The following is a 115,343-nucleotide window of genomic DNA, read 5'->3' on the forward strand; positions in this document are numbered from 1 at the left end:
TGAGTATTATATAAATGGTAAAGATAAAAATTGGTTTCTACTTCCTGGCTATATTGATATGCACATCCATGGCTCTGCTGGACACGATGTGATGGATGCTACGCAATTAGCATTACATCAAATGGCACGCTCTTTAGTACAGGAAGGCGTTACGGGCTTCTTAGCTACTACAATGACACAATCAATAGAAGCGATTGAAAGCGCTTTAATGAATGTTGCTCAATTTGAAAATAATGATGATGAAGCAAGCTTATTAGGAATACATGTAGAGGGTCCTTACGTATCGAAAAAACGGGCAGGAGCACAGCCAATTGAATACATTATTCTACCGTCTACAAAGCAATTTGCATCCTGGCAGAACATGAGTAAGCAACGCATTAAACAAGTTACAATTGCTCCAGAAGTAGAAGGCGGATTTACGTTTATTGAATCGCTAAAGGATTTAAATGTTATTGCTTCTATTGGCCATTCTGACGCAACAGTTGAGGAGGTGGATAGGGCGGTAACATTGGGCGTAAAACAGGCTACACATTTATATAACCAAATGCGCCCTTTCCATCATCGAAACCCTGGTGTCGTTGGTGCAGTGCTATTAGAGGATCAGGTGAAGACTGAAATTATAGCTGATTTCGTGCATAGCCATCCCCAGGCTGTGAGGTTAGCATATCGTCTTAAGGGAGCAGAGGGGATTATTTTAATAACCGATGCGATGCGAGCAAAAGGCTTACATTACGGTGATTATGATTTAGGTGGTCAAACCGTTCATGTTTCTAAGGATGGAGCTCATTTATCTAATGGGGCTTTAGCAGGAAGTGTACTAACGATGGAGCAAGCCGTGAAAAATATGAAAGCTATCACCAATTGCTCATTGCAGGAAATTGTTGCAATGTCCTCTACGAACGCAGCTAAGCAATTACAGCTTTCAACTAAAGGCCATATTGTAGAAGGCTATGATGCAGATTTTGTATTACTGGATGAAAATTTAAATGTACAAAAAACTATTTGTCGGGGTAAAGTTGTATTTGAGAAATGAAAGTAAAGAAGGCGATAAGGATGGTGCAACACTTGTTAGATAAAAATTCTCATATACCTATCTATATACAAATAGAAGAAATCATTAAACAACGCATTTATTTAGAAGAATACAAAATCGGTGAAAATATACCTTCTGAGCGAGAGCTTTCTGTGCAGTTTGATGTGAGTAGAATGACTGTTCGTCAATCAATCACAAATTTAGTCAATAGCGGATTGCTGTATCGTGAAAAAGGGAGAGGTACATATGTCGCCAACCCAAAATTAGAACAACCGTTAAAAGGATTAACAAGTTTCACAGAGGATATGCGAGCAAGGGGGATGGAACCAAGCAGTAAAGTTTTACGCTTTGAAAAAATCGTACCACCAGTTGATATTGCTAGAGACTTAATGTTAGGGATGGGTGAAGAAGTATTCTTCGTTGTACGAATTCGTAGCGCAGATTCCAAGCCTATGGCAATCGAAAGAACCTATATACCAGTAAAAGTATATCCAGAATTAGATGAAAAGAAAATAATGGGGTCTTTGTATGCATTAATTGAGGCGAAGTTTCATCAAAAAATTGGCAATGCCATTCAGCAAATGGAGGCAGCTATTGTGTCAAAAGAAGATAGTAAATTTTTGCAAATTAATCATACTGCACCTGTGTTAATTATTAAACGTACAAGTTATTTATCTGATGGGGTTCCGTTCGAGCTTGTGCGAAGTACTTATCGAGCTGATCGATACAAATTCATTAGTGAAATTAAAAGGTGATCGAATGGATGCATATTTTCTAGAAATACAAAAGCTAATGCAGATCGTGAAGGAGCAAGAATATGCTCAAATAAAAGAAGCTGCACGGTTAATTGTCCAAAGGCTTCAACGCGGAGGGATTGTCCAATTATTTGGTTGTGGCCATTCGCAACTTTTAGCACAGGATGCATTTTATCGTGCGGGAGGGCTTGTACCTGTACGTCCGATAATTATTGAGCCTTTAACATTACATGCGGGAGCAATGGCATCATCTAAAAACGAGAAAGACCCAACGATCATTGAACAGTATAAGGATCATTTTGATTTTCATGAAAATGATGTTTGCATAGTTATATCGACATCTGGGAGAAATCAAGCACCTATAGATGTAGCATTTTTAGCGAAAAAGGCAGGCGTGCTTGTTATGTCTTTACAATCTCTTGCGTATGGCGAACAGCCGACCCGCCATCAAAGTGGACAGCGCTTAGAGGATGTAGTAGAGCTAGCTATCGATACACATATACCGATAGGAGATGGTTTGCTGCATCACAGTGAAATCCAGTATGCACCATCCTCTACAGTTATTGGTTCCTTTATTTTAAATGCATTATTTAGTGAGATTATTGAGAATATGGCTATATCTAATGAAATATTACCGGTTTTTAAAAGTAATAATGTTGATTCGGATTTGTCTCATAATGAGGCTATGATTGCCAATTATCAACATCGTATTAACTTTAAATGACATGCGGAGGGATATCGATGAAGAAAATGTTTAAAATTACATCGCCAGAGGGACTACATGCTAGACCTGCAGCGTTACTAGTAACCGCTGTAACACCATTTGACTGTGACGTGCAGTTAACGTATAAAGAGAAATCAGTCAATTTAAAATCAATTATGGGCGTTATGGCACAAGGAATTGCATCGGGAAGCATTGTAGAAATATCAGCAGAGGGATCTGATGCCGAGAAACTTTTTCAAACAATAACAGAAGTAATGGTTTCTAAAGGAATTGGTGAAGAATGCTAGAAATACAGGGAATTGCTGTTTCTCAGGGAATTGCTTTTGCAAATGCATATTGTTTAAAGGAACCAGATCTAACTTTTGAAGAACGTAAGATTACGGATGTACATGCTGAACTAGATAGATTTAAGGAGGCCATTGTAAAAACGAAAGCGGAACTTCACGAAATTCATGGATTAGCTCAGGAGAAATTTGGTGCTGAAAAAGCGGCTATTTTTGCGGCACATTTATTAGTACTAGAGGATCCTGAAATGCTTTCGTCTATTGAAGAGAAGATTCAATCTGGAGTGAATGCTGAATTTGCATTAGAAGAAGTATCGAATATGTTCGTTGCCATGTTTGAAGGGCTAGACAATGTCTATATGCAGGAGCGAGTTGCAGATATTCAAGATGTATCTAAACGAGTATTAGCCCATTTATTAGGTGTTGAACTGGTGGATATGAATCGTTTAAATTCTGATGTTATTATCGTTGCGAAAGATTTAACACCGTCTATGACCGCTATGCTAGATACAAAGTATGTAAAGGGGTTTGTAACGGATATTGGTGGCAAAACTTCTCATTCTGCTATTCTCGCAAGGACGTTAGAGATTCCAGCAGTGGTTGGGACGAAAAGCGCCACGGAGGTTATTCAGCATGGAACACCAATTATTTTAGATGGGACAAATGGCAAAATTATTGTCAACGCTACATCAGAATTATCTAGCTTCTATAGGCAGCAGCAACGTTTACACAATGTGGAGTACGAAGAACTTCTTCAGTATCGTTCGTTACCAAGTGTGACTGCAGATGGAATTTCTGTAGAAATTGCAGGGAATATAGGGAATCCCGACGATGCTGATATGGTCATTAATGCTGGAGGGGATGGCATCGGCTTGTTTCGGACGGAGTTTTTATATATGGAACGGCAGGAGCTACCTACTGAGGAGGAACAGTTTCAAGCATATAAAAGCGTACTTGAGAAAATGCAAGGGAAGCCAACGATTGTTCGAACATTAGATATTGGCGGCGATAAAAATCTGCCATATTTAAAACTTCCAGCTGAGATGAACCCTTTTCTTGGCTATCGTGCCATTCGAATAAGTTTAACGCAGCAAGAAATGTTTCGTGTACAGATTCGTGCATTACTAAAAGCAAGCGCATACGGCAATTTAAAGATTATGTTTCCGATGATTGCTACATTGGACGAATTTAAAATGGCAAAGTCCATTTTGCTTGAAGAAAAACAAAGTTTGAAAAGCGATGGGTATTCTGTATCTGAAACGCTAGAAGTAGGGGTGATGATTGAAATTCCATCAGCAGCCATCATGGCAGATATCCTTGCAAAGGAAGTGGACTTTTTCTCAATTGGTACAAATGATTTAATCCAATACACGTTAGCAGCAGATCGCATGAACGAAAATGTATCTTATTTATATCAACCGTACCATCCTGCTGTATTAAGACTTATAAAAAATGTCATTGATGCAGCACGACATCATGGAAAATGGGTAGGTATGTGTGGTGAAATGGCAGCGGATGAAATAGCAATACCGATTTTACTAGGGTTTGGATTAAACGAGTTTTCGATGAGTGCTTCCTCTATTTTAAAGACTCGTGCACATATCACTAAGCTCTCTAAACAGCAGTTAATGCTACATAATGAACGTATTTTACTGCTATCCACGGCATTAGAGGTTGAGGAATATGTCAAAAGTAATTTATTAAGTTTATCATAAATTGCAAGAATATTCAGTGCTGTAAAGGGGTGATTTTGCATATGGAAATAAAAATAGTCCCAGAAAAAGATTATTTACAGGTACATCAATTAAGAGATTATTGTTTTCCTAATAAATATACGGATGCGCGGAGAGATGATTTTCATTATTGGGTGGAGCATAGCACAACTTTGGGTGCTTACGATGAACAGAAAGTAGTAGGACAGCTATTAATATTGCCACTAAATATGACAATTCATGGTGAAAATTATAAGATGGGCGGAATTGGTTTCGTTGCAACATATCCTGAATATCGGCAACAGGGAATCATCAAAAAGCTAATGATAGAGGCGTTGAAGAAAATGCGAGAGAATGGGCAGAGTATTTCTGTGTTAGCACCATTTTCAGTATCTTTTTACCGTTACTTTGGTTGGGAGTTATTCTTTGAGAAGCTTTGTTATACCATCCCACACTGGATGTTCCCTTCTTTTGGAAAGCATTTGGATGTAGTAAAACGTATGAGCTTTGAATGGTCGGATCATGATCTTTTTCAGGCGATTAAGGATTTTCATAATGCACAGGCGCTTTTCAGTAATGGCAGTATGCTACGAAACGATGCTTGGTGGAGAAGAATAGAGAGAAGGATGCCCGATAGCCATTTTGCGGCATACTTTAAGGACGATAAAATTGCAGCATATATTCGCTATATTATTCAGGATGGTACTTTTGAGATTCATGATTTTATAGCTCAGGATTTACTAGCAGAACAAGCAATTTGGCGTTTTATTACGTCTCATGCGGCAAGTGTAAGTAACATTAAGGGCGTTACTTCTAACGACTATCCATTCGGCTTCTATTTTAAAGAACCACAGTTTAAAAAGGAAGTTGTTCAGGATGTGATGGTAAGAATTGTAGACGTTTTGAGGTTTATGCAACATTATCCGTGGGGCGTTATTCAGGAGCCGTTGTTTATTCAAATTGACGATGAGTTTTGCAGTTGGAATAAGCACGCATATGAAATAAATAAAAATGGGGATGTCTCGATAGTTGAGACAAATTCCATCCCAGAAATGCATATGTTAACATTACCAATTAATCTTTTTTCAGCGATGATGGTGGGCTATCTTTCTGTGAAGGACGCGGTCTTGTATGCAAATAAACAATTGGCTGAAGAAATGATTCATCGTTGGCAGCAAGCATTACCCTCTAATAAACCTGCATTCTATGAATACTTTTAAGTACCAATGTCGTTGTTGGAAAGTGAATAGGAATGTAGTCAATTTAATAGTAAAATTTTTTTGGACACTTTTCTGGACTATACCAGTTAGGCAAATCCATTCACTAGCCTACAACAGAGATATAGCCCAATTTTCAACGTCATTTCAAAAGGTATAAAATGGTGAAAAAAGTATATTGTGGTATATACCAATAGATGCTATTCTCAAGTTAAGAAAGCGATTTCATAGTTAAAAAATCATAAAAATAAAGTTAGTTAGAAAGACGAACATAATCAGAGAAGGAGTGTTTTTATGAAAAACATTATGCTAGTGTGTGTAGCGGGAATGAGTACTAGTTTACTAGTGTCAAAGATGCAAAAAGCCGCACAAGAACAAAACATTGAGGCAGATATTTATGCGATTGCTGAAGGTGAGGTTGACAAAGTATTAGCCACTAAAAAGGCGGATGTGCTGTTACTCGGTCCACAAGTCCGTTACTTAAAAGGGACATTTGAAAAAAAATACAAGGCAATGAATTTTCCGATTGATGTCATTAACATGGCGGATTACGGCATGATGAATGGCGAAAATGTTTTAAAGCAAGCGTTAACGTTGATTGGTTAAGGGGGAGAGACAATGGAAGAAACAGTTTTAATGGAATCCATTATGGGACTGATTGTGCATAGTGGTAATACGAAAAGTGAGTGTATGGAGGCGATTCAGCTAGCCAAAAAAGGGCAGATTCAGGAGGCGAAGGAAAAAATACAGTTAGCCAATGATGCATTAATTGAAGCACATCATTCTCAAACGGCTCTACTGTCACAAGAGGCAAGGGGAGAAAAAGTAGAAGTGTCAATGCTATTAATTCACGCACAGGATCATTTAATGAATGCCATTACGTTTCGTGATTTAGCAACTGAAATGATTGAGTTATATGAACGAATCAAAGGGGAGTAGCATCAAGTCTTGATGTCACAATAAAAAGCAAAGGGAGTGTGTGAAAATGTTCCGTTTTTTAGAAGAAAAATTTGTGCCGGTTGCAGCTAGAGTAGGGAATCAGCGTCATTTAGTTGCCATTCGCGATGGCTTTATTACGATCATGCCATTGACAATTGTTGGATCACTTGCAGTGCTTGTTAATAATTTGCCTATCAAATTTTATCAAAATGCACTTGATTCTATCTGGAAGCATGAAACTTGGACACAGTGGGGCGGGAATATTTGGAACTCGACATTTGGAATTCTCTCGCTATTACTTGCTTTTACAATTGCTTATAATCTTGCAAAAAGCTATGAAAAGGATGGACTTTCAGCCGGTGTCATCAGCCTTTCCAGTTATATGACATTTGGTACCCTTGGTGAAGGTGGATTATCAGGCTTAACAACCGGTACAGGTGGTTTGTTTATAGCCATTATTGTTGCATTGCTGTCAACTGAAGTATTTTGTAGATTGTCTGGCAATCCTAAGCTACTCATAAAAATGCCGAATGGTGTACCGCCAGCTGTTTCAAAATCATTCGCTGCATTATTACCTGCTATTATTACAATTGGTTTATTCGCTCTAGTTCGTACGATTATTTCGGCAGGCTTTGATATTCCTGATATTGTCGGTTCATTCTACTCAGCGATTCAAGAGCCGTTTATGGGCTTAACGAATACATGGGTTGCGGCTTTAATTTTAGCATTCATTCCTACGTTTTTATGGACATTGGGTGTTCACGGTGCTAATATAATCGAACCATTTATGCAAACGATAAATTTACCAGCTATAGAAAAGAATGTAGAGGCAATTTCATCTGGGGGAGTAGCGCCATACATCGTCAATAAGCCATTCTTTGATGCCTTCATCAATATGGGTGGCTCTGGTACGACAATAGCACTTATTATAGCTATTTTCATTATCGCTAGAAAAAATAAACAATATAATACCGTTGGAAAACTGTCGGCTGCACCAGGTCTTTTCAATATTAATGAACCATTACTTTTCGGTCTTCCAATTGTGTTAAACCCAGTGTTATTTGTACCGTTTATTTTGACACCAATGATTAACGTAACAATTGCTTTCTTTGCAACAAAGTGGGGCTTTGTGCCAGCAGCTACCGTTTCACCACCATGGACAACGCCACCGATTATTAATGGATTTTTAGCGACCCAATCTTGGCAAGGAGCTGTACTAAGTCTTGTTTTATTGATCGTCGCAGTGTGTATTTATTTACCGTTTATTTCGATGGCAAATCGTATTGCAAAACAGAATGAACAGCGAGCAGCTGAATCAGAGGCTCAAAACGAACAGAACGTTACAAAATTAGAAAATCAAAAAGTAGAAGTGTAATTGTGAGCTAACGGAGGTATTTGAATTGAGAAGATTAGGGATTTCACTATATCCTCAGCATAGTACACTAGAAGATATGAAGCGATATGTTCAGCTCGCTCATGACAATGGTTTTGATCGAATATTTACATGTCTTATGTCGTTAAATAATGATCAGGAACGACAAAAATTACAGCAAATTAATAAATTTGCGCAGCAGCTTTGCTTTGAAATTTCAGCTGATATTGCACCGGCTGTTTTTGAGGATTTAGATTTAACGTATAAAGATATTGCTTATTTTAAGGAGCATTATCATTTAGCAGCCTTGCGCTTAGATATGGGTTTTTCTGGCCAGGAAGAAGCGTTTATGTCTCTTGATGCAAGCAATTTAAAAATAGAATTAAATATTAGTAACGGTACTAAATATGTAGAAAATATATTATCCTATCAAGCGAATAAAGATAATATTGTTGGCTGTCATAATTTTTATCCGAGACGTTTCACGGGTCTATCACGTCAACATTTTTTACAAACTTCTCAACAATTTAAAGCTAACCATATTCGAACAGCAGCCATGATTTCATCACAGCATGCTTTGTTCGGGCCCTGGGAAGAAACCGAGCATGGATTGCCTACATTAGAAGAGCATCGTCATCTGCCAATTACTGTGCAAGCGAAGGATTTATGGCACACTGGTTTAATAGATGATTGTATTATCGGCAATATGTATGCTTCAGAGGAAGAAATACGTGCATTAGGCCAATTAAATCGCCATAAGCTAGAGCTGAAGGTTGAGCAGTCTGATGAAACGTCTATTTTGGAAGAAACTATTCTTTTTAAGGAGCCGCATTTTAATCGTGGCGATGTTTCGGATTATGTAATCCGTAGTACGCAATCGCGTGTTAAATATAAAAATGGCGACTTCCCTGTACACGATAGCCACCCATTACAATTGGGGGATGTGACAATCGATAATAATTTAGATGTACGTTATAAGGGTGAGCTCCAAATAGTTTTAAAGGAAATGCCGAATGCCGGATCCACAAATGTTATTGCAAGAGTTGTAAAAGAAGAGCAATTTTTATTAGCACATATTCAGCCTTGGGCATCATTTGGCTTCACAAAATGATGACAAAAGAAGGGGTTAAGCCATTAGTTGAAAGTGCTTAATCCCTTTTTTATGGTTCATCACCAAAAGCTGTGGATGAGAAGCGAAAGTGAAAAAGCGCTCAGTCGGAACGGAAATCAACCACACGTTTTGGTAGTGATCCTTTTTTATTTTGGTTTTGCCATGTTTTCTAAGCCAGGGCGAAATTGACTGAGAGGAAAGGAGCAAAGATATGTATGTATTAGCGATTGACGGTGGTGGAACGAAAACGTCAGCAGTGATTTGTGATGAGCTGGGCAATGTTTATGCCAAAGTAGTAACGACTCGGAGCAACCCAACAGCAATGGATGTTCAATATTTTAAGTCAACGATTCATGATATACTACAAAATTTGCATCAACAAAATCCCCAAGTATTTGCAGCAATAGATAGTTGTTTTGCTGGCATGGCTGGGGTTAAGGAGCTACAGGCGGAAGAAGTTGTAGAAACAATCGTACGTCAATACGTCCCTAAAACAGCCAAAATTTATGTTGATAATGATGCTTTAATAGCACTGTATGCAGGCACACTTGGGCAGGCGGGTATTGTGCAAATCGCAGGGACAGGCGCTATCACAATGGGCTACGATCGTGAGCAACATTTTCATAGAGTAGGGGGCTGGGGCTATCTTTTCGATGATGAGGGCAGTGGCTATGATTTAGGTGTTCAAGTGTTAAGGGCTATTTTTCAAAGCTATGATGGACGAGGAGACCCAACAGCTTTGTCAGATGTTGTACTACGTTATTTCTCTGTGGAAAATGTACCACAATTAATAGCGTGTATATATGGAGAGGAGCATCCTCGGACAGTGATTGCTCCGTTAAGTAAATTTGTTTTTGACGTGGCAGCAGAAGGTGATCGGATTGCTCTCCAGATCATTGAAAATGCATGTAAGAAATATTATGCAGCGATTAAAGCATGCTATTTGAATATGACTTGGGAGGAAGGGGACGTACCTGTTGTATTAATGGGCGGCGTATTTAATAGGGAAGCATATTTTTTACCGAAATTACAGCAATACGTACAAGCTGATGAGATTCCATTGCAATTTATGGCACCGGTCTTAAAACCGATCGGTGGGGCAGTCATTGCGGCTTTGAAGCAAGTAAACGTCCAGCTTGGCTCAGATTTTGCGGAATCCTTCTCCAAAAATTATGAACAGTAATAAAAGTAGAGGACAAAGGCAATTGAATGACGCTTTATTCAATTGCCATCTAAATTCTCAAATAAAAACTTATATTAATTTTTTAACCTTTACATACATAAAAGTATTTTGATTGGGAAACCTTAATTTTTTTAGTTATCATTTTCACTTGCTGAATGTCGTGATAAAATGTAAGATAGGTTTGATTTTATCTTAGTATTTAACTAGGTTTACTAATAAAGTAATCAGAGTGGCGTCTTAAGCAACCCTCTGATTATTAGTTTTCACCAATTAGGCTTTTACAGGCAGTGTTCTTCCAACGAATAGAAATGATGAGATTATTACTGCCTGTTAAGCATGATAAAAATTCAATAGACGGAGAGTGTAAGGATGTTACATCAATTTTCACGTAACGAGCTCGCAATAGGAACTGAGGGACTCGAAAAATTAAAAAATACAACGGTTGCCATTCTTGGTGTAGGCGGCGTAGGTTCATTTGCAGCCGAGGCATGTGCACGAAGTGGTATTGGGCGTATTATTTTGGTAGATAAGGATAATGTAGATATTACGAATGTTAATCGTCAATTAGTTGCCTATTTATCAACTGTCGGAAAATCTAAGTCAGGTGTCATGAAAGAGCGTATTGCTGATATTAATCCAGCGTGTGAAGTAATCGATATGCATATGTTTTACACGGAGGAAACATATGAGGAATTTTTCGCACAGGGCATAGATTATGTCATTGATGCTAGTGATACCGTGATGTATAAAATTCATATTGCGAAGGAATGTCTAAAGCGCAATATTCCAATTATATCTAGTATGGGTGCAGCCAATAAAATGGACCCAACTCGTTTCCAAATTGCGGATATTTCTAAAACACATACAGACCCATTGGCTAAAGTAATCCGTACAAAATTGCGGAAGGAGGGTATTCATAAAGGCGTAACAGTTGTGTTCTCAGATGAGAGTCCTATTGTTGTTCGCCCAGATGTCGTGGAGCATGTCGGAAAACCGGATGCAGCGATCCGTAAAGCAAAAATGCCTCCATCTTCTAATGCCTTTGTTCCTTCAGTAGCAGGCCTAATCGCAGCCAGCTGGGTAGTGAATACAATCTTAAAAGACGTAAAAATTACACGTGTACAAGGATAAAACAATGTTTTGCGGATAAAGTTGGGCTTTTAAACAATATCTATCGATAAACTCAAATAATTTCGCAAAAAAGCGTAACGAAAATCACCTCAGTTACAATGGTGAGCTATTTTATGGAAGTAGCTGTCTGATTTAAGGCAGCTACTTTTACTATGTTACAATAGGAACGTTGTTAAAAAGAGTCTACGATATTTATGGGTATCTTTACAGAAATTGACGCCTAAACGTTATCGCATGCCTAACATTTGTTGTAGAACCTATAAAAGGAGGCAAATTATTTTGGAGCAAATCTTTCAAATGGAATATAGGGGCTTAAATCTATTCGATGAAATTAGCACAGTAGAATTAGCTATTGATGAAGAAGGGCAAACAATTCACATTTTTGATGTTGGACAAGTTGTTAGCCCTATTTTTAATTTTGATGTTTCAGCCTATGAGCTATCGGATGGTTTTTACAAAATGGCAGATATACTTCGACATAAACGTATATTGACAAATCAACAGCCAGGTAGTGAACAAACGCTTAGTGAGTGGTTAATTACAAATACAGCCTATTTTTATATACCACAAAAAAGAATAAAAAAATATGCACAAGGAAGTATTATAGAAATTGTTGAACGAACAAATGAGCAATCATTATTTGGTGAATATGTACAAAGAATATAATTTTACCAAAATTGTTCGCCTTAAGTGCTCAAAATGCTATTAATTCACTAAATTGTCTTATTTTTTTCATGTGACCACTTCTCTATTTGGTTTATTGCTATACTTTTAATAATTCCAATAGATAATAAGAAAGTTTGTTTAGAAGTGCAGAACTGACAACATGGGAGAGTGAGAAAATGGAAATTCAAGTAATTCGTGATCATTTAGACATTGTAAAACTTCAAAAGAAAATGGATGATATTGTATTTGATTATTTGGATACATCTAATAATTATCCTAAGGCTATGAGAGAACTAAATCCTTTATATACACAAGCTACAGTATTTTATAAAGAGTATTTAGACAATAGAGCGGGAGAATTACCAAGTGCTAATACATATTGGCATTTATTTATAGATTGTTGTGCAAAGCTTTGCTACTTTTTAGCGGCATCTACTTATTATTCATCGAATGAGTTACAAAAAACTCCTGAAAAAGTTGAACGATTATTAACGGTTGCTGCCTATTCTTTACCTAACATAGAGCAGGAAGAGAATGAACAATTATTATCATCAATTTTTGCACTTTATCGTGAAGTCGTAGGGGATGAAGAAAAAATAGCATCATTACGAACTGCAGTACTTGAACAAAAAGGTGCAGTCAAACAATGCTTACAACAATTTAAAGTATTTGTTGAGAATGAACGTACGAACTAATTTAGGCGCATTTTCTTAAAATAGAATACCAGATTTAGAATCTGCTTACTTTTTGCGGTTGATCCAGCAATCCTTACAGCACTCTGTATTGTAAGGGGGGATGGGGTTTCCAGTTCTTAAAGTTTTGCAGATTTTTTTATGATAAATTATTGAAAAAGATCATTATAGTAGTGTTAAAGTTTTGTTGTGAAGAAATAAAAAAAGGACTTTTTTCTTAAAAGGTATTTATAGATTTTTGTCGAAATATAGTTAAAAATTGCAAAATCTATTTTGCATTTTTTAAAACTTATAACGAATGGAGTATCAATCCTTATGATGATTGAGGATTGTTCCAGGATGTAAGAATTTAAGGAAGGGGGCCGTTCGTTCCATGTTAATAAACGGTATCGAAATCGATTTGTCGAAATTAGAAAAACCACTCTTATTAGTAAGTGAGGATGAGGAACTTCTATTTCGACAGCTTATACAACCAATACTTCAACATGAGCTAGTCCAATGTCAATTAGCTCTTTCGACCAAAAAATCTATCTCATTAGTGAAGGATTTTTGGTTGGCAATGTATAAAGATCGAGAAAAATTATATATCAACAGTGAACATGCGCTCCAGTATCCAATTCGTTTAATCATATTCGAACTGGTGACACAAGCCGATTACTTTAAACGTTTGTCGAAAAAATCCTTTGGAGATGAATGTCTGGCACTTATTTATGCCATTGTCCTATTGCAATTTGTCTTACAGTGGATAAAAGAAAGGTTTAGTGAAAATAAAGAAGTTTATGAGGCATTAAAATTATTATATAGAACTACAGAAGATAATGGAGATGATCAAACCGCTCCATCACGGGAGCAATCAATTGGTCAAGCTATTGCTGTAAAAGCGATTCGCTCTGAAGTAAGGGAGAACTCCCAGGAATTTGCTAGTCTACTCTATCAAACCTACAATTTTCTTCATTATTTACATGATATTGAAAAAGAAAAAGAGGGAATAGAAACGACAAGATTACCATCGATGAGAAATGTAGAAGATACATTGAATCGATTTTACAATAAACGCTACACAACAAATAAGGCAAGCTTTACAGGATGAATGCTTCACAGACTGTCTTGTTTTTAGGGAAATTAAAGAAGAGCCTTATTTTCGCTACAGCTAAACAATGCGTCCAGAATCGACTTTGTGCTTAGGTCTACATTAGGGCTAATACGATGTCGGACATTTCGGTAAAGCCACAGGACGTGGCGTTTTTACCAATACAGGTCAGTTAGCCGTTATCGCATGGATGCGGTATTTAGGCTACTATCCAATAGGAAGTCCTATTGATATTCGCAGGGAGGCATTGGGCTAATGTGAAGTTGGTTACTGTGTGATTTGTTGTTCTATCTGTTGCAGCACTTTCGCAGTGATGAATGGCCACAGGAAGTGGGCGTTCTTAAACTGAGTTCCTCTTTTTCAGCAGGTGTTTGGGCACCCACTGAAAAAGTAACTCAAACCTGCATTCATCACTACATAAAACATCTGTAGTTGCCGCTGCGCTTGCGCTACAAAAGATTTACTGAAAAAGATAAAATTGACGTGCACTATTTCCGTGAAAAAACGTTATTGTTTTTTGTTTCAAGAAACGTCATTACTTTTCGTCCTTATGAAAAGATTTAAGCTTTTCATAGATTCCTGCCATTCGTTTTTCTTCACCTGCAATAACAGGTTTATAAAACTCTGTACCCGCAAGCTCATCTGGTAAATACTGCTGGTCTACCCAGCCACCGAATGTTCCGATAGGGCTATTGTGGGGATATTGATAGCCTACATGACCTAAATCTTTTGCTCCTTCATAGTGAGCATCGCGTAGATGATGAGGAATATCGCCTGTCTTTCCTGCATGAATGTTGGCAATGGCGGCATCAATAGCAACAATTGCAGAATTAGATTTGGATGCAAGGCACATTTCAATCACAGCACTTGCAAGCGGTATACGCGCCTCGGGTAGCCCTAAACGCTCTGCAGCTTGTACAGCCGCAAGCATGTGCGGTCCTACATCAGGATTGGCAAGGCCTATATCCTCATAAGCCATAACAAGTAAACGTCGACTAACAGCTACTAAATCACCTGTCTCCAATAAATGAGCTAAATAATACAATGCTGCATTCGTATCACTTCCGCGAACTGATTTTTGTAATGCAGAAAGCAAATTATAGAAATGGGACCCTTTTTTATCACCATAAACCCCAATTCTGCCGACAAGATGCTCAATAATATGATCCGCAGCGATTGTTTGACCATCTACTTCATCACTTGCATAATAAATGGATTCAAGCAAAGTTAATGCCTTTCGAGCGTCACCATTAGCTGCTTCAGCAATTTGCTCCATTTGGTCATCTGTTAAGACAAACTGATATTTACCTAGCCCGCGCTTTTCATCTAAAAGTGCTTTTTTTATCAGCTCGATTATATTTTCTTTCGTTAAACGTTTTAGTTGATATATTTCTCCGCAACGTGAGCGGATGGCGGGATTTACATCATGGTACGGATTTTCCGTTGTAGCCCCTACTAACACGATTGAGCCGTTTTCAACATGTGGTAGCAAAGCATCCTGCTGCAATTTATTAAAACGATGAATCTCATCCAAAAAAAGAATGACTTTTCCTGAGATTCTAGCTTCCTGTACAATATCCTCGACATCCTTCTTCCCAGCACGAGTAGCGTTAAGTGCGAAAAAGGGGAGCTTTGAGCTTCCTGCTATGGCATTCGCTATTGATGTTTTGCCAATACCTGGCTCACCGTAAAGCAACATGGATGGAACATGCTCATTTTGAATCATTTTATAAAGAGCAGTGTTAGGACCAATAAAATCTTGGTGCCCGACAATCTCATCAAGGGTTAAAGGACGCATGCGATAAGCGAGTGGTTCATTATGCATTAAAAATTCCCCCTGTAAACGGTTTTCTTTTTGATTGATAAATGTTTTTTTGTGCTTATAATGAAGCGTTACATAGTATTTTGCCTAACTAAATAAAGGCGCAATTAATAGTATATCATAACCTCCTGAGAGTATTTCCGAGTTATACGAGAGGAGATTATGATATACTGTTTGTAGTATTTTTGACTAGACTATTTGAGGGTGATAAAATGAAAATTTCTACAAAGGGCCGTTATGGACTAACGATTATGATTGAATTAGCAAAGCATTATGGAGAAGGACCTATTCCATTACGTAAAATTGCTGCAGAAAAGGAACTTTCTGAGGCATACTTAGAGCAATTAGTTTCACCACTACGTAACTCAGGCTTAGTGAAAAGTGTACGCGGTGCATATGGTGGGTATATGCTAGCAAATCCACCAAGTGAAATTTCAGCGGCTAATGTTATTAGTGTGTTAGAGGGACCAATTCAACCAGTAGAAGGTATTGAAAATGAAGAAGCACCTCAGCGAGAGTTATGGCTTCGCATTCGTGATGCTGTGAAAAATGTATTAGATACAACGACAATTGAGGATTTAGCACAATATACTGAGGAAAATGTAGCGGAAGGCTATATGTTCTATATTTAAAATTTGGCTAAAATACATCTCTCCACTTTGAGGCAGGGAGATGTATCTTTAGTGTTTTAAGTACAAAGGAGTTTTCAACATGAATTCATATATTTATCTCGATCATGCAGCGTCTTCACCAATGAATGACAAAGTAATAGACTCAATGACTACAGCAATGCAACAGGTTTATGGAAATGCATCAAGTATTCATGGGATAGGTCGAGAGGCGCGCAAATATTTAGATGATGCACGGGAAATACTAGCTCAATCAATTGGTGCTCAACCTGGGGAAATTATTATTACAAGTGGCGGTACAGAGGCGGATAATACAGCTATTTTTGGCACTGTGTATGCACGTACGGCTGAAGGGAAGCACATCATTACTACACAAATTGAACATCACGCCGTGTTACATACTTGTGAAAAGCTAGAGAGAGATGGCTTTGATGTAACATATTTGCCGGTTGATGAAAACGGACGTGTTTCTGTAGAAGACGTACGAAATGCATTACGTGAAGATACAATTTTAGTAACGATTATGTACGGTAATAATGAAGTTGGTACAATTCAACCGATTGCTGAAATTGGTAACTTGTTACGTGAACATAAGGCTATTTTCCACACAGATGCTGTACAGGCATATGGTTTAGAGTCAATTAATGTGAAAGATTTACACGTTGACTTACTAAGTGTTTCCGCGCATAAAATTAATGGTCCAAAGGGAATTGGTTTCCTATATCAAAAAGCTGGGACACCATTCACTAGTTATGCATTAGGGGGAGCACACGAGAAAAAACGTCGAGCAGGTACTGAAAATGTGCCCGCAGTGATTGGCTTTGGGACTGCAGTGCAAATTGCAAATGAGTTGCGAGAAGAGAAGCGAGCGCTATACAATCGCTTTAAGCAAATTATGCTGGATGTTTTCATGAAAGAAAAACTAACATTTCATATGAATGGGGATTTAGAAAATACACTCCCACACGTTTTAAATGTAAGTTTTTCTGGTATGGAAGTAGAGTCATTCCTAGTCAATCTTGATATGGCAGGTATTTGCGTATCGAGCGGTTCTGCGTGTACAGCTGGTTCGATTGATCCATCACATGTTTTAGTTGCGATGTTTGGACAAGGAGCTGAGGAATTACGTAACTCGATTCGCTTTAGCTTCGGTCAAGGATTAACAGAGGCTGATATACAACATGCGGCTGAAAAAACAGCAGCGATTGTGAAAAGATTAGCGAAAAAATAGTTTGTTAAAAATTAACATTTAATGGAATTTTAATAAAAGAAAAGGTGACCAAAATGAAAGAAACGCGTGACCCCTCACAAATTCGTGTTGTTGTCGGCATGTCGGGTGGGGTAGATTCTTCGGTTGCTGCATATTTACTAAAACAACAAGGATATGAAGTAATCGGGATATTTATGAAAAACTGGGATGATACAGACGAAAATGGCGTTTGTACAGCTACAGAAGACTATGATGATGTTATTAAAGTATGTAATCAAATCGGCATTCCTTACTATGCAGTGAATTTTGAAAAGCAATATTGGGATAAGGTTTTCACATACTTTTTAGAAGAATATAAAGCAGGACGCACGCCAAATCCTGATGTTATGTGTAATAAGGAAATTAAATTTAAAGCGTTTTTAGAGCATGCGATGGATCTTGGAGCTGATTATTTAGCTACTGGTCACTATGCTCAAATTGATCGTAGTGGCGATGGCGAAGTTAAAATGCTTCGAGGTATTGACAATAATAAAGATCAAACGTATTTCTTAAACCAATTATCGCAGGAACAATTGTCGCATGTAATGTTTCCAATTGGACATATTGAGAAAAAAGAAGTCCGTAAAATTGCGGAGGAAGCTGGGTTAGCTACAGCGAAGAAAAAAGATTCAACGGGAATTTGCTTTATTGGAGAGCGTAATTTCAAAGAATTCTTAAGTCAATTTTTACCAGCCCAACCTGGTAAAATGGAGACAATGGAAGGTGTCGAAATGGGCCAGCATGACGGATTAATGTACTATACACTCGGTCAACGTCATGGTCTTGGAATTGGTGGTGACGGTGAGCCTTGGTTCGTTTTAGGAAAAGATTTGGAACGCAATGTGCTACTAGTTGGACAAGGTTTCAACAATGATTCGCTATATTCTACTTCACTAACTGCCGTAAAAATGAACTACACTTCGACAAAAAAATTGCCCGGGAAATTTTCATGCACAGCAAAATTCCGTTATCGTCAAACAGATACACCAGTAGAGGTGGAAATTTTAGAGGATGGACGTACACATATTACGTTTGCTGAGCCAGTACGTGCGATTACACCTGGACAGGCTGTTGTACTATACAACGGTGAGGAATGTTTAGGTGGCGGTACAATTGACGAAGTCTTTAAAAATAATGAAAAACTAACATATGTAGGTTAATTTGCGAAAAGACTGCTTATACTACCTTTATTGAATTGTATAGAGTTTAGGCAGTTTTTCGCTACATAGAGGTGAACAAAACAATGAATTTTAATGAGCAGGGCATTCAAGCGTTTCAAGAAAAGCGCTACGAGGATGCTGCACAACTTTTTACACAAGCAATTGAAGCAGATCCTGAAAATCCAATTGGTTATGTGAATTTCGGAAATCTCTTAGCGGTTTTAGAGGATACAGAACGTGCAGAGCGTTTTTTTCAAAAAGCAATTACTGTTGATGAAACGGCAGCTACTGCTTATTACGGTTTAGCAAACTTATATTATAATGCTGAACGATATGCGGAAGCGGTAAAGCTTTACGAACAAGCGCTCAAGCATAAAATTGAAGGCGCAGATGTTTATTATATGATGGGCAAATGCTTTGAACGATTGGAAAATCCGAAGCTGGCACTACCATATTTACAACGTGCTTCAGAGCTTGCACCAGAAGACACACAAATTCGTCTAGCATATGCAATCGTGTTATGTGCGTTAGAAATGTTCGAAGAAGGTAAAAAAGAATTAGATTATTTGATCGAACTGGATTGGAATAACGCAGATGCACATTATAATTTAGGTGTACTATATGCGGTATCTACAGAGCAAACTGAAGATGCTATGTACCACCTGAAACAAGCCTTTACATTGCAGCCAGAATACGACCAAGCACGTTATCTTTATGATATGATTGCACAACGGTTTAACTAAAAAATTAAAAGCTTACAAAACACAAAAGGATGCCAAAATTACGTTGGCATCCTTTTGTGTTGCTAAACAATTAACTTAGGGTCTCAAATTAAAGCTTTTCGACAAAGCAAGGAGGTGATTTCCGCTCCAGCTGGGCGATTTGTAGTTGTTGCTGTCGCTTCGCTTTCGCACAGATAAAACAATTGTTGCTGTCGCTTCGCTTTCGCACAGATAAAACAATTGTTGCTGTCGCTTCGCTTTCGCACAGAGCAGAGCTTCCTCCTGGGGCGTCCTTTGAGCCGCTTCACTCGCGTTGCTCGCTCTATTAAACAGCGCACAAACAACGCTCTTTGCTATTTTTTGGGTACCAAAGGGAAGGAACATGGTCCTCGCTCTTGTTCAGATTGTAAAGATCCTATGTGGGATGGTTACATCTGTGACGCTAATCCCTAAGGAGTCAATCAGCCTCCACTCCAATCACCCACTTTATTTAGCGTGTATTTTCTTGCATAGGATGTCGTGAAAAGCAATAATACTATTGTGTTCAGCTTGTCTATGCATACTAATGCTGAGGAATTGTTGATTATTCACGTAGAGTGGCGATGTAGTATTATAAACAAGATTGATCATTTATAATAATGTTTGATTAAAAATCCTGTGTTGATAGCAGGATTTTTTTTGTTCAACAAACAGGCCAGATTATTGAAAACAATAAGATATGTTATCAAACGACGCTTTGGGCGCTTTTATTTTTTAGTTTTATGCATTTTATTTTTCTCATCACACAAAAAATTCTGAAGTATCATTTATCAAATGATATAATTGGATAAATTGTAATTATAAGGAGGTGTAATATGGATAAAAATGAAAGATTATTTAAAATAAGTACATTATTAATTATTTAAGGTTTTTTACTTATCATAGGCAAAGGCTGGATTGGCAATCTATTAGCGAACATCTGGCTTAATATGGTAGGCGGAACTGCCGATACTAATGTCTATGAATTTCAAAAGTATTCATATTCATCAAGCTTTCTATCTTTAGGGAATATTTTATTTGGAGTAGGTTTACTTGCAATGCTATTTTCTTGGTATAAGAAGCAAGAAGATTAGCTGCTATATCTCTGTCTATACACTATACTGAATTTTAAATATAAAAAGTCGGAATGACTAACTGTGTATGCATTATGTCCCTGTGTAGGACAAGAACTTTCCACACTAAAAGTAGTTGTTAGATAAGCAATCTTTAATGATTTGTCTAAAGGTGTAGTTTTATAAAAAAGATTAATCGTTTAAAACAAAAATTGATCATTTATAATAAAGTTTGATTAAAAATCCTGTTTTGATATGCAGGATTTTTTTGTTCAACAAACGTGCCAGATTGTTGAATAGGGGGTCTAGTCAGATTTATGCGGATTTACAACGGTAAGTAAAGTCCCAAAACGAGGGTTTGGCGACATTATGCTATTACAGTTGGAAAATCTATACAAAAATAACCAACATCCTACATACAGGCAGTTGGTTATTTTAATATTTTTAATTGTTCATATTGAATGGAGTTCTCTTCTTCTCCAGGTTCACTTGCTCATAAGCGAGATTACTTTTCATTTCGGCTGAAATTTTATAGAGCGAATATAAGCCTCTATTTCAATATGTAAGAAATGCCAATGAAAAAATGTGAATCATAGATTTGTCTGTATTCTTCAATCGTCACGGAACTTTTTACATTGGCTATGTAGAAAATAAATGCCCCACCTATAGCGAATGAAGGCAATAAGTATACGTATGGATTTTCGCTAAACAAGGCAGAAGTAATTGGTATTATATTGGTAAATCTAATCCCCATTTGGCAGTCCATCATAACGCAATTTTCTTCGATTCTTTAACCACTATAGAAATGTTATGTTCTGCGCAAACTTTCAATACTCTTCCCGTCTTTATGATGCAACTTCATTGTTTATTTTATTTTTCGATTTTCTCAATCGATTCGACACGTATAGAGCAATGTAAAATCGTGAATGAGAAAAATTTTATAGCATATTTAATGTAATCCTTTTAATAGTTGCTGTATGTGTCTTCATGGCGAAAAAGAAAATCGTTATTAAAGCTAGGACGCATAATACTTTGAGTAAATGTACAGTTGTAGGATTAAAAATCGCAATAAGTGCCACAAAAGTAAAGAGTGAAAAGTTTAAATAGTCTCGTTTCGAATGAAATTCCATGCTGTCATCATCTTTAGTGAAGAAAATGCCTTTTCGCCCTTTTTTGTTTTTAAACAATTATTCTTGATTAAATTGTTTTTGTAACTTTGCTTTAGATATGAGATAAAGAAAGAAACCAAAAGCTATCCCACCGATTATCCATGCTATCATATTGAACCATGATAAAGAAAGATCGTCACCTCCAATAAATGGCAATATGTATTCCATCATGACAATCATCCAAAATCCCCAATGTATACTTGCAATTATACAAGAACGTTTTAATTTCGCTTTTTTGGCGTCATATTCTTCTGGTGTTGCGCAATCGGATGTGTCCAATTGCTTTTTTCTTAATCGGTAGCCGATATAACCTGAATAACCAACATTAAGAATGACAAGTATTGGCGTTATGATGGACATTTCATTATTGAACGTATCAATAACTAAACTTACGAGCATTAATAACATTGATAAGTAATAAAAGATAATGCCTGATAAAGCTAGCTCTTTATAAATCTCCTGTTTTTGATACTCGTCCCTTTCATCAAATGCGCCAATAAAATAATTTAAAATGCTATCTTTCAAGATCTTCACTCTCCCAAAACAATGTATTTAAATCGGTTTTTAGTACTTTAGCTAAGGAAATACAGAGTGCTAATGTTGGATTGTATTTATCGTTTTCAATTAAATTAATCGTTTGACGTGCTACTCCAACCTCACGTGCTAATTCTATCTGAGTAAAATTCCGTAATTTCCGAAATTCCTTAACCTTATTCAAAAAAACACCACCCATTCGAAGTATAATATATATGACATTTTATATTATGTCAATTATATATGACATTTTAATTTAGAGGGACTAGCCAGATTTATGCGGATTTACAACATTAAGTTAAAAATTGCACCCACAACGCTTTGGGAACTTTAAGTATCAGCATTTTAATACTTAATTATGTAAAATTTTGGATTAATCATTATTTTCACAGGGTATTTTATATACTAAAAGGCACTTGATTTAACACAAGTTTAATTTTTGTAGAATCTAAATTGCTTTTATTTTTGTAGTAGTTCGAGCGATAGAATATGTGACAATAAAGAAGGCTAATAATGTTCCATGCTGGTTAGTACTGGGATCTTTTGGAATAGCTGTTCTAACAGCTATTGACATGACATACTGGATAATTTAAATACTTAGAATTTATTTAAAGATAAGGCTCTGTTAAATTTAAATGATGTTTTTATCTAGTAAATATGAACCCTCACAATTGATTTTTCCTTATTTTCACAAAGGTCTTTTGTGGTATTAATATATATTTGAAACTAAATGGTTAAAGTAGTCGTATAAGGTATTATAGATTAGAGGAGGTCGGAAAAATGGATTATACTAAAATCTATAATGAGGAACTGATTGCCTTAGTAAAAGAGAAAATAAAGTCCGTCGGTGAAATTAAAGCGGTGAAGTTTGTGAGAGAACAAACAGATATGTCCTTAATACAGGCAAAAAAATTTGTAGATTTTTGTAAAGAATAGACATAAAAATTAGAGTCACTAAACTGTGGCTCTAATTTTTATTAAAAGTATCTTCAATAGCCATTGAACTACTAAATAATAAACTTTGACAGACGTAAACTACGATATGTTTCTGTCATTTTTTTGTGCTTTCATTGCTATGACTATCTACAAATAAAAACCGCTCGTTCACAATAAAAAATGGTTTAAAAAAGAAAAAGAGATTTTATTAAACGAGAAAATTGTATATATATACTACCTAAAATAGATATAGAAATATATGAGAAAACGCTATTAATAATAAAAAATGGTTATTCAACAATCGGGCCATATTATTGAATAACATTCTTTAACGAAAGGTTCCTCAAACGATGCTTTGGGAATGTTTTGAAATCAATCATACCTACCAGTTGTAATTTTCTGTATAATTAAATTGTTTGAGAATACATCAAGTGATACGAGGTATAGAGTATGAATATTACAACAGTATTAGAAAATGTAGACGAACTGATTAAAAATGCTGAAATGATTGGGATAGGTTCAACAAGAAAAGTTTTTCGTTATGAAGATTTCGTGATTAAAACATTCTTGCATCCTATCGGGTATGCTCAAAGCAAAAACGAATATGATATGTATAAATCATTGGAAGCATTAGGATTGGAGAAGCATATTGCACCTATTCTTTATATAAGCGAAAAATATGTAATTCAGCCTTTTTATGAGCAATTACCTTTAAACAATAACTGTTCTTATGATATCGATTTAGAAATGGATTCAAGAATGACAGAAGATTTAAAAACTGCACTCAATGTAATTGATAAAGAACTAGATGGTTTTGACTTTAAAGATTCTGGTAACTACGGTTTAGACAAAGATGAAAAACTTATATTAATCGACTATGGAATGACGAAAAAATTGTATGAAGAGCAATGGGTGCCATTAGCTGAAGGAGGCACGCTTCCACAAATTCGATTTGAAAAATGTCGGGTATGTAATGTTGAAAAAGAACTTCGTATGTATGGAGAGAATGATACAGATAATCGTTGTTTAGATTGTGGGAAAGATTATTAACTTAGTATACGGAATAAAATTTACATGCGTAAGACGTTCCCAATTGAAAGTATGGAAACACACTTAAAAGCCACAAAAGAAGTTTAGTTATTCCATTAAAGGGCGCAATTGTTGAACAACATAGCTGGAAAATGATAAAAAACTTTTTCATAAAAATCTCATACTTATCTAAAAAGAGTAACTCCATTTTGATCAATCTTTTTTTAAAATGGAGTTTTTGAAGTTGCTATTAGCTAAGGATTGAGGGATATTTTTTAATCAATCTTTATTCCAAAGCTACAGGCGACTCCTGCGGGATGAGATTGAAGCCAAGCCCGCGGAAAGCGCCAACTCGGAGTGAAAATCAACCTTTGTATATTGATACACATTAATTCCTTGTAACAATTTGAAAGGATGCCGAAACTAGTTCAGCATCCTTTAATTTTAGTCTTCATCATCCACAGCCTCTGAAGGATAATCGAATGGTAGTTGATAGATATATTGTGCTAACTTTGCAATTGGAGCATCTAACAATGATGATTCTGCTTCGTTCGCTTTTAAAATATTGATTTCTTTATTCAGTCGCTCCATTTTTCGATCCAGCTCAGCTACTTGAGTAGCAGCCTCCTTCAAATCAGAACGGATATGTTCAGGTACTTCCTTGTTGTATTTGTAATAGATTTTATGTTCAAGGCTAGCCCAGAAGTCCATCGCAATTGTACGAATTTGAATTTCGGCATACACTTTCTCCATACGATCAGACATGAAAATGGGAATTTTTATAATAAGATGCAAGCTTTGATAACCATTTCTCTTTGGGTTTGCGATATAATCCTTTATCTCTACAACCTCAATGTCATTTTGTGCCTGCAACATTGCACTTACTTTATATATATCTTCTACAAAGGAGCATGTAATTCGAACACCTGCAATATCACGAATGTTTTCACGAATGGATTCAATCGATGGCTCAAGGTTCTTTTTCTTGACCTTCAATAATATACTTTTTGGTGACTTTATTCGAGTTGATAAATGTTCTATTGGGTTATATTCATGAATTAGCTTAAACTCTTCTTGTAAAATATTTATTTTCGTTTCAATTTCCTGCAAGGCAAATTTATAGACTAAAAAGAAGCGTGTTAAATCTGTTTGTAGATTTTGTAAAGTGGTTGCTTCAAGTTCGTTTTTCATCCTTTATAAAATCCTTTCTTTTAATGGCATTCTACTAAGTATCAACGTTAATTAATATATTAATCTTACCAAAAATAGCATCGAAATAGAAATAAGTGCTCTGAATCTATGTACTAGTAATCTTGTTTCATAAAAAAAGGGGGGTGTTTAGCCCCCAGTGAATTGTGCTTTGTATTGACCTCGGAATATTTACCATTTAAAATGCGTTGTAAATTTTACAATGCCTCGCCTTTGTTGCAATAATTCACTACATCTGAATAAGGTAAATCTCCTCCAAAAATTGAAAGAGCGCTACCGATTGTAATATGAAGTTTACCATTCGCGATATTTTCAAATTTCTTTAAGTCGCCTAGAGAACGAACTCCACCAGCATATGTTGTTGGAATTGTTGTCCAAGTTGCTAAATCATGCACTAAACTTTCCTGCATACCGCCTTTTTTTCCTTCCACATCAACGGCATGAATCAATAGTTCATCACAGAAATTTTCGATAAATGCAATAGACTCAGCATTTACCTCAAAATCACTAAACTTTGTCCATTTATCAGTTACAACAAACCATTTTCCATCGCGCTTACGGCAGCTTAAATCGATGACAAGATGCTGTTTACCAATAATTTGTACTAATTGTTTAAGTCGATCTACATTGAGCCTACCATCATAAAATATAAATGATGTGACAATAACGTGGGTAGCTCCTGCATCAATATACTTTTTTGCATTTTCCGTAGTGATGCCGCCACCAACCTGCAACCCTTGAGGATATGCTGCTAGTGCTGCTAGTGCGGCTTCTTCGTTTCCGTCACCTAGCATAATGACGTGACCACCTGTTAGTTGATCCTTGGCAAACATTTTTGCATAATAACTAGAATCATGATTTGAAATAAAGTTCTCGATGACGTCTTGATCTTTATGACCTAGTGTGCTGCCAACAATTTGTTTTACTTTGCCATCGTGTAAATCGATGCAAGGTCTAAATTCCAATAGCTTCACAATCCTTCCGTGCGACAAATTTATCTATATCATAGCATGGAAAGTTCGATAAAAACCGGGAAATATTATTTTTATCTTCTTTCGTCTTGTATACCGGAAGCGAAGTGTAAGCTATAGAATTCCACCTTTATAGGTGGTGAGATGAATACGGATTTCAGCGAATGTCCAAACATTCGCTTGTAAGACGCTTAACGAAATGATCGATATCGTGTCAGCTCTCATGCAGGTCTAGGTATAAAGTTGATTTTGGACAATCATGATGAGGCATAATTAATTAAAATTAAGTGAATTCTCTTTTTAAACGATTTTTCATGTAATGATGTGGTAAAATATATTAATTGAATTGACCATGAAAGGACGAACCGAATATGGCGGAAAATCTTGATTTATTTGAACTAAATAAATTTTTTATACTCGGACGTCCAATTGTCTCCATCTTTCACAATGCGCAAAATATGTATTCAATAGTTCGTGTGAAAATTCAAGAGACCAACTTACAATACGAGGATAAGGAAATAATAGTTGTTGGATATTTCCCGCCGTTACAGATGGATGAACAATATCGTTTTACAGGTATATTGAGACAACATCCAAAATATGGTGTGCAATTTCAAATTGAGACATTTACGAAAGAAGTGCCAGCAACAGAGCAAGGAATTATCCATTACTTATCGAGTGATTTGTTTGTTGGAATCGGAAAGAAGACCGCTGAAACAATCGTAGAGAAACTAGGAGCAAATGCGTTACGTCTTATTTTAGAGGACCCAAATGCGCTTGATGCTGTACCTCGACTATCCGCTGAAAAAAAAGAGGTTATTCATCGTACGATTGAACAAAATCTAGGCTTAGAACGAGTGATGATTCAACTTAATGAATGGGGTTTTGGACCACAGCTAGGTATGAAAATTTATCAAACATACCGAACAGAAGCAGTTGAATTATTAACTGAAAATCCATATCGCCTTATTGAAGATGTAGAGGGTGTTGGTTTCTTTCGTGCAGATGAGCTTGGTGCAAAATTAGGGATTACTGGCAATCATCCAGACCGTATTAAGGCGGCGATTTTACATACTCTAAATTCAGCAGCTTTATCGGATGGGCATGTGTATTTAGATGCAGAACATGTTTTACCATTAGTAAAAGATATGCTTGAGCAAAGCCAACGAGAGGCAATTCCCTTTGAGATGATTTCTAAAGCATGCATCGAATTGCGTGAGGAGAGTAAAATTTGTGGGGAAGAAACAAGACTTTATTTACCATCCCTATATTTCTCAGAAGTAGGAATTGCTTCAAAAATATTAGCTTTAATCGAACGTAACAATAAGGCTGAACATTTTAGTAAGGACGAAATACGTAAAGCGATTGGTGAAACAGAAGAGGGACTCAAAGTCACGTATGCTGAAACGCAAGCGAATGCTATTGAACAAGCGCTAAACTCAGCTGTTATGATTTTAACTGGTGGACCTGGTACAGGTAAAACAACTGTTGTTCGGGGTATAGTAGAAGTGTATGCAAAGCTACATGGCCTATCATTAAACCCGAAGGAATACGCACAAAAAGAAGAACCATTTCCGATTATTTTATGTGCTCCAACAGGACGTGCTGCGAAGCGTTTATCAGAATCAACAGAACTTCCCGCAATGACAATTCATCGATTGCTGGGCTTTACTGGTCAGGAAAAAGAGGAAGAAACAGAGCGTGAGGTTACAGGGAAACTCATTATCGTAGACGAAATGTCGATGGTTGATACTTGGCTTGCGCATCAATTATTAAAATCCTTGCATGAGGATGTGCAAGTTGTATTTGTTGGAGATCAAGATCAGCTGCCACCAGTAGGACCAGGACAGGTATTAAAGGATTTGTTGGCTTCCGAGCAAATACCTACTGTGGAGTTAACGGAGGTTTATCGACAAGCAGAAGGCTCTACTATTATTGAACTTGCCCATCAAATTAAACGTGGTAATATCACAAATGACCTAACATTAAAAACCTCTGATCGTTCATTTATTAAATCCTCGTCAGATCAAGTAGCAAGCGTTGTTACACAAGTGGTGAAAAGTGCGGTTGCGAAAGGCCAAGAAATTCGAAATATCCAAGTGTTAGCACCCATGTACAAAGGTCCAGCGGGAATAGACAATTTAAATAAAATGATACAGGAACTTATTAATCCAAATGATACTGGCACTAGAAAAGAGCTTGTCTTCGGTGATGTTACATACCGTATAAAGGATAAAGTCTTACAGCTTGTCAATCAACCAGAGAGCAATGTTTTTAATGGGGATATGGGAGAGGTAATCAGTATCATAAAGGCGAAGGAAACAATTGAAAAACAAGATTTGCTTGTTGTGTCATTCGATGGTATTGAAGTAACTTATCAACGTAGTGACCTCAATCAATTAACACTTGCCTATTGTTGTTCTATTCATAAATCGCAAGGCTCCGAATTTCAAACGGTTATCATGCCTGTTGTACGGGGATATTCTAAAATGCTGCGTCGTAATTTGTTATATACAGGTATTACACGTGCAAAAAATTTCTTGATTTTATGTGGTGAGCCTGATGTGCTAGCAGATGGCTTACTGCGTACGGATGATTTACAGCGCTTTACGTCTCTGCGTGCAAGACTCAATCCAATGAATATTGCGGAAGAAGTTGAGGAAACAGAACCTGTTTCATTAAACGAAGATGTACAAAATGAAAAACAATCCATTGATTTCAAGTTAACGGTAGAAACAGAACCGTATATCCATCCATTGATTGGAATGGATGGTGTCTCGCCGTATGATTATTTAGATAAATGAAGTGAGTTAATTTCATAAATTTAATCTCTTTTGGAAAATATGATTTATGATATTAATTCACCGATAAACTTTTATTGGTTGGAAGAACGTCTAATGATTGAAGGTAAAGATAATATAAATTTTTTTGAGGTGAATATAGTGAAACGCATTCTATTACTCCTTTTATTCATGATGCTATTACCTTTTGCAGAAAAAGCTTTTGCAAGTAATACGGTCATCCAAGTGAATAAAGAAGTAAATGTCTATGATAATCGTTCTGGCTCACTAGTTCAGGTGGGAACATTATCAGCAGGACAAACTTTTGAAGTAACAAAAGATTACGGACTTAATTGGTGGCAAATTCGTTGGGGAGGATATTATGGTTATGTTGAAAAAAAATCTACAAAGGTTGTTTCAGCAAAAACTTATAAAAATACAGTCCCAGCTGTTACTAAAATAACGGACTATATTGTCCCAACAAAGGTTGCACCGATTTACGATAATACTGACATTAAGCTTGTTCAATTTGCTACATTGTCAAAAGGAATTCCCTTCCCTATATATAACAAAATGGGTAATTGGTATGGAATTGCTGTGGACGGCCGTTTAGGATATGTACATAGTAATAATGTTGTGGAAGAAAAAGGTAAGCATACAACAAATACCACAAAACCTGTTGAAAAACCAACTACAACTCTTCCTAGTAAAAAAAATGGCTATATTGAGGCGTTAGAAAACGTAACTTTGACTGATTTTCGTCGCGAAAAAGCAATGGCTATTGCTACTTTATTGAAAGGGCAGCAGCTAGAGGTTGTAGATTCAATGGATCCAACTTATGTTAAAGTCCGTTGGGGTAAATCATATGTTTATGCAGAAAAATCAAAAGTGAAGTTTGTAAATACTCCTGCATATAAAAATGTTGGTAAGGATAGTACAATGAAAAATCAGTATTTCATCCCTACTTCTCCAAACAGTGAGCTTTATGATAATTCAGCAAAAACATTAAAGCCATTTGCCAAACTAGATACTAATCGTCGTTATCCGATATTGAAGAAAGAAGGGGCTTGGTATGTAACAGTACTTGGCGGACGTGTAGGCTATATCCATAGCTCTAAAGTAGCGATGGATCGCGGCGTCCCTGTTCTGATGTATCATCATTTTCTAAAAGAGCGTGAGCTTGGACGTTTTAAAAATGTAAGTACTACAATGACAGATGTTCAATTTGCAAAAGAAATGCAGTATTTAAAAAGTAAAAACTACGAAACCATTACTGACGACGAATTATTGCGTTTCATGCGCAATGAAATTACACTGCCAGCCTATTCAATTGTTTTAACTTTTGATGATGGCCTATTGTCGACACGTGAATATGCATATCCAGTACTTAAAAAAAATGGCTTTAAAGCTACACAATTTTTAATTACGTACCGTAATGAAAGTGCGAAAGATGGGCAAATTTTTAATCATAATGATTTACAAGCAATTTCGCGTAAGGATATGACAAATATGCAAGATGTTTTTGCGTATGAATCACACACATACAATTTACACACCTTAGTACAGAATAAAGGTAAAATGCTTCTAATTCCATACCATGAGGTGGTTAAGGATTTGCAACGTAGTAAAACAATGATTCCAAAGGCTAAATCTTTTGCGTATCCTTTTGGGCAATATAATGCCAACACGATTAAAGCGGTTAAGGAATCAGGGTTTGTAATGGCCTATTCAACAAAACATGGCTATAACAATCCATACGATGATATCTATCAAATTAAACGCTTGGCAAGTAATCAAAAAACAACATTTGCGCAATTCCAAAAAATGGTGTTGCCATACGCGAAGTAAAATACAAAACCCGATCAATTCGAAATTGATCGGGTTTTGTTATGTTTTGATTAGTGGATGCCAACTAGGTTGTGTTTAACTACTTCATATGCTTGGCAAACATTGCTGAATTGATCTTTTTCTTCGGCAATCATATCTGAAGCAATAGAAAATAAAAGATTCTCTTCATTATGATCCTCCATTTTATTCATTAAAGCAGCTTCCATTTTAGCCACGTACGAGATGATTTGTTTGTTCATATATATTCTCCTTTAATAAAAAGATGTTTTTTTGTTTTAGTTACGAGGCTATCTTACACCTGCAAATACAAAAAATCTAGCAATTCTGTACTAGTTGAAAAGGACTTTTTTATGAATGTGTCACAAAATCGAACTCGTTAAAAAAGTGCTGATTGAAACCGTTTTTATCTAAAATGACTGAAAAATCATGCAATAAGCTGGATTTTTAACTGTGTTTATTAAGTAGTACAGTTTGGAGTATTTGAGTTTTTGTTGTAATACAGTTGGGTGGGGTGGAACCTAATATTAGGTAATTTCATATACTGAAAAAGTATAAAAACTTTTGTAACGTTTAGGGGTGACTGCATGCCAGTAATTACAGGACAGCAATATATTGACCGTATTGACGCTTTACAAACATATATTTCGATTGATGGGAAAGTTGTCACAGGAAAGGTGTCGGAGCATCCAGCATTTAAGGGAGTAATGCAGAGTCAGGCAAGGTTGTTTGATTTACAAAATGAAAAGGCATTGCTCGAAAAGATGACATATGTTTCACCAACAAGTAATAAGCGTGTAGGTATGTCTTTCCTTCAGGCGGAGACAGTCGAAGATCTTGTGAAAAGACGGAATGCAACAAGAGAATGGGCATTATCCACTCATGGCCTTATGGGGAGAAGTCCCGATTACATGAATACGACATTAATGGCTTTAGCTTCTGTTGCTGATTATTTGAAAGATAAGCCAAATTGTTTCCCGCAGCATTTGTTAAAATTTTATGAGTATGCTCGTGAGAACGATTTGACTATGACACATACATTTATTGAGCCACAAGTTAACCGTAAAAAATTTTATTTTGAAGATGAAGATGTTACAATTGCTGCTAAAATTGTAGATAAAACGAGCGAAGGGTTAGTCATTAAAGGTGCGAGATTACTGGCGACACAGGGAGGCATTACAGATGAACTCCTAGTTATTTCCACAAATGGTTTTGATGAAGGGAAAGGCTTTGCTTTTTCAATACCAAGTAATACTAAAGGCTTAAAGTTTTTATGTAGACAATCATTTGTCGGAGGTGACTCGACTTTTGATTATCCATTAAGTAGTCGTTATGAGGAAATGGACGCAATTGTTGTGTTTGATAATGTTGTAGTACCGTGGGAACGCGTCTTTTATTATGAGAATGTGGAAGTTGCCAATAGCTTTTTGAACGTAAGTGGTTTTCAAACATATGGTTTACATCAAGTTCTTACACGTCAAATTGCCAAAACTGAATTTGTGTTAGGTGTTGTACAGTCAATTGTAAATACGATCAATATCGGTGAATATCAACACGTGCAACAAAAGGTCGTTGATATCATCGTGGCATTAGAAACGATGAAGGCTTTACTTTTAAAATCTGAAATAGAAGCAACAAGAGATGCTTTTGGTTTTATAAGACCTGACTTTTCGACAGTGCAAGTAGCCATTCAAATTTACCCTAAAGTCTATCCGACATTCACAGAAATTGTCCAGCTACTTGGTGCAAGCGGGTTGATGTCCATTCCGAGTGAAAAAGCATTTACTGCAGATGACGGCGACCTTGAGCATTATTTGCAGTCTTTTCAGGATGGTGGAGAGGAGCGCGTCAAAAAATTCCGCTTAGCTTGGGATTTAACGATGAGTAGCTTCGGTACGAGACAAACGCTATATGAACGCTTTTTCTTTGGGGATTCAGTCCGATTAGCAGGTGCACTGTATAAAAATTATAATAGGGAAGAATACGTTAAAAGGGTAGAAGATTTTTTAAAAAATAATCATTAATTTTTGAGGAAGTAATGGGATAAAGGCATCTTTATTTATATTTTTTGTTTGACAGTTATTTGACTTTGCATTATGATTTACAGGAACTATATAACTAGCAATCCCTTCGTTAGGTGAGGCTCCTATGCTGGAGATACGCTACTACCCAAAAATGTCGAGAGACGCCAATGGGTCAACAGAAATCATCGAAATAAGGTGTTTTTTAACGTAGCTGGAGTAATTCCTATGCCGCATAGTGCTAAAACTCAACGTTTGAAGGAAGAAAGCAGAGTAGTATTTTTACCTATGCTGTTTTTTGATATGTGTATTCAACACGCCTTCATTCGTCGAAGGCGTGTTTTTGTTATTTAAGGAAGGTGATGAGAAATGGATAGTAGCCCTGAACCGAATAAGAAAATGTTAAGTGGTAGTAAACAATTAAGGATTGTCGATTTCTTATCGCCAAAAACAAGTGGTTATTGATGAGAAATGCTTCTAAAACAAGCTGAATTACAATCAATAATATCACCTGTTTTTTTTCCTTAAATAATAAAACATGAGGTGAAGAACAATGATTAAAATTCATTATTTTAAAAAAGAAAATAACGCAGTACAACATGATTTCAATATTAAAGAATTTAACCATAACCTTCATACTGAAGATTTATTATGGGTTGATTTATATGCATACAACTACAATGAATTGAATGATATAGCTGAAATATTTGGTTTCCATCCATTAGCAGTTGAGGATTGTCTTCATGAAGGGTCACGACCTAAAATGGATAATTACGGCGAATACAAATTTTTCGTTTTCCATGCACCGATTTATAACGAAAAAAGTAGCAACGAAATAACAACGGTAGAATTAAACATTTTTATGGGTCCTAACTATGTTGTAACGGTTCATAAACAAAAACTTAAATGGCTAGGTCATATAGAGAATGTTTGCTTAAACAGTATGAAGTATTTGGATAAAGGCACCGATTTTCTATTGCATACTATTATCGATGGAATTACAGATGAATACTTCCCGGTATTAGAGCGAATTAGAGCACGGATCGATGAGCTTGAAGAAGAAATATATGACTATGAACCAAAAGTAGTTACGGAAGAATTCCTAGCATTAAAACGCACGATTATATTAATTCGACAAGCGATTATGCCGCAAAAAAGAATTTTTTCCAATATTAATGGCCAATGGAAATTTGAAATTCGTGAGGACAATGTTCCTTTCTATAAAGATTTAAATGATCATCTAGAACGAATTGTAGAATCAACAGAAACTTATAGAGATCTAGTTAATAGTACCTTGGATACGTATTTTTCTATTATAAGTGGTAAATCGATAGAAAAGCTCAATTTATTAACAGTCATTTCAACTATAATGTTACCTTTATCAGTAATTACAAGCTTTTTCGGCATGAATGTTCCGTTGCCATATCAAGATTCTCCAATAGCGACCATAACAATTAGTGTGTTCTTAGTCATTTTTACTTGGGGAATGTGGGCTTATTTTAAAAAAATGATTGCTTAGTTAGGATTAGCAATTATAGTGCGAATTGACAGAAGGAAATATTTTTTTTATAATTCTCGTTAGAAAATTGTAAAAAACGATGATGGAAAAAGTACGTATTTGTGCGTGTAAAAGAAAGGGATTTCTTGGCTGAAAAAATCCTCACGATAGCAAATGCCGAAAGCTACTCCAGAGTGCAGTTAATTCCTGCCGTTCACTTACGTTACAAGTGCTAAAGAGGTAAGTATATTTTTACTTACAACTAGGGTGGTACCGCGAGACAAATCACAAGTCCTCGTCCCTTTTTGGGATGGGGGCTTTTTTATGTTTATTTGCCTATCTGTGCGTGTAGCGAAAGCGAAGCGGCAGCTACAGATGTCTTTTGAGCGAAAGCGAAGCGACAGCTACAATTACGTTAAGGCAAAATTGATTTGCGGATTCATTTCGTGATTTTACAAAACATATAGGGAGGAACTTTTCAAATGAAAGCAGCAGAAATTCGCCGAATGTATTTAGAATTCTTTAAAGAAAAAGGTCATCATCATGAGCCATCAGCACCACTTGTGCCAATCAATGACCCATCATTACTTTGGATTAACTCAGGTGTGGCAACACTTAAACCATATTTCGATGGTCGTATCATTCCTGAAAATCCACGTATTACAAATGCTCAAAAATCAATTCGTACAAATGATATTGAAAATGTAGGTAAAACGGCGCGCCATCATACGTTTTTTGAAATGCTAGGTAACTTCTCGATTGGGGATTACTTCAAAAAAGAATCTATTCATTTTGCTTGGGAATTCTTAACGGATAAAAAATGGATGGGCTTTGATCCAGAACTTTTATCTATTACGATCCATCCTGAAGATCAAGAAGCATATGACGTTTGGCATAACGAAATTGGTATTCCTGAAGAGCGCTTGATCCGACTTGAGGGGAACTTCTGGGATATAGGCGAAGGTCCATCTGGTCCTAACTCAGAAATTTTTTATGATCGTGGGGAAGAATACGGTTCTGATGAAAGTGATCCAGAAATGTATCCAGGTGGTGAAAATGAACGCTATCTTGAAATTTGGAACTTAGTGTTCTCTCAATTCAACCATAATCCTGATGGCACATATACACCACTTCCAAAGCAAAATATTGATACTGGTATGGGTCTAGAACGTATCGTATCAGTTGTTCAAAATGTTCCAACAAACTTTGATACTGATTTATTCATGCCTATTATTGAAAAAATCGAGCAGTTAGCAAACCGCAAATACAAACGTCCAGGTGAAGTAGCACTGAGTGAAATCTTCGGTTCAGAAGAAGATATTAATACACCATTTAAAGTGATTGCTGACCATATCCGTACAGTGGCGTTCGCCATTGGTGATGGTGCTCTTCCTTCAAATGAAGGTCGTGGTTATGTATTACGTCGTTTACTACGTCGTGCGGTGCGCTATGCAAAACAAATTGGCATAGAAAAGCCATTTATGTTTGAATTAGTGCCGACTGTTGGAGAAATTATGAATGATTTCTACCCAGAAGTAACGGAAAAATGCGAGTTTATCCAACGCGTTATTAAAAATGAAGAAATTCGTTTCCATGAAACATTAGACGGTGGTCTTGCTATCTTTAACGAAGTAGTAGAAGCCCAAAAAGCAGCAGGTCATGATTATATTCCAGGCGCAGATGCATTCCGTTTATATGATACTTACGGTTTCCCAATCGAATTAACAGAAGAGTATGCGGAAGAAGTAGGCATGAAGGTAGACCATGAAGGCTTTGAGGCAGCAATGGAAGAACAACGTGAACGCGCACGTGCAGCTCGTCAAGATGTAGATTCTATGCAAGTGCAAAACGAAGTGCTAGCAAACTTGACAGTTGCAAGTGAATTTGTAGGTTATGATACATTAACGACAAAAACAGAAATTGCAGCGATCATTGTTAATGGCCAAGTATCGAAGGTAGCATCAGAAGGTCAAGAAGCACTAGTTATTTTAGCTAAAACACCATTCTATGCCGAAATGGGTGGTCAAATTGCGGATAGTGGTGTTGTTTCAAATGATAGCTTTACTGCCATTGTAAAAGATGTACAAAAAGCACCAAATGGTCAACCGCTTCATACTGTAGTTGTAGAATCTGGTGAAATGCATGTTGAAGATGCTGTAAAAGCAGTAGTTAACCGTGATGAACGTAATTTAATTATTAAAAACCACACAGCAACACATATTATGCAACGTGCATTAAAAGATGTACTAGGCGACCATGTTAGCCAAGCTGGATCATATGTAGGACCTGATCGTTTACGCTTTGACTTCTCTCACTTCGGACAAGTGACGAAAGAGGAATTACAACAAATTGAACGTATTGTAAATGAAAAAGTGTGGGATGATATAGAGGTCGTTATTGAAGAAAAAGGCATCGATGAAGCGAAAGCTATGGGCGCCATGGCACTATTCGGTGAGAAATATGGCGATATCGTTCGCGTTGTGTCAATTGGGGACTACTCGATTGAGCTTTGTGGTGGTATTCACGTAAAACGTTCTTCTGAAATTGGCTTCTTCAAAATTGTTTCAGAAGGTGGTATCGGTGCAGGTACACGTCGTATCGAGGCAGTGACAGGTAAAGTGGCTTACGAAGCAGTAAAAGAGGAAGAAGCTTTATTAAACGAAGCAGCAGCATTATTAAAGGCTAATCCAAAAGATATTGTGACAAAAGTACAAGCATTACAAGCTGATTACAAAGATTTACAACGCGAAAATGAAGCATTATCACAAAAAATCGCGAATGCACAAGCGGGCGCTATTGTGGATGCAGCGCAAACTTTTGGGGATGTAACTGTTCTATCAACTAAAGTTGAGGCGAAGGACAATAATCAATTGCGTCAAATGATGGATGACTTGAAAGCTAAAATGCCAAAAGCAGTGATCGTTCTTGGTGCTGTCGATGGCGAAAAGGTTATGCTATGTGCTGGCGTAACAAAAGATTTAGTTGGTGGTAATTACCACGCAGGAAATATCGTAAAAATGGTAGCAGAAGCATGTGGTGGTAAAGGCGGCGGTCGTCCAGATATGGCGATGGCAGGTGCAAAAGATGCATCAAAACTTGATGAAGCACTACTTTCTGTGTATGATTATGTTAAATCCATTTAACTTCTTTCAGCGAAAAGAAGTTCTTAGGGGATGTAAGCCTAAAATCATCGCATCCATGCGATAACGGCTAACTGACCTGCATCGGTTAAAACGCCACGTCCTGTGGCATTACCGATATGACCGACATCGTGTCGGCTCTCGTGCAGGCCTAAACATAAAGCCGATTCCGAACGCAATTATGCCGAGGTATAATTGATAATACGCCAAAACATGTTATAATAAAGAGAAATTGGAGATGAGCTTTTTCGCACATCTCCTTATTTCTGAAAGCGAGGTGCTGGTCATGAGTTCATTTGATCAAACTATGAAATTTAATTTTCCAGAAGAATCAATGGAACAGGAAGTCAAGCAGGTAATGTTGAAAGTACATTCTTCACTAGAGGAAAAGGGATATAATCCTATCAATCAGATTGTCGGTTATTTACTTTCTGGTGATCCGGCGTATATTCCTCGCCATCAGGATGCTCGTAATTTAATTCGCAAGCTTGAGCGTGACGAAATTCTAGAAGAGCTTGTTAAGTTTTATATTAAAAAGAATAACGAGGACTAGAAATGAGAATTATGGGATTAGACGTTGGGTCGAAAACCGTTGGCGTTGCTGTAAGTGATGCTTTAGGGTGGACGGCCCAAGGTATTGAAACCGTAAAAATTGATGAAGCAAACGGCGAATTCGGCATTGAGCGTATAGCCGAGCTAGTAAAGGAGTATTCTATAACAGAATTTGTTGTAGGGTACCCGAAAAACATGAATAATACGGTTGGACCGCGTGGGGAAGCTTCTGAAAACTATAAAAAACTTTTAGAAGAAACATTTTCACTACCGGTCAAGCTTTGGGATGAGCGTTTAACAACGATGGCTGCCGAGCGTATGCTAATCGATGCTGACGTAAGTCGCAAAAAGCGTAAGCAAGTCATTGACAAAATGGCTGCAGTGATGATTTTACAAGGCTACTTAGATAGCAAAAATTAATTGATGAGGTGACAACCACATGGCACAAGAGCATAACCATGAAGAAGCATTACATGTACAACACATTACTGTGATTGACGAGAACGGAAACGAACAACTTTGTGAAGTAATTCACGTACATGAATCAGCTGAATTCGGCAAATCATACGTATTTTACTCTATGGTAGGCGCAGAAGAAGATGAGGATGGCTCTGTAGAAATCTTCGTATCTTCATTTGTTCCATCTGAAAATGGCGAAGATGGTGAGTTAACACCAATCGAAACTGAAGCAGAGTGGGATATGGTAGAAGACGTATTAAACGCTTTAGAGGATGAATACGAAGACTAATCTTCGTTCTTTATAAGTGTGGAACAAGGATGGCAACAAGCACTCCTTGTTCCTTTTTTACTTTTGAGAGAATAAAGCTGGCTCATTACTAAAAGTTGTGATGACATTTTTAGAACGTGACTCCTTAGAATGAAAGGTGAAAGCCTTGTGCCAGCCCAAAATAGCTCTTATCAAAGTTTAGAACATAATTATGCCTAGTGAAGGAGGACATTAAATGAACGAGGAAACGCAAGAATTTCTTATAGTTGGCGAGAATGGCAAGGAGCAAAAGTGTCGTGTTGTCTTCACCTTCGATTCGGACGAGAAATCATATGTATTGTTTTCGTTAATCGACGAAGATGGTCATGAAATTCCTGGAGACATTTCTGCTATGACATTTGATTATGATGATAACAATGGAGAAATGACAAATCTACAGCCTGTTGAAACAGATGCAGAGTGGGAAATGATTAATGAGGTAGTCCTGACACTTCTAGATGAATTTGAAGAAGAGCCGCAGTTATTTACAATAACAGATGAGGATGGGACAGATCAAGTATGTGAGGTTATTCATACATTTTCATCAGAGCAATTTGGCAAATCCTATGTGCTTTATGTTTTGGCAACGGACGAGCCAATAGAGGAACGAGATATTTTTGCTTCCCAATATATATCGGGAAATGACGGAACAATTGATGAATTATTACCAATTGAAACGGATGAAGAATGGGCATTTGTTGAAGATGTATTAAATGAATTGTAGTTAGAACTCTGGGTAGTAAAATGCTACTCAGAGTTTTTTTGCATTAAGGAGCATGTAAATTTGGCTTGGGATAAAGTTACTTTCCAAACATGTGGATAGAATTGTTGAAATGATGGATAAAACCGGCAAAGTGACGGATAAAACGACTGAAATGATGGATAGAATCGGCGAAATCGTGGATAGAACTGTCAAAGTGACGGATAGAACCTCGAAAAGGATGGAAAGATAGAAACTGGCAAAGTGGCGGATAGAACTTGCGAAATCGTGGATAGAACTGTCAAAGTGACGGATAAAACCGGCGAAATCGTGAATAGAACTGTTAAAGTGGAGAAACCGCCAAAGTGACGGATAGAACTGGCGAAATCGTGGATAGAACTGTCAAAGTGACGGATAGAACCGGCGAAATCGTGAATAGAACTGTTAAAGTGGAGAAACCGCCAAAATGACGGATAGAACTGGCGAAATCGTGGATAGAACCGGCAAAGTGACGGATAGAACTGGCGAAATCGTGGATAGAACCGTCAAAGACGGATAGAACGACTAAAATGATGGATAGAACCGGCAAAATCGTGGATAAAACTGCTAAAGTGACGGATAGAACCTCGAAAAGGATGGAAAGATAGAAACCGGCAAAGTGACGGATAGAACGACCGAAATAGTGGATAAAACTGCTAAAGTGACGGATAGAACTTGCGAAATCGTGGATAGAACCGTCAAAGACGGATAGAACGACTAAAATGATGATAGGACAGCCAAAGTGACGGATAGAACTGGCGAAATGGTGGATAGAACCGGCAAAGTGACGGATAGAACTGGCAAAATCGTGGATAAAACTGCTAAAGTGACGGATAGAACCTCGAAAAGGATGGAAAGATAGAAACCGCCAAAGTGACGGATAGAACTTGCGAAATCGTGGATAGAACCGGCAAAGTGACGGATAGAACTTGCGAAATCGTGGATAGAACCGGCAAAGTGACGGATAAAACCGGCGAAATCGAGGAAAGTAAAGCCAAAGCTACGGATAGAACCTCCTGAATTATGGAATTTAAACTATATCAATCTAACTTCTTATAAATAAATTTCAATACCGTACGTTCTAATTTCGAGAAAACTCAATTTTTCCATGCAAGCTAATTTTTTATGTGAGCTATTTCTACTGAATTATCTATTTCTGTTTGTCGTGAAAGTTGATTTCTAGTATGATAATGAAGTGATAGGGGGGAAACCCGTGAATAACGGTTCAAAAAAACAAGAAATGTTTTCAAAAATGCAGGAAAGAAAATCAGAGGTAAAAATTGTGAGAAAAATCGTTGCTATTGTTGCCATTGCTTTTGTTCTAATAGCTGGGATTGTCGGTTTATTTGGCTATAATTATGTTAAGAGTGCCTTAAAACCAGTAGATCCAGATGCGACTAAAACAATAGCAGTTGAAGTACCAATTGGCTCAACTTTAAGCTCTATTTCAACTCTACTAGAGGACAAGGGAGTCATTAAAAATGCTCGTGTTTTTAAATACTATGCTAAATTTAAAAATGAATCTCAGTTCCAAGCAGGGAACTATGCTTTAACACAGGCAATGACATTGGATGAGTTAATCGAAAGTTTAAAAACCGGGAAGGTCTACCGCAAGCCAGTCTTTACAATGACAGTTCCAGAAGGTTTAACACTTGAACAAATTGGTAAAGTTGTGGAAAAGAAAACGCCATATACTCAAAAAGAATTTATGGATTTAGTAACAAGCAATGCGTTTGTACAACAGATGAAGGCTAAATATCCTGAGCTTGTAACGGATGCGGTTTTAGCTGATAATGTTCGTTATGATTTAGAGGGCTATTTATTCCCTGCCACTTATTCTTATTTTGAAGAAAAACCATCATTGGAGTCGATTGTAGACGAAATGGTAGGCGCAATGGACAAGGTTGTGAAAGATTACCGCGATGTTCTAACTGAAAAGAAAATGTCAGTACATCAATTATTAACATTTGCTTCATTACTGGAAAGAGAGGCTACTGCCCAAACGGATCGAGAAACGATTGCGAGCGTATTCTATAATCGTATCGAGAAAGGGATGCCACTACAAACAGACCCAACTGTTTTATATGCACTTGGCTCTCATAAAGATCGTGTACTATACAAAGATTTAGAAGTTGATAATGCCTATAATACTTACAAAAATAAAGGCTTACCACCAGGTCCAATTGCGGGTGCTGGGAAAACTTCAATTGAGGCAGTGCTTAATCCAAGTACAACGGATTATTTCTACTTCCTAGCAGATAAAAAAGGAATCAACCACTTCTCGAAAACATATGATGAACATTTACAGAAAGTAGATAAATATTTGAAAAAGGCAGAGTAAGTACATTTAAATAGAAATAATGAGGATAGAAGGAAAGAAAAATAGCTTTCCTTCTATTTTCGTGCTATTATAAATTGTGATTTTTATTCAATCCGCATGGGAAAATTCAATCAATCCGTTAATGCGGAATAATATACGTGGTGGCAATTGTTTTGAGCTAATAAAAACAATTGCTCATTTTTGTATGACGAAGTACCAAGACATCACGTTTGGTCTTTTTCTTTTTGTTGCTAAATGATGAAGAACAGACAACGAGGATTACTCGTTGCCTTCTAAACATTTGCAGGCCTATGCACAAGCCGATTTCGGACTATGTTGAGGCATAATTGATATGAGGGTGAATTGGAAAAAATGGAATTATCAGATGCTTATATACAATCATTTATTCAACCACGTAATGAATTGCTTTTAGAAATGGAAGCATTTGCGGAGGAGAATCATGTACCGATTATGCAGCTTGCAGGTATTGATGCACTTAATCAACTGTTACGTATTCAAAATCCGTCAAAAATTTTAGAGATTGGTACAGCGATTGGTTATTCTGCAATAAGAATGGCAGAGGCTTTACCAAATGTGCAAATCGTTACAATCGAGCGTGATACAGAGCGCGTTGCGAGAGCAAAGGGTTATATCGACCGTTCTACAGTATCAGATCGTATTACGGTAATTGAAGGTGACGCCTTAGAGGTGAACGATGAAGCAATCCAAACAACCTTCGATGCAGTTTTTATCGATGCCGCAAAGGGGCAATATCAACGCTTTTTTGAAAAGTATGCGCCTCTTGTAAACTCAGGAGGAGTTCTGTATATCGACAATATGTATATGCATGGCTTATCAGATTTGGATTTAAAAGATGTACCGCGTCGTAAGCGTACAATGATTCGTAATTTAAAAAACTTCACTGAATGGATTATGCAGCACCCTGATTATACAAGTGCATTCTTACCAGTAGGTGATGGGTTATTACTATGTTTGAAGAGGTGACTATTATGAAAAAACCTGAATTGCTTGTAACACCGCAATCAGTAGACCATGTGAAAGCACTTTTACAGGCTGGAGCAGATGCTTTTGTTATTGGTGAACAACAATTTGGTCTTCGTCTAGCAGGAGAATTTTCTGTTAGTGAGGTGGAAGAAGCTACTAAGCTGATTCATGCAGCGGGTAAAAAGGTTTATGTTGCGGTAAATGCACTATTCCATAATGAAAAATTGGATGCACTTGCCGAATATTTAAAAGAAATGCAACGTATTGGTGTTGACCGTTTAATTTATGGTGACCCAGCAGTCTTAATCATCCGCCGTGAGCAAGGTGTAACAATACCGCTACACTGGAATCCAGAAACGACTGCAACGAACTGGTTCACAGCAAATTATTGGGGGAAACGCGGAGCAACCCGTGCTGTACTTTCACGTGAACTTTCTTTAGATGAAGTGTTAGAAATTAAAGAAAATACAGAAGTAGAGATTGAGGTTCAAGTACATGGGATGACATGTATGTTCCAATCAAAACGTCCATTACTTGGCCATTATTTCTTATATCAGGATAAAGTAATGGAAATTGAAAATCGTAAGGAAAACCGTAATATGTTCCTTCATGATGATGAACGCAATAATAAATATCCAATTTATGAGGATGCTAACGGTACACATATTTTCAGTCCAAACGATATGTGCATTATTGATGAGCTTGGTGAATTATTCGAAGGTGGCATCGATGCATTGAAAATTGAGGGTGTTCTTCAAACGCCAGAATATATCGTCACAGCAACAGAAGCTTATCGTCAAGCAATTGACACATATTTTGACGAATCAGAAGATGCGTATGAAGATATTAAAGATGATTTATTAGCTAAAATTGAAGAAATTCAGCCTGCGATCAGACCTCTTGATACTGGCTTTATCTTCAAGGAAACAGTTTACTAGGAGGTGGCAAGAACATGGCATTAGTATTAGAACAAAATGACAAAATCCGTGAGATTGTAGACGGTAAACGTGTCATTACCAAAAAACCAGAGCTACTTGCCCCTGCAGGTAGTTTAGAAAAATTAAAAGTAGCCGTTCACTATGGAGCGGACGCTGTATTTATCGGTGGACGAGAGTTCGGTTTACGTTCAAACGCAGATAACTTCTCAATTGAAGAAATGCGCGAAGGTGTTGAATTCGCCAATAAATACGGTGCAAAAATCTATGTTACGACAAATATTTTCGCCCACAATGAAAATATGGACGGCTTAGAGCAATATTTAAAAGATATTGAATCAGCGGGTGTTACAGGTATTATTGTAGCGGACCCTCTCATCATTGAAACATGCCGTACAGCTGCACCAAAGCTTGAAATTCACCTTTCTACACAGCAATCTTTATCGAACTGGAAGGCAGTACAGTATTGGAAAGAAGAAGGCTTACATCGTGTCGTACTAGCACGTGAAGTAGGCGGCGAAGAAATGAAGCTGATGAAGGAAAAAGTCGATATAGAGATTGAAGCATTCGTACATGGTGCGATGTGTATCGCCTATTCTGGTCGCTGTGTACTTTCAAATCATATGACTGCTCGTGACTCTAACCGTGGTGGTTGCTGTCAATCATGTCGCTGGGACTATGATTTATATGAGCTAGAGGATGGCGAAGAAAAGGCACTTTTCGACGATAATCACGCACCTTTTGCGATGAGTCCGAAAGACTTAAAGCTAATTGAAGCAATTCCACATATGATTGAGCTTGGGATTGATTCATTAAAAGTAGAAGGTCGTATGAAATCAATTCACTATGTTGCTACTGTTGTTTCGGTGTATCGAAAAGTAATTGACGCTTATTGTGCGGACCCTGACAATTTCAAAATTAAACGTGAATGGCTTGAGGAACTAGACAAATGTGCTAACCGTGATACGGCCGAAGCATTCTTCCATGATGCGCCTGGCCACGAGGAGCAAATGTTTGGTGTACATGGCCGTAAAACGACGTATGAGTTTGCAGGTTTAATTTTAGAGCATGACCCAGAAACGAAAATGGTTACAATGCAACAACGTAACTATTTCAAACCTGGTGATGAGGTAGAGTTCTTTGGGCCAGAAATCGAAAATTTCCGTTTTACAATGGGTGAAATTTGGGATGAGGATGGCAATAGCTTAGATGCTGCTAGACATCCACTACAAATTGTTAAATTTAAATGCGACACACCATTAAAACCACATAACATGATGCGAAAGGAGAATAACTAATGGCAACGAATCGTCCAGTCGTCATCGGGATCGCTGGTGGATCATGCTCAGGAAAAACGAGTGTGACCCGTGCTATTTATGATGTTTTCCGCGATCATTCAGTAGTTGTAATTGAACAAGATTTTTATTATAAAGATCAAAGTCATTTAACGTTTGAGGAGCGTTTAGGTACAAACTATGACCATCCGTTAGCTTTTGATAATGATTTATTAATTGAGCACCTAAAAAAATTATTGGTCCGTCAATCCATCGAAAAGCCTGTCTATGACTATGTGCAGCACACAAGAGCAAAAGAAGTTATTCATGTTGAGCCTGTAGATGTTATTATACTAGAAGGTATTTTAGTGTTAGAAGATGCAGATTTACGTGATCTAATGGATATTAAGTTATTTGTAGATACGGACTCAGATTTACGTATTATTCGTCGTATATTGCGTGATATAAAAGAGCGTGGTCGTACAACAGATTCTGTAATCGATCAATATTTATCGGCAGTGCGCCCTATGCACAATCTATTTATTGAGCCGACGAAACGTTATGCTGATATTATTATTCCCGAAGGTGGGGATAACGAGGTTGCGATTGATTTAATGGTAACTAAGATTAAAACTATCCTTGAAACCGACAACGTATTGTAATAAGATAGAGTGGTATTGACAATATTTACATGCATATCTGTACATATTTCAGAAAGGCATGCATACTATTAGGTCAAAGAGTAATTTGAAACCGTTTAAAAATAATAAAATTCGATTAAGTGCATCCTAATAGGCACTTAATCGAGTTTTATGTTTTTATATTGACGAAAACAAGGAGTGAAGAACTTTGGCAAACGAAAAACAGTACCCAATGACAGCTGAAGGTAAAAGAAAATTAGAAGAAGAATTAGTGAAATTAGAAACGGAAACACGTAAGGAAATCGTAGAACGTATTAAAATCGCTCGTGATTTCGGGGATCTTTCTGAAAACGCTGAGTATGATTCTGCAAAAGAAGAACAAGCCTTTTTGGAAGGTCGAATTTCTACTTTAAAATCAATGATTCGTAACGCAGTTATTATTTCTGAGGATGAAACAGACAATAGTGTAGTATCATTAGGGAAAACGGTTTCATTTGTAGAAATAATTAATGGAAAACCATCAACAGACGAGGAATCGTATACAATTGTTGGCTCGGCTGAGGCAGATCCAATGGAATTCCGTATCTCAAATGAATCACCAATTGCTAAAGGCTTGCTAGGTCGTGCTGAAGGCGAAGAGGTTGTCGTACAAACACCTGGTGGTGAAATGAAAGTTAAAATTATTTCAATAAAATAATTTTAGTACAAGCAGTTAGCTTATCTCTTTAAAGGTGAGCTAGCTGCTTTTATCTTCATTCAGCATTGTCTAATGCGAAACAATTACGCCAAGGAGATATTGTTACATAAGTTTTCAGTAAAAATCTGGTTTATCACCAAAAGTTGTGGATGACTTTTGTTAAAACGTATACTATATAAATAAGTTGATTTCCGTTCCGACTGGCTGGAGCGGAAATCAACCACACGTTTTGGTGATAATCCAAAAATCTATTAAAATACGTCGAGATGTCTATATTTTTCTCTGTGAAAAAATAGATGAGCACAATTATTTTGCAAGTACTGTTGAACTTGATAGAATATTGGCTAGAGAGGGGGAGACTTCATGAGTGAACGAAAAACTCGAAGCAGTCGTCATTTGCAGCCATCTCGTAATAAAAAGCTAGATAAACTATTGAATGTTTTAATTGGTATTGTCGTGATATTAATTATTATAACAGCAACATTTGTGTTTAAATGGCAGGATGATGCAGGTAAAGCTGAGAAAGACGAGCCGAAACAAGAGCAGACGAAAGATAAAGAAGATGTGAAGGAAGAGCCTTCTAAAGAGCAAAATAATGATGTCACAGCTCAAGAGGAAAAACCTACAAAGGACGAGTCCTCAAAAGAAACTCAAACATCTGAAGAGGAAGCAACAACAGAAACTACGTCAGACAACCCAATTGTAGATAAGGTTATAACAAATAAAACTTGGCAGCCTACGCCTACAACACAAACAGGGCAACATGTGTCTTCTTACGATGGCGAATCTGTAGATTGGTCTGAAAAGGTAGCAACAGTGACAGCTGCAACAGGCATCGATAAGGACAATATGATTATCTGGCGTATGGGGAATAACGGTAGCGCTAATTCGGCAATTGCAACAGTTTCTACGAAAGATAAGACAAAAATGTATCGTGTTAGTATGGAATGGGTCGATAACGAAGGTTGGCTACCAGTGAAACTTGAGCAACTAAATACATTAAATGGTGCCTATTGAGGAAATTAGGTTCATCCTTAAAAGCTGTGGATGACTTTTGTTAGACGTCTACTATGTAACTAAGTTGATTGGAGTGGAGGCTGGACGCCCCAGGAAGCTGTGCTCTGTGCGAAAGCGGAGCGGCAGCAACAAATGTTTTATCTGTGCGAAAGCGAAGCGGCAGCAACAAATGTTTTATCTGTGCGAAAGCGAAGCGGCAGCAACAACAAAGCGCCCAGCTGGAACGGAAATCAACCCCTCGTTTTGGTGATGATTCCGAAAATTAATATTTTTATAGAGTAAGTAAAAGGGTACGAAGAAGGGAAGTAACAGAGACATGAAAATTGCAGTAATCGGCGCAATGGAAGAGGAAGTAGAACTTTTACGCGCATCTTTAGAGCAAGCACAAAGCACAACAATTGCAGGCAGTGAATATACAACAGGAAGCTATAAAGGGAAAGAGGTAGTTTTATTAAAAAGTGGTATTGGTAAAGTCAATGCTGCCATGTCAACTACAATCCTATTACATGAATTCAAGCCTGATGTAGTCATTAATACGGGCTCTGCTGGAGGCTATGATGAAAATCTTGAAGTAGGCGCTGTCGTTATTTCAGATGAAGTTCGTCATCATGATGTAGATGTAACGATTTTTGGTTATGAAATGGGGCAGATGGCAGGTATGCCAGCAGCTTACAAATCAGATGAAAAACTTATGAAAGTAGCTGAAGAGGCAGTAGAGGCTGTTGGAGAGCACCAATATGGTATTGGTCTAATTTGCTCAGGAGATGCTTTTATGAATGATCCTGTGCGTGTAGAAGCTGTTCGTCGTCATTTCCCACAAATGAAGGCAGTGGAGATGGAAGCAGCGGCTGTTGCACAAGTATGCTATCAATTTGGTACGCCATTTGTTGTTATCCGTGCTTTATCAGATATTGCTGGAAAAGAATCAAATATTAGCTTCGATGAGTTTTTACCAGTCGCTGCAAAGCATTCAACACAAATAGTACTAAAAGCTATCGAATCGTTATAAGTCTAATCGGCACCTATCTTAATTTTACTGATGATTAGTTTTCATTAATCTTCGGGATAAACTACACAAAATAGTCAAAATGAGTGGCTTTTAGTGTGATAAAAATCACAGTTTAAAAGTCGCACTAATGCTAAACTGTTGCTAATTATATCTCTTCATATATAGATGGGAGGCATTCATGATGCTATTTTTAACAGCAGGTGTGGTTATTATAACGATGGTACTCGGTACACTTATTTCAGTTGAACTATCAGAATCAGCAGAATTTCATTAAGAGAAAAGATCTCTTGCGACATTCCATCGCAAGAGATCTTTTTTACGTTTCGCGTGCTTTCTAAGGAGCTCCATTCGAAACGTCTCTAGCTGGAAATTAATCACACGTTATGATGATGAGCCAAAAAATACAAGGTTCAAGACAGAATAATGAAATGGAATTATTGAAATTTTAAAGTTATCATTTTACAATATATTACTCAATAATTTTTTGATCTCGTTTATATAATTGATAGAGTTTTATAAGTGCTCGCTTTTCAATGCGAGATACATAACTACGAGAAATATTTAAACGTGCAGCGATTTCTTTTTGTGTAAGGGCATCCTGCTGGTTTAGGCCATAGCGAAGTGTAACGATTTCAAGTTCGCGTTCGTCAAGCATATGCAAATAATGATATAGTTGTGCAACATGTTCTTTATGTTCAAGTTTTTCTGTGGCACTTTCTTCATCGCATTGTAAGAGATCTCGGATTTGTAGGGCATTACCATCTTTATCTGTACCAATTGGTTCAAATAAGCTGACATCTTTTTGCACTTTTTTCTGTGTACGCAGATGCATTAAAATTTCATTTTCGATACAACGGGCGGCATAAGTGGCAAGGCGGGTTTTTTTGTCAGGCGTATAACTTTCTACGGCTTTCATAAGACCAATAGTACCGATGGAGATATAATCATCAAGTTGTTCATGTTTTGGGTGGAATTTTTTCACAACGTGTGCAACGAGTCTCATATTGCGTTCAATTAGATCAAGACGCGCTTGTTCATCACCGCCTAAAAATCGTTCAATACAAGCAGCTTCCTCTTCTTTTGAAAAGGGTTTATGGAATGTTTGCCCCTTTAAATAGCCAAGTAACGCTGGGATTTCAAGCCATAACTGCAACATAGATGTAAAAATTCCGCTCATTGAATGATTTCATCCTTTCCCCATTTTTCGACAGTATATGTTATGAAACTGTGTTAAATGAAAAAAAGTGCAACAGCTAATGCGCTGTTACACTTTTTTTAACGTGATTGTACTAATCATTAGTAATGCTAGTATAGGGAATAGGAAAAGATAAAATGCGGGCTGGAACGTATTCGATGCAAAATACGTTAAAGTTAAGATCGTACCTGCCGCTGTAATTGGTAACCCTGTAAAATAGCCGTTTGCATCAGTAATATTGAAGCGAGCCAGTCTCATCGCACCGCAAATAATATATAGTACAGTCATCGACATGCCGACGAAACCAAAGTCGACTAAGACAACTTTATACATTAATAATGCAGGCGCCACACCAAATGATATAATATCACTCATAGAATCTAATTGTTTACCTAGATCAGACACTTGTCCGAGTGCTCTAGCGACCTTTCCATCATATCGATCAAGAAGGGCTGCAATAAAGATAAACAAGACACTGTAGCTATAATATTCGTGTAGTGTAGCCATTATGGCTGCGCCGCCGAAGGACATATTACTGATTGTGATAAAGTTTGCTGCTTGCGATTTCATTTTCTTAACCGTGGTATCCACCAACTTGTGATAAAAAAACAAGGGGGATCACTCCTTTGCACTTAAGATATTGTACCATTATACTTCTAAAGTAAAAAAATTGACAGTCTAAATTAATCGATAGGGGTTTTGTTTTATGAAAGAAAAATTATATCAACGCTTGATTGAATTAACAAATGGTAAGCAATCCTCTCATCTTTTGCAATCTATTGCAAAAGCGAAGTGGAGTAAACGAATTATTCCTAGCTACATGAAAGTATACGACATTAATCTTGAAGAGGTTTCAAAACAACAAAAACAATTTTCAAGTTTACATGATTTTTTTACACGAGAGCTTTTAGAAGATGCGCGTCCAATTGAACAAAATCCTACTACATTTGTAAGTCCAGTGGATGCCAAAGTGGAATCATGTGGACGTATTGAATGGGACATGACATTTCATGTAAAGGGGAAACAGTATGCTTTACAAGATTTACTTGGTCATACAGAACGTGCTTTACAATATACAGATGGACATTTCATCGTGTTTTACTTGAGTCCAGCAGATTATCACCGTATACACAGTCCGATTGATGGGGAAGTGCTAAGACAATATACGCTTGGTCAAAAATCTTATCCTGTTAACCAGCTCGGTCTTACATACGGTAAAAAACCTATTTCACACAATTATCGTTCAGTAACGGAGCTGAAAGTGGCTAATAATCAACAGATAGCGTTTATTAAAGTGGGTGCTACCTTTGTTAACTCTATCGTGCTCACTAATACAACTACGCAGTGGCGTAAGGGTGAAGAAGTCGGATATTTTTCATTTGGCTCAACAGTAGTAATGCTGTTTGAAAAGGATGCAATAAAATTTACGGAAAATGTTGTCCAAGGAAGCCCAATTCGAATGGGTGAAGCCTTCGCAAATATGCTATAATGGTCGAATAATACGTTTAGATTAGGGGTCGCTATTTTGTATAATTTTTTATTACCAGATGAATTTGTCACGAGTATTTATGAAATTACACCGGAAAAGCTTCAGGATTTAGGGATTAAAGGGATTATTACGGATTTAGATAATACGCTTGTGGAATGGGACCGTGCAGATGCAACGGAAGAGCTTATTATTTGGCTTCGCATTATGAAAGAATCAGGCATTCGTGTTATTATTGCGTCGAATAACAAAGAAGCACGTGTAAAGCAGTTTGCTGAGCCATTAGGTATTCCTTATATTCATAAGGCGAGAAAACCACTTCGTAATGCCTTTTATAGTGCCATTATTCAATTAGGGCTACGACCACAGGAAGTCGTAATGGTAGGAGACCAATTACTAACAGATGTAATGGGTGCAAATCGCTTAGGCTTGCATACGGTACTAGTAAAACCAGTTGCGCAATCAGATGGGCTCGTAACAAAATTTAATCGATTTATTGAACGACGTGTGTTCAATAATTTGAAACGAAAAGGAATTACTACTTGGGAGGAAAAAGAATGAACGAAATGCCAAATTGTATTGGCTGTGGTACAACAATTCAAACAGAAGATAAAACAGCAGTTGGGTATGCACCCACATCATCATTAGAAAAAGACGTGGTCATTTGCCAACGTTGCTTCCGTTTGAAAAATTATAATGAAATTCAACCTGTGTCATTAACAGATGACGACTTTTTACGCATATTAAACGGTCTTGGAACACAGCAAGGCTTAATCGTAAAAATTGTTGATATATTCGACTTCAATGGGAGCTGGTTACCAGGACTTCACCGCTTTGTAGGGAATAATCCTGTGTTATTGATCGCGAACAAAGCTGATTTATTACCGAAATCTGTGAAACCGAAAAAAGTGATTAATTGGCTAAAACGTGAAGCAAAGGCTCTTGGTCTACAACCTGTAGATGTACTTTTAGTGAGTGCTCATAAAGGTAAAGGTATGGCTGAAGCAATGGAAGCCATTGATGAGTACCGTAATGGACAAAATGTTTACGTTGTAGGTTGTACAAATGTTGGGAAATCCACGTTCATAAATCGCATTATCAAGCAGGCAACTGGTGAAGGTGAGATTATTACAACTTCTCATTTCCCGGGTACCACTTTAGATATGATTGAAATTCCATTAGATGATGGTAGTGCATTATATGATACACCTGGTATTATTAATCACCATCAGATGGCACATCATATTGATTCTAGCGAATTAAAATATATTATGCCTAAAAAAGAAATAAAGCCAAAAGTGTATCAACAAAATGCAGGACAAACGTTATTTATCGGCGCTCTTGCCCGTTTTGACTTTATTCAAGGAGACCGTTCGGCATTTACGGTTCACGTAGCAAATGACTTACCAATACACCGTACAAAGCTTGAGAAGGCAGATACATTGTATGCAGAGCATAAGGGTGAATTGCTTGCACCACCAACTGCCGAATTTATAGAACAGCTACCGCCATTAGTGCGTCATGAGTTCTCAATCAAAGAAGCGAAAACAGATGTTGTATTCTCTGGTCTTGGATGGATTACTGTGCAGCATGCTAATGTCGTTGTAGCGGCTTATGCGCCAAAGGGTGTACAAGTTTCAATTCGCCCATCACTTATTTAGGATGTACAAGTAGAGAAGAGGGACTAGAAAATGAAGAAATGGTTTGCAGTTATTGGTGATCCGATTGAGCATTCAAAATCCCCAGCAATGCACAATACTTGGTTCGAGGAACAGTCGATAGATGCGGCATATATTCCCGTGCATGTATCTTCTGAAAATTTGGAGTCAGCGGTTGCTGGCTTGAAAACATTAGGTGCAAGTGGCTGGAACATTACAATCCCACATAAAACAGCAATCATTCCTTATTTAGATGAGCTAGATGAGTTAGCCGAAAAAATGGGGGCTGTAAACACGGTTGTCCGAACAAAAGAAGGAAAATTAAAGGGATATAATACAGACGGCGTTGGTTTTGTGCGCTCGCTAGAGGAAGCGGTTGGTATGTCGCATAAAGACAAGCCAGTTCTTTTAATTGGTGCAGGCGGTGCTGCTCGTGGTATTGCTTTTGCTATGCAACAGCAAGGTTATACAAACTTAACCATTGCAAACCGCACGGTAGCAAACGCCCAAGCAATTGTCGATGAAATGGGTATAGGTAATGCTATTTCTTTAGCAGACGCTGAGAAATCGTTAGCTAATTTTGGCATTTTAGTGCAAATGACATCGGCTGGACTTGCTACGGGCAATTTTTCAATGCCATTTTCACTAGAACGACTTGCAGAAGGCGCAATTGTGGCCGATATTGTGTATAATCCATTAATGACGCCTTTTTTAAAAGCGGCTGAGGAAAAAGGAGCAACCGTCGTTACGGGTCTTGGAATGTTCGTTCATCAAGGGGCAATTGCTTTTGAGCATTGGCTTGGTGAATACCCAAATACAAATTCAGCGATTGCGCATTTAAAGGCGCAATTAGGAGGATATTAATTTTTATGTTAACAGGTAAACAAAAACGTTTTTTACGTGCAGAAGCACATCACTTATCACCGATTTTCCAAGTAGGAAAAGGCGGCGTTAATGACGAAATGACAAAGCAAATTCGTGAAGCATTAGAAGTACGAGAGTTGATCAAGGTACGTATTTTAGATAACTGTGAGGAGGACAAGCATGAAGTGGCAGAAGCACTTGCTAAAGGTGCTCATGCAGAGCTTGTGCAATTAATTGGACTGACAGTTGTTTTATATAAAGAGTCACGCAATCATAAAAAGATTGTATTACCAAAAGTAGCGAAATAAGGTGAAACGATGAAAAAGGTCGGTTTACTGGGAGGGACATTTAATCCACCACATAATGGACATTTAATGATGGCTAATGAAGTACTGCACGCATTAGATCTTGATGAGGTTCGCTTTATGCCAAATGCGTTGCCACCACATAAGTTTGCACGCCATGATGCTAGCGATGTGGAGCGCCTTGAAATGGTAAAGCGTGCAATAAGTCCATTTCCGTATTTTTCTGTGGAGTCGTATGAGGTGGATAAGGGTGGCGTATCCTATTCTTATAAGACACTTTCTGCATTGTGTATAAGAGAGCCTGATGTGAAATTTTACTTTATCATTGGTGGCGATATGATTGATTCGCTTCATACATGGTACTGTATTGATGAATTAGTGAAGCTTGTGCAATTTGTAGGAGTAAAGCGTCCAGGAACAGAGGCCACAACAGAGTATCCTATATTAATGGTGGAAGCTCCCCAAATCGATTTATCGTCCACACTGATTCGTGAACGCCTTGCCACTGGAGGAACGGTTACTTTTTTACTGCCAGAAGCGGTAGAGACGTTCATACGAGAGGAAGGTTTATATGGAACGCGAACAGTACTTAGCGGCGATTAAGCCACGTATGCCTGAGAAGCGCTATATTCATACCATTGGTGTAATGGAAACGGCCATTGAGCTAGCAAATTTTTATGGTGAAGATGAAAAAAAGGCTGAGACAGCAGCCATTCTTCACGATATTGCGAAATATGCAGAGATCGAATGGATGGAGCAAATTGTCCGTGATGAAAAATTAGATGCTCGCCTTATTGGCTGGGGTAGTGAATTACTGCATGGTCCAGTAGGTGCTTATATTGCAGAGAGCGAATTTGGCATTACAGATGAGGATATGTTAAATGCTATTCGATTTCATACAACAGGACGCGTGGGTATGAGCCAACTAGAAAAAATAATTTTTGTTGCAGATATGATTGAACCAAATCGTAAATTTGATGGTGTTGAGCGTCTGCGAAAAAAAGCAAAGAAAAATTTAGATAAAGCGATGAGTGCTTGTGTGCGCCATACATTGGCATTTTTAATTGACACAAAGCAACCAATTTATCCATTATCAATAGAATGTTATAACGATATGATGAAAAGAGAGGACAGTGAAGGATGACTTCAACTTTATTACAATCAGCTTACAAAGCAATTGACGACAAACATGGTGAGGATATTGTCGTTTTAAATATGCAAGGCATTTCACTTTTAGCAGATTACTTTATTATTGCCCATGGTAATTCTGATCGCCAAGTGCAAGCAATTGCCCGTGAATTACAAGAAATAGCAGTGAAAGAGGGCTATGAAATTCGCCGTGTAGAAGGTTTTGATGCAGCACGCTGGGTTCTTGTTGATCTTGGAGATGTTGTAGCGCATGTATTCCATAAAGATGAACGCGCTTATTATAACTTAGAGCGTCTATGGGGCGATGCACCGCAACTAGACATGCCTGAGGCTTAAGTGTGAGTAGTTACGAACGATTTGCACACGTGTATGATGAGCTGCAAACCGATATCCCTTATAATCTTTATGTGGAATGGGTTTTGCAGCATGCACCAAGCGGGCAATTCCCGAAACTTTTAGACATCGGCTGTGGTACAGGTATGCTTGGTCAGCTGTTTGCGCAGGCAGGTTATAAGGTGAGTGGAATTGACCTATCTGAAGATATGCTTTCAATTGCCGCAGAGCGCTTTGCTGATGCCGGATTACACGTGCCTCTCTATTGTATGTCGATGGATGAATTAGAGGGCTTTGAGGCGCTTGACGTTGTAACAATTGCTATTGATTCGCTGAATTATGTAGTTGAAGAAAAGGCAGTTTATTCAACATTAGAACGTATTTATGGTGCTTTACGAAATGGAGGCCAGCTGTTTTTTGATGTGCATTCGTTATTTAAAATGAATGATATATTTTTAGACGGACCGTTTACGTATGACGATGGTGATATTAGCTATGTATGGCATACGGAGCCTGGCGATTTTGAACATTCCGTTGTCCACCAAATGACGTTTTATGTGCGTGATGCTGAAAGTAATCTGTATGAACGCTTCGACGAGGAGCATCACCAACGTACATTCTCTATTGAGCAATATATGGCGTGGCTTCAGGCAATTGGCTTTCAACATGTAGAAGTAACAGTAGATTTTACAGATGATGGCCCTGAATATGAAAGTGAACGCATTTTTTTCCGTGCGGTAAAATAGAAAAACAGCTTGCTGGTAAACCAACCAGCGAGCTGTTTTTTACTTTGCGTAGTATTATTGAGTATAGGACATTTTTATAATCCAATCAAAAGGAGCTGAAATTATGTGGCACTTAACATTGCAAGAGAAAAGAGCATATGAAAATGCGATGAAACTATTTATTTACGAGTCTGATGAGGAATGGGCGCAATACCGTGCCTATGCAAAGGAAAATGATATTGATCTATATAAGGAAAAAAAACAGGAATTAGATGAATTACACGATCATTTGATGAGCTTTTTACCACCGCGATTTCATACATATGTTTTAGATGGTACGTTGAATACACCGGATGTTCCTAACCATGTACGGGTCGATTTTTTAGGATGGAGAGATGAACAGGTGCAGTTATTTGAACACATTCTCGAAGCAGCATTTACGGAGAAACAGAAAACGTTAGCTTATATGGAACCGAAGGAGAGAGAGGTCTTTGAGGAGAGTCTTCATGATGCAACGATAGTTAGTATTCACCGTACTGCTACTCAGGTGGAATTAACATTTGATATGACAGGAGGCTTTACTGCAAAATCAATCATTTCTCTAAAGTTTAATAATATTATAAGTGAGATAGGTCAAATAGAACCAGAGCAGTTTTATATTTATGACGAGCTCAGAAAAACAGCTAATGGAATGTCATTACGTGTTATTTTTGATTGTCCAGAGGTGGAGTGGACGATTGAAGCAGAGGAGTTGGACGCGGACTTTTATTATCGTCCAAAAACATACAGTGATTTTGCTGAAAACGGTAATTTTTCTGCGTACGTTCAAACCTTGCAGTTAGAGAATGGCTTAACCTTTATCACACCTCAATTAAAAAAACGAGTAATCGGGATTCAGCAACATGCACCGTTTTTAATGTTAGAAAATAGCTATCTATATGAAAATGATCAAGGCGTTTTTGTAGATACAATACGTGTGGCAGACAAGTTAGATGATTGTATTCATTTTTTACATACAGATACATATGAAGACCCATATGCACATTTTAGTGAGCCAGTACCCATTCAGGACTTGGAGGAAGCGGCACTCGGTACAGATGTAGAGTTAAAGGTTCGCGCATGGAATACGATGTATGCCAATCCTGTACAGCTCGCAGAGAAAATTAATGATATTTTAATGCAGATGAACCCAGCTCAAGAGGATGAGATGATGCAACGTGTGTTTATTCGGCATTTTAACAATGAGGGAATTTTAACGACTAAGCTTCAAACTAAATTTAAGGATCTATTAGAAGACTAACACCTTTTAGAAAGTATTGTTTTAAAGAGCTTCTTTGCACCAAAATGGGATTGAATCACTATAAAGGTGGTCCTTAGCCATTGCTAATTATCTCATATTAAAGCTCATCACCATAACGTGCAGTTGATTTCCGTTCCGGCTGGGCGCTTTCCTGGGGGCGTCGGGGCAACACGATGTTGGTCACGAAGGCGTTATCACAGGACGTGATGCCTTTAGCCTTCGTTCCCCTCCCGCTTCACTCGCGTTGCTCGCTCCAGGGTCTCGGGCCAACACGATGTTGGTCACGAAGGCGTTATCACAGGATGTGATGTTCTTAGCCTTCGTTCCTCTTACGCTAATCCCCAAGGAGTCGCCCAGCCTCCACTCCAATCAACTAATTCACTTCGATTCGTCAACGCTTTCAAAAAATAATTTATCTTTTCAACACCTGAAGGATATTGTAAGATGAAATAGACTCCATATGATTACCTTTTGCAAAGGAAGGGATGTTATAGATGATCCAATCTTTTTGGCAAAAGTACAAAAAAAGTATGTTGATCCCCGGCATACTTGTTATCAGTGGACTTAGTTACTTCTTTTTTTCGAGTTCTGACTCTTCACCTCCCCAAGAAGAGCTCATCGAAACAATCCAACCTATTGAACAACATGAAATAAAAGAATCTGTTGATGAAGCGGTCATACAGTCGGTATTTATTGATATTAAGGGTGCTGTTATACATCCTGGTGTTTACGAGCTTCAGTCTGATAAGAGGATTATAGACGCCGTACAGCTTGCTGGTGGCTATACTCAAGATGCTGATACGCAACTCATAAATCACGCGCAAAAAGTCGAAGATGAGATGGTTATTTACATTCCTATAAAGGGTGAAAAGTTAGACGAAATTACCTCTAATCTCATGACGATGCCTACTAGTGGAACTTCGCAAGTTGACAACGGTAGGAAAGATCAAAAGGTCAATTTAAATAAAGCGGATGAAGCAACACTTTCAACATTATCAGGCATCGGTCCGTCTAAGGCTCAAAGCATTATTGCTTATCGTGAGGAGAATGGTGGCTTTAAAACAATTGAGGATTTAAAAAAAGTGAGTGGTATTGGCGAAAAAACGTTTGAGAAGCTGAAGGATTTTATTTCAGTTAAATAATAGCATGTATGTTTTGAGATATTGACGACTCTTTTCAAAAAGGGCTACACTATAGAATAAAAAGACTGTTGCAATAAACGAACAGCTTAATACTATAATACTTTGGAGGTAGTCATATGGAGCGAATTACTTGGGATCAATTTTTCATGGCGCAAAGCCATTTACTCGCATTACGTAGTACATGTACAAGACTTGCAGTAGGAGCAACTGTCGTTAGAGATAAGCGAATTATTGCAGGTGGCTATAATGGCTCAATTACAGGAGATGAACATTGTATTGAAAATGGTTGTTATGTTGTTGATAACCATTGTGTGCGCACAGTGCATGCTGAGATGAATGCACTGTTACAATGTGCTAAATATGGGACGCCTACAAAAGGTGCAGACTTATATGTGACACATTTCCCATGTTTACCATGTACGAAATCTATTATTCAAGCAGGGATTGAACGAGTGTATTACGCTACGGATTATAAAAATAACCCTTATGCACAAGAGTTATTTGAAAAAGCAGGTGTAGAGGTTGTACATGTCCCGTTTGATGAACGAAAAATCGACTTCTTAAGCGATGAAAAATTAGCCTTGTACATAGACATGCTAAATGAGCTTCGTGAGAGTGGTATGCCTGCAGAGAAATTGCTCCCATATGAACAGAAGGTGAGTGCATTATTTGGCAAAAAGCTTTAACACATAAATGGATTTACGTAGCATTAGCTGTACTTGTTGCTGCAATAGCGGCATACAAGTCAGCTTGGCTACTCGTTTTTCTTCTACTTTTCGCGTTATGGCTTAAATTGAAAGGTGAAACGCGTGTCATTTCAGCGTTTGTGATCGTCGTTGGATGTCTTTCCTATTTCTTCATCGTTACATTTCATTTGACGGAATCTCCCCCTCTACCGTCAACATTCCAAATAACTTGGTCGAATGAATATAAAATAAATGGTCAAAAGCTTAGAGGCTTTGTCAAAACGGAAACAGGTGAGAAGTTGTATGTCGTCTATACATTCTCATCAGAAGAAGAGAAAAGCTTTTATGAAAATACTTCATTGACGGGTAGGGTTTATCTAGTTCATGGAGAACTTATAGCACCTCTTCCACCTGCACATGCGTATGCATTTTCCATGGAAGAATATTTAATAAGTAAAGGTGCTAATGGAATATTTGAAGTATCTAGCTTGACCTTTAAAGAAGAGAAAAGATCCATTGGTTCGTTTCTTGCAAAACAGAGACACTATATGAAAAAACATATTGAAACAACTTTCCCAGAGATACTAGTTGCAGAGGCACAAGCACTTTTAATAGGATCACAGGATCAAGTCGATCACGAGCTTCAAAGAGCCTATCAAAAGCTTGGGATTACGCATCTATTTGCTATCTCTGGTCTACATGTGGCATTAGTCTCTTGGTTGTTTTTTGAAGGTCTTCTTCGTATAGGTGTGCGGAAGGAAATGGCGACCTTAGTGTTACTCATCATTTTACCTATATACGGGGTCATAGCTGGTGGTGCTCCTTCCGTTTGGCGCGCAGTATCTGTCGTAGAATTAATCATGTTGATGCGTTACGCTAAGTGGCAAATATCGATTGATGATGCTCTAGCAATTAGCTTTATTTGCTTTGTTCTACTTGAACCAGGTGTTATTTTTCAGATTGGCTTTCAATTATCATATTTAGCAACGGTAAGTCTTGTTTATTCAGGCGTCATTTTAACACTATCCTCAAATTGGCTGATCCGTTCATTTTTGATTACGTTTGTGTGCCAGTTACTCGTCTATCCATTATTACTTCATCATTTTTATGAAATTTCTATTTCTTCATTTTTAGCAAATATTATTTTTGTACCACTGTTTTCCTTTGTTATTTTGCCTTTAAATATAGCCTTGTTTGTTCTAACGATTATATCGATGCCGGTAGCAAAAGCTTTGTTTGATATATACGAGCCGTGCCGTGTCTGGCTTACAAAGTTTATATTATATCTGCAGGAAATACCGTTTCAGCTGTGGTCACCAGGGAAGCCTGCTATCTGGCTTATTTGCGTGGCATTGATTAGTGTGTTAGTAGGTTTTTATTTTATCGAGATAAAACATTATGGTAAATTTTTAGTTGTCGTCTTCCTCCCTGCATTGTGTATTCATTTATCGCCGATGCTGTTTAACGAAACTAAGCTTACATTTTTAAATGTAGGTCAGGGTGATTGTACAGTTATTGAATTACCGTTTAGAAGGGCTGTGTATGTTGTTGATTCGGGTGGCGTATTACGTTTCGGGCAGGAAGTATGGAAGGCTTCAGATAGCCCATATGAGGTTGGGAGACAGGTTGTTGTACCGTTTTTGAAAGGAAAAGGGATACGAGATATTGATGTTTTTATCGCCACACATGCGGATGCCGATCATGTGGAGGGAGCTGAGGAGATTTTACAAGAGATTAACATGCATGAAATTCACCTCACTCCTGGTTCAATGGATAAGCCTGTGATGCGGGATTTACTAATGGAAGCCAAAAAGAAAAAAGTTCCCGTGAAAGAAAAAATGCAAGGAACAGCGTGGCGCTTAGGGAAGACTAGTTTTCAATATTTATGGCCCCGTGACACCCTTTATGAGGGCAATAATGATTCAATTGTTTTATATATACAACAGGAGTCATTTCGTGCATTGTTAACGGGTGACTTAGAAGCACATGGCGAACAGGAGCTTATTGATCTTTACAACAAGCAATTAGCGGATATAACATTGTTGAAGGCTGGACACCATGGCAGTAAAACATCAAGTAGTGAGCCATTTGTAGAGCTCTTGCGGCCTGAATTAACCATTTTCAGCGCTGGGCTCAATAATCGCTACCATCATCCGCATGAAGAGATTGTGGAGCGTTTTACAAGTCGAAATTTATGGACTTTAACAACTGGAATAGTTGGGACGATTGAAGTGAAAATTCGTGGAGATAGTTGGTCTGTGCAAAAGGAAAAAGACCTTGTCCAATGAGCACGGTCTTTTTCCTCGAACATTACATTAAATTATTTAGATGCTACTTCTACTATAATTGCGATAAGAAACATAAGCGTAAACATTCCAAATGATACACCGAAGCCAACGCCAGAATCGGTTGCGTCGTTACGGCTACATTGAATGTTTTTTCCTTCAAATGGATTCATTGTTATCCCTCCAATTCTGTTATTTATTATAAGACATCAGTTTCATAAAAGCTATATCGAAAAGGAGAATTTACCATGTGGCAAAGAATCGACACAATTTGGTCAAAGTCACAAAGGAATTCAAATCATGTATACTAGTAGTATTGCTAGATGGAGGGAAAATTATGATTTCAACGGTTTGGAATAATATCAAAAAAGGAGAGCTCGCACCAGTTTATTTACTTGTTGGTGAAGAAAGCTATTTTATAGATGAAACTGTTAAACGGTTAAAAGAAGCGATAGGACCCGAAGAAGAGATAGAAATGTCAACATTTGATTTGGAAGAAATGCCGGTGGATGTTGTGATGGATGAAGCAGACACCATTCCTTTTTTCTCTGAGCGAAAGCTAATCATTGCCAAAAACGCATCTTTTCTAAAGGCAACAGAAAAAGGGAAGGAAAAAATTGACCATGATATAAAACGCTTGGAAGCATGGCTTGCTAACCCTTCTGATTTTTCAGTAACTGTTTTTATCGCACCTTATGAGAAATTAGATGAACGTAAAAAAGTGACAAAGATGATGAAGGAGCATGCGTTTTTAGTCCAAGCTGAAACACCAAAGGAGCAGGACTTAGCCGTGTGGATACAAAGTATAGTCAAAGCAGAGGGTAATAGTATCACACAACATGCAATAGAGCAGCTTGTCGCTATGGTTGGACCGAATATGCTACAGTTGCAAATGGAAATTGAGAAGCTAACTCTTTATGTAGGGAATGGCGGTGAAATAACTACTACGTTGGTCGAGGATTTAGTAGCTAAAACGTTAGAGCAGGATGCCTTTAAAATGTTAAATGCTTATTTTGCAAACGATTCTGTAGGGGCATTGTCTATTTATCACGATTTACTACGTCAAAAGCAAGAGCCTATCATGCTTGTTGGATTGCTTGCATCAAATGTACGAACGATGTCCAATGTATTTTATTTATTGAAAAAGGGCTATCATCCACAGCAAATTGCAAAAAATTTAAAAATACATCCTTATCGTGTCAAGCTAATGGTTGAACAGCGTAATCGTCCCTCAGAGGAAAGCTTATTAAAGGCTTTATATCAATTAGCGGAGGTCGATTTACAACTGAAATCAACAGGGGGCAATCGTGAGCGTTATTTAGAGCTCTTTTTACTGCGTCAGCTTTAAAAGTATAATGATTGTTCAGGTAGAGACAATTTAAGAGCTGTCCGAAGCAAAATGGGCAGCTCTTTATTGTAAATACATAATTGTCTGTGTGAAAGCGAAGAATTTTTTCTATAAATTAAAAAGATCAGCTACTCCTAATAGAGTAAACTGATCTTTTATAACAATTACGCTTTTTTAGCAAGGCGAGACTTTTTACGAGCCGCCGCGTTTTTGTGGATAAGTCCTTTTGAAGCTGCTTTATCTAAAGATTTGTAAGCTGCTTGTAAAAGTTCTTGAGTGTTTTCAGCTTTAGCAGCAACAGCGTTTTCAGCTTTTTTCACTGTAGTACGCATTGCAGATTTAGCTTTAGTGTTAGCAGCGTTAGCTTTTTCGTTAACTTTTACGCGTTTAATCGCAGATTTAATGTTTGGCATATGTTTCACCTCCTAAAATAGGTACGAGATGATATCTTCTCATTGATTTCTTGTGTCAATACAACAAAAATCATTTTAACAAACGCTTGGACAAATTGCAATAGATAAATGCAAAGAATATTTACTTGACAGTTTGAACAAACTACAGTTGAGGTGAACTGTATGCAAAATTTTAATTGGCAACGTACGGATTTGATTGATGAGTCTGAAGAAGTTGTTTTACATCAAACGAAAGAACAAAAAGATACGCTTAAAGAGTCGAGTGGTATCCAAATTGAAGATCAGAGTGCTGGTCGGGTAAAAATTACTGATGTACTCGTTAATGCAGAAGGTGAGAAACAAATTGGAAAGAAGAAAGGGCAGTATATTACTCTTTCTGTGCCTACGTTGACGCTAGAAGATCAGGATGGATTTGAGCAACTTGAGAAAGAATTGCTTGTGAATTTTAAAAAAATGCATGAATCCATGTCATGGAAAGAAGATGACAAAATTTTAATAATTGGTTTAGGGAATCGTACAATTACACCCGATGCTGTAGGACCTTATCTTATTGATCATTTGCATAGTTTAGATGTAATTGATGAAAAATTCGTCATGTATGCGCCTGGTGTAACGGGGCAAACAGGATATGAAACTGGTGAATTTGTAGCGGCGGTGGCAGAGCGTCTTAAGCCAAAATTAATAGTGGTTGTAGACGCACTTGCAACAAGAGCTAGTGATCGTTTATGTAAAACAATTCAATTAACGGATACAGGAATACACCCTGGTTCAGGCGTAGGAAATCAGCGTAAGGAAATTTCATATGAGATGCTAGGCATCCCTGTTACGGCGATTGGTATCCCAACAGTAGTTGATGCACCTGTGTTAATTGCGGATGCAGTAGAGATAATGCTACGCTCTATAGCTGCACGTGTGGCAGAACGGAGTAAACCTTCATCAAAATTATCATTGTCGTCTTGGCAACCAGATATCAATAAAGAACTAGATATGTCTTTAGTACAGCCGATTTTTGGTGAATGGGCTACATGGTCTAAAGAAGAGCGTCAGCAATTATTTGCAGAGACTTTTGCAGGCTCACATACACAGCTAATGGTCACGCCAAAGGAAGCCGATTATTGGGTAGATAAATATGCAAAACTCGTGTCATCTATGCTTATGAAATGGGCAAATAATCTATAATTTTTTTCGTTCTAAAAGACACATCCCCTCCATACGATAAGGGGAGGAGGGTGTGACTTTGCTAAAAAAACTACAGTGGTCATTTGGTTTATTATTGTTCTTTTTCGTATTACCTGTCATTGCTGGGCAACTTCCGTTCAACAAGCAAGCATCGACTCCGATTAAAGATCCAGAGGATAAACAAGTCGTGTATGCCGCTACTAATCAAAGTGCCCTGGAAAAGACAAAAGAGGAAACTAAAGAGGAACCTGAAGAAACTAAAGAGCAACCTGAAGAACCTAAAGAGCAAACAAAAGATCCATTTAAAGTATTGTTGTTATTTACGCATTCACAGGAATCATATCAACCAATGGTGAAAGCTGTTAGCGGGAAAGCGGCATTTTATGATGAAAAAACAAATATTTATAATTTAAAAGATACTATTTCAAAGCATTTTAGCATGAATGGTATACAAACGGATATTTTAGGTGTTGATGTTATGAAGGAACTAAAACTTAAGGGGAAAAATTTCGCGGATTCATACAACTTTGTACGTCCTTATTTAGCAAAACGTTTACAAGAGCAATCCTACGATTTAGTGATTGATTTTCATCGAGATTCTGCCAAAAAAGCTGCGACAACGTTAACTCATAATAATGAATCGTATGCACGGATTGCGATTGTCATTGGCGCAGAGCATAAAAATTATAGATGGAATACTGCTTACGCAGAAAGTCTATCAGCGTCTATGAATGAAATTGTACCGAAAATTTCCAGAGGAGTTATATCAAAAAGTGGTGACAATGTGGATGGACGTTATAATCAAGATTTAACAAAAGAAATGATCTTAATTGAAATAGGTGGAATCGACAATGCAGAAGCAGAATTGAATCGTACAATAGCAGTAATAGGAAAAGCTATTGCAAAATCCTTCATAACTGGAAAACAAGAATAGTATATTATAATTGGCGAAAAGCTAGACTTTTATAGTCTTCTTTTTGCCAATTTTTTTGTTGAATGAAGCATATTAGCGGCAATATCACGTCTCGGGGGAGAGCCTTCGTGGAGCAACCTCGTTGCACTGCGCTTTCACACAAAAACCATTTGTTTGCCCAAAGTTCCTGGGAAAGCGACGGAAATCATTATTAGCCAAAAATACCAGGAATTATTTTAGAAAAAATAGTTTGTAAGCCTTTAAATTATTCATTTCTTGTCTTATAATTTTCGAGTCAGCACATAAAGATTTGACTATGAGTTGTGAAAGTTTTTTGCGGCATATGCAATAGGCGGTTTACGCTTTTAGAGCATCTACCATTTTGGAGATGTTTTTTTAATGGGTAAAATATAGAAAATATTAACCTTTATTTGAAAAGGATAAACATACATATGAGTAGTTAAGATGATAACGGGCGTTTTGAATAGGAAAGAATACGGATTTTTCCTCCATTTCGCTAATATAATTCCATTTTAACTGATATCTGGCCTCGGGTAACTCGACTCCCTCGGGAAAGAGTAGCCCTTTAAGCAGAAATCAGACTCGAATGAATTCGAATGTTAAAAATGGTTAATCAACACACCTGCTATGAAAAAATGTTAAAAGATATTATTTTATGTAAACTTTTATATATACTCATTCGTCATTTATATAAGTGAATGCACCGAATCATTAGATAAAGGGGACGATTTTTTAACTTTATACTGAACTTTACACTATAGAAAATGTCGAAAAGGTTTGTGGATTATTATCTGAAGAAGAGGAAGTAATATTATGTCAGGCAAGGCGGTCAATCATCGTTATATCCCTGGGCTAGATGGGATACGAGCTTTAGCAGTATTAGCTGTGATAGCTTATCATTTTAACTTCAAATGGGCCAGTGGTGGGTTCTTAGGAGTGGATATCTTTTTTGTTTTATCGGGTTATTTAATAACCTCAACTGTTTTACCTTTAAAAGGAAATCAGTTGACAGTAGGTTTAAGAGAATTTTGGATTGGGCGATTTCGACGTCTACTACCTGCTGCGTACGTAATGATTATTACTTCATTCGCTTGGGCTACCTTATTTCATAAGGAACTTCTTAATACATTGCGCGGAGATGCAATATCCTCTATTTTTTATTCAAGTAATTGGTGGTTCATTTTTCATAAACTCTCTTATTTTGATAGTTTTGGATCCCCATCACCAATAAAAAATTTATGGTCTTTAGCTATTGAGGAACAATTTTATCTAATCTGGCCAATTCTGTTAATGCTAGGGCTTTACCTTGTTAAAAAACAGAGTAAATTAGCCATTTTTATCTTTATCGGCGCATTATGCTCTGCTGTGTTAATGGGCATAATGTATGAGCCTGGAGCGGATCCAAGTCGTGTATATTATGGGACAGATACGCGTTCATTTGAATTACTGATAGGCTGCTGGTTAGCGCTCGTTTGGCCGATGAAAAGACTATCTTCACAAAAACTATCTACGGACCATGTCAAAAAACTAAATGTTATAAGTTTGTTTGCTTTTAGTATTTTCCTTTTAAGTATTGTTGTTGTAGACGAATATCAAACTTTCTTATATAGAGGAGGCATGTTCCTATTTTGTTTAAATGCCGCTATATTAATAGCGTGTGTTTGTCATCCAATTAGCATTTTAGGAAAAGTACTCTCTTTGAAGCCCCTACGTTGGATTGGTTCAAGATCGTATGGGATTTATCTATGGCATTATCCGATTATGGTGTTGGGTACGCCAGTCCACGAAATAGGTAATCCTGCGTACTGGCGAGTTGCTTTACAACTAGTGCTTATTTTGATTATCGCGGAGATTTCATATCGTTTTATCGAAATGCCAATACGTAAGGAAGGATTCCGCGCCTATTATCGACAATATCTTGTGTTTAATAAAAATAAATGGCGCAGCCTTTCGTTTACTAGAAAAACTACTACAGTGCTTGTTCCGCTATTCCTATTAGTGTTTTTTACTGGCATGACAGGCGTTGTAGGAGAAGAACAAACGGCATCAAAAGAATCTAAGCCAACAGAAATTAAAATAAATGGTGCGGAAGCTGCTAAACATGATTCCGTAGCGGAAAAAGAAGCCACAAAAAGCGATTCATCGAATGTTCAGAATGAAGAAGGTAAAACTAGACCTCAATCGGACACAGAAGAACCAATGCAGGGAGAAAATGAAGCAACTTCTAATACTAAAAATGAATCTTATACTGGAATATTAGCCATAGGAGATTCTTTAATGATAGATATTGCCACAAGCTTACACAATATTTATCCTGCGATTACAATTGATGCAAAAATTGGCCGCCAAGTTTCGGAGGCTGTCAAATTAGCACCAAATTACGCTAGTTTTAATCAGCCAAATAAAGCAGTTATTATTCAACTTGGCACAAATGGTTTCTTTACGAATGACCAGATTGATACATTGCTAGAAGCTTTTTCTAATGCCGATATTTACTTAGTGAATACTCGGGTACCGCGTTCTTGGGAAGGTAAAGTGAATTACTCATTACAACAAAAAGCCCAAGAGCATGATAATATTACATTGATTGATTGGCATTCGGCTGCAATTAATCATCCAGAGTTTTTTGCTCCGGATGGTGTCCATTTAGTACAAAAAGGTGTTAATACGTTAACAAGCCTTATCCAACAATCAATAAATAGATAATTGGAATGAAATATCCAGCATGCACATAGGTGTAGCTGGATATTTTTTGTAGGGAAATCTCAAGCATTTTGCAGAGGAAATGATGGCACGTTCTTTCATTTTTTCTAGTGAATAATCAGAATGTTCGGGCGGTCCAGAGGAGTTAAGGAGAATACTAATTGTGTGAGGTTTTTAAATAAGAAATAATACATTTGACTGCCCTCAATTCATTCTAGTTTTGGTTGCTCAATCAAAAGATGGAATGTTCGGAATAGTTTGACATAACTATTTATCTTTGATAATATGAAAGCGCATACATCGCTTACATAGAAATTGGAGGGAGTAAATCAAATGGTGAAAACTCTGTACAAGCTAGATTTAAGCAAATCAATGGAAGAACAGGCGCATCCTGGTCACAATCGGTGGCATCCAGACATACCAGCAGCATTTTCAGTAGATCCAGGCACTTCTTTTAGAATGGAATGTAAAGACTGGACAGATGGACAAATTAAAAATGATGATAGTCCAAATGATGTTCGAGATGTGAATCTTGCACGTGTTCATGTGTTGAGTGGACCGGTCTATGTGAACGGCGTTGAACCAGGAGATTTACTTGTCGTAGATATTTTAGATATTGGTACTTTTCAAGATTCAGCGTGGGGCTTTAACGGCATTTTCGCTAAGGAAAATGGGGGAAGTTTCTTAGTTGACGAATTTCCAGAAGCAGCTAAATCAATCTGGGATTTTGAAGGCATTTATACGACTTCGAGACATGTACCTGGTGTGAAGTTTGCCGGGATTATCCATCCAGGCTTAATAGGCGTTGCTCCCTCTATGGAACTTTTGCAAAAGTGGAATGAACGAGAAAAAGAACTCATCAATACCAACCCAGACCGGGTTCCAACGTTGGCCAATGCACCGACTCCGGAGAGGGCAGTGCTCGGTACATTAAAAGGTGCTGAGTTTGATCGAGTAGCTAAGGAAGGAGCTCGAACTGTACCACCAAGAGAAAATGGCGGGAACTGTGATATTAAAAATCTATCTAAAGGGACGAAAATCTTCTTCCCAGTATTTGTGGAGGGAGCGAAGTTATCGGTAGGAGATCTTCATTTTTCACAAGGGGATGGAGAAATCACATTTTGTGGTGGTATCGAGATGGCAGGATGGATTGATCTAAAAGTGGATGTCATTAAAGGTGGCATGGAAACCTATAAAATTTACGAAAATCCTGTATTCCAACCGGGCCCAGTTGATCCAAATTATAATGATTTCCTCGTTTTCCAAGGGATCTCAGTAGATAATAAGGATGGGAAACAACATTATTTAGATGCTACTCTTGCGTTTCGTCGGGCATGCTTGAATGCTATTGAGTATTTAAAAACGCTGGGTTATACAGGTGAACAAGCCTATATGCTGCTAAGTACAGCACCAGTTGAAAGTCGTATCAATGGCATAGTCGATGTTCCAAATGCTTGTTGTACCATTGCAATCCCTACAAAAATATTCGATAAAAATATTATGCCAAAATGATAGGATAAGGAGGTTTATACTTGCCTAGTTACACATTTCGTTGCAATGATTGTGGAGATTTTACGTTATTTTTTAAATCAATGGCAGGGAATAAAGACAAATCAACTTGTCCTATTTGCCAATTAGAGTCAAATCGGGTCTATTTTGCACCGAATGTGTATTCACTTTCAAGAGCACTTAGTTCGCAAATTGAAAAGGGAATGGAACCGCAAATTATGAGTCGAGAACAATTAGGGGCCAATAGGCCAAGAAAAAAGACGAGCGCAAATCGTCCGTGGCAATTCGGATAAGCATATCTTTTGCTTCGACAGAAGACTCCCACTTCACGTTAGCTAAGTGGCGAGTAGTTCAATTCAACATATTTTTATCATCTCTAAACAACAAAAAGCTGATTGCCCGTTGTAAAATGGCCAATCAGCTTTTTGTGTCGTCTTGAAGTGCATGATCAAAGCGTCAAGCGGTTTAACAGCTGGCCTGGACATTATATATTGTCTGATTTAGAAGGAAATCATTCCCTTTTGTCGAATTATAGTAGATGGGAAAAGGAGAGGTTTTATGCAGAGTGAACAGCTTAAACAAAGAATATTAAGAGAGCCATCTAAATTTAATATATTTTTGAAAGAACTAATAAGCGAGAATAGATTTGAGGATGGTGAAGCGTTAGAAATAGCATTGCTTCTCATAAAAAATGGCTCTGAAAGTCTATCGGATAAACAATGGCATGTCTTTTTAGAGAATGGTATTTTACGTGACAAATATGTAGATAAATGAGAAAGATGTTCTGAACATATTCCTTGGACAAATATGTACAGTGCTATATTTATCAATAAAGATTACCTTTGTTCTAACTGTAGTTATTTAGAAAATAAAGTTACCTTCCACAATTATCTATGAAGGGTTATCTAATGTACCTAGTAATGCACTGTGCCAAGCAGTGCTTTTTTTATAATGGATCAATAAAAAAGATTGAAGCGGTTAGCCTCAATCTTTCTAACTCACACATTTCTGTGCACGCGCTCGCCATATTCTATTAGCCCATTAAGCCCCAAATCCATGCATTTATATACCTTATCTTGCAAAATCTAAAAACCATATAAAACACTTATAAGTATTGATGTAATGGGCTTTCGAGTCTAGTTGTTGTTGTACTTTGCATATCTTTCATAGTATAATTCATTATAGTTTAATTAGGAGTGGAAAAGATGAACCGAGAAGCACGTTTGAAAAGACAAGAGAATATACGAAATTTCTCTATTATTGCACATATTGACCACGGGAAATCAACGCTTGCTGACCGTATTTTAGAGCAAACGAAATCATTAACATCTCGTGAAATGAAAGCACAGCTCCTTGACTCAATGGATTTAGAGCGTGAGCGAGGCATTACGATTAAGTTAAATGCAGTCCAATTAAAATATGAGGCGAAAGATGGCGAAGTGTATACATTCCATTTAATCGACACACCTGGACACGTCGATTTCACATACGAAGTATCACGTAGTTTAGCTGCATGTGAAGGCGCAATTTTAGTTGTGGACGCGGCACAAGGTATCGAAGCGCAAACATTAGCAAATGTCTATTTAGCGCTTGATAATGACCTAGAAATTTTACCAGTGATCAATAAAATCGATTTACCAGCAGCAGATCCAGAACGCGTACGTCAAGAAGTAGAAGACGTAATTGGGTTAGATGCATCTGAAGCGGTACTAGCTTCTGCTAAGGCTGGCATCGGAATTGAAGAGATTTTAGAGCAAATTGTAGAAAAAGTACCTGCACCAACTGGTGATCCAGATGCACCATTACAAGCCCTTATTTTTGACTCTATTTATGATGCTTATAAAGGCGTTATTATTTCCATTCGAATCATGAATGGTACTGTAAAACCTGGCGATAAAATCCGAATGATGGCTACTGGCGCAGAATTTGAAGTTATCGAAGTAGGGATACACACACCAAAAGTTGTACCTCAGACTGAACTAACAGTAGGTGACGTAGGCTATTTAACAGCATCCATTAAAAATGTAGGTGATACTCGTGTGGGGGATACAGTTACATTTGCTAACCGCCCTGCAGCTGAGCCATTAGCAGGTTATCGCCGTTTAAATCCAATGGTATACTGTGGTCTATACCCAATCGATACAGCAAAATATAATGACTTACGTGAAGCGTTAGAAAAACTAGAGCTCAATGACTCTGCATTACAATATGAACCAGAGACATCACAAGCACTTGGCTTCGGTTTCCGTTGTGGCTTCTTAGGGCTACTACATATGGAAATTATTCAAGAGCGTATCGAGCGCGAATTTAACATCGATTTAATTACAACAGCACCATCTGTAATTTACAATGTTCAAATGACAGATGGATCTACGGTTAAAGTTGACAATCCGTCATTTATGCCGGATCCTCAAAAAATTGATCGAGTGGAAGAACCATATGTAAAAGCTACAATTATGGTACCAAACGATTATGTTGGAGCGGTTATGGAGCTTTGTCAATTAAAACGTGGTAATTTCATGACGATGGATTATATCGATACAACGCGTGTCAGCATTGTTTATGAAATGCCGTTATCAGAAATCGTTTATGATTTCTTTGATTATTTAAAGTCAAATACGAAGGGCTATGCATCATTTGACTATGAACTCATTGGTTATCAGACTTCGAAACTAGTGAAGATGGATATCTTATTAAATGGTGAGCAAGTCGATGCACTAAGCTTTATCGTGCACCGTGATTTTGCTTACGAACGAGGTAAAGTCATCGTTGAAAAATTAAAAGAATTAATCCCACGTCAACAATTTGAAGTGCCAATTCAAGCGGCAGTTGGTCAAAAAATTGTGGCACGCTCAACTATTAAAGCTATGCGTAAAAACGTATTAGCGAAATGTTACGGTGGGGATATTTCTCGTAAACGAAAACTTCTTGATAAACAAAAAGAAGGTAAAAAACGTATGAAACAAGTAGGTTCAGTCGAAGTTCCACAAGAGGCGTTCATGGCTGTTCTGAAGATGGATGATTCGAAGTAACGTAGTAATGGTAAGAGTTTATAACGTATTTAGATAATTGATAAAAGGGTTAAATGGTGGGGCTCTCCACCAATTACCCACCTTAAATAATACGTTAGCTAAGGTGATTTTGAAGTTTTGAAACTTATCATTGCACAGCGTAAATAAAAACAGAGCCTAGGAACTCAATTAATTTGAGTCCTGGGCTTTTTTGTGTTTCCGTTAAAATGTCTTAAATCGATCGTTTATAAGCATTTACTGTCGAAGTATATTGATAGTCCAATCAAGGTGTTTTGTCAGATGACCAGGCGCTCAATTGAAAGTGAGTACCTGGGCTAAGAGAGTGCGGAATAATGAAAGACTAAGCACCAATGTTAAGGTAAATTGCGCTTACATTATTATACAGTCAATGGTAGAATATAGATTGTCGGAAAATAATACTAAGATATTTTGTTTTCAAAATAAAACTTTAGGGGGAAATAATGAAAAAATTATTGATTGTGTTGCTAGCAGCATTTGTATTTGTGGTAGTAAATCCAACGAAATCAGAAGCAAAAGTGATGTATGATGGAGCAGAAGTTGTAAAAGGGCAAACAGGGAAAATGACCTTTAAAAAAGATATCAAGGTGTACAAGAAAAATCCAAATGGCACATTTGATTCGTTAATGGTTAAGCGAAATAAATTCTTTAGAACGTATGATATCGAAAAATATGATGGCAAAATATTTTACCAGATGGGGGAATACCGCGTGCAAGCAACGGATTTGGTAGTTTTCAAAGAAGTACCAATAAAAATTCGTTCATCTTTCTATAACAATCCAACTTATATTTTTATTAATCGCGATAGTACTACTGAAGATTACGGATGGAACTTCAGAAAAAAAGACAGCTGGTATATTTCTTTCGTGGAAAGAAAAACTGAACAAATGTTAGCTCATTGCGATAGCATTAATGATGGTACTTATGATCCTTGTTATTATTATTCTGGTACAGATCTTAAGATCGCTGAAACAATATTGAGAGAAAGCGATGTACGTTATGAGTTAATAAATGATTCTGCTGGGAAACCATATCCATTAAAAGAATCAAAAACTGAAAAAATTGTGAAAAAGGGAACCATTGTTTTTTCCATGGGTACCGAAACTAATGGTTATCTGCAAGTGCATAATGGCTTAAAAGGACACGACATAGAATATACTTGGCTACCAGTGAATTCACTAAAGCTTGTTAAAAATAAGTAATAGATTAGAAATTATATTATGCCCTCTTATTTATTTGATAAGGGGGCTATTTTATATGGTTGGTTGACATGCGGTTCGGATGTTTATCGATGCCTTAGGCTTAGCTAAATAAAATATAAAAAGACCAGTACCTGTTGGGGTCTAATTTTCCCCCACCATTTGCAGAAAATAAAGCCCGTTACAAGCATAATATCCATGAATAAAATTAAATAAAAAAAGCCGATAAACAATTATATATCAAAGGTTTAACGGCTAAATTCGGCTTTTCGATGTTTCTAGATTCATGTACATGTACTAGGTAAATCATGATTATTCGAGTCATTCCACTTGTGAAAAATTTAAAGTGTGCTCCCTCTTAAAAGTTTCTATAAATTTAATAGCACTTTTTGAAAGGTAACGGTCTTTCAACCAGATAACGGCTGAATCTGATTGAATACTAAGTTCTTCAAGCTCCAATATTTTCAGACCATTCATAGGGAATGAATGTAAAACAGACCTTGGAAGTAAGGAAGCACCGACACCTTCTCTAACTAGGGACATAATCATAGCAGCATCAGAACATTGACAGACAATATTTGGTTCATAGTGATATTTTCGACAAGCTTCTATAACCAGTTCGTATTGACCAACACCCTTAAAACGTTGTAGCAACATTAGTGGCATACTTGAAAGTTCATCTAGTTTTATTGTATTTTCATAATTCCACGTCTCAGGGATAACGGCTACAAAATGGTCCGGAGGTAATGGTAGTGCGGATAAATCATCTGCTTCTGATGCTAAAGGTAACCGGACTACAGCAACCTCAATATGCCTATTTCTTAAATCTTGTAATAATCGATAGGTATCCCCTTCGTATAAACGAAATGTAACGTTTGAATATTTTTCTCTGAAAAAACGAATGCGTTCAGGTAGGTAAGAAAAGCATGTTTTTACAGATCCAATTGATAGGGTACCCTTAAGACCTTCTCCTACTTCTTTTACTTCCATAATTATTTCATCAATCTGACTTAAAAGATTGGTGGCTCTCTTATACAAAACTTTTCCTGCTGCTGTTAGTTCTATATTCTTGCCATTTCGTACTACCAAAAGAGTACTAAGTTCTTGCTCCAGCGCTTTTAGCTGTTGACTAAGAGGGGGTTGGGCCATATGTAACTTTTTTGCTGCTCTAGTGATTTGGCCTTCTTCAACAATAGTGGCAAAGTATCGCAATTGTCTTATATCCATGAAATTCCTCCTTAAAATGCATATTTATTTTATATACGTTTCAAACATTTTAAATATTTTAAATATTTTAAACTTAATGATACATTAATCTTGAAAGCGATTCCATAAAAAGGTATAGAAGGAGAAGATAAAATGTCTAGAATTCGAAAAGCTAAAGAAATTATAAAAGGTTCGATTGCACCAGTTATTACACCATTCAAGCAAGATGAAAGTTTAGATTTACAGACATTTAAAAGTTTAATTAACTGGCAAATCGAAAGCGGGAGTCATGGTATTTCGGTAACCGGGACTTCTGGGGAACCTAGTTCTCTAACGATCGAAGAGAGAGAGCTTGTGATGGACACAGCTAGTAAAACAATTAACGGACGAGTTCCATTTGTACCTGCGACGGGATCAGTTAATCATAATGAAACGCTTCGGCTAACAAAGGCTGCTCAAGAAATGGGAGCAGATGCTGCGATGGTCATTGTTCCATATTATAACAAACCTTCCCAACAAGCATTATATAAACACTTTAAAGCCATTGCCAATGCTGTGGATATTCCAATTATTATATATAACATTCCTGGAAGAACAGGGGTGAATATGGAAGTAACGACAATGGCTCGACTTGTTGAAGATTGCCCGAACATTATTGGGGCTAAAGAGTCAAATAAAGATTTTGAACATGTCAATCGAGTGCTATTAAATTGTGGTAGAGATTTTAGTCTATTCTCGGGAATTGAACTTCTTTGCTACCCAATGTTAACAATCGGTGGAAAAGGTTCTATAAGCGCCACAGCAAATGTTGCACCAGCGAAAGTAGCAGAAATGCACAATGCTTGGGAGGAAGGCGACGCTGAAAAAGCTTTAAATCTTCATTATGAATTAATGACATTAAATGATGTGTTATTCAAAGAAACTAACCCTGGACCAGTAAAAGCTGCGCTGGGCATGATGGGTAAAATTGAGCCAGTTTTACGTAAGCCAATGGATTTACCATCTGAGGCACTGCAAAACGAAATTCGTGATGTTTTAAATCAATATGGTATTTTATCAAATGCGATTGCGACTAAATAATAATATGAAATCTAAAAAATTCTCTTACTCCTTGTTACAGGAGTAAGAGAAGAATGAGGAGTGTACTAACATGCAAGTTCAAGTAACTGATACTCAAAAAAAACATGAACACATGCAAGTAGAAAATGTAAAACTCTATATTAATGGACAGTTTGTCGACAGTGAGTCAGGTGCTTCTTTTGACAATAAAAATCCATTTACTAATAAAATAAACAACTATATTGCTGAGGGACGTGAAGCGGATATAAATCAAGCAGTTCTTTCAGCAAAAGAAGCGTTTGAGAATGGCCCGTGGGGCAAGATGAAATTGAAAGAAAGAATGAAATATATTAATAGAATTGCAGACATCATCGATGAGGAAATTGAAGAAATTGCGTTCTTAGAATCATTAGATACAGGTCTGCCAATTAGTCAAACAAGAAATCAAACCGCACGTGCTGCAGAAAATTTCCGTTTTTACGCACGAATGGTCGAGACAAAATTGCATGGCGAATCTTACCCAATGGATGATGAATTCATTAATTATACAGTTTATAAACCTTTAGGAGTTATAGGGTTAATTACGCCATGGAATGCCCCATTCATGTTAGAGACTTGGAAAGTAGCGCCTGCTTTAGCAACTGGCAATACGGTTGTTCTAAAACCAGCTGAACTTTCACCATTGACTGCAAATAAATTAGCTGAAATTATTCATAAAGCTCAAGTTCCGGAGGGAGTCTTTAATGTCGTTCATGGCTTTGGAGAAACAGCAGGGGCTGCTCTTGTTGCGCACCCAGATGTGAAAGCGATTTCATTTACAGGTGAAACAACTACAGGTTCCACTATTATTAAAAACTCTGCGGATACTTTAAAGAAAACATCGATGGAGCTTGGTGGGAAATCACCTTTAATTGTATTTGATGATGCAGATCTTGATCGAGCTTTGGATGCAGCAATATGGGGGATTTTCTCTTTTAATGGAGAACGTTGCACATCCAATTCTCGAGTATTTTTGCATAAAAAAATTAAAGATCAATTTGTTGAAAAATTAAAAGCACGTGTAGCTAACATTAAAATTGGTGACCCGATGGATTCTTCAACTCAGCTTGGTCCGCTAATTGAAAAAGGTCACTACAACAAAGTAACAAAATATATAGAAATCGCTAAACAAGAAGGTTGTGAAGTAGTCCAGGGAGTGGTTCCGGAGAAGGTAAAGGCAGGTAATTTTGTACCACCGACACTTTTATTAAATGCAAAAAATGACATGAGAGTGTGTCAGGAAGAAATCTTTGGTCCCGTTATGGCCGTAATCGAATTTGAAACAGATGAAGAAGTACTTCATATGGCAAATGACGTATCTTACGGACTAGCTGGTTTTGTATGGACAAAAGATTTAAAACGAGCACATCGTATGGCGGATGCCATTGAAGCAGGTATGCTTTGGATTAACGCTCAAAACGTACGAGATCTTCGAATTCCATTTGGCGGTATGAAAGATAGTGGCATTGGAAGAGAGGGTGGTCATTACGCCATGTTTGAATTTTATACAGAACCAAAGGTAGTCCATGTTGCTATAGGTGACCATCATATTCCGCAATTTGGGAAGTAAAAACTATTTTACGAGGGGGAAACAATCATGCCAGCAAAAACAGGAAAGCAATATATTGAAAGAGTTGATCATGCACAGGCAAATATATGGATTGATGGCAAACAGGTAGAAGGGAAAATTTCTGAACATCCAGCTTTTAAAGGAGTTATGAAAACGCAGGCAGAACTTTACGATTTGCAACATCATCCAGACAAAAAGGATTACATGACATATGTATCTCCAACAACTGGTGAACGTGTAGGTACATCTTTTATTCAGCCAAAAACAAAAGAAGATTTGGTGACACGTCGCAAAATGATGCAAGAATGGGCGAAATATAATGGTGGCATGATGGGACGTTCCCCTGATTACATTAATGTCGGGATGATGGCGTATGGTTCAGCTTCAGAAATGTTTGGAAAACAGGACTCGATCTATGCCGAAAACATGGCCAACTACTACGAGTATTGTCGTGAAAATGATTTATCCTTAACACATACGTTGATTCAGCCTCAAGTCAATAGGGGAGTAAATTCAGCACAGCTTCCAGATCCATATATTGCAGCACGAATTAAAGAAAAAACATCTGAAGGGGTCGTGATTAAAGGGGCAAGATTACTTGCTACTCAAGGTGGTATTACCGATGAAATCATGGTATTCCCATCTACTTTGTTAAAACAATCAGCTGAAGAAAATCCATATGCATTTGCATTCTCTATCCCGAATAACACACCGGGCTTAAAATTTATTTGTCGAGAATCTTTTGATTATGGTAAGTCCCATTTCGACCATCCGCTAGGTTCTCGCTTTGAAGAAATGGATACCATTGTTGTATTTGATGATGTTGTCGTTCCGTGGAATAGAGTCTTTGCCCTTGGTGATGTGAATGTGTGCAACCAGGCTTACAACGAAAGTAATGCAGTTGTTCATATGACACATCAAGTTGTATCTAAAAACATCTCAAAAACAGAGTTTGTACTTGGTATTCTGCAATTAATGGCAGAGACCATTAATATTGGTCAATATCAACATATACAAGAGAAAATCTCAGAGGTAATTATTGCGCTTGAAACGATGAAAGCATATGTCGTTGCTGCCGAAGCAAATGCAAAAGTGGATAGATGGGGAACTATGACACCAGAATTTGCACCGTTAAATGCTGCACGTCATTACTTCCCGAAAATTTACCCTCGCTTTACAGAGATTATGCAATTAATGGGTGCAAGTGGCTTAATGGCTATTCCAGCAGAATCGGACTTCAATTCTGCTATTCGTCCGGATCTTGATAAGTATTTACAATCAGCCACTGGGGACGCTTATGATCGTGTGAAACTTTATCGTTTAGCATGGGATGTATGTTTAAGTTCATTCGGTTCTCGACAAACACTTTATGAGCGCTTCTTCTTCGGTGATCCAATTAGAATGGCAAGTACGCTTTATAACGGTTATGACAAACAGGAATATGTTGATCGTGTAAAAGAATTTTTGAATCGATCAGAAGCGTTTATTAAAAATAGCTAATTAAATGACTAAGGGGGATGAGGATATGGATTTCAATATCATTCGTATTGCCAGAACTATTATTAATGTGAAGGATTTAGACCGTTCAAAAGCTTTTTATGTAAAAGCGCTCGGCATGATTGAAACGGAAACAAAGGATGATTGTGTCTATTTGAGAGGGCTTGAAGAACACACACACCACAGTTTGGTTCTTAAAAAATCCGAGACGTTAGGGGTACACGCACTCGGATACAAAGTAGAAAAAGAAGAAGATCTTGATCGTTTGGCTGAATTGTTTCAATCAAAAGGATTAAAAACAAAGTGGCTTAAAGAAGGAACCCAGCATGCTCTTGGGCGTGCATTGCATGTACATGATATTTCAGGGATGCCTCTTGAATTTTTCTGTAAAATTGAAAAAGCAGAGCGCTTACTTCAGCGCTACGACTTATACAGCGGTGCCCGAATTCAGCGGATTGACCATGTAAACTGTGCTGTACCAGACGTAGAAAAAGCTTACGACTTCTTTATCAACGAGTTAGGTTTTGCATGCTCTGAATATACAACGATAGAAGATGGAAGTATTTGGGCTGCGTGGCTACACCGCAAACAGACCGTGCATGATCAAGCCTTTATGAACGGAGATGGCCCGCGTCTTCATCACTTTGCTTACTGGCTACCGGATCCACTTGCTCTAATTCACTGCTGCGATGTTTTAGCTTCTCTTGGCTATTCAGAGAACATTGAAAGAGGTCCAGCACGCCACGGCTTATCCAATGCGTTCTTCTTGTATTTAAGAGATCCAGATGGATACCGCATAGAGCTGTATAACGGAGATTATTTAACAAGTGACAATGACTTCGAGCCAATTCGATGGGATTTAAATGACCCACGTCGTCAAACATTATGGGGGGCAAAAGCACCGGACAGTTGGTTTAATGAAACATCCCCATTTTTAGATATTGAAACGAATGAACAAATTCAATCGAAGTCACCAAACCTTGCACAGCGTAAACCAGAACTTGTTATCTAAATAAAAGAATGGAGGAATTTCAATGGATGATCGTACATTTCGAGATGCCATGGGTAAATTTGCAACCGGCGTAACAGTTATTACAACGGACATCAACGGAGAGCCTCATGGCATGACAGCAAATGCCTTCATGTCAGTGTCGCTAAACCCGAAACTCGTACTAATATCGATTAAAGAAAATGCGAAAATGCTTGATAAAATTAACCAATCTGGTAAATTCGCTGTGAATATTTTATCGGAAGACCAGCAAGAAGTTTCTATGTTATTCGCCGGTCAGATCAAAGAAAAGCGTGAGCCAGAATTTGACCGCCTAAACGAAATCTCGGTAGTAAAGGATGCACTGGCGAACATTGTATGCAATGTATATGGAAAGCAAGTAGCTGGTGACCATACGCTGTTCCTTGGAGAAGTAGAAGATATTGTTCTTCGTGAAGGAAAACCACTGACATTCTTTGCAGGAAAATATGGCCAGCTCGCTGCACCGCAGTTTTCTTAACATAAAAGGAGGGGGCAAACGATGGAGACAATTTATATCAAAAGTTCAATTGATAAATCAAAGTTCACTGAAATGGAAGCTTGTGTTTTGGCTCTTGGTTTTTTTGATGGCGTTCACATCGGTCATCAAAGAATTCTTGAAACAGCCAAACAAATTGCTGTGCAAAAACAATGCGCCTTTGGTGTTATGACGTTTTATCCGCACCCAAAAGATATACTCTTTCCTCATATGGAGCCAATGACTTATTTAACACCACTTCCTTTGAAAGAAGATCGATTTGAAAAGCTGGGTGTTGAGAAGTTATTTGTTGTTGAGTTTAGCCCTGAGTTTGCCCGCCTTTCCCCTAACGATTTTGTTGAACAATACATTATAGGACTTGGATGTATTCATGTTGTAGCAGGCTTTGATTATCATTATGGCTATAAAGGACTCGGTAATATGAAAACGTTATCAGAGTATAATCCCGGCAGTTTGGAAGTAACGACTGTTCCAAAGATCCAACATGATGATGAAAAAATTAGTTCAACAGCAATCCGAAAATTGCTTGATGAAGGTCATGTGCAAAAGATTCCTATGTACCTTGGCGATTTTTATGAAATTGACGGAGAAGTGAATCAAGGTTCTCTTTTTTATAAAAAACATCAGTTTCTTAAATTACTAGTAAAAAACAAATACCGAATACCTAAACCTGGTATTTATCGTATTCAAGTTGAAATAGATGGTCATCATTATGATGGAACCTGCCACCAAATAGCGATAAATGAGCAACACCTTTCATTATTAATACAATTAAAAGATTGTTCTATATATCCATACAAGAAGCAGATTAAGGTAAAGTGGCTAGATTATAAGTATGGCAAACAAAATGAGTCATACGGTATGAATGAATACATGCAAAAAGATGAGCTAGTGATCTAATTAAAAGTAGGCTATAACAGAAAGGAGTAGAATATGAATTTAAAAGTAGAAGCAAGAAAGAAAAACTTATACATTGATGGTCAATGGAAAGAATCCACTGAACATGCATCTCTAACATCTCCATACTCTGGAGATGTTATTGCATATATTCCTAAGGCCAATGAACAAGAAGTGAATGAGGCAATTGAAGCTGCATGTCGTGCAAAAACAGTAATGGCGAAAATGCCAGCCCACGAACGTGCAGCTATTTTGGAACGTTTGGTAGCTTTGTTGGAGAAACGTTTAGATGAAGCGGCAGAAATTATTGCTTTAGAGGCAGCTAAACCAATTGCTACTGCAATCGAAGAAGTGAAACGGACAATCCAAACGTATAAATTTGCAGCTGAAGAAGCAAAGCGAATTCATGGAGAAACACTTCCATTGGATGCTGCACCAGGTGGAGAAAAACGAGTAGCCTATACGGTGCGTGAACCTATTGGGGTTATTGGAGCGATTACGCCATTTAATTTCCCGATGAATTTAGTTGCTCATAAAGTAGGTCCTGCCATTGCCGCAGGAAATACAATTGTATTAAAACCAGCATCTCAAACGCCACTATCTGCTTTCTTTTTAGCAGAGTTGTTACAGGAAGCTGGTTTACCTAATGGAGCTCTTAATATTATTACGGGAAGCGGAAAAGTCGTGGGGGATAAAATCGTGACCGATGATAGAATTGCGGCTATTACATTTACGGGCAGTCCAGCTGTTGGGATTGGTATTCGAAATAAAGCAGGACTGAAGCGCGTGACATTAGAACTTGGTTCAAATGCAGCCGTTATTATTGATAAAGGGATCGATATTGATTCAATTATTAATCGTTGTGTGAAGGGAGCTTTTTCTTTCCAAGGTCAAGTATGTATATCATTACAACGAATTTATATTCATGAAAGTTTGTACGAAACATTTGTGCAAAAATTCGTTGAAGCAACGCAACAACTCAAAATTGGTGATCCTTTAGATCCACGAACGGATGTTTCAGCGCTTATTTCAAAAGGAGATGTGGAACGTACTTTAGAGTGGATTCATGAGGCGAAACAACAAGGAGCAGAAGTAGCAACTGGGGGAATCGCAAAAGGGAATATTCTATTGCCAACGGTATTATTAAATGCAGAGTCTTCTTTAAAAGTTTCGTGTCAAGAAGTGTTTGCTCCAATTGTGATCATCAATAAAGTACAAGCAGTAGAGGAAGCAATTGAGCAAGTAAATGATTCGCGATATGGTCTTCAGGCGGGAATCTACACGGACAATGTTCATACAGCGTTAACGGCAGCTGAAAACCTTCATGTTGGAGGCGTAATGATTAATGACATTCCAACGTTTCGTGTAGATCACATGCCTTATGGAGGGGTGAAGGAAAGTGGCGTTGGAAGAGAAGGCATAAAATATGCTGTAGAGGAAATGACAGAACTAAAACTAGTGGTTTTTAATAGAAATTAATAATCGGAGAATTAGAAGCAAGCCTATTAAAGGAAAGAGGTGCTGTCAATTTGGAGCTAGTAAAAGAGCAGAGTAGTGTAAATAAAGACATCGAACAACAAGACAACAAACAAATAGATTATGTCAAAATTGCCACTTCGGAAGATTTTAAACAACTACTTTTAGATAAGAAAAAGTTTATTATTCCATATACAATTTTTTATTTAGCTTATTCATTAGCTTTACCATTCCTAGCCTTGTTTACAAATATATTAAACGTCCAAGTAATAGGAGACATTACCTTGGCGTGGATTTACGGTATTTCCATTATCTTTATGTCATTTGGGGTATGCAGTGTTTATGTAAAGAAGTCTGCTGAATTTGACGAAAAGGTAAAGCAAATTTTAGTAAAAGAGGGGCTGTAGACATATGGGATGGGATATTATTCTTCTTTTTGTACTCATGTCAATAGGGGTACTTTTTATTACGTACTATGCTTCCAAAAAAACAAAAACGGCAGGTTCTTTTTATACAGCTGGAGGTGGTCTAACTGCTAGGCAAAATGGTCTTGCTTTAGCTGGAGATTTTATGTCTGCCTCTACCTTTCTGGGGTTAATTGGAGCCTTTTCTTTAACGGGATATGACGGATTTTTCCTCATGTATGGTGCCCTTGTTTCTTTCCTTGTCATTTTATTTTTAGTGGCAGAACCATTAAGGAATCTTGGAAAATATACGTTAGGTGATATGATTACTGCTCGATTTAGGTTTAAACAAGTACGAGGTGTAACTGCCTTCAATACAATAATCATCTCAATTTTTTATATGCTTGCACAGCTTGTTGCTGCAGGAGCTTTATTCCGATTATTATTAGGTATTCCGTATAATATTTCGGTCCTTATTGTTGGTATTGCTATGTTAGCTTTTGTTTTGTTTGGAGGAATGACCGCAACGAGCTGGGTTCAAATTATTAAAGCCATTCTTTTAGTAGGTGGAACCTTTATTATGTTTGTAATGGTTATGTGGAAATTTAATTTTAATTTTATTGGTATTTTTACTGATATGAAAACAGCTACGCCTTTTGGGATTGATTTCTTAAATCCTGGTTTAAAATATAAAAATGGTTGGGATGCGGCTTCTTTAACACTTGGGCTCATTCTTGGGACAGCGGGTCTACCCCATGTATTAGTTCGCTTTTTAACTGTACCTAATGCTCAGGTAGCCAGAAAGTCAGTTGTTTGGCTTATGTGGATTATGGGGCTCTTCCATGTTATGGTTATTTTCCTTGGGTTTGGAGCAGCAAAACTAGTTGGAACTTCGAATATTATAGAAGCTAACCCAGCAGGGAATATGGCAGCGCCATTATTAGCAAAGTATATTGGCGGAGATTTGATGTTCGCTTTCATTTCTGCGGTTTCTTTTGCTACTATTCTCGCTGTTGTTGCTGGAATTGTAGTTACGGGAGCAACAGCATTTTCCCATGACTTTTATAACGAAATTTTAAAAGACGGGAAAGCAACCGAAAAACAGCAAATGTTTATGGTACGCCTTGCATCGATTCTCATCACTGCTAGCGCTGTTGCCTTATCACTATTTCTTCAAAATTTTAATGTGGCCTTTTTATCATCACTCGCTCTAACTTTAGCGGCGAGTTCGAATTTACCTGTTATTTTATTAACTATTTTTTGGAGAAAATTCAACAAAACTGGGGCAATCTTTGGGATGCTTATAGGATTAATTAGCACGATTGGTCTGGTTTTGTTAAGTCCAAATGTTTGGAATCCAGAACCAGGTGTGGCCTTATTTACTGGTAATCCAATCTTCCCTCTTGCATCACCAGGAATTCTTTCTATACCATTAGGTTTCTTAGGCTGCTTTATTGGGACACTTATAGGGGCCCGTAAGTCAAAACATGTAGGGGATGATTTTTCAGAAATTATCGTTAAGTCAAATATAGGTAATGATGTTAAAGGTGTAGTTCAACATTAGTGATAGTTTTGCAAGCTCAATAAGATGAAGTAATTATTAGAAGAATTTACGAGTATATGAGAGGAGTGAATAGTTTGAGTAAGGCAATTATTAAATTTAGTGAAACCCTTCACACAAAAGAAGTGGAAGTAGATCCCAAAAGCAATACAATTATTCTCGGTGATAGAAAGTTACCAGTAGAGCAGTCCTCTTTGGAGGCACCAATTTCGGGTACTGTATATGGGGCTTTATTAAATTATAGTGGCGAGCTTAAGGCATTAGGTTCATCGTTAACTAAAGAACCTTATAAACAGCCTCCCAAAGCACCTGTCTTATATATAAAACCGGTGAACACCATTACTGGATTTAAATCTTTAATTCCATTTCCCGAGGAGACATCTCATCTGCAAGTAGGTGCTTCATTGGGCATTGTCATTGGGAAAAACGCTACTCGTGTAACAGCAGAAAAAGCTTTGGATCATGTATTAGGATACACCATTGTAAATGATGTGAGTATTCCACATGAGAATTTTTATCGACCAGCTATTAAACAAAAAGCAAGAGATAACTTTTGCCCTGTTGGTCCGTGGATTATTGAACGCGATGCAATCGCTGACCCTAATAAGTTGACGATTAGTGTATTCGTTAACGATGAATTAAAACAAAAGAATACAACGGCCAATTTAATTCGTCCTGTATCACGATTGATTTCTGAAATTTCGGAATTCATGACACTGTATGAGGGAGATGTTTTACTGGTTGGAGTACCTGAGAATCCCCCGCTTGTTGAAAAGGGAGATCGAGTACGAATTGAAATCGATGGAATCGGTTATTTAGAAAATACAGTTCAATAAGAATCTCATTGTTTTGTAAAGGAGCGCGATTATTATGAAACATGCACGTGTAGTATTTCAGGATGTCCATCATCACGCAATTGAAACTAATGATGGTCACCTGAAACTAGAAGATGGACAAATTGTTTCGGAGGAGGATGTGATCTGGCTACCGCCAGTTCAACCTAGAACCATTTTTGCTTTAGGATTAAATTATGCAGATCATGCAAAGGAACTTGCTTTTCAAGCACCAACAGAACCTTTAGTTTTTCTAAAAGGTCCTAATACTTTGATTGGTCATCGAGGTCAGACTTACCGACCGGCTGAGGCTATCAATATGCATTATGAGTGTGAACTTGCAGTTGTCATTGGGCGTTCTGGGACTAATATTAAACGAGAAAATGCTTATGATTATGTAGCAGGATATACCGTTGCAAATGACTATGCCATCCGTGATTATTTAGAAAACTATTATCGTCCGAACTTAAAAGTAAAGAATAGAGATACTTGTACACCAATCGGTCCATGGCTAGTGGATGCAAAAGATATTGAAGATCCTATGAATCTTACATTGCGTACTTATGTAAATGGAAAAGTTACTCAGGAAGGCACAACGAAAGATATGATTTTTAGTATTCCGCAATTAATTGAGTATTTAAGTAGTTTTATGACATTAAATAAAAACGACATTATCCTTACTGGTACGCCTGAAGGATTAGTTGATACAAAGGAAGGAGATGAAGTCATTACTGAAATTGAAGGAGTAGGGCGACTAGTAAATACCATTATTAGTGAAAAACAGTTTTTAAGAACCGAAAGTGATAACGCCATTTTTAGTCAGTGAGAGGGATGAAAACATGCCGCATTTTATTGTTGAATATACCGATAACATAAAGGAAGAAGCAGACATTCCGAATTTGCTTAAAAAAGTGAATGATGTATTGATTAGCCGTAGTCATCTTTTTCCGATTGGAGGAATTCGATCAAGAGCAGTTGAACTTCAAGATTACCGAGTAGCAGATGGAGCAGAAGATGATGCATTTGTTCATGCTATTTTAAAAATTGGGGCGGGAAGATCGGCTGAAAATAAGAAAGAAACTTGTGACGAACTATTCGAAGTAATCAAGGATCATTTTGCTGATCTATTTGCTAGGCGATATTTGGCTTTATCTATGGAACTGATTGAATTCAGTGAGGAAGGAACTTACAAGTATAACAATATTCATAAGCGGTTTAAAAAGTAAGAGGTACCTTACTTCCTAATATTCTTGTCATGTTTCTTCGTATAGCATTTGGCGGAGTGTTGAATTTTATTGATGGGCTTGATAAGGAAGCGGTTAGTTCCGCTTTTTACAATAAAAAACATTTAATACTGCTTACAATTTAGGTTACATCGCGTTAAGGATAGATTTCCATTTCAGGAAGGGGACTTTAAATGACAAAGAGTCAGGCTTTAGATGTGAACTGCATTGAATGGGTAAGTCAAATAAACAAAAGTTATATTGGAGGTCAATGGGTAGAGGGTGGAAGTAAAAGAACTTATTCAATAAAGGATCCATATGATCAGTCAACTATTACTTCTGTAGAATTAGCGAATGTTGAGCAAATAAAAGACGCTTATCACCAAGCAAAAGCTGCACAAAAGGAATGGGCTAAATCTACTCCAGAACAAAGAAGAGAAGTTTTAACGAAAGCTTTAGACTATTTAGAAAGAAATAAAGAGCATATTTTGGAATTAATTACACGAGAAACAGGTGGAACACTACTTAAAGCTCATATTGAGTTTGGCTTTGGGGTTAGTGACATAAAAGATGCTATTAATATGGTTGATGAAATATATACACCCAAAAATTATGCATCTACTACACCAGGGAAGGTTAGCCATGTATATCGATTACCTTTAGGTGTTATTACGTCCATCACACCTTTTAACTTTCCGTTTAACATGGCAACAAGAACGATTTTCCCTGCCATTGCTCTTGGGAACAGTGTTGTTCATAAACCAGATATCCAAGTTGGCATAGTTGGTGGGCAAGTTTTTGCAAAGGCTTTCGAGGAAGCGGGACTTCCTGCTGGAGTGTTTAATTCAATTTTAACCGATCTTCAAGAATCAGGAGATGAATTCCTGTTAAATAAGAATTCTTCGTTTATCAGTTTTACAGGATCTACGGCAGTAGGCAAACATATAAATAAGGTAACAGGCGGAACATTAAAACAAATGGCATTAGAACTTGGAGGCAATAATCCTTTAGTAGTTTTAGGAGATGCCGACGTTGAACAAGCAGTGAAAATCGCCATCTTCGGGAAATTTTTGCATAGTGGTCAAATTTGTGCGATTACAAACCGAATTATTGTTAATAAAGAAATTTACGATGAATTTGTTGCTAGATACGTAGAAAAAGTTAAGGGATTAACCGTAGGGGACCCCAAGGATCCTAACACAATTATTGGACCTGTTATCAATAAAAAACAAGCTGATAAAATCATGGATTTAGTTAATAAGGCAAAGGAAAGTGGATTAAAAGTTGCCGTAGAAGGTGAACGTACAGGGAATGTTATTTCTCCATTTGTATTTGTGGATGTACCAAATGATTCTAGTCTTGCATCTTGTGAAATTTTCGGTCCTGTTGCACAAATTATTCCGGCTGAAAGTGATGAAGAGGCCATTCGTTTTGCTAATGACACGGAATATGGATTATCCTCTTCCATTATAACTAGTGACTTAGAAAGAGGGGAAAGACTAGCCCTTGAGATCGAATCTGGTACAACACATATAAATGATATGCCTGCAGTCCTAGAAGGAAACGTTCCATTTGGTGGAGTGAAACAAAGTGGAATTGGGCGTTTTGGCTATGAATGGATTGTTGATGAGTTCACTGTTGCGAAATGGGTATCTGTACAGGAAAGTAAATTAGATTATCCGTTTTAGGATTGCAGCGACATTCAATAGATTTGAACCTATTTCTCCATAAAGCATTAAATTGTTAAAAACCTGTTGTTAGAAAGGCCTGTAACCTTGAGTCGAAAAGGGATACAGGTTTTTCATTTAGTTATCGATAATGTTTATAAATATTGTTCAATTGTTCTGGGATAAATAGTGAGTTATCTTTTTTCAATCTACAATTATGAAATAACCACATCTTCATCAAATTAGTACTATTGAGGGGAGGTGAATAATTAACTGAATCTTCTGGAAATAATATTGTTTAATTTTTCTTTTTTTATTACACTTATTTTACGAAAGTTCGTCGAGAGGTGGAAAAGTGCTTTGGTTCAATTGATAGAAAAAGAATACGATAGTACTTCTTTAACTGACATAAATAATAGATTTTTCTTTAAGCTATGAATCAGGTAATCCAAAAGAAGAAATTTGATTTGGAAAATCTTCTGGCAAGGTCTTTCTAAATGAAGAATAGCTACTTCTTAAAATGAAGGTAGCTATTTTATGTGAAATGTAAAAAAGTAGTTAACCGTTGATGTAGCTGTTATTCAATTAACCGAGGGAATAATTGCGTATTAAGCATCAGTTTGTAAGCGCTTACTAATTTGCGTTATAGGGGGTATAAAGTTGATTAATCCTTTAAATTCGAAAATAATTAGTTACTTGCCGTCTCAGCCTGACTTCGAATTTCAGACAGATTACTATACGGAACAAAAAGTTAGAATACAACCAAATCAACCATCTATTCTTTTCTACCAATTTAAAATGGGCGAGGTAAGTAGTCAAATTTCTGTTATCCCAGATGGATGTATTGATATTCTCATTAATTGTGATCAGCATTACGGTAATATTTGTGGAAGCGTTACTAAAAGTAGAGAGATTAACCTTCTCCCCAACAGTACATACTTTGGTATTCGTTTTCTGCCATGCCTAAATATTAAGAAAATAGGAATTAAAGACCTTACGGATACAGAAGTTTGCTTAAATGAAATGCTTCCTGTCAATACGAATATCTTAGAAAGGGTAGTAACTGACGGAAGTTTTATGGAGAGAGTCCAAATATTCATTGAAACATTAGGAAGTCATATTTTTGAGATTGATAAATCAACAAAAACAATAAAACAAGCATTATATAATATATACGCGACAAAAGGTAAGATTACCATAGCTCAACTTGCAGAAGAAGTAGGATTTTCAACTAGATATTTAAGAAAACAATTTGAAGACCATATTGGAATTTCCCCAAAATTATTTAGCCAAATAGTAAGATTTCAATCATCATTAAATATGATTCTGAGGACAACCCACTTTACGTTAAATGATGTTATTTATGAGAACGGTTATTATGACCAAGCTCATTTGATTCATGAGTTTCGGAATTTTGGATGTATGACACCTTATCAATTAACTGGGCAAAACGGTTGTCTGAAAACAAACTAAATATGTTTGTATAGCTAAGAGGCTGGGACAGAACTAGATTATTGAAAAATAACGAAAATGGGTAATAACTTTTTCACTTCAATGAGTTAAACATTCCTTCCTAAATCAAAAAAATGTTAGGCCGTTTGCATCGGTCTAACATTTTTTCTTTTTGTCCCAACCTCTTTTTAAGTGCGCCGGCATACGCATGTTTGAAGAATTTATGAATGAAAATTTAGAATGTTCCGATTTTTACAATATCAAATTATCTTAATCTGATAATCTGGAATCAATATAAAGAATGCTTATTTTCCTACTACAGTTCGAGGGGAGAATTGGCAATAACAAAAGAAGGGAGTCAGATGAATGGCGAAATACAAACTGTTTATTAATGGTAATTGGGTTGAGGTCGTGTCAGCTTTGTCTAAATAACAAAATGATAATAACGCCAACGGGGGTAGGGATTATAGAAACGCAAAAATCGATAGAGAACATTCAAATTTTATCAGATGGACAAAGTCTAAAAAGAAGTTTAAAAATGCGAGATTTAGTTATTTTTGGTCTTGGCTTTATGGCACCAGTTGCAGCGATGTCAATGTTTGGAATTATTACATTGGTATCTCAGGGCCATTCTGTCCTCTCATATGTTCTTGGTTTTGTTGCAATGTTATTTACGGCGTACAGTTTCGGTAAAATGGTTGAAGCTTTCCCAGTTGCGGGCTCAACCTATACCTACGCCCATCAAGCGCTACACCCTAAAATAGGATTTATAGCTGGATGGGGAATGCTCCTTGATTATCTGTTGATACCCATGTTAACTTTTTTGATCAGTGCAAGTTTTGCAAACGCCCTTGTACCAAGCATTCCGGTATGGGGTTGGGTTCTCATTTTCGCGATCCCAATCACGATTGTAAATATAATTGGAATTGATATAGCAGCTAAGTTGAATTTAGTCTTAGTGTTCCTCATGATTATCGCGGTGATTGCCTTCGTTTTCAGTGCAAGTCACTATATTATAACGGGTGATTTAACGTTAATAAACTATAAGGCAATTTATAATGGCGATTCATTTTCAATAGGAGCAGTTATTGGCGGGGCAGCTATTGTTTTTGTCGCTTACCTAGGTTTTGATGCTATTACGACCTTGGCTGAAGAGACGAACGTAGGGGGCAATAAAATTGGTTTGGCCATTTTGTTTACCTGTATCATTCAAACAGTATTTTATGTTTCCGTCACTTATTTAGCAGTGATTCTTATAGGAAACTATTTAGCTATTGATAATCCAGATACAGCTTTCTTCAATGTGTTAGAGACTATAGGGGGCGGGTTTCTCCAGACTTATATTACACTTACGATTATCGCATCTGGAATTGCAAGTGCCTTAGCGAGCCAATCAGCTTCTAGCCGTCTGCTCTTGGGAATGGGGCGTGACAATGTCATCCCTCAAAAATTTTTTAGCTATATCCATCCAAAGTATAAAACACCGATTAATAATATTTTGTTAATGTCAATAATCGGAATTATGGGTGCGATATCTTTGAATCTGCAAATGGTATCCGACTTAGTTGCATTTGGTGGATTATTAGGATTTGCTTTCGTGAATATTTGTGTAATTAATCATTATTATTTAAAAAACAAACAAAAAAATATCGTTAAACATTTAATTATTCCATTAATTGGGATGTTAATTTGTCTTTATATCTTATGGGGGCTTTCAACAACCGGAAAAATAGTTGGATTTGCTTGGATGGGAATTGGTGTTTGTTATTTAGCAATTCGATCCATGTATTCAAAAGAGTCCAAAAAACTCTTAACAGATATAGAAGGGCAGAATATTAGTTAAAAAAAATAATCTTTATAACAGATGGAGAGCCTGTTAGAGCGTAAAAGGGTAACTTCATAAATCGATACTTAATTATTAAAGGGAGGAATAAAATATGCAACTCGTTACAAATCGGTATAACCTAAGTAAAATGGAATTATCAGAACTGGATAAAAAACATTATTTGCATCCAACCACACCACCAAGAGCACATTATTTATCAGGGCCTTCTACAATTTTTACAGAAGGCAAAGGCATTTATCTGAAAGACATAGAGGGGAAAGAGCGTATTGATGGGGTTTCGATGCTTTGGAATGTTAACCTTGGCTATGGCAATGAAGAACTTGCTGAGGTAGCAAAACAGCAGATGTTAAAACTTTCTTACAGCTCTTCATTCAGCGGACAATCCAATGAGCCCGCTATCCTTTTAGCACAGAAAGTGGCCTCATTAGCACCTGGTGATTTGAATGTTTGTTTCTTCACATCGGGAGGCTCGGAATCTAATGATACGGCTTTTAAACTAGCCCGTTTTTATTGGAAAGTAAAAGGTCAACCAGAGAAAACTAAAATTATTTCTCTTGAACAATCATTCCATGGAGTTACAGTAGGAGCCACAAGTGCTACCGGAATCGAGGGATTTAACCAATTTACGACTTCTAATGCTCCGAACTTCCTTACAGCTGCGGCGCATGCTTTGAATGCAGAACTTGGTGACAAAAGTGATCCGAACTACTCGCGTTCTATTCGCGGAATAATTGAATCAGAAGGGTCTGACACCATAGCAGCTGTCATTATAGAGCCAATCCAAGGCGCAGGCGGGGTAAGGTTCCCTCCTGATGGATACCTTCAAGCTGTTCGCAAACTTTGCGACGAACACAACATTTTGCTTATTGCAGATGAGGTGATTTGTGGGTTTGGAAGAACCGGAAAGACTTTTGGTGTTGATAATTGGAACATTGTTCCGGACCTTCTATGTGTTGCAAAAGGTATCTCAAGTGGTTATGCCCACCTAGGTGCCGTAATTATGAGAGAGCATGTAAGAGAAGCATTTATTCAATCAGATGAAATGATGTTCCATGGATTCACATATAGTGGACATCCAATGGCTTGCGCGGTTGGCTTGAAGACACTTGAAATATTAGAAAGAGATCAAATTGTTGAGAATAGTAGGCTTCGCGGTGAAGAATTATTAAAAGGACTTCAATATCTCGAAAGCAACCATAAATATATAACGAATGTAAGAGGTCTTGGTCTACTTGCAGGTATTGAGCTAGTTAAAGATCCTGAAAACGGCATCTCATTTGATCCGACGGTACATGCTGCAGCTCTGTATACAGATATATGTATGGATTTAGGGCTGCAATTGCGTTACTTCGATTGGAAGGGAACAAATACGGTTGCGCTTGCTCCACCGCTTATTATTACAAGCCAACAGGTTGAAGAGATTATTAACAGAATGTCTGAGGCTCTTAAAAGATTCGAAAAACAAATTTAATTTAAGAGTTGATGAGAAGTGCATGTTGGCCACCCGTTTGAAATTTATATTCAAATGACATCTAAAAATTTTGAGCACATGCATCAAAGGTGTCTAAAGTATCTCTGGCCATTTACTCTGGGCATAGCAATCTTCTGTTACGGAAGTTTTGCTGTGTCCTATTTTTTTGCGTTTTTTAGGTAAATAAGAAAAGAAACGACAAAGGGTCACTAGCTGAGAGAGACCCTTTATCATAAGAGATGTGCGGATGGCTAGTTGATTTATAATGATATACTAACAGTTTTCTCCATTTACAAAAGTAGCGCCGATTATAATTAGAAGAATGAATAGAACTACTATTAGCGCAAATCCTGAACCAGAGCCACGGCTATAGCCACCGTAACAGCCACAGCCATAGGAATAACAGTTGTTTCCATAGTATCCCATAAAGAAATCCCTCCTTTCTACAATATATAATATGTTAGCTGTAGAGAAGAAGTGGGGTATTTATCCATTCACTAATAGGCATTAAAAATTAATCAAGTCAGCGGGAACGGTAAAAATGCACAAAAGACATCTGGTGTTGTCGTTACGCTTTCGCACAAAAAACATAGAAAATGTCCCGTATAATTCGAAATATTGGACAGCGTTAAGTAAAAAAGACCATTCTGTAAAATTGAATGGTCAAGTAATACAAGCTTGTTTAAACAATATTAATTCCTGCACTTGCAGTACCGATAACTAAGTCAACTGCAGTTTCTGCTTGTAACGATGAAATATAAAATACCATTAATAAACGATCACCTGCAGCTACAGGTACTGGTGAGATAGTAGCCGATGCAAATACTAAAAGGCCAGCGGGTATAGGTGCTGTAACAGATGGGACTAAATCAACGCTGGCACTTGTACCAGTAAAAGTATTACTTCCTACAGGTGCCTGAAAAATTTGAGCACGGATTGTCACAAATCCTGATTCTATCTGTCCTGCCAATGCAGTATACGAGGCTGAAATAGCAGTAATATTCCCGTCACGTGGGACGTTGAAGGCCTCACTTAAAATACCCGTTAAATTAATTGTATTATTGGCAATAGGTACAAGGTCTACAGCAGTACCAAACCCTATAAGACTAGCAAGATTATTGCCTAGTATATTTTCAACTACAGTTTGTGTATTTCCAGAGGAAAAGGGAATTATCGAACCGCCACTATTTTCAGGTTCCGTACTTATACAATTTATATCTTTGGCTACAAATGGTTTAACATTAATACATTCGTTTCTTTTTGATATACAATTAAAATTATCATTAGTTGTGCACATAAATTTTCTCCTTTCATGGCTATGATATGTCCAAGAAAGTGAGTGAGAAGGGCTTTTAACTTTATAAAGAACTGCATCTTTTAGGCTGGGCAGTGTACACCGAACCAGATGTATAAGGTATTTCTATAGGTGATTTTCACCGTACTTAAAAGCATGTTACTTTAAGCTTTAATTTTTATGAATTATATTGTTAATTTTTACTTGCTATTAATAATTATTAGCACCGAATTTAACCTTCACATTTGCATCCTCGCACTCTTTTTTTATTAGATAGATCATTTCATTTGCTTGATATTTTGATAGTTCGTTTGCCATCACTGTTACAGAAACTTCTTGGCCTTCAATTCGTACTAAAGCATCGGGAAAACCTAATGATTTAATGTCCATCTCAAGTAATGCTTCCGTAGATTCTTCTTTATTGAGCGTATCAAGCTCAATAGAGGCCTTATTTTTTTCTTCAACAAAATATTCTTCTGACGTTATTTTTTGCGTTAACTTTTGGCGAAGTTGGTTTCTCTTGTTACTAACTTGAAGGCGCGTTTCTTCAAATAAAAGGCTTGGAGAAGAAACTTCCTTTGTTACACTCTGTATTGTTGCTTTTTGATCTGTATCTTCTTTTAAGGCGATCTCCGGTTGTGATTGTTTTGGTGGAACCATCAAATTATACATTGAAATAACTGCTACTATAGTTAATAATGCAAGTAACCAAGACGATTTACTTTTTAGTTGCATTCACTGTCCCTCCCTCAATATATTTGGTTAAACACCACTATGCAATTTTTCAATGTCTGTTTTATGAGAAATTTATTTATAATTATGCTGACAGTTAAACGAAAACAACTTATTTTTCTGCCCGATTTGGCGAAGCCGCTTTAAATTATCGAAAATAAGTTTTGCATTCGCTTTTAAAATGGGTGTCATGAACGAGTGTATTGTTACATGTCATGTTTGGCCACAGGGGAGAAATATCTACGGTCAACGACTAATAAAAGGGTACTAAATATTTATGATTCAGTACCCTTGTGTTGATTATTTTTTTCATTTAACTATAAGAATAATAAGCCAAATACAGAAAGGAGTAGAGACATTCCGAGAATTATCCCAACAACTTTCATATGTCTTTTCCGTCCCATTACAACAATTGCAACATATTCACGAATCATTGCGTTGGGCCAATAATAAAAGGCTGTTTTTGAGCCGATACCCTGGCTATTCAGGCCAGCTTGTCTAGCGTATAGACCAGCACGGAAAAGATGGAAATTATTCGTTGTAAAGATGCTGTTGTATTTGCCATCTGGTTTTAATGTATCCATAATTTGTTTCGAAAATAACATATTTTGATAGGTGTTTACAGAACGATTTTCTTGCACAGTATGCTCAAGAGGAATGCCTTTTTCCACAGCGTATTTTTGCATCGCTTCCGCTTCGGGCAAATTTTCATCGTGACCCTGCCCTCCTGAGAAAATGATTGTTGGTGGTGTGGTAACCGCTGCTTGTTTCTGATAAAAATCAATAGCTTTATTAATTCTACTTGCAAGAAGTGGTGGTACTTTATCGTTAATTAAACCACTGCCTAGTACGATGATAAAGTCTTGGTTATATTTTGGTTTATTAAACTGATAGAGGAAATAAGCAGATAGAAAGTTTGATAAATGAATCAAGAAATAAAAAATAATAAGCGATATTCCACCAAAAATAGGTTGAAATATACTAGATAACAAACTGGATGGACTAATAATAGGCATGATAAAAAATAATAAAATAATAATAGCTACAATTAAAGTTAAGGAATTTGCTAAGCGTCTTCCTTCTCTTTTCATTAAAATTCTTGCATTAAGAAATAGGCCGAACATTAAAGCTACAATTCCAAAAGGTATTATAAAGAAAAGTGCTATTAAAGGAATAATAACTAAAAGCTGTATAATATTGTTTTCAGATGCTAAAGAAACAAACGTACAAAATAAAAGGAATGAGCAGAAAAAAATATTAAATAAAAAGCCATTTACTATTTTTCTGGGATCTTTCAAGTAAGAATACAGAAAAATAAAAAATAGGATAAGCGGAATAATCCCAAAATACATAAAAACCCTACACCTCATCTATATATTTTATTGATCGATTTATTTTTAAACTACTATATATTAGCATAGATTTTTGAAATTACATCCTTTTTACGTAATCCTTACATAAACCTTAAAAAATATTGTTATTTACACATACAGATTAGACGAAATTTACTTTTTTTGGCAAGTCTGGAGCAAATTATTCTAAACTTAAAATAAGGAAAAACAATTCACATATTCAAGGAGGTAACTATATTGATAATTATGGAAACAGCAAGATTAGAATTACGAGAATTAAAAGATGAGGATATTTCTGTTCTTTACACAATTTTTTCAGATGCTGAAACCATGAAATATTATCCGTCACCATTTAATTTAGAACAAACTAAAAATTGGATTGAGAAAAATAAACAAAGATATCGAGAAGATGGTTACGGTTTATGGGCTGTCTGTTTAAAAGAATCGAAAGAGTTAATTGGAGATTGTGGTCTCGTTAAACAAATAGTTGATGGGAAAACTGAAGTTGAGGTGGGCTACCATATTCATAAAAAATATTGGTCTAAAGGATATGCAACTGAAGCAGCTAAAGGTTGTGTGGAATATGGATTTACGCAGTTAGGACAAGAAAAATTTATAAGTATTATTGATCCTAAAAATGGACCGTCCATTCGTGTTGCTGAAAAAAATGGTTTTATGAAGGAAAAGGAGTCGTTTATTTTTAATAAAATTCACCAAATATATTCACTACACTATCAGAAATTTAATAAATAATATTTTGAAAAAGGATAAGTTGCAATTGTAAAACTAATGAAGACTAAGTGATTACCATTGCAACTTTTTAATACAGAGTATAAGGATTATCAAAGATTCTTTTTTAAATAGTAATGCTTATAATCCCTGCCAACATTGTCCAATGTACCGTAGACTTGATAGCCATGATGTTGATAAAAATCTAAAGCTTGAAAACTTAAAGTATCTACCTTAATGAAATCACATTTGTTTTTAAAAGCAATTTGTTCGATTTCTAATAATAATTTAGAGCCATAGCCTAAACCACGAATATCCTCATCAATCATAAGGGTATGTATTTCTAACCAATTCCAACAAATTTCCCCAATATACCACCACAGATTTGATCATTTTCATCTGTAAGGTAAAGGTTGATCTCTTGATATCGGCCTCTTAAATCCTTTGGAAAATGTTTCAAATTGTATTCGTAAAGCTTGTTATTAATGAAAGATTTTTTACGATCATTTTGCTCTTGTGAAATGTTGTATTGTATAAATTTTTCCCCTCCTCTTTTATCGCGGTTGATGTTATTTTCAAACCATATGACTGAACCAATGCAACATCCTTATTTTAGCATAAGTGTAATATTTTCAGCGGATCAAACAAATGACCAGGTACTGTGAAATAGACCTGGTCATTTGTAAATCATTCATTTATTTTTTCATTCTCTGGTTCTAAGTGAATAAGAATATTAGCTTGAGAAAAGATGCTATTAATTTGTTCTTCAATACGATCACATAAATCATGAACGGTTTCAATGCTTTCATTGGATGCTACGACTAAATGGAAATCGATGTATTCTTCCGCCCCAGAACGTCTAGTTCGAAAATCGTGATACTCAATGTATTCATCTTTAAATGATTCAATAATTTGAATAATTTGTTCTTCCTCTTCCGTCGATAATCGTGCATCCATTAATGGAGGAAATGTTTCTTTCATCAGTTTGAAAGCTTCTGTCATAATATAGCATGCTAATATAATACCGATGATTGGGTCTAAAATATACCAGCCCGTTAAATGGACAATCAATAAACTCAAAGCAACGCCCAATGATGTATAGACATCTGTAAGTAAATGCAATGCGTTTGATTTCATGGCAACAGAGTTGGTATTCTTTGCAGTTCTATAAACAATCCGTGATACAAAAAAATTAATCAAGGCGCCAAATAACATAACTAGTATTCCTAGGACTGGGAGTTTGATTGGAGTAGGGGTGATAATTTTATGAATACATTCATAAATAATCCAAATCCCAGCAACAAAAATTAACAATGTTTCAATGGTCCCTGAAATATTTTCAACTTTACCATGTCCATAAGGATGTTCTTTATCAGCTGGTCGACTGGAAATTCGTACGGAGAGAAAGGCAATAAAAGAGGCAAGTAGGTCTAGAAGAGAATGGATTGCCTCCGATAAAATGGCAACTGATCCAGTGAACAATCCAACGATAATTTTTAATAGGACAACAGTAAAATTACTTATAACAGATAAAAAAGCAATTTTTGATGAATGCACCTGAAATCACCTCCTGATATATATAGACCTATGATAACAAGTAAACTTTGAGTGGGTCTATAGCAACGTTTTTTCCTAATTCCGATTAAATAACTGGTGGGCAAAAAAGTTGGTTGAAGGAAACGTTTATAACAAAAATTTAGACAACTAAAAAGCATTTTATAACGTCTTTCAGCAGGTGTCGGAAACACCGCTGAAAGACGTTAAAACCTCCGGACACAATTATGCTGTAATACCGTATGCGAATAAAGGAAGAGAAGATAATGACTATATTATGTGTTGAGGCGATAAAGTTCATTTCTACTTAAATAAAATTCAATTCCAGTTCATTTTTTTTTGTTTGAAAGTTTAGTGATAGTGAATGAAAAAGGGAAAGGGATTGCTATCCATTTTCTACCTCCGATATAATAAAATAAGGCAGATGGTAAAGTGAACTATGTTCAAATTACTAGAACCAATATCGAACAGCAATATATATGGTGTGCACTTTGTGCAACGCAGTACGAGCAGGCGGTAAATGAAAAGTAAGATGGTTAATGAACCGTACGGATGAAGGGCTAGTTTTAAAAGGAGCATTCCTTTTCATGCATATCAACTAAGGACGAAAGATGAAGCACAGAATGCACCTATCAATGGACTACCTTTGGACTGTTGATCAGTTTATGATGTATGAAATTATGCGTGCAAACAAGTTTGGAAATTATTAAATTCCTATTACTAGCAGGGAATTTATCTCGCTTTTAAGAACTTTAAAATTAGAGCAAATAAACAAATACCTAGAAAAGAGCCTAGAGTAAACGACCAAGAAAAATAATCGAAAAAAATGTATGCAATGAATAATCCCAGCATATAGCCGAGAGAAATGCCTAGCAATTGTTTTTTGATATTCAACGATCTCACTCCTTGCTGCGTGAAAGTATTATACTTATTTATAATATTAAGTAAATATCGATGAGAATCAAGAGAAAAGAAGGTGAACATTAGTTTTGAAAATTAGCAAACAGTATGCAGAACATTACATATGGGGAGAACAATGTGATGGCTGGCATTTAGTGAAGAATGATGGTCTCAGTATTATTCATGAACGTATGCCAGCTAAAACGGTAGAGACAAACCATTATCACCATCATGCACAACAATTTTTCTTTGTATTATCTGGAACAGCAACTATCGATATCGACGGAGAACGAATTGTGTTGCAAAAGAATGAAGGAATTGAAGTGCCGCCCCTTAAAGCGCACCAGATGCGTAATGATTCAGAGGAAGAGGTAGAGTTTTTGGTCATTTCACAACCAAATAGCAGGGGAGATCGTATCCAACTTTAAAGTCGTTTTCATTCTTTTGCATGAGGCATGTATTTATTTTAATAAGTATAGTAAATGCTAACAATTGCTAAGGGGATGTTTTACGATGAAGATTACAAAGGTGAAACTGTATGTGTATGATGTACATAAAATGAAGGAATTTTACTGCGATCATTTAGGATTTGCAGTAATAAAGAATACGGATGATTTTTTTGATGTAGCTGTTGGCGAAAGTATGATTACTTTTGAAAAAATACCGTATTTGATTAAAAAACAATATCATTTTGCGTTAAATATTCCATGCAATTTATTTAATGAAGCGAAAAGCTGGGTAAAAGAATATGCAGAATTATTATATTCAGAGGGACAGGATGAAGTATATTTTGATACATTAAATGCTCATTCTTGTTATTTTTATGATCCTGAAGGGAATATTATTGAGCTCATTTCAAGACAGGAAGTAAATCCAAAACAGGATGTAGAGTCTTTTTCACCCGAGCATGTATTAAATATTGCCGAAATGAATTTAACGACGGATGCTATTTATTCAGTAGCCGATAGTTTAAAAGAATACGGTATAATGCCAATGAATCATAACGAAATTCGTTCGAATGGTCTCACGTTTATGGGGAATTATGAAGATGGCGCAAATTTACTTTTAGGACCAAGTGAACGTGTTTGGTATTTTTCTAACAAAAAAGCAATTGTTAGCCCTATTGAGATAGAAATCAATAAAAACTTACAACTATGCATGACCGAAGATGGTGATTTTACCATTTCAAAGCTTTAAAAACACCATCAGAACTTTAAATCTCCTTTTAATTTTCATTAAGCGGGAGAAAAACTGCTCAAAATCCCAATTGGTGAAGATTAATAATCGGTGAGGATGAAGGAAGCTTCCCTGAGTTTCACTTCGGAATAGTTGTGAAAAAAATTCAGCAATCAAACATAAAGGAGTTAATTTATTGAAAGCTAAATGCATTAAATTATATGAATTTGGAAGCCCTCGGGAAGTTTTAAAGTTTGAAAATAAAACAATTCATCCCCCTCAAGAACAAGAAATTCTTGTTCGAATGCTTGCGCGACCTATTAACCCTTCAGATTTAATACCAATATGGGGGAGTTATGCTCATCGGATTTCTTTACCGACTATTCCTGGCTATGAAGGGATCGGTATTGTAGAGGATGTAGGTCCATGTGTTTCTCAAAGTCTTATTGGAAAGCGTGTATTGCCTTTACGAGGAGAAGGAACTTGGCAGGAAATTGTAAAAACAAGCGCAGAATTCGCAGTGGCCATTCCAGATTCTATCGATGATTTTACTGCAGCGCAAATGTATATCAACCCAATGACAGCTTGGGTCACTTGTACGGACATATTACAATTAAGGCCAAATGATGTTTTATTAGTGAATGCTTGTGGGTCCGCAATTGGACATATATTTGCACAGCTAGCTAAATTGTTAGGTTTTCAATTAATCGCGGTCACGAGAAATAATAGACATACGGACGATTTAATTCAGCTTGGCGCTTCCTATGTAATAGATACTTCAACAGCACCACTCTATGAGACAGTAATGGAACTAACAAATGGTAGGGGTGCTGATGCGGCTATTGATTCTATTGGAGGGGTGGCGGGCAATGATCTTGCTTTCTGTCTGAAATCTGGAGGGAACTTTTTAGCTATTGGTCTTTTATCAGGTGTGCAAGTGAATTGGCAGAGAATCGTTAAAGAAGCAAATGTACATGCCAATATGTTCCATTTGCGTCATTGGAATAAGCAAGTATCGGTAGAAAGATGGCAAGATACATTTCATCATTTAATCCATCTAGTTAATAGTGATAAGTTAAAAATGATGACGGTTGATACTCATTATGATTTGTTAGACATTAAAAACGCGATAACGGCTGTTGAATCATCTAAAACTACTAAAGGAAAGATATTTTTAACAAGTTATTAATAGAAACGAAGGGTAATGGTTTTTTACCCCTCGTTTTTTTTATTTTATAAGTAGTATTGCTAGCCTAAATACCATCAATTATTTTTAAATGAACATTCGATGCCACACAAGCCTCATCAGCATTATAGATACCCGTAAAAAAAAATTAGATAATGGAGAAACAATGAAATTCGTGCACTATCTTTTTTTATCCTTTAATCCAAATGAACTAAAAGAGATTCTAAAATGCATAAATATATGTTAATTTGGAGGAATTTACTTTAAATTTGCTAATTAACGATATTTTGGAATAATATTTGTTAAAATGTAGCCTTGTATAAAAGTTGGTTAGAGTGGAAACTAGATGACTACTTAAGATCAGCGCTAAAAACGAGTTATTTAAAATAGCTTGATGTTGTTTGGGAGATGAAAGTATGAAAGAAGCAATTTCTTCAGTTTGTTTAACAGCTGAAACAAAAATTAACATGATGAAGCATAAGTCTGCTAATTATTTGTTGTTAGCCATTTTCGGCGGACTTTTTATCGGATTTGGAATTTTGCTCATCACTACTATTGGTGGCTTATTAAGTCCAACTGAGGTACCAAGTATGAAAATCTTACAAGGGTTAGCATTTGGTGTGGCACTTAGTATGGTCATGATGGCTGGGGCAAATTTATTTACTGGAGATAATCTAGTTTTAACCGTTAGTACACTATCAAAAAAATCATCACCATTAGAGATGTTAGGCATTTGGACGTTTAGTTACATAGGAAATTTCTTTGGTTCTCTTTTAGCAGCCACATTATTCTTTTATTCTGGGCTAGCAGTGGGAGACACAGCGGCTTACATTGAAAAACTGGCTTCAGCTAAGATGAATGCTAGTTTCGTTGAACTTTTATGTCGAGGTATTTTATGTAATTTACTTGTATGCTTGGCTGTATGGTGTACTTATAAATTAAAAACAGAGACTGGGAAATTAGTGATGATTTTCTGCTGTATTTTTCCTTTTGTCACAATCGGTTTTGAGCACTGTATAGCAAATATGACATTGTTTTCTCTTGCTCTATTAATACCTCATGGTGAACTCGTATCCTATGCGGGAGCATTTTCAAATTTATTACCTGTAACAATCGGTAATATTATTGGGGGAGCCGTTATTGGACTTGTTTATTGGGTAAATGGCAGAGAGAAATAATTCACTAGATCGTGTTATTGTTCTTTACATGGTTTGATTTCGAAGTAAAACACTACGCTTCATGGTAATTTAAAAGTGAGTGTAATGCCTCTTTTAAACAGGGGATTTAAAGCTTTGCGAATTAGTTAATGGAAGAATATCTGATAGATTTCAACTATTAATATTTTGACTTAGAAATAAAAGATAGATAGAATGACAGGTAGAGTTGCTTATGTAACTCTACCTTTTTTATGGATGTTAATGTGATTAATGCTGTGAATTTTATAGATTATGTGAATATAAAAGAGAGGAGGAAGTCGAAAATGGAAAAAGAAGTGAACCAACATACGATCCTTCAAGCAATTTTAGAGCTTTCGAAGCAAATGCAAGACATGAAATCAGAACTTCAGCAACAAATCGAAGCAGTTGAAAAGAGACTGGGAGAAAAAATTGAAGCAATTGAAAAGAGACTAGAAGAAAAAAACGAAGTATTGGAGAAAAGACTAGACAAAGTTGAACAAAATTTAAGTCGAAAAATTGGTCTTGTAGATGCAAAATTTGATGTTTTATCAGTGGATGTAATAACGACAAAAGCTGAAGTATCTATGCTTAAACAAGTAAAATAGCATCAATTTTTGCCTCTGCATAATTGATCCTATATTCATCTATAGCACCAAATAGTAATGGAAGATTTCTGTACCTGTCGCTACATATTGGGTACAAAAGACATTCATTGATAGAAGTTAAATCAAACTTACTGTATCCCTTAAGGTTACGGTATTTTTTTGCTATAATGAATTTTACGAAGGAGTGAAAACATTGTTAAAAACAGAGGTATTCGAACAATTAAAAAAGGCAATGAAAGAAAAGGATGTCTTAGCAAAAGGTGTATTATCACTTTTGAAATCTGCTCTTGATTTAGCTGAAAAAGAAAAGGGAGACGCTTTATCGTCTGAAGAAGAAATGGCGATTGTCAATCGTGAAGTCAAGCAAACAAATCAGGCTTTAGAGGGCGCTCAAAATGCAGGGCGAGCTGATTTAATTGAAAAAGAGGAAGCAAAATTAGTCCTTCTAAAATCATTTTTACCGAAGCAATTAACGGAAGAAGAAATTGTAGAAAAACTTGTGGCAGCTGGGGTTGTAAAAGGAATGAACATGGGAGAAGCAATGAAAATTGCAAAACCTTTGTTAACTGGCCAGGCTGAAGGTGCTGTTATTTCAAAAGTTGTGAAGAGTCTAATTTAGAAACAAAGTGCTCAAGGAAATCTTTGTGAATGTTTGGCACTTTTTCATGCCAGTCTACGCCAATCAAAGATAGCGTATAACTAACACGATGGCTACTCACGATAAACAAACAAAAAAGACTTATAACAACTCAAAACAACCTCCTCAAGTAGTAGGAGGTTGTTTTGTGGGCACACACATTATTATTGTTCTACGTAATGTCCCTATTGTCAAAAAATGAAAATACCTATATACTGATTATTAACCACTGGTCAATAAGGAGGGTAATATGTCACCACGAAAGCCGTCAACAAAAGATTTGACGAAAGAAATGATTATAAATGAAGCTCATAAGCAATTTATCACAAAGGATTTTCACCAAGTATCAATGCGGAGTATTGCTAAAGAGCTTGGTTGTAGTCATGGGGCTATTTACTATCATTTTAAAAATAAAGCAGAAATATTTTATGCAATATTAGGTGATTATTTTTCTGAACTGAATAACACGTTGGATGAAACCGTGAATGGTCCTGGGGATCATAATACGAAACTATTGAACGTTTTTGTAGGCTATATGGCTTTTGGTTTAAATAATCAAAGCCAGTATGAATTAATGTTTATGATAAGAGATAGAGAAATTGATGGGCTTTCACAAGAGGCAGCGAACCTTAGCTATGAAAAATTTGCACAGTCTGTACAGTCCTTATCAATGACTAAACTATTGATTTCAGAGATACACTCTACATTCATTGCACTTCATGGATTTGTTGCACATTATCGCCATTATGTAAAAAATTATGAGGAAGCGAAACAAGCAGTGGATGCACATGCAAAATTTCTCATGAAGGCTTTAACATAAATATAGAAGCTAGCTCTAGAAAAATATCTAGAGCTTTCAATTTACAGTTATTTGACCAGTGGTTAATTAATCGAGGGAGGAATTAATGTTGCAAACAGCATTAGTGATTGGGGCATCTGGTGGTATGGGCTATGCTCTTGTAAATGAACTAGTAAATCGAAATATACAGGTGAAGGCATTTGCTAGAAATAAAGAAAAGTTAGTAGCACTTTTTCAGCATCACAAAAACGTCGAAATTATTTCAGGCGATGTATTTAATGAACAGCTCATGATGAATGCTTCAGATGGTGTTGATATTATTTTTCATGCTGTTAGTTTTCCATATCAGGATTGGGATAAGTACCATATGCGTTGCATAGATATGGTGATTAAAATTGCCCAAAGGCGAGGAACAAAGATTGCACTTGTAGACAATATTTATGCTTATGGGAGACAATCGACAAATCCTGTAATAGAGCAAGTTAGAAAAGAACCACAGACGAAAAAAGGAAAGATTCGTTTAACGATGGAAAATAAATTGAAAAAAAGTAAAGTACCCTCGTTAATAGTACATTTCCCTGATTTATACGGACCAAATGCAGAGAATACAATACTCTATGAAACATTAAAAAATGTTGTACAAGGTAAAAAAGCTAATTTTGTAGGGAATATGCAAGTGAAAAGGGAATTCCTTTATACAGTTGATGGCGCAAAGGCTATGGTTGAGCTTGCATTACGAGACGACACCTATAATCAGAATTGGAACGTGCCAGCTGTTCATCCAATCGCAGGAGAGGAACTAGTAGAAATTTTACGTGAAATTACTGGCTATCAAAAAGGCGTTCGTACAGTTTCTCAAGGCATGATCCGACTATTTGGAATAGTTAGTCCTTCTATGAAAGAAATAGTTGAAATGTTGTATTTAACAGAAGAACCAGTCATTTTAAGTGGGGAGAAATATGAAAAGGAAATAGGTGCTTTACCACGTACTTCATATAAAGTAGGGCTTGAAGAAACGATTGCATGGATGAAAAAAAGAGTATAGGACTATTAAGCGTAAAAAATCCGCATAAACTTCTGTTGGTAAAATCTTACCTACAGAAAGTATAGCGGATTTTTGTGATTAGTTTTTCTTATAGCTGAAATTTTTGTATAATATTTCGAAGTTGCTGCGCCATCTCAGCTAAATTATTTGAAGACGCAGTAATCTCTTCAATACTAGCTGATTGCTCTTCGGAAGCGGCAGCCACATTTTGAATGTTTCCAGATGATTGAACGGCTACAACACCAACTTCCTCTACTGAAATTGCAATGCTATTAACGCCATCATTAATACTTGAAATGATGTTATTAACAGAATCCATTTCTTGAGTAAGTGAAGTAATATGCGAATATATTTCTTTAAAGGCTTCACCGGATTCATTAAAAGTAGTTGAGCTTTCTGCAAGGTTACTACTACTAATTTCCATAGATTTCACAGCTTGCACAGATTCTTCTTTAATCGTTTCAATACGTGTCCGAATACTGTTAGTTGCTGCTAATGATTGGTCAGCAAGTTTACGTACTTCTTCGGCTACAACCGCAAAGCCTTTTCCATGCTCACCGGCACGTGCTGCTTCTATAGATGCATTTAAAGCGAGTAAATTTGTTTGATCTGTAATTTCATTAATTAAGGTTACAATGTCGCCAATCTCATTTGAGTAAGTGTTTAAACGTTTCACAACCTCTGATGTCTCTTGAATAGCATTAGATGTGACAACCATCTTTTCTGTAGCACTTTGAATCGTCGTATTACTTTTTTCTGAAATAGAAGATGCACTAAATGCTTTTGTAGTGACATCATTAACGCTTGATACAACTTCAGACATCTTTGTGGAGATTGTCGTAATATTACTTTCTACCTCTTCAATAGAGGAAGTCTGTTTATCTGACCCAGCAGCTACTTCTTGCATGGAAGATGTTATTTGTTGTATAGAGGCACTTGTTTGCTCAGAACTTGCCGATAACTCTTCAGACATCGCAGCTACTTGCTCAGCATTTTCAGCAATTTGCTGAATAAGTGAGCGTAAGTCTTCTGTCATATTTTCAATGCCCTCAGAAAGCTGTGCAATTTCATTGGAACCCTTTATTTGAAGGGATTCAACAGCTAAGTCTCCTTGTGCCACCTTACCAACATAGTTCGTCATATTTTTAATTGGTTTTATGATGCTTTTACTAATGAAGTAAGCCACAATAATACCGAATATCAAAAACATCACGGTCATAATGATACAAGTCCAAAGAGTCTTAGTTTGCAGTTTAGAAATGAAGGAGGCGTCCATATCTAAACCAAAAAGAATATCAGTATCTTTAAATGGTATAAAAATCGATTTATGAATACCGTATTCATCTTTATAAATATCACTAATTTGAGCGCTTCCAGTATTTAACGCTTCATTCATGTCATTACTAAAAACATAATCCTCTTGATAGTCATCTTTCTTACTTAATGCCACAATATGTTCTTTGCCATTTGCACGCGATATAACAAAAGCATTTTGAATATCATACTCTTCAATTGTTTCATTTAATTCATTTAATATTTCTTCATATTTTTTCTTATCACCGTTATCTGCAGCTTTGACATCTTCTTTGTTTAGATCATCAAAAATTGTTTGAGATACAATCTCTAATGAAGACTCAAATTGTTTAATAACAAAATTATCGATAATCTGATAAGAAAAAATAAATAATACGATACTAAATATTACCGAAATAATAGCAATGGGAATAGTAAAACTTGCAATATATTTATAGAGTAAAGAACTTTTAAATTTTTTGGCTATATTCAACTTTAGCAGCCTCCAATACTTTCACCTTTTGTTGTAAGAAATGAATCATATCACTAATATGTTCAGTCTCTGTATAAGGAGAGATTGAAAAGAATTTTGCAGCAGCGACTGGAAGTTGTTGTTTAGTATCGCTAGTGCTGACAGTACAAACACGTGTCGTATCACCGAAAAATACTTCGTCGCGACCTTCTCCTATAATTTCGAATAAAGAAGCGTTAAGACCATTAATATATTCAATCTGGTCTTGTGTATAGCTACCTGATTGTTCAGATTCCCAATTCAAGCCTTCAGGATAAAAACGGAATGCTGTAACTGGTCCAATATTAGACTCATTGACTACTTGTAACATTGGTGTTTTCTCAGCTAACTGCGCACGGAACGCTAAATTTACACGCACATAATTTGCTAATATTTGTTGGTAGCCTTCTTTACCAAACGCTTGTAATGCAGCATAAATAGCAATTGAACTACCCATACGAGAGCACTCTAATGTATAACCTGTATGATAAGAACCATAGCCGCGATTACCTACATAAGGTGTGTCGAAGTCATCGATATCTAATAACTGTAAATGCTTGCCTTCTTTTATTAAGAATAAGCTTGTTAAATACGGTGTTTGACCAAGCTTTTGGAAATCGAAGCAAAGACTATCTGCAATAGGGAGGTATTGCATACGTTCTCTAATTTGTTGTAATGCTTGTAAAACATTAGGCTCTAACTGAAGTGAATTTGCCTTGAAGTCGTAATCATTGAAAAAGGCATAAAAACCACCTAAAGCTGAATCGGCATGAATATGTATAGATTTTAAGGAATACTTTTCTTCAAGGTCAGTGGTAACTTTTTTGATTGCTTGTACATCATCAATGGCAAACTGATCGGTAGCGCCTGTTGTAGCAACTACATACACGGGAATGCCACCATTTTCGATAACTTCAGTCATACGTACTCGTAGGTCATCAATATCCATAGAATGGTCTTTTCCAGCTTTCACACGAATTAAATGCTTGCTACCAATGCCGACTGCTTCAATAGATTTTAATAAGCTGTAATGAGCATTTTCTGAAGCGAAGCAATATAAATTATTCGGTACGCCATCTTCTTTAGCGTTAGGGAATTGTTTAGCGATGGCAAGACGAAGTCCACTGAAGACAGCTCCTTGTCCACCCCAAGTTGTGTAACCAAAGCTTTGTGTATAGTCGTAGCCAACTAACTTCGACATCATTGCGACTACTTTTACTTCACATTCAGCAGCAGCAGGTCCGTATACATCCCATAGATTGTTGCCGTTAAGCAGAGCATTTGTGAATTGTCCTAATATTCCGGGAATGCTAGCCATTGGTAAAACGTTCGTTACAAAGTTGCGTGTATGGTAAGGATGCCCTTGCATCAATTGTGTTAATTCATTCACAACTTGTTCAAGTCCTACACCCGAAGTTGGTACATCATTTTCTTGCATTAACTCTTTATAGAAATTGTCAGAGCGCTCTTTCATTGGTCCGAGAGTTGTTGTTTTTGTGTTTTTTAACGCATCCAATGATGAAACAATTTTCTCCAATAGGGCTAAAAAACTCTCTCTTTGTTCGATATTTCCATCTTCACTTTGGAATAATTGTTGGATTTTTTTCATATACATCTTCCTTTTTAGTTCATTTTTCCTTTATATTTTATTCCTAAAAAATAGGTAGTTTTACCAAAATTATAATAACATATTATAGTAAAAAATGAATTTATATTTTATAGGATAATTAATTTCAGTTAGTTCTAAATAATCTGATTTGTATTAAAGCTAAATATAGGAAGAAATATTGTCATAGATTATATTCGAAAATGTTGATTTCTAAAGGATGTTTATAACTTTTTTTATGAATTGTTGAAAAGAGAATGATGAAGGAGTGTAATGTGGTAGTGAATTTTTAAATATTAATTATTATGAAAATAATAATTTTATTGAACGTGAATATTTTAATGCTTTATGACTATTAGGAATAAAAACTTCTAGTGCTGCAATTTAATTCTATATCATTTTATATAAGATGCAGCAGATAAAAGAGCCTGGTTGAATAATATCTAGATATAAATCAGGTGCTAATTTCCATGCAATCATTCATACGCCTTACAATACTGATAATTTTTACAATGATAAACCATACTACTGTAGAGGTGAAAAAATGTATAAATTGCTATCGCATAATGATTTAGATGGGGTAGGCTGTGGGATTTTGGCCAAGCTTGCCTTTCAAGACCAAGTAAAAGTAAAGTACAATTCAATTTCATCGCTAGATCGTGAAATTGAGTATTTTTTAGACAATAACCAACAGGATACATTTCTGTTTATTACAGATTTATCTCCAAACGAGGAAAATGAAAAGAGATTAAATGATTATTATACCGCGACTGGCAATGTTCAACTGATTGATCATCATAAAACAGCTTATCATTTGAACGATTATGAATGGGGTAAAGTAATAATAGAAGGTGAAGATGGCTATTTAACATCAGCAACGTCTTTATTTTATCAGTATCTTGTTGCCCATGGATATTTAGAACAAACGAATGCCATTACAGATTTTGTAGAGTTAGTGAGACAGTATGATACATGGGAATGGGAAAAGAATGATAATCAGCAAGCTCGCCGGCTGAATGCTCTCTTTTTTTTAGTATCCATTGAGGAATTTGAAGAAAAAATGCTTCACCGTTTAAAAACAAGCGAACATTTTGATTTTGATGAATTTGAAAAGAAAATTTTGAGTATGGAAGAAGAGAAAGTAGAACGGTATATCCGTCGAAAAAAAAGAGAGCTAGTGCAAACATCGATAGGCGAATACTTTACAGGTGTGGTTTATGCAGAATCGTATCATTCAGAGCTGGGTAATGAATTAGGAAAAGAAAATGTACACCTTGATTTTATAGCAATATTAAATATGGGTGGCAAAAAAATATCCTTTCGTACAATTCATGATCACATAGATGTTTCGGCAATTGCAGCACAATTCGGAGGGGGAGGACATCAAAAGGCAGCTGGTTGCTCTTTGACAGATGAAGCTTATGAGCAGTATGTGGCTCAAACATTTCATATAGATCCAATACCAGAGGATGCGAAACGAAATCGCTATAATTTAAGGTTTTCTTCTTTTGGGACAATGTATAAAAACCTTAAGGAAGAATTTTTCCTCCTATATTCAATAAGTGATTTAGATTGGGTAATTGAAAAAAACAAACTGCCATTAGATCAAATCTTTACAAGTTTTTATGAAGCGGAATGGTTTTTAAAAAGAAATTATCAAGCATGGTTGGTTAAAGATGAGTTGTTTGTAGATTATTTAATGGAAGAGGCCAAAAAGGTTCGACACCAAGAGTAAGGGATATAGATCTACGGCAAAACGGGTGGTTGATCTCCGTTCCGACTGGGCGCTTTCCTGGGGGCGTCCAGTCGGAACGGAGATCAACCGCTTAACATAGCATATATCTTCAGGCATGTCGCTAGTGATAAAACGAAACTTCAACAAGATGTGTTTTGTGCGAAGGCTCGAGCGACAACAACAACATAAGCGAAGAAAGTGGGTTGAAGTTTGCACTCTGGAAAGCCAGACCTTAGAAACATATATATTCTCACTTCTGTGTAGAAACAATCACCAATATTTTCTTGATCATTTTGTTCTTCGAGTTTTTTAACAATAGTAAAGGAATAGACATTATTCCTTTACATACATAGCGAAATCAGCCAAACCTAGACATCGTTAGAGGTTATATAATGTTCAACTGAAAACTACAATAAATAAAAAGCAATTATCTTCATTCATTACGCCAAGGCGAAATGGATGTAGACATACTTTCTTAAAATGAGGTGTACATGATGTCCAATGATATGCTTCTTAGTGAAAGTCAGCCTAAGGTAAATCGAGGACGGAAAATATGGTTTATTGTAGTATTGCTTTTAATAGTAGCTACTTGTGTACTTGTTTTTTATTTTTTATTTAATAAGGATTTGAATTTTGATGCCTACAAAACAGTTGTCGGTAAAACGACTGAAACTAGTCTTGGTCGTTTAACGTTAAATGAAATAATAATTGATGATAACCAAATATTATTGAATGCTACCTTTAAGCCAGTAAAGGACTTGAATTTCGACTATCAAATTTTTTTCTTCCCACAAGTTTTTGTGAATGGAAAAGAGTTCACGGTTAGAAATGGAGGGCAGTCCATTCAACAATCCGATAAAACCTATACAATTTATAGTAGTGTGAAGTTAAGTGAGCTTCCAGAGGAACAAACGTTAAATTTAGATATTCGTTATAACGATTGGAACGGGGAAAAAAAGATTGATGAGCCGTGGGAATTTCAAGTAGAAGCTTCACAAGAGCAATTACAAGAAGATAGAAAGATTTTCCCTGTTGAGAAAAAAGTGAAGCTGTTGGATGGTCAGGAAATAACAATAGAAAAAGTTGTATCTACACCAATATCAACAACGATTTACTTTTCTTCTGAAAATAGCCTGTTAAATGAAGCATTACATTTTAAAATACAATCAGCAACAGGGGAATCTTGGCCTTTTAATTTAGCGTATCCTTTAAATGAAGAGTATACGAAGTGGGGTGTCCGACTCGATGCATTATATTTAACAGGAAAGAGCTATGAACTAATTCCGATTGCCGCAAATGGCAGTGAGCTTGGCTCTGCCATTAAAATTGGAGATTCGTAAAAAATCCCGTTCGATTTTTTGAAAAACTTTACAATATCTTAAACCAAATGGAAACTTCTCTCCTGTAATATGAAAATATATGATAAGGAAAGTAGTTGGAGATATTGAGAAAGTTTTGGGAGATCTTTTTCATTTCGCTTAAATTAGGTTGTACATCTTTTGGAGGTCCTACTGCACATTTAGGGTATTTTCAAAATGAATATGTTCAAAAGCGTAAATGGTTATCTGATGATGACTACAGTCAGCTTGTTGCACTCAGTCAATTTTTACCTGGGCCAGCATCGAGTCAGGTAGGAATGGGCATCGGTTTATTAAGGGGCGGTATATTCGGGAGCATTGTGGCATTTCTTGGTTTTACAATGCCATCAGTTTTGCTGCTGATGGCATTTGCGTATTATTCTTCATACACAGGGCTAGATATGGGCTGGACGCATGGCTTGAAATTGGTAGCTGTTGCAATTGTAGCGCAAGCTATTTTGGATATGTCAAAAAAATTAATCCCTAGCATTCGCCATTTTATAATCGCTTCCTTGGCTTTTGTCATAGTTCTTTTTTGGGTCCATCCACTTGCTCAAGTAACGACTATTATCGTTGCTTCTCTTATAGGCTATCGATTTTTTAAGAAGATCCATCAAAGAGATGACCCAAAAGAAATGGTTAGGCCTATTTCAAAAACGACAGGGGGCTATTATTTAACGCTGTTTGTTATACTTCTTATCGGTTTACCAATGGCCAGTCCACTTATTCAAAATGAATGGTTTACGATCATTGAAAAGTTTTATCTATCTGGTGCATTAGTGTTTGGCGGAGGCCATGTCGTATTGCCTTTACTAGAGACACAATTTGTCCAAAGTGGATTAATGAGTTCGTCAGATTTTTTAGCAGGGTATGGAATGACGCAGGCAGTCCCAGGTCCGTTATTTACATTTGCTTCCTACATAGGTATGGTCATAGCTGGAGTACCTGGGGCCATGATCGCTACGTTCGCCATTTTTTTACCGGCATTTTTGCTACTAGTAGGGGCAATGCCATTTTGGCTAGCTCTTAATCGTTTTGCTGGATTAAGAGGGGCGATGGCTGGTGCAAATGCAGCAGTTGTTGGATTATTAGCTGCAGCTTTTATACAACCGATTGTCATACAGAGCATTCAAAATGGTCTAGACATAGTAATTGCGGTCTTTTTTTTATGGTACTTGATGCGTTGGAAGATGCCTCCTTATTTACTTGTAATAATAGGTGTTATAGTGGGCATTGTTTTTTATTAAAATCAATCATTGAGTCTCTAATCAAATATCATAACGGGTACTGAGAACTAGTGATTGCAAAGCGTCGTATTCGCTGATGCAAAACTAGTTTCTTTTAATTTTGCATGCAAAAATTATCTGCATAACAGAAAAGCTTACTAGAGCAATATTTAACTAAAACTTACATGACATTAAACATAATGATGCAAAAATTATCTGCGTTTTTTTATCTGCTAACTTGAAAAGCTACACTTGATATAAAACTGATTAATAGCTTATGAAAGCTCTTTTTTAGACAATAATCTTATTATTTTTAATTGATTTTGAAAAGTTGGCATGTAATTTGCACAACTAAAGAATAAAGGGAAAAGGAGGGATGCTTAAACTAGGAATCTTTTTATCTACCGTAGTAAAAATTTGTGTTTATAAAAAGGTGAAGGAAGAGTGGGATTGAACGGGAGAAATAGAAAACGGTAAGGTCGAGGGTTTCGACATAATTTTCTGAATAATCTGTTTACAGAAGAGAGTTAATCGACTAATTTAGTTTCATTGCACTTTGTGTGAAGTA

At 36.7% G+C, this 115,343-nt stretch carries 108 protein-coding genes, 1 pseudogene, 1 riboswitch and 1 other annotated feature (1 of these 111 running past the window's edge); of the genes and pseudogenes, 89 read left to right on the forward strand and 20 right to left on the reverse strand.

The genetic code is table 11. The features are described 5' to 3' along the window. The 15 genes from nagA to MWJ95_RS13000 form a co-directional block, all read left to right on the forward strand. Positions 1–1,033, forward strand: partial view of an N-acetylglucosamine-6-phosphate deacetylase gene (gene nagA, locus MWJ95_RS12930; protein WP_249105901.1) — the 3' portion only. Its footprint begins 122 nt before the window's first position; only the last 1,033 of its 1,155 coding nucleotides appear in the window; its start codon lies beyond the left edge, outside the window; it ends in the stop codon at positions 1,031–1,033. Between the two features lie 32 nt (positions 1,034–1,065). Further along, on the forward strand, positions 1,066–1,788 hold the full coding sequence (locus tag MWJ95_RS12935) for a GntR family transcriptional regulator (protein ID WP_349294146.1): 723 nt from the start codon (positions 1,066–1,068) through the stop codon (positions 1,786–1,788). 4 nt (positions 1,789–1,792) lie between these two features. Then, positions 1,793–2,512: a sugar isomerase domain-containing protein gene (locus MWJ95_RS12940; RefSeq protein ID WP_249106061.1), complete on the forward strand. Its 720-nt coding sequence runs from the start codon at positions 1,793–1,795 to the stop codon at positions 2,510–2,512. A gap of 17 nt (positions 2,513–2,529) precedes the next feature. Beyond that, positions 2,530–2,799 (forward strand): HPr family phosphocarrier protein, encoded by a 270-nt coding sequence (locus tag MWJ95_RS12945; RefSeq protein WP_249105905.1) that lies wholly within the window; start codon positions 2,530–2,532, stop codon positions 2,797–2,799. Continuing rightward, positions 2,793–4,511 carry a phosphoenolpyruvate--protein phosphotransferase gene (gene ptsP / locus MWJ95_RS12950; RefSeq protein ID WP_249105907.1) on the forward strand — a complete coding sequence of 573 codons (1,719 nt, stop codon included), beginning with the start codon at positions 2,793–2,795 and terminating at the stop codon, positions 4,509–4,511. Before MWJ95_RS12945 ends, ptsP begins: the two co-directional genes overlap by 7 nt. Positions 4,512–4,552: 41 nt before the next feature. Next, on the forward strand, positions 4,553–5,728 hold the full coding sequence (locus MWJ95_RS12955; protein ID WP_249105910.1) for a GNAT family N-acetyltransferase: 1,176 nt from the start codon (positions 4,553–4,555) through the stop codon (positions 5,726–5,728). Between the two features lie 291 nt (positions 5,729–6,019). After that, entirely contained in the window at positions 6,020–6,331 is a 312-nt protein-coding gene (locus MWJ95_RS12960) for a PTS sugar transporter subunit IIB (RefSeq protein WP_249072687.1), read from the forward strand. Between the two features lie 12 nt (positions 6,332–6,343). Further along, the gene (locus MWJ95_RS12965) at positions 6,344–6,664 is read left to right on the forward strand and encodes a PTS lactose/cellobiose transporter subunit IIA (protein ID WP_249072686.1); all 321 of its coding nucleotides are present in this window, start codon (positions 6,344–6,346) and stop codon (positions 6,662–6,664) included. Positions 6,665–6,710: 46 nt separating this feature from the next. After that, positions 6,711–8,039: a PTS sugar transporter subunit IIC gene (locus MWJ95_RS12970; RefSeq protein WP_249072685.1), complete on the forward strand. Its 1,329-nt coding sequence runs from the start codon at positions 6,711–6,713 to the stop codon at positions 8,037–8,039. A 25-nt stretch (positions 8,040–8,064) separates the two neighbouring features. Further along, positions 8,065–9,147 carry a DUF871 domain-containing protein gene (locus tag MWJ95_RS12975; protein ID WP_249105913.1) on the forward strand — a complete coding sequence of 361 codons (1,083 nt, stop codon included), beginning with the start codon at positions 8,065–8,067 and terminating at the stop codon, positions 9,145–9,147. Positions 9,148–9,358: 211 nt separating this feature from the next. Beyond that, positions 9,359–10,330 carry an N-acetylglucosamine kinase gene (locus MWJ95_RS12980; protein WP_249105915.1) on the forward strand — a complete coding sequence of 324 codons (972 nt, stop codon included), beginning with the start codon at positions 9,359–9,361 and terminating at the stop codon, positions 10,328–10,330. A gap of 369 nt (positions 10,331–10,699) precedes the next feature. Next, complete coding sequence (locus MWJ95_RS12985) at positions 10,700–11,461, forward strand: tRNA threonylcarbamoyladenosine dehydratase (RefSeq protein WP_249072682.1); 762 nt, start codon at positions 10,700–10,702, stop codon at positions 11,459–11,461. 279 nt (positions 11,462–11,740) lie between these two features. Further along, the gene (locus MWJ95_RS12990) at positions 11,741–12,127 is read left to right on the forward strand and encodes a hypothetical protein (protein ID WP_249072681.1); all 387 of its coding nucleotides are present in this window, start codon (positions 11,741–11,743) and stop codon (positions 12,125–12,127) included. Between the two features lie 176 nt (positions 12,128–12,303). After that, complete coding sequence (locus MWJ95_RS12995; protein ID WP_249072680.1) at positions 12,304–12,822, forward strand: hypothetical protein; 519 nt, start codon at positions 12,304–12,306, stop codon at positions 12,820–12,822. A 370-nt stretch (positions 12,823–13,192) separates the two neighbouring features. Beyond that, positions 13,193–13,909 carry a hypothetical protein gene (locus MWJ95_RS13000; protein WP_249105917.1) on the forward strand — a complete coding sequence of 239 codons (717 nt, stop codon included), beginning with the start codon at positions 13,193–13,195 and terminating at the stop codon, positions 13,907–13,909. 535 nt (positions 13,910–14,444) lie between these two features. On the opposite strand, the gene MWJ95_RS13005 is transcribed toward MWJ95_RS13000, so the two are convergent. Continuing rightward, positions 14,445–15,734, reverse strand: a complete 1,290-nt coding sequence (locus MWJ95_RS13005) for a replication-associated recombination protein A (RefSeq protein WP_249072678.1) — start codon at positions 15,732–15,734, stop codon at positions 14,445–14,447. Positions 15,735–15,943: 209 nt separating this feature from the next. Between MWJ95_RS13005 and cymR the strand changes: the two genes are divergently transcribed. The 4 genes from cymR to MWJ95_RS13025 all read left to right on the forward strand — a co-directional run bounded on the left by cymR (position 15,944) and on the right by MWJ95_RS13025 (position 19,512). Further along, positions 15,944–16,363, forward strand: coding sequence for a cysteine metabolism transcriptional regulator CymR (gene cymR, locus MWJ95_RS13010; protein WP_053484768.1), 420 nt, complete (start codon positions 15,944–15,946; stop codon positions 16,361–16,363). A 79-nt stretch (positions 16,364–16,442) separates the two neighbouring features. Continuing rightward, a complete protein-coding gene (locus MWJ95_RS13015) occupies positions 16,443–17,591 on the forward strand; it encodes a cysteine desulfurase family protein (RefSeq protein ID WP_249105921.1) in 1,149 nt (382 codons plus the stop codon). A gap of 53 nt (positions 17,592–17,644) precedes the next feature. Continuing rightward, entirely contained in the window at positions 17,645–18,769 is a 1,125-nt protein-coding gene (mnmA, locus tag MWJ95_RS13020; RefSeq protein WP_249072676.1) for a tRNA 2-thiouridine(34) synthase MnmA, read from the forward strand. Positions 18,770–18,852: 83 nt separating this feature from the next. Further along, positions 18,853–19,512, forward strand: a complete 660-nt coding sequence (locus MWJ95_RS13025) for a tetratricopeptide repeat protein (RefSeq protein ID WP_249072675.1) — start codon at positions 18,853–18,855, stop codon at positions 19,510–19,512. An 83-nt stretch (positions 19,513–19,595) separates the two neighbouring features. Here MWJ95_RS13025 and MWJ95_RS13030 read toward each other — a convergent pair whose 3' ends face one another. The 3 genes from MWJ95_RS13030 to MWJ95_RS13040 all read right to left on the reverse strand — a co-directional run bounded on the left by MWJ95_RS13030 (position 19,596) and on the right by MWJ95_RS13040 (position 22,469). Beyond that, positions 19,596–19,757 carry a hypothetical protein gene (locus MWJ95_RS13030; RefSeq protein WP_249105924.1) on the reverse strand — a complete coding sequence of 54 codons (162 nt, stop codon included), beginning with the start codon at positions 19,755–19,757 and terminating at the stop codon, positions 19,596–19,598. A 2,012-nt stretch (positions 19,758–21,769) separates the two neighbouring features. Continuing rightward, positions 21,770–22,276 carry a DUF3278 domain-containing protein gene (locus MWJ95_RS13035; protein ID WP_249105927.1) on the reverse strand — a complete coding sequence of 169 codons (507 nt, stop codon included), beginning with the start codon at positions 22,274–22,276 and terminating at the stop codon, positions 21,770–21,772. Next, entirely contained in the window at positions 22,266–22,469 is a 204-nt protein-coding gene (locus tag MWJ95_RS13040; RefSeq protein WP_249105930.1) for a helix-turn-helix transcriptional regulator, read from the reverse strand. Before MWJ95_RS13040 ends, MWJ95_RS13035 begins: the two co-directional genes overlap by 11 nt. A 596-nt stretch (positions 22,470–23,065) precedes the next feature. Here MWJ95_RS13040 and MWJ95_RS13045 point away from each other — a divergent pair. Together MWJ95_RS13045 and MWJ95_RS13050 are read left to right on the forward strand one after the other, a co-directional pair. Then, on the forward strand, positions 23,066–23,221 hold the full coding sequence (locus tag MWJ95_RS13045; protein WP_162832712.1) for a hypothetical protein: 156 nt from the start codon (positions 23,066–23,068) through the stop codon (positions 23,219–23,221). A 450-nt stretch (positions 23,222–23,671) separates the two neighbouring features. After that, positions 23,672–24,271, forward strand: a complete 600-nt coding sequence (locus MWJ95_RS13050; RefSeq protein WP_249105933.1) for a protein kinase — start codon at positions 23,672–23,674, stop codon at positions 24,269–24,271. 423 nt (positions 24,272–24,694) lie between these two features. Here the strand turns inward: MWJ95_RS13050 and MWJ95_RS13055 are convergent, their stop codons facing one another. Further along, positions 24,695–25,441 carry a GTP pyrophosphokinase gene (locus MWJ95_RS13055; RefSeq protein ID WP_249105936.1) on the reverse strand — a complete coding sequence of 249 codons (747 nt, stop codon included), beginning with the start codon at positions 25,439–25,441 and terminating at the stop codon, positions 24,695–24,697. A gap of 215 nt (positions 25,442–25,656) precedes the next feature. Further along, positions 25,657–26,424, reverse strand: a complete 768-nt coding sequence (hisA, locus tag MWJ95_RS13060) for a phosphoribosylformimino-5-aminoimidazole carboxamide ribotide isomerase (RefSeq protein ID WP_249105937.1) — start codon at positions 26,422–26,424, stop codon at positions 25,657–25,659. A gap of 377 nt (positions 26,425–26,801) precedes the next feature. Between hisA and recD2 the strand changes: the two genes are divergently transcribed. Together recD2 and MWJ95_RS13070 are read left to right on the forward strand one after the other, a co-directional pair. Further along, a complete protein-coding gene (gene recD2 / locus MWJ95_RS13065; protein WP_249105939.1) occupies positions 26,802–29,234 on the forward strand; it encodes an SF1B family DNA helicase RecD2 in 2,433 nt (810 codons plus the stop codon). A 93-nt stretch (positions 29,235–29,327) separates the two neighbouring features. Then, complete coding sequence (locus tag MWJ95_RS13070; RefSeq protein ID WP_249105942.1) at positions 29,328–31,058, forward strand: polysaccharide deacetylase family protein; 1,731 nt, start codon at positions 29,328–29,330, stop codon at positions 31,056–31,058. Between the two features lie 50 nt (positions 31,059–31,108). Here the strand turns inward: MWJ95_RS13070 and MWJ95_RS13075 are convergent, their stop codons facing one another. Beyond that, positions 31,109–31,297 (reverse strand): hypothetical protein, encoded by a 189-nt coding sequence (locus tag MWJ95_RS13075; protein WP_249072669.1) that lies wholly within the window; start codon positions 31,295–31,297, stop codon positions 31,109–31,111. A 345-nt stretch (positions 31,298–31,642) separates the two neighbouring features. Between MWJ95_RS13075 and hpaB (MWJ95_RS13080) the strand changes: the two genes are divergently transcribed. From hpaB (MWJ95_RS13080) to mtnN, 16 genes are all read left to right on the forward strand, one after another. Continuing rightward, entirely contained in the window at positions 31,643–33,079 is a 1,437-nt protein-coding gene (hpaB, locus tag MWJ95_RS13080) for a 4-hydroxyphenylacetate 3-monooxygenase, oxygenase component (RefSeq protein WP_249072668.1), read from the forward strand. A 98-nt stretch (positions 33,080–33,177) separates the two neighbouring features. Then, positions 33,178–33,343, forward strand: a riboswitch (M-box (ykoK) riboswitch). A 286-nt stretch (positions 33,344–33,629) separates the two neighbouring features. Continuing rightward, positions 33,630–34,595, forward strand: coding sequence for a magnesium transporter CorA family protein (locus tag MWJ95_RS13085; RefSeq protein ID WP_249072667.1), 966 nt, complete (start codon positions 33,630–33,632; stop codon positions 34,593–34,595). A 70-nt stretch (positions 34,596–34,665) separates the two neighbouring features. Further along, positions 34,666–34,880 (forward strand) — a binding site (T-box leader). Between the two features lie 176 nt (positions 34,881–35,056). After that, positions 35,057–37,717 (forward strand): alanine--tRNA ligase, encoded by a 2,661-nt coding sequence (gene alaS, locus MWJ95_RS13090; RefSeq protein WP_249105945.1) that lies wholly within the window; start codon positions 35,057–35,059, stop codon positions 37,715–37,717. Between the two features lie 283 nt (positions 37,718–38,000). Continuing rightward, complete coding sequence (locus MWJ95_RS13095; RefSeq protein WP_004226839.1) at positions 38,001–38,267, forward strand: IreB family regulatory phosphoprotein; 267 nt, start codon at positions 38,001–38,003, stop codon at positions 38,265–38,267. A 2-nt stretch (positions 38,268–38,269) separates the two neighbouring features. Continuing rightward, positions 38,270–38,686, forward strand: coding sequence for a Holliday junction resolvase RuvX (gene ruvX, locus MWJ95_RS13100; protein ID WP_249072664.1), 417 nt, complete (start codon positions 38,270–38,272; stop codon positions 38,684–38,686). Positions 38,687–38,705: 19 nt separating this feature from the next. Then, positions 38,706–39,014 (forward strand): DUF1292 domain-containing protein, encoded by a 309-nt coding sequence (locus tag MWJ95_RS13105; RefSeq protein ID WP_249072663.1) that lies wholly within the window; start codon positions 38,706–38,708, stop codon positions 39,012–39,014. Between the two features lie 214 nt (positions 39,015–39,228). Next, entirely contained in the window at positions 39,229–39,756 is a 528-nt protein-coding gene (locus MWJ95_RS13110) for a DUF1292 domain-containing protein (protein WP_249072662.1), read from the forward strand. Positions 39,757–40,984: 1,228 nt separating this feature from the next. After that, a complete protein-coding gene (gene mltG / locus MWJ95_RS13115) occupies positions 40,985–42,112 on the forward strand; it encodes an endolytic transglycosylase MltG (RefSeq protein ID WP_249072661.1) in 1,128 nt (375 codons plus the stop codon). A 351-nt stretch (positions 42,113–42,463) separates the two neighbouring features. Further along, positions 42,464–43,096 (forward strand): O-methyltransferase, encoded by a 633-nt coding sequence (locus MWJ95_RS13120; protein WP_249106064.1) that lies wholly within the window; start codon positions 42,464–42,466, stop codon positions 43,094–43,096. A 5-nt stretch (positions 43,097–43,101) separates the two neighbouring features. Then, positions 43,102–44,034, forward strand: a complete 933-nt coding sequence (locus tag MWJ95_RS13125; RefSeq protein ID WP_249072660.1) for a peptidase U32 family protein — start codon at positions 43,102–43,104, stop codon at positions 44,032–44,034. Positions 44,035–44,048: 14 nt separating this feature from the next. Beyond that, on the forward strand, positions 44,049–45,329 hold the full coding sequence (locus MWJ95_RS13130; RefSeq protein WP_249105948.1) for a peptidase U32 family protein: 1,281 nt from the start codon (positions 44,049–44,051) through the stop codon (positions 45,327–45,329). Further along, a complete protein-coding gene (gene udk, locus MWJ95_RS13135; protein ID WP_249072658.1) occupies positions 45,329–45,967 on the forward strand; it encodes a uridine kinase in 639 nt (212 codons plus the stop codon). Before MWJ95_RS13130 ends, udk begins: the two co-directional genes overlap by 1 nt. Before the next feature lie 187 nt (positions 45,968–46,154). Further along, positions 46,155–46,643, forward strand: coding sequence for a transcription elongation factor GreA (greA, locus tag MWJ95_RS13140; RefSeq protein WP_053484744.1), 489 nt, complete (start codon positions 46,155–46,157; stop codon positions 46,641–46,643). Between the two features lie 363 nt (positions 46,644–47,006). Further along, positions 47,007–47,660, forward strand: a complete 654-nt coding sequence (locus MWJ95_RS13145) for a YrrS family protein (RefSeq protein ID WP_249105952.1) — start codon at positions 47,007–47,009, stop codon at positions 47,658–47,660. A gap of 106 nt (positions 47,661–47,766) precedes the next feature. Continuing rightward, complete coding sequence (locus MWJ95_RS13150) at positions 47,767–47,910, forward strand: hypothetical protein (RefSeq protein WP_249072656.1); 144 nt, start codon at positions 47,767–47,769, stop codon at positions 47,908–47,910. A gap of 66 nt (positions 47,911–47,976) precedes the next feature. After that, positions 47,977–48,669: a 5'-methylthioadenosine/S-adenosylhomocysteine nucleosidase gene (mtnN, locus tag MWJ95_RS13155; RefSeq protein WP_249072655.1), complete on the forward strand. Its 693-nt coding sequence runs from the start codon at positions 47,977–47,979 to the stop codon at positions 48,667–48,669. A gap of 469 nt (positions 48,670–49,138) precedes the next feature. On the opposite strand, the gene sigK is transcribed toward mtnN, so the two are convergent. Beyond that, a complete protein-coding gene (gene sigK, locus MWJ95_RS13160) occupies positions 49,139–49,846 on the reverse strand; it encodes an RNA polymerase sporulation sigma factor SigK (RefSeq protein ID WP_053484741.1) in 708 nt (235 codons plus the stop codon). 87 nt (positions 49,847–49,933) lie between these two features. Further along, a complete protein-coding gene (gene pssA, locus MWJ95_RS13165) occupies positions 49,934–50,434 on the reverse strand; it encodes a CDP-diacylglycerol--serine O-phosphatidyltransferase (protein WP_249073027.1) in 501 nt (166 codons plus the stop codon). Positions 50,435–50,570: 136 nt separating this feature from the next. Here pssA and MWJ95_RS13170 point away from each other — a divergent pair, with 136 nt between their 5' ends. The 13 genes from MWJ95_RS13170 to MWJ95_RS13230 all read left to right on the forward strand — a co-directional run bounded on the left by MWJ95_RS13170 (position 50,571) and on the right by MWJ95_RS13230 (position 61,800). Next, entirely contained in the window at positions 50,571–51,353 is a 783-nt protein-coding gene (locus MWJ95_RS13170) for a phosphatidylserine decarboxylase (RefSeq protein WP_249105955.1), read from the forward strand. A gap of 36 nt (positions 51,354–51,389) precedes the next feature. Next, complete coding sequence (locus MWJ95_RS13175; RefSeq protein WP_053484739.1) at positions 51,390–51,911, forward strand: YqeG family HAD IIIA-type phosphatase; 522 nt, start codon at positions 51,390–51,392, stop codon at positions 51,909–51,911. Beyond that, a complete protein-coding gene (yqeH, locus tag MWJ95_RS13180; protein ID WP_249072653.1) occupies positions 51,908–53,011 on the forward strand; it encodes a ribosome biogenesis GTPase YqeH in 1,104 nt (367 codons plus the stop codon). The genes MWJ95_RS13175 and yqeH overlap by 4 nt, the downstream gene beginning before the upstream one ends. 30 nt (positions 53,012–53,041) lie before the next feature. Next, entirely contained in the window at positions 53,042–53,872 is an 831-nt protein-coding gene (gene aroE, locus MWJ95_RS13185) for a shikimate dehydrogenase (RefSeq protein ID WP_249072652.1), read from the forward strand. Positions 53,873–53,877: 5 nt separating this feature from the next. Continuing rightward, positions 53,878–54,180 (forward strand): ribosome assembly RNA-binding protein YhbY, encoded by a 303-nt coding sequence (yhbY, locus tag MWJ95_RS13190; protein WP_249072651.1) that lies wholly within the window; start codon positions 53,878–53,880, stop codon positions 54,178–54,180. Between the two features lie 9 nt (positions 54,181–54,189). Further along, positions 54,190–54,780 carry a nicotinate-nucleotide adenylyltransferase gene (locus tag MWJ95_RS13195; RefSeq protein ID WP_249105957.1) on the forward strand — a complete coding sequence of 197 codons (591 nt, stop codon included), beginning with the start codon at positions 54,190–54,192 and terminating at the stop codon, positions 54,778–54,780. Further along, on the forward strand, positions 54,749–55,321 hold the full coding sequence (gene yqeK, locus MWJ95_RS13200) for a bis(5'-nucleosyl)-tetraphosphatase (symmetrical) YqeK (RefSeq protein WP_249072649.1): 573 nt from the start codon (positions 54,749–54,751) through the stop codon (positions 55,319–55,321). The genes MWJ95_RS13195 and yqeK overlap by 32 nt, the downstream gene beginning before the upstream one ends. Further along, positions 55,318–55,662, forward strand: coding sequence for a ribosome silencing factor (gene rsfS / locus MWJ95_RS13205; RefSeq protein WP_249072648.1), 345 nt, complete (start codon positions 55,318–55,320; stop codon positions 55,660–55,662). Before yqeK ends, rsfS begins: the two co-directional genes overlap by 4 nt. Before the next feature lie 2 nt (positions 55,663–55,664). Beyond that, on the forward strand, positions 55,665–56,405 hold the full coding sequence (locus MWJ95_RS13210) for a class I SAM-dependent DNA methyltransferase (protein ID WP_249072647.1): 741 nt from the start codon (positions 55,665–55,667) through the stop codon (positions 56,403–56,405). A gap of 103 nt (positions 56,406–56,508) precedes the next feature. Beyond that, positions 56,509–57,684 carry a DUF4085 family protein gene (locus MWJ95_RS13215; protein ID WP_249105960.1) on the forward strand — a complete coding sequence of 392 codons (1,176 nt, stop codon included), beginning with the start codon at positions 56,509–56,511 and terminating at the stop codon, positions 57,682–57,684. Between the two features lie 494 nt (positions 57,685–58,178). Beyond that, positions 58,179–58,826 carry a helix-hairpin-helix domain-containing protein gene (locus MWJ95_RS13220; protein ID WP_249105964.1) on the forward strand — a complete coding sequence of 216 codons (648 nt, stop codon included), beginning with the start codon at positions 58,179–58,181 and terminating at the stop codon, positions 58,824–58,826. A 116-nt stretch (positions 58,827–58,942) separates the two neighbouring features. Further along, positions 58,943–59,512: a ComE operon protein 2 gene (locus MWJ95_RS13225; RefSeq protein ID WP_249072644.1), complete on the forward strand. Its 570-nt coding sequence runs from the start codon at positions 58,943–58,945 to the stop codon at positions 59,510–59,512. A 107-nt stretch (positions 59,513–59,619) separates the two neighbouring features. Further along, positions 59,620–61,800 (forward strand): DNA internalization-related competence protein ComEC/Rec2, encoded by a 2,181-nt coding sequence (locus MWJ95_RS13230; RefSeq protein WP_249105967.1) that lies wholly within the window; start codon positions 59,620–59,622, stop codon positions 61,798–61,800. A gap of 32 nt (positions 61,801–61,832) precedes the next feature. Here MWJ95_RS13230 and MWJ95_RS13235 read toward each other — a convergent pair whose 3' ends face one another. Beyond that, positions 61,833–61,970 (reverse strand): YqzM family protein, encoded by a 138-nt coding sequence (locus MWJ95_RS13235; RefSeq protein WP_249072642.1) that lies wholly within the window; start codon positions 61,968–61,970, stop codon positions 61,833–61,835. A gap of 164 nt (positions 61,971–62,134) precedes the next feature. Here MWJ95_RS13235 and holA point away from each other — a divergent pair, with 164 nt between their 5' ends. After that, positions 62,135–63,145, forward strand: a complete 1,011-nt coding sequence (gene holA, locus MWJ95_RS13240) for a DNA polymerase III subunit delta (protein WP_249072641.1) — start codon at positions 62,135–62,137, stop codon at positions 63,143–63,145. A 164-nt stretch (positions 63,146–63,309) separates the two neighbouring features. On the opposite strand, the gene rpsT is transcribed toward holA, so the two are convergent. Further along, a complete protein-coding gene (gene rpsT, locus MWJ95_RS13245) occupies positions 63,310–63,558 on the reverse strand; it encodes a 30S ribosomal protein S20 (protein WP_079562884.1) in 249 nt (82 codons plus the stop codon). 162 nt (positions 63,559–63,720) lie between these two features. Between rpsT and gpr the strand changes: the two genes are divergently transcribed. The 8 genes from gpr to MWJ95_RS13285 all read left to right on the forward strand — a co-directional run bounded on the left by gpr (position 63,721) and on the right by MWJ95_RS13285 (position 74,135). Next, on the forward strand, positions 63,721–64,737 hold the full coding sequence (gpr, locus tag MWJ95_RS13250) for a GPR endopeptidase (protein WP_249072640.1): 1,017 nt from the start codon (positions 63,721–63,723) through the stop codon (positions 64,735–64,737). A 52-nt stretch (positions 64,738–64,789) separates the two neighbouring features. Then, positions 64,790–65,671 (forward strand): stage II sporulation protein P, encoded by an 882-nt coding sequence (spoIIP, locus tag MWJ95_RS13255; protein WP_249105969.1) that lies wholly within the window; start codon positions 64,790–64,792, stop codon positions 65,669–65,671. Positions 65,672–66,484: 813 nt separating this feature from the next. Continuing rightward, positions 66,485–68,377 carry an acyltransferase family protein gene (locus MWJ95_RS13260; protein ID WP_249105972.1) on the forward strand — a complete coding sequence of 631 codons (1,893 nt, stop codon included), beginning with the start codon at positions 66,485–66,487 and terminating at the stop codon, positions 68,375–68,377. 330 nt (positions 68,378–68,707) lie between these two features. Continuing rightward, complete coding sequence (gene fmdA / locus MWJ95_RS13265; protein ID WP_249072637.1) at positions 68,708–69,886, forward strand: formamidase; 1,179 nt, start codon at positions 68,708–68,710, stop codon at positions 69,884–69,886. Between the two features lie 20 nt (positions 69,887–69,906). Further along, positions 69,907–70,176, forward strand: coding sequence for an FmdB family zinc ribbon protein (locus MWJ95_RS13270; RefSeq protein ID WP_249072636.1), 270 nt, complete (start codon positions 69,907–69,909; stop codon positions 70,174–70,176). Between the two features lie 265 nt (positions 70,177–70,441). Continuing rightward, on the forward strand, positions 70,442–70,657 hold the full coding sequence (locus tag MWJ95_RS13275; RefSeq protein ID WP_249105973.1) for a hypothetical protein: 216 nt from the start codon (positions 70,442–70,444) through the stop codon (positions 70,655–70,657). Positions 70,658–71,088: 431 nt separating this feature from the next. Further along, positions 71,089–72,915, forward strand: a complete 1,827-nt coding sequence (gene lepA, locus MWJ95_RS13280; RefSeq protein WP_249072634.1) for a translation elongation factor 4 — start codon at positions 71,089–71,091, stop codon at positions 72,913–72,915. Between the two features lie 461 nt (positions 72,916–73,376). Beyond that, entirely contained in the window at positions 73,377–74,135 is a 759-nt protein-coding gene (locus MWJ95_RS13285; RefSeq protein ID WP_249105975.1) for a hypothetical protein, read from the forward strand. Positions 74,136–74,453: 318 nt separating this feature from the next. On the opposite strand, the gene MWJ95_RS13290 is transcribed toward MWJ95_RS13285, so the two are convergent. Next, on the reverse strand, positions 74,454–75,359 hold the full coding sequence (locus tag MWJ95_RS13290) for a LysR family transcriptional regulator (RefSeq protein ID WP_249072632.1): 906 nt from the start codon (positions 75,357–75,359) through the stop codon (positions 74,454–74,456). Between the two features lie 132 nt (positions 75,360–75,491). Here MWJ95_RS13290 and hpaI point away from each other — a divergent pair, with 132 nt between their 5' ends. From hpaI to MWJ95_RS13370, 16 genes are all read left to right on the forward strand, one after another. After that, a complete protein-coding gene (gene hpaI, locus MWJ95_RS13295) occupies positions 75,492–76,418 on the forward strand; it encodes a 2,4-dihydroxyhept-2-ene-1,7-dioic acid aldolase (RefSeq protein WP_249072631.1) in 927 nt (308 codons plus the stop codon). A 70-nt stretch (positions 76,419–76,488) separates the two neighbouring features. Beyond that, complete coding sequence (gene hpaE / locus MWJ95_RS13300; RefSeq protein WP_249105977.1) at positions 76,489–78,006, forward strand: 5-carboxymethyl-2-hydroxymuconate semialdehyde dehydrogenase; 1,518 nt, start codon at positions 76,489–76,491, stop codon at positions 78,004–78,006. A 27-nt stretch (positions 78,007–78,033) separates the two neighbouring features. Next, positions 78,034–79,506 carry a 4-hydroxyphenylacetate 3-monooxygenase, oxygenase component gene (gene hpaB, locus MWJ95_RS13305; protein ID WP_249072629.1) on the forward strand — a complete coding sequence of 491 codons (1,473 nt, stop codon included), beginning with the start codon at positions 78,034–78,036 and terminating at the stop codon, positions 79,504–79,506. Between the two features lie 25 nt (positions 79,507–79,531). Continuing rightward, entirely contained in the window at positions 79,532–80,515 is a 984-nt protein-coding gene (gene hpaD, locus MWJ95_RS13310) for a 3,4-dihydroxyphenylacetate 2,3-dioxygenase (protein ID WP_249072628.1), read from the forward strand. A 22-nt stretch (positions 80,516–80,537) separates the two neighbouring features. Next, positions 80,538–81,011: a flavin reductase family protein gene (locus MWJ95_RS13315; RefSeq protein ID WP_249072627.1), complete on the forward strand. Its 474-nt coding sequence runs from the start codon at positions 80,538–80,540 to the stop codon at positions 81,009–81,011. A 21-nt stretch (positions 81,012–81,032) separates the two neighbouring features. Then, positions 81,033–81,929: a cytidyltransferase gene (locus MWJ95_RS13320; protein ID WP_249072626.1), complete on the forward strand. Its 897-nt coding sequence runs from the start codon at positions 81,033–81,035 to the stop codon at positions 81,927–81,929. Positions 81,930–81,962: 33 nt separating this feature from the next. Further along, entirely contained in the window at positions 81,963–83,405 is a 1,443-nt protein-coding gene (locus MWJ95_RS13325; protein WP_249105979.1) for an aldehyde dehydrogenase family protein, read from the forward strand. Positions 83,406–83,455: 50 nt separating this feature from the next. Then, on the forward strand, positions 83,456–83,809 hold the full coding sequence (locus tag MWJ95_RS13330) for a DUF485 domain-containing protein (protein WP_249072624.1): 354 nt from the start codon (positions 83,456–83,458) through the stop codon (positions 83,807–83,809). Between the two features lie 4 nt (positions 83,810–83,813). Continuing rightward, positions 83,814–85,370, forward strand: a complete 1,557-nt coding sequence (locus tag MWJ95_RS13335; protein WP_249105982.1) for a solute symporter family protein — start codon at positions 83,814–83,816, stop codon at positions 85,368–85,370. A 74-nt stretch (positions 85,371–85,444) separates the two neighbouring features. Next, on the forward strand, positions 85,445–86,203 hold the full coding sequence (locus MWJ95_RS13340; RefSeq protein WP_249072622.1) for a fumarylacetoacetate hydrolase family protein: 759 nt from the start codon (positions 85,445–85,447) through the stop codon (positions 86,201–86,203). 34 nt (positions 86,204–86,237) lie between these two features. After that, positions 86,238–87,026, forward strand: a complete 789-nt coding sequence (locus tag MWJ95_RS13345; RefSeq protein WP_249105983.1) for a fumarylacetoacetate hydrolase family protein — start codon at positions 86,238–86,240, stop codon at positions 87,024–87,026. A 13-nt stretch (positions 87,027–87,039) separates the two neighbouring features. Continuing rightward, entirely contained in the window at positions 87,040–87,426 is a 387-nt protein-coding gene (locus MWJ95_RS13350; RefSeq protein WP_249072620.1) for a 5-carboxymethyl-2-hydroxymuconate Delta-isomerase, read from the forward strand. A 191-nt stretch (positions 87,427–87,617) separates the two neighbouring features. Next, complete coding sequence (locus tag MWJ95_RS13355; protein ID WP_249072619.1) at positions 87,618–89,111, forward strand: aldehyde dehydrogenase family protein; 1,494 nt, start codon at positions 87,618–87,620, stop codon at positions 89,109–89,111. Positions 89,112–89,750: 639 nt separating this feature from the next. Further along, on the forward strand, positions 89,751–90,563 hold the full coding sequence (locus MWJ95_RS13360; RefSeq protein WP_249072618.1) for a helix-turn-helix transcriptional regulator: 813 nt from the start codon (positions 89,751–89,753) through the stop codon (positions 90,561–90,563). A 517-nt stretch (positions 90,564–91,080) separates the two neighbouring features. After that, complete coding sequence (locus MWJ95_RS13365) at positions 91,081–92,385, forward strand: APC family permease (RefSeq protein ID WP_249105987.1); 1,305 nt, start codon at positions 91,081–91,083, stop codon at positions 92,383–92,385. 94 nt (positions 92,386–92,479) lie between these two features. Continuing rightward, a complete protein-coding gene (locus MWJ95_RS13370) occupies positions 92,480–93,859 on the forward strand; it encodes an aminotransferase family protein (RefSeq protein ID WP_249105988.1) in 1,380 nt (459 codons plus the stop codon). Positions 93,860–94,132: 273 nt separating this feature from the next. On the opposite strand, the gene MWJ95_RS13375 is transcribed toward MWJ95_RS13370, so the two are convergent. The 4 genes from MWJ95_RS13375 to MWJ95_RS13390 form a co-directional block, all read right to left on the reverse strand. After that, the gene (locus tag MWJ95_RS13375) at positions 94,133–94,285 is read right to left on the reverse strand and encodes a YjcZ family sporulation protein (protein WP_249072615.1); all 153 of its coding nucleotides are present in this window, start codon (positions 94,283–94,285) and stop codon (positions 94,133–94,135) included. Between the two features lie 256 nt (positions 94,286–94,541). Next, positions 94,542–95,156: an exosporium glycoprotein BclB-related protein gene (locus MWJ95_RS13380; protein ID WP_249105990.1), complete on the reverse strand. Its 615-nt coding sequence runs from the start codon at positions 95,154–95,156 to the stop codon at positions 94,542–94,544. A gap of 207 nt (positions 95,157–95,363) precedes the next feature. Then, a complete protein-coding gene (locus MWJ95_RS13385) occupies positions 95,364–95,888 on the reverse strand; it encodes a SpoIIIAH-like family protein (protein WP_249105991.1) in 525 nt (174 codons plus the stop codon). A 314-nt stretch (positions 95,889–96,202) separates the two neighbouring features. After that, the gene (locus tag MWJ95_RS13390) at positions 96,203–97,237 is read right to left on the reverse strand and encodes a YdcF family protein (RefSeq protein ID WP_249105993.1); all 1,035 of its coding nucleotides are present in this window, start codon (positions 97,235–97,237) and stop codon (positions 96,203–96,205) included. Positions 97,238–97,483: 246 nt separating this feature from the next. Here MWJ95_RS13390 and MWJ95_RS13395 point away from each other — a divergent pair, with 246 nt between their 5' ends. Further along, positions 97,484–97,990, forward strand: coding sequence for a GNAT family N-acetyltransferase (locus tag MWJ95_RS13395; protein WP_374110114.1), 507 nt, complete (start codon positions 97,484–97,486; stop codon positions 97,988–97,990). 89 nt (positions 97,991–98,079) lie between these two features. Here MWJ95_RS13395 and MWJ95_RS13400 read toward each other — a convergent pair. Continuing rightward, positions 98,080–98,501, reverse strand: a pseudogene (locus tag MWJ95_RS13400) (GNAT family N-acetyltransferase). 152 nt (positions 98,502–98,653) lie between these two features. Then, on the reverse strand, positions 98,654–99,523 hold the full coding sequence (locus MWJ95_RS13405) for a cation diffusion facilitator family transporter (protein WP_249072610.1): 870 nt from the start codon (positions 99,521–99,523) through the stop codon (positions 98,654–98,656). A 986-nt stretch (positions 99,524–100,509) separates the two neighbouring features. Here MWJ95_RS13405 and MWJ95_RS13410 point away from each other — a divergent pair. The 8 genes from MWJ95_RS13410 to MWJ95_RS13445 all read left to right on the forward strand — a co-directional run bounded on the left by MWJ95_RS13410 (position 100,510) and on the right by MWJ95_RS13445 (position 107,046). Then, complete coding sequence (locus tag MWJ95_RS13410; protein ID WP_249072608.1) at positions 100,510–100,848, forward strand: cupin domain-containing protein; 339 nt, start codon at positions 100,510–100,512, stop codon at positions 100,846–100,848. 85 nt (positions 100,849–100,933) lie between these two features. Continuing rightward, complete coding sequence (locus MWJ95_RS13415; RefSeq protein ID WP_249105996.1) at positions 100,934–101,617, forward strand: VOC family protein; 684 nt, start codon at positions 100,934–100,936, stop codon at positions 101,615–101,617. A 175-nt stretch (positions 101,618–101,792) separates the two neighbouring features. After that, the gene (locus MWJ95_RS13420) at positions 101,793–102,785 is read left to right on the forward strand and encodes a zinc-dependent alcohol dehydrogenase family protein (RefSeq protein WP_249072606.1); all 993 of its coding nucleotides are present in this window, start codon (positions 101,793–101,795) and stop codon (positions 102,783–102,785) included. 413 nt (positions 102,786–103,198) lie between these two features. After that, complete coding sequence (locus tag MWJ95_RS13425; RefSeq protein WP_249072605.1) at positions 103,199–103,960, forward strand: formate/nitrite transporter family protein; 762 nt, start codon at positions 103,199–103,201, stop codon at positions 103,958–103,960. A gap of 302 nt (positions 103,961–104,262) precedes the next feature. Continuing rightward, a complete protein-coding gene (locus tag MWJ95_RS13430) occupies positions 104,263–104,565 on the forward strand; it encodes a hypothetical protein (protein ID WP_249105998.1) in 303 nt (100 codons plus the stop codon). A gap of 193 nt (positions 104,566–104,758) precedes the next feature. Continuing rightward, the gene (locus tag MWJ95_RS13435; protein WP_249072603.1) at positions 104,759–105,184 is read left to right on the forward strand and encodes a GatB/YqeY domain-containing protein; all 426 of its coding nucleotides are present in this window, start codon (positions 104,759–104,761) and stop codon (positions 105,182–105,184) included. A gap of 268 nt (positions 105,185–105,452) precedes the next feature. Continuing rightward, entirely contained in the window at positions 105,453–106,022 is a 570-nt protein-coding gene (locus MWJ95_RS13440; protein ID WP_249072602.1) for a TetR/AcrR family transcriptional regulator, read from the forward strand. 88 nt (positions 106,023–106,110) lie between these two features. Then, positions 106,111–107,046, forward strand: coding sequence for an SDR family NAD(P)-dependent oxidoreductase (locus MWJ95_RS13445; RefSeq protein WP_249106067.1), 936 nt, complete (start codon positions 106,111–106,113; stop codon positions 107,044–107,046). Positions 107,047–107,134: 88 nt separating this feature from the next. Here MWJ95_RS13445 and MWJ95_RS13450 read toward each other — a convergent pair whose 3' ends face one another. Both MWJ95_RS13450 and MWJ95_RS13455 read right to left on the reverse strand, forming a co-directional pair. Beyond that, on the reverse strand, positions 107,135–108,832 hold the full coding sequence (locus tag MWJ95_RS13450) for a methyl-accepting chemotaxis protein (RefSeq protein ID WP_249105999.1): 1,698 nt from the start codon (positions 108,830–108,832) through the stop codon (positions 107,135–107,137). Next, positions 108,810–110,459, reverse strand: a complete 1,650-nt coding sequence (locus tag MWJ95_RS13455) for a pyridoxal phosphate-dependent decarboxylase family protein (protein ID WP_249106002.1) — start codon at positions 110,457–110,459, stop codon at positions 108,810–108,812. The genes MWJ95_RS13450 and MWJ95_RS13455 overlap by 23 nt, the downstream gene beginning before the upstream one ends. Positions 110,460–111,000: 541 nt before the next feature. On the opposite strand from MWJ95_RS13455, the gene MWJ95_RS13460 reads away from it, so the two are divergent. The 3 genes from MWJ95_RS13460 (at position 111,001) to chrA (ending at position 114,796) form a co-directional block, all read left to right on the forward strand. Further along, positions 111,001–112,191 (forward strand): DHH family phosphoesterase, encoded by a 1,191-nt coding sequence (locus MWJ95_RS13460; protein WP_249106004.1) that lies wholly within the window; start codon positions 111,001–111,003, stop codon positions 112,189–112,191. Positions 112,192–112,682: 491 nt separating this feature from the next. Next, complete coding sequence (locus MWJ95_RS13465; RefSeq protein ID WP_249106008.1) at positions 112,683–113,531, forward strand: DUF4179 domain-containing protein; 849 nt, start codon at positions 112,683–112,685, stop codon at positions 113,529–113,531. 104 nt (positions 113,532–113,635) lie between these two features. Next, complete coding sequence (gene chrA / locus MWJ95_RS13470; protein ID WP_249106010.1) at positions 113,636–114,796, forward strand: chromate efflux transporter; 1,161 nt, start codon at positions 113,636–113,638, stop codon at positions 114,794–114,796. Positions 114,797–115,343: the final 547 nt, after the last annotated feature.

The organism is Lysinibacillus sp. Bpr_S20 (assembly GCF_023337835.1).
Taxonomy (GTDB): domain Bacteria; phylum Bacillota; class Bacilli; order Bacillales_A; family Planococcaceae; genus Lysinibacillus.

Excerpts from the sequence above, each read along its gene's own strand:
- MWJ95_RS12940 (WP_249106061.1), top strand. The coding sequence starts at position 1,793 with ATGGATGCATATTTTCTAGAAATACAAAAGCTAATGCAGATCGTGAAG.
- MWJ95_RS12945 (WP_249105905.1), top strand. The coding sequence starts at position 2,530 with ATGAAGAAAATGTTTAAAATTACATCGCCAGAGGGACTACATGCTAGA.
- ptsP (WP_249105907.1), top strand. The coding sequence starts at position 2,793 with ATGCTAGAAATACAGGGAATTGCTGTTTCTCAGGGAATTGCTTTTGCA.
- MWJ95_RS12955 (WP_249105910.1), top strand. The coding sequence starts at position 4,553 with ATGGAAATAAAAATAGTCCCAGAAAAAGATTATTTACAGGTACATCAA.
- MWJ95_RS12960 (WP_249072687.1), top strand. The coding sequence starts at position 6,020 with ATGAAAAACATTATGCTAGTGTGTGTAGCGGGAATGAGTACTAGTTTA.
- MWJ95_RS12965 (WP_249072686.1), top strand. The coding sequence starts at position 6,344 with ATGGAAGAAACAGTTTTAATGGAATCCATTATGGGACTGATTGTGCAT.
- MWJ95_RS12970 (WP_249072685.1), top strand. The coding sequence starts at position 6,711 with ATGTTCCGTTTTTTAGAAGAAAAATTTGTGCCGGTTGCAGCTAGAGTA.
- MWJ95_RS12980 (WP_249105915.1), top strand. The coding sequence starts at position 9,359 with ATGTATGTATTAGCGATTGACGGTGGTGGAACGAAAACGTCAGCAGTG.
- MWJ95_RS12985 (WP_249072682.1), top strand. The coding sequence starts at position 10,700 with ATGTTACATCAATTTTCACGTAACGAGCTCGCAATAGGAACTGAGGGA.
- MWJ95_RS12995 (WP_249072680.1), top strand. The coding sequence starts at position 12,304 with ATGGAAATTCAAGTAATTCGTGATCATTTAGACATTGTAAAACTTCAA.
- MWJ95_RS13000 (WP_249105917.1), top strand. The coding sequence starts at position 13,193 with ATGTTAATAAACGGTATCGAAATCGATTTGTCGAAATTAGAAAAACCA.
- MWJ95_RS13005 (WP_249072678.1), bottom strand. The coding sequence starts at position 15,734 with ATGCATAATGAACCACTCGCTTATCGCATGCGTCCTTTAACCCTTGAT.
- cymR (WP_053484768.1), top strand. The coding sequence starts at position 15,944 with ATGAAAATTTCTACAAAGGGCCGTTATGGACTAACGATTATGATTGAA.
- MWJ95_RS13015 (WP_249105921.1), top strand. The coding sequence starts at position 16,443 with ATGAATTCATATATTTATCTCGATCATGCAGCGTCTTCACCAATGAAT.
- mnmA (WP_249072676.1), top strand. The coding sequence starts at position 17,645 with ATGAAAGAAACGCGTGACCCCTCACAAATTCGTGTTGTTGTCGGCATG.
- MWJ95_RS13025 (WP_249072675.1), top strand. The coding sequence starts at position 18,853 with ATGAATTTTAATGAGCAGGGCATTCAAGCGTTTCAAGAAAAGCGCTAC.
- MWJ95_RS13045 (WP_162832712.1), top strand. The coding sequence starts at position 23,066 with ATGGATTATACTAAAATCTATAATGAGGAACTGATTGCCTTAGTAAAA.
- MWJ95_RS13050 (WP_249105933.1), top strand. The coding sequence starts at position 23,672 with ATGAATATTACAACAGTATTAGAAAATGTAGACGAACTGATTAAAAAT.
- MWJ95_RS13055 (WP_249105936.1), bottom strand. The coding sequence starts at position 25,441 with ATGAAAAACGAACTTGAAGCAACCACTTTACAAAATCTACAAACAGAT.
- recD2 (WP_249105939.1), top strand. The coding sequence starts at position 26,802 with ATGGCGGAAAATCTTGATTTATTTGAACTAAATAAATTTTTTATACTC.
- MWJ95_RS13070 (WP_249105942.1), top strand. The coding sequence starts at position 29,328 with ATGATTGAAGGTAAAGATAATATAAATTTTTTTGAGGTGAATATAGTG.
- MWJ95_RS13075 (WP_249072669.1), bottom strand. The coding sequence starts at position 31,297 with ATGAACAAACAAATCATCTCGTACGTGGCTAAAATGGAAGCTGCTTTA.
- hpaB (WP_249072668.1), top strand. The coding sequence starts at position 31,643 with ATGCCAGTAATTACAGGACAGCAATATATTGACCGTATTGACGCTTTA.
- MWJ95_RS13085 (WP_249072667.1), top strand. The coding sequence starts at position 33,630 with ATGATTAAAATTCATTATTTTAAAAAAGAAAATAACGCAGTACAACAT.
- alaS (WP_249105945.1), top strand. The coding sequence starts at position 35,057 with ATGAAAGCAGCAGAAATTCGCCGAATGTATTTAGAATTCTTTAAAGAA.
- MWJ95_RS13095 (WP_004226839.1), top strand. The coding sequence starts at position 38,001 with ATGAGTTCATTTGATCAAACTATGAAATTTAATTTTCCAGAAGAATCA.
- ruvX (WP_249072664.1), top strand. The coding sequence starts at position 38,270 with ATGAGAATTATGGGATTAGACGTTGGGTCGAAAACCGTTGGCGTTGCT.
- MWJ95_RS13105 (WP_249072663.1), top strand. The coding sequence starts at position 38,706 with ATGGCACAAGAGCATAACCATGAAGAAGCATTACATGTACAACACATT.
- MWJ95_RS13110 (WP_249072662.1), top strand. The coding sequence starts at position 39,229 with ATGAACGAGGAAACGCAAGAATTTCTTATAGTTGGCGAGAATGGCAAG.
- MWJ95_RS13120 (WP_249106064.1), top strand. The coding sequence starts at position 42,464 with ATGGAATTATCAGATGCTTATATACAATCATTTATTCAACCACGTAAT.
- MWJ95_RS13125 (WP_249072660.1), top strand. The coding sequence starts at position 43,102 with ATGAAAAAACCTGAATTGCTTGTAACACCGCAATCAGTAGACCATGTG.
- MWJ95_RS13130 (WP_249105948.1), top strand. The coding sequence starts at position 44,049 with ATGGCATTAGTATTAGAACAAAATGACAAAATCCGTGAGATTGTAGAC.
- udk (WP_249072658.1), top strand. The coding sequence starts at position 45,329 with ATGGCAACGAATCGTCCAGTCGTCATCGGGATCGCTGGTGGATCATGC.
- MWJ95_RS13145 (WP_249105952.1), top strand. The coding sequence starts at position 47,007 with ATGAGTGAACGAAAAACTCGAAGCAGTCGTCATTTGCAGCCATCTCGT.
- mtnN (WP_249072655.1), top strand. The coding sequence starts at position 47,977 with ATGAAAATTGCAGTAATCGGCGCAATGGAAGAGGAAGTAGAACTTTTA.
- sigK (WP_053484741.1), bottom strand. The coding sequence starts at position 49,846 with ATGAGCGGAATTTTTACATCTATGTTGCAGTTATGGCTTGAAATCCCA.
- pssA (WP_249073027.1), bottom strand. The coding sequence starts at position 50,434 with ATGAAATCGCAAGCAGCAAACTTTATCACAATCAGTAATATGTCCTTC.
- MWJ95_RS13170 (WP_249105955.1), top strand. The coding sequence starts at position 50,571 with ATGAAAGAAAAATTATATCAACGCTTGATTGAATTAACAAATGGTAAG.
- yqeH (WP_249072653.1), top strand. The coding sequence starts at position 51,908 with ATGAACGAAATGCCAAATTGTATTGGCTGTGGTACAACAATTCAAACA.
- aroE (WP_249072652.1), top strand. The coding sequence starts at position 53,042 with ATGAAGAAATGGTTTGCAGTTATTGGTGATCCGATTGAGCATTCAAAA.
- yhbY (WP_249072651.1), top strand. The coding sequence starts at position 53,878 with ATGTTAACAGGTAAACAAAAACGTTTTTTACGTGCAGAAGCACATCAC.
- MWJ95_RS13195 (WP_249105957.1), top strand. The coding sequence starts at position 54,190 with ATGAAAAAGGTCGGTTTACTGGGAGGGACATTTAATCCACCACATAAT.
- yqeK (WP_249072649.1), top strand. The coding sequence starts at position 54,749 with ATGGAACGCGAACAGTACTTAGCGGCGATTAAGCCACGTATGCCTGAG.
- rsfS (WP_249072648.1), top strand. The coding sequence starts at position 55,318 with ATGACTTCAACTTTATTACAATCAGCTTACAAAGCAATTGACGACAAA.
- MWJ95_RS13215 (WP_249105960.1), top strand. The coding sequence starts at position 56,509 with ATGTGGCACTTAACATTGCAAGAGAAAAGAGCATATGAAAATGCGATG.
- MWJ95_RS13220 (WP_249105964.1), top strand. The coding sequence starts at position 58,179 with ATGATCCAATCTTTTTGGCAAAAGTACAAAAAAAGTATGTTGATCCCC.
- MWJ95_RS13225 (WP_249072644.1), top strand. The coding sequence starts at position 58,943 with ATGGAGCGAATTACTTGGGATCAATTTTTCATGGCGCAAAGCCATTTA.
- MWJ95_RS13235 (WP_249072642.1), bottom strand. The coding sequence starts at position 61,970 with ATGAATCCATTTGAAGGAAAAAACATTCAATGTAGCCGTAACGACGCA.
- holA (WP_249072641.1), top strand. The coding sequence starts at position 62,135 with ATGATTTCAACGGTTTGGAATAATATCAAAAAAGGAGAGCTCGCACCA.
- rpsT (WP_079562884.1), bottom strand. The coding sequence starts at position 63,558 with ATGCCAAACATTAAATCTGCGATTAAACGCGTAAAAGTTAACGAAAAA.
- gpr (WP_249072640.1), top strand. The coding sequence starts at position 63,721 with ATGCAAAATTTTAATTGGCAACGTACGGATTTGATTGATGAGTCTGAA.
- MWJ95_RS13260 (WP_249105972.1), top strand. The coding sequence starts at position 66,485 with ATGTCAGGCAAGGCGGTCAATCATCGTTATATCCCTGGGCTAGATGGG.
- fmdA (WP_249072637.1), top strand. The coding sequence starts at position 68,708 with ATGGTGAAAACTCTGTACAAGCTAGATTTAAGCAAATCAATGGAAGAA.
- MWJ95_RS13275 (WP_249105973.1), top strand. The coding sequence starts at position 70,442 with ATGCAGAGTGAACAGCTTAAACAAAGAATATTAAGAGAGCCATCTAAA.
- lepA (WP_249072634.1), top strand. The coding sequence starts at position 71,089 with ATGAACCGAGAAGCACGTTTGAAAAGACAAGAGAATATACGAAATTTC.
- MWJ95_RS13285 (WP_249105975.1), top strand. The coding sequence starts at position 73,377 with ATGAAAAAATTATTGATTGTGTTGCTAGCAGCATTTGTATTTGTGGTA.
- MWJ95_RS13290 (WP_249072632.1), bottom strand. The coding sequence starts at position 75,359 with ATGGATATAAGACAATTGCGATACTTTGCCACTATTGTTGAAGAAGGC.
- hpaI (WP_249072631.1), top strand. The coding sequence starts at position 75,492 with ATGTCTAGAATTCGAAAAGCTAAAGAAATTATAAAAGGTTCGATTGCA.
- hpaE (WP_249105977.1), top strand. The coding sequence starts at position 76,489 with ATGCAAGTTCAAGTAACTGATACTCAAAAAAAACATGAACACATGCAA.
- hpaB (WP_249072629.1), top strand. The coding sequence starts at position 78,034 with ATGCCAGCAAAAACAGGAAAGCAATATATTGAAAGAGTTGATCATGCA.
- hpaD (WP_249072628.1), top strand. The coding sequence starts at position 79,532 with ATGGATTTCAATATCATTCGTATTGCCAGAACTATTATTAATGTGAAG.
- MWJ95_RS13315 (WP_249072627.1), top strand. The coding sequence starts at position 80,538 with ATGGATGATCGTACATTTCGAGATGCCATGGGTAAATTTGCAACCGGC.
- MWJ95_RS13320 (WP_249072626.1), top strand. The coding sequence starts at position 81,033 with ATGGAGACAATTTATATCAAAAGTTCAATTGATAAATCAAAGTTCACT.
- MWJ95_RS13325 (WP_249105979.1), top strand. The coding sequence starts at position 81,963 with ATGAATTTAAAAGTAGAAGCAAGAAAGAAAAACTTATACATTGATGGT.
- MWJ95_RS13335 (WP_249105982.1), top strand. The coding sequence starts at position 83,814 with ATGGGATGGGATATTATTCTTCTTTTTGTACTCATGTCAATAGGGGTA.
- MWJ95_RS13345 (WP_249105983.1), top strand. The coding sequence starts at position 86,238 with ATGAAACATGCACGTGTAGTATTTCAGGATGTCCATCATCACGCAATT.
- MWJ95_RS13350 (WP_249072620.1), top strand. The coding sequence starts at position 87,040 with ATGCCGCATTTTATTGTTGAATATACCGATAACATAAAGGAAGAAGCA.
- MWJ95_RS13355 (WP_249072619.1), top strand. The coding sequence starts at position 87,618 with ATGACAAAGAGTCAGGCTTTAGATGTGAACTGCATTGAATGGGTAAGT.
- MWJ95_RS13365 (WP_249105987.1), top strand. The coding sequence starts at position 91,081 with ATGCGAGATTTAGTTATTTTTGGTCTTGGCTTTATGGCACCAGTTGCA.
- MWJ95_RS13370 (WP_249105988.1), top strand. The coding sequence starts at position 92,480 with ATGCAACTCGTTACAAATCGGTATAACCTAAGTAAAATGGAATTATCA.
- MWJ95_RS13375 (WP_249072615.1), bottom strand. The coding sequence starts at position 94,285 with ATGGGATACTATGGAAACAACTGTTATTCCTATGGCTGTGGCTGTTAC.
- MWJ95_RS13380 (WP_249105990.1), bottom strand. The coding sequence starts at position 95,156 with ATGTGCACAACTAATGATAATTTTAATTGTATATCAAAAAGAAACGAA.
- MWJ95_RS13385 (WP_249105991.1), bottom strand. The coding sequence starts at position 95,888 with ATGCAACTAAAAAGTAAATCGTCTTGGTTACTTGCATTATTAACTATA.
- MWJ95_RS13390 (WP_249105993.1), bottom strand. The coding sequence starts at position 97,237 with ATGTATTTTGGGATTATTCCGCTTATCCTATTTTTTATTTTTCTGTAT.
- MWJ95_RS13395 (WP_374110114.1), top strand. The coding sequence starts at position 97,484 with ATGGAAACAGCAAGATTAGAATTACGAGAATTAAAAGATGAGGATATT.
- MWJ95_RS13415 (WP_249105996.1), top strand. The coding sequence starts at position 100,934 with ATGAAGATTACAAAGGTGAAACTGTATGTGTATGATGTACATAAAATG.
- MWJ95_RS13425 (WP_249072605.1), top strand. The coding sequence starts at position 103,199 with ATGAAAGAAGCAATTTCTTCAGTTTGTTTAACAGCTGAAACAAAAATT.
- MWJ95_RS13430 (WP_249105998.1), top strand. The coding sequence starts at position 104,263 with ATGGAAAAAGAAGTGAACCAACATACGATCCTTCAAGCAATTTTAGAG.
- MWJ95_RS13440 (WP_249072602.1), top strand. The coding sequence starts at position 105,453 with ATGTCACCACGAAAGCCGTCAACAAAAGATTTGACGAAAGAAATGATT.
- MWJ95_RS13455 (WP_249106002.1), bottom strand. The coding sequence starts at position 110,459 with ATGAAAAAAATCCAACAATTATTCCAAAGTGAAGATGGAAATATCGAA.
- MWJ95_RS13460 (WP_249106004.1), top strand. The coding sequence starts at position 111,001 with ATGTATAAATTGCTATCGCATAATGATTTAGATGGGGTAGGCTGTGGG.
- MWJ95_RS13465 (WP_249106008.1), top strand. The coding sequence starts at position 112,683 with ATGATGTCCAATGATATGCTTCTTAGTGAAAGTCAGCCTAAGGTAAAT.